Origin of the sequence: Rhodococcus sp. WS1, assembly GCF_003797745.1 — a bacterium.
Lineage (GTDB): Bacteria > Actinomycetota > Actinomycetes > Mycobacteriales > Mycobacteriaceae > Rhodococcus_F > Rhodococcus_F erythropolis.
The window spans coordinates 518,173-633,515 of sequence record NZ_RKLZ01000003.1; the positions used below are offsets into that span (position 1 = coordinate 518,173).

59 protein-coding genes (1 of these 59 running past the window's edge) are annotated in these 115,343 nt (G+C 62.3%); 44 read left to right on the forward strand and 15 right to left on the reverse strand.

All coding sequences use genetic code 11. The features are described 5' to 3' along the window. A protein-coding gene (hisF, locus tag EEB12_RS27520; protein WP_003942380.1) for an imidazole glycerol phosphate synthase subunit HisF crosses the window boundary here: on the forward strand, positions 1–34 show its 3' portion. It extends 740 nt beyond the left edge of the window; only the last 34 of its 774 coding nucleotides appear in the window; the start codon falls outside the window, past its left edge; the stop codon is at positions 32–34. On the opposite strand, the gene EEB12_RS27525 is transcribed toward hisF, so the two are convergent. Then, complete coding sequence (locus EEB12_RS27525; RefSeq protein WP_029255504.1) at positions 31–648, reverse strand: TetR/AcrR family transcriptional regulator; 618 nt, start codon at positions 646–648, stop codon at positions 31–33. The two genes, hisF and EEB12_RS27525, sit on opposite strands and share 4 nt — an antisense overlap. Before the next feature lie 118 nt (positions 649–766). Between EEB12_RS27525 and EEB12_RS27530 the strand changes: the two genes are divergently transcribed. Next, entirely contained in the window at positions 767–2,248 is a 1,482-nt protein-coding gene (locus EEB12_RS27530) for a flavin-containing monooxygenase (RefSeq protein WP_141488867.1), read from the forward strand. A gap of 21 nt (positions 2,249–2,269) precedes the next feature. Here the strand turns inward: EEB12_RS27530 and EEB12_RS27535 are convergent, their stop codons facing one another. Beyond that, complete coding sequence (locus EEB12_RS27535) at positions 2,270–2,791, reverse strand: universal stress protein (RefSeq protein ID WP_021344483.1); 522 nt, start codon at positions 2,789–2,791, stop codon at positions 2,270–2,272. Between the two features lie 101 nt (positions 2,792–2,892). Between EEB12_RS27535 and hisI the strand changes: the two genes are divergently transcribed. From hisI to EEB12_RS27555, 4 genes are all read left to right on the forward strand, one after another. After that, a complete protein-coding gene (hisI, locus tag EEB12_RS27540) occupies positions 2,893–3,240 on the forward strand; it encodes a phosphoribosyl-AMP cyclohydrolase (RefSeq protein WP_003942390.1) in 348 nt (115 codons plus the stop codon). 6 nt (positions 3,241–3,246) lie between these two features. Beyond that, positions 3,247–3,540: a DUF1905 domain-containing protein gene (locus tag EEB12_RS27545; RefSeq protein WP_019748768.1), complete on the forward strand. Its 294-nt coding sequence runs from the start codon at positions 3,247–3,249 to the stop codon at positions 3,538–3,540. Positions 3,541–3,564: 24 nt separating this feature from the next. Continuing rightward, a complete protein-coding gene (locus EEB12_RS27550) occupies positions 3,565–4,191 on the forward strand; it encodes an SRPBCC family protein (protein ID WP_021333655.1) in 627 nt (208 codons plus the stop codon). A 73-nt stretch (positions 4,192–4,264) separates the two neighbouring features. Next, positions 4,265–4,651, forward strand: coding sequence for a DUF2784 domain-containing protein (locus EEB12_RS27555; protein ID WP_020907994.1), 387 nt, complete (start codon positions 4,265–4,267; stop codon positions 4,649–4,651). Between the two features lie 60 nt (positions 4,652–4,711). On the opposite strand, the gene EEB12_RS27560 is transcribed toward EEB12_RS27555, so the two are convergent. Continuing rightward, positions 4,712–5,137 (reverse strand): nitroreductase/quinone reductase family protein, encoded by a 426-nt coding sequence (locus EEB12_RS27560; RefSeq protein WP_141488868.1) that lies wholly within the window; start codon positions 5,135–5,137, stop codon positions 4,712–4,714. 109 nt (positions 5,138–5,246) lie between these two features. Here EEB12_RS27560 and EEB12_RS27565 point away from each other — a divergent pair, with 109 nt between their 5' ends. The 3 genes from EEB12_RS27565 (at position 5,247) to EEB12_RS27575 (ending at position 38,736) form a co-directional block, all read left to right on the forward strand. Further along, the gene (locus EEB12_RS27565; RefSeq protein WP_020907992.1) at positions 5,247–5,669 is read left to right on the forward strand and encodes an ArsR/SmtB family transcription factor; all 423 of its coding nucleotides are present in this window, start codon (positions 5,247–5,249) and stop codon (positions 5,667–5,669) included. Next, the gene (locus tag EEB12_RS27570) at positions 5,666–6,691 is read left to right on the forward strand and encodes a cation diffusion facilitator family transporter (RefSeq protein WP_020969780.1); all 1,026 of its coding nucleotides are present in this window, start codon (positions 5,666–5,668) and stop codon (positions 6,689–6,691) included. The genes EEB12_RS27565 and EEB12_RS27570 overlap by 4 nt, the downstream gene beginning before the upstream one ends. Before the next feature lie 209 nt (positions 6,692–6,900). Beyond that, positions 6,901–38,736, forward strand: a complete 31,836-nt coding sequence (locus EEB12_RS27575; protein ID WP_141488869.1) for a non-ribosomal peptide synthetase — start codon at positions 6,901–6,903, stop codon at positions 38,734–38,736. Positions 38,737–38,770: 34 nt separating this feature from the next. Here the strand turns inward: EEB12_RS27575 and EEB12_RS27580 are convergent, their stop codons facing one another. After that, positions 38,771–39,382 (reverse strand): glyoxalase, encoded by a 612-nt coding sequence (locus tag EEB12_RS27580; RefSeq protein ID WP_029255497.1) that lies wholly within the window; start codon positions 39,380–39,382, stop codon positions 38,771–38,773. Between the two features lie 317 nt (positions 39,383–39,699). On the opposite strand from EEB12_RS27580, the gene EEB12_RS27585 reads away from it, so the two are divergent. Both EEB12_RS27585 and EEB12_RS27590 read left to right on the forward strand, forming a co-directional pair. Next, positions 39,700–42,804, forward strand: a complete 3,105-nt coding sequence (locus tag EEB12_RS27585; protein ID WP_258537564.1) for a multicopper oxidase family protein — start codon at positions 39,700–39,702, stop codon at positions 42,802–42,804. A 118-nt stretch (positions 42,805–42,922) separates the two neighbouring features. Continuing rightward, on the forward strand, positions 42,923–44,161 hold the full coding sequence (locus EEB12_RS27590; RefSeq protein WP_141488871.1) for an HNH endonuclease signature motif containing protein: 1,239 nt from the start codon (positions 42,923–42,925) through the stop codon (positions 44,159–44,161). An 85-nt stretch (positions 44,162–44,246) separates the two neighbouring features. On the opposite strand, the gene EEB12_RS27595 is transcribed toward EEB12_RS27590, so the two are convergent. From EEB12_RS27595 to EEB12_RS27605, 3 genes are read right to left on the reverse strand one after another with little or no spacing between them, the layout of a single operon-like run. Further along, positions 44,247–45,218, reverse strand: a complete 972-nt coding sequence (locus EEB12_RS27595) for an antibiotic biosynthesis monooxygenase (protein ID WP_029255495.1) — start codon at positions 45,216–45,218, stop codon at positions 44,247–44,249. Continuing rightward, positions 45,215–47,908 (reverse strand): molybdopterin-dependent oxidoreductase, encoded by a 2,694-nt coding sequence (locus EEB12_RS27600; RefSeq protein WP_046378654.1) that lies wholly within the window; start codon positions 47,906–47,908, stop codon positions 45,215–45,217. Before EEB12_RS27600 ends, EEB12_RS27595 begins: the two co-directional genes overlap by 4 nt. Beyond that, positions 47,905–48,729, reverse strand: coding sequence for an FAD binding domain-containing protein (locus tag EEB12_RS27605; RefSeq protein WP_021333613.1), 825 nt, complete (start codon positions 48,727–48,729; stop codon positions 47,905–47,907). Before EEB12_RS27605 ends, EEB12_RS27600 begins: the two co-directional genes overlap by 4 nt. Positions 48,730–48,988: 259 nt before the next feature. Here EEB12_RS27605 and EEB12_RS27610 point away from each other — a divergent pair, with 259 nt between their 5' ends. The 3 genes from EEB12_RS27610 (at position 48,989) to EEB12_RS27620 (ending at position 77,886) form a co-directional block, all read left to right on the forward strand. After that, positions 48,989–75,838, forward strand: coding sequence for a non-ribosomal peptide synthase/polyketide synthase (locus EEB12_RS27610; protein WP_141488872.1), 26,850 nt, complete (start codon positions 48,989–48,991; stop codon positions 75,836–75,838). 86 nt (positions 75,839–75,924) lie between these two features. Then, positions 75,925–76,947, forward strand: a complete 1,023-nt coding sequence (locus EEB12_RS27615; protein WP_046378652.1) for an alpha/beta hydrolase — start codon at positions 75,925–75,927, stop codon at positions 76,945–76,947. Between the two features lie 102 nt (positions 76,948–77,049). Further along, positions 77,050–77,886 (forward strand): helix-turn-helix domain-containing GNAT family N-acetyltransferase, encoded by an 837-nt coding sequence (locus EEB12_RS27620; protein WP_141488873.1) that lies wholly within the window; start codon positions 77,050–77,052, stop codon positions 77,884–77,886. A 10-nt stretch (positions 77,887–77,896) separates the two neighbouring features. Here the strand turns inward: EEB12_RS27620 and EEB12_RS27625 are convergent, their stop codons facing one another. The 5 genes from EEB12_RS27625 to EEB12_RS27645 all read right to left on the reverse strand — a co-directional run bounded on the left by EEB12_RS27625 (position 77,897) and on the right by EEB12_RS27645 (position 83,127). Continuing rightward, on the reverse strand, positions 77,897–79,363 hold the full coding sequence (locus tag EEB12_RS27625; RefSeq protein WP_141488874.1) for an FAD-dependent oxidoreductase: 1,467 nt from the start codon (positions 79,361–79,363) through the stop codon (positions 77,897–77,899). An 87-nt stretch (positions 79,364–79,450) separates the two neighbouring features. Then, positions 79,451–79,912: a carboxymuconolactone decarboxylase family protein gene (locus tag EEB12_RS27630; RefSeq protein WP_141488875.1), complete on the reverse strand. Its 462-nt coding sequence runs from the start codon at positions 79,910–79,912 to the stop codon at positions 79,451–79,453. Beyond that, on the reverse strand, positions 79,909–80,853 hold the full coding sequence (locus EEB12_RS27635; protein ID WP_141488876.1) for an NAD(P)-dependent oxidoreductase: 945 nt from the start codon (positions 80,851–80,853) through the stop codon (positions 79,909–79,911). Before EEB12_RS27635 ends, EEB12_RS27630 begins: the two co-directional genes overlap by 4 nt. Next, the gene (locus EEB12_RS27640; protein WP_007728639.1) at positions 80,850–81,599 is read right to left on the reverse strand and encodes an SDR family oxidoreductase; all 750 of its coding nucleotides are present in this window, start codon (positions 81,597–81,599) and stop codon (positions 80,850–80,852) included. Before EEB12_RS27640 ends, EEB12_RS27635 begins: the two co-directional genes overlap by 4 nt. Before the next feature lie 61 nt (positions 81,600–81,660). Continuing rightward, positions 81,661–83,127 carry an aldehyde dehydrogenase gene (locus EEB12_RS27645; protein WP_141488877.1) on the reverse strand — a complete coding sequence of 489 codons (1,467 nt, stop codon included), beginning with the start codon at positions 83,125–83,127 and terminating at the stop codon, positions 81,661–81,663. A 229-nt stretch (positions 83,128–83,356) separates the two neighbouring features. On the opposite strand from EEB12_RS27645, the gene EEB12_RS27650 reads away from it, so the two are divergent. The 20 genes from EEB12_RS27650 (at position 83,357) to EEB12_RS27745 (ending at position 102,952) form a co-directional block, all read left to right on the forward strand. After that, positions 83,357–84,214 carry a mycofactocin-coupled SDR family oxidoreductase gene (locus tag EEB12_RS27650; RefSeq protein WP_019748684.1) on the forward strand — a complete coding sequence of 286 codons (858 nt, stop codon included), beginning with the start codon at positions 83,357–83,359 and terminating at the stop codon, positions 84,212–84,214. Between the two features lie 136 nt (positions 84,215–84,350). Further along, positions 84,351–84,917: a TetR/AcrR family transcriptional regulator gene (locus EEB12_RS27655; RefSeq protein WP_024487471.1), complete on the forward strand. Its 567-nt coding sequence runs from the start codon at positions 84,351–84,353 to the stop codon at positions 84,915–84,917. Beyond that, on the forward strand, positions 84,914–86,119 hold the full coding sequence (locus EEB12_RS27660) for a cytochrome P450 (RefSeq protein WP_141488878.1): 1,206 nt from the start codon (positions 84,914–84,916) through the stop codon (positions 86,117–86,119). The genes EEB12_RS27655 and EEB12_RS27660 overlap by 4 nt, the downstream gene beginning before the upstream one ends. Beyond that, positions 86,119–86,925, forward strand: coding sequence for an SDR family oxidoreductase (locus EEB12_RS27665; RefSeq protein WP_141488879.1), 807 nt, complete (start codon positions 86,119–86,121; stop codon positions 86,923–86,925). The genes EEB12_RS27660 and EEB12_RS27665 overlap by 1 nt, the downstream gene beginning before the upstream one ends. Continuing rightward, positions 86,922–88,316: a cytochrome P450 gene (locus EEB12_RS27670; protein WP_019748680.1), complete on the forward strand. Its 1,395-nt coding sequence runs from the start codon at positions 86,922–86,924 to the stop codon at positions 88,314–88,316. Before EEB12_RS27665 ends, EEB12_RS27670 begins: the two co-directional genes overlap by 4 nt. Positions 88,317–88,318: 2 nt before the next feature. Further along, a complete protein-coding gene (locus tag EEB12_RS27675) occupies positions 88,319–88,510 on the forward strand; it encodes a ferredoxin (RefSeq protein WP_020907945.1) in 192 nt (63 codons plus the stop codon). Positions 88,511–88,568: 58 nt separating this feature from the next. Further along, a complete protein-coding gene (locus tag EEB12_RS27680; protein ID WP_020907944.1) occupies positions 88,569–89,120 on the forward strand; it encodes a hypothetical protein in 552 nt (183 codons plus the stop codon). Between the two features lie 5 nt (positions 89,121–89,125). Next, entirely contained in the window at positions 89,126–90,373 is a 1,248-nt protein-coding gene (locus EEB12_RS27685) for a hypothetical protein (RefSeq protein WP_141488880.1), read from the forward strand. Positions 90,374–90,399: 26 nt separating this feature from the next. Beyond that, the gene (locus EEB12_RS27690) at positions 90,400–92,037 is read left to right on the forward strand and encodes an acyl-CoA synthetase (RefSeq protein ID WP_141488881.1); all 1,638 of its coding nucleotides are present in this window, start codon (positions 90,400–90,402) and stop codon (positions 92,035–92,037) included. Positions 92,038–92,090: 53 nt separating this feature from the next. Then, entirely contained in the window at positions 92,091–93,344 is a 1,254-nt protein-coding gene (locus tag EEB12_RS27695; RefSeq protein WP_047888955.1) for a cytochrome P450, read from the forward strand. A 34-nt stretch (positions 93,345–93,378) separates the two neighbouring features. Then, the gene (locus EEB12_RS27700; protein ID WP_021344419.1) at positions 93,379–94,119 is read left to right on the forward strand and encodes an MlaE family ABC transporter permease; all 741 of its coding nucleotides are present in this window, start codon (positions 93,379–93,381) and stop codon (positions 94,117–94,119) included. After that, positions 94,116–94,988, forward strand: coding sequence for an MlaE family ABC transporter permease (locus tag EEB12_RS27705; RefSeq protein WP_003944051.1), 873 nt, complete (start codon positions 94,116–94,118; stop codon positions 94,986–94,988). The genes EEB12_RS27700 and EEB12_RS27705 overlap by 4 nt, the downstream gene beginning before the upstream one ends. A 9-nt stretch (positions 94,989–94,997) precedes the next feature. Beyond that, positions 94,998–96,167 carry an MCE family protein gene (locus EEB12_RS27710; protein WP_021334006.1) on the forward strand — a complete coding sequence of 390 codons (1,170 nt, stop codon included), beginning with the start codon at positions 94,998–95,000 and terminating at the stop codon, positions 96,165–96,167. Next, positions 96,164–97,186 carry an MCE family protein gene (locus EEB12_RS27715; protein WP_141488882.1) on the forward strand — a complete coding sequence of 341 codons (1,023 nt, stop codon included), beginning with the start codon at positions 96,164–96,166 and terminating at the stop codon, positions 97,184–97,186. The genes EEB12_RS27710 and EEB12_RS27715 overlap by 4 nt, the downstream gene beginning before the upstream one ends. A 5-nt stretch (positions 97,187–97,191) precedes the next feature. Then, positions 97,192–98,205 (forward strand): MCE family protein, encoded by a 1,014-nt coding sequence (locus EEB12_RS27720; RefSeq protein WP_050794052.1) that lies wholly within the window; start codon positions 97,192–97,194, stop codon positions 98,203–98,205. Continuing rightward, positions 98,205–99,467, forward strand: coding sequence for an MCE family protein (locus EEB12_RS27725; RefSeq protein ID WP_141488883.1), 1,263 nt, complete (start codon positions 98,205–98,207; stop codon positions 99,465–99,467). Before EEB12_RS27720 ends, EEB12_RS27725 begins: the two co-directional genes overlap by 1 nt. Continuing rightward, entirely contained in the window at positions 99,464–100,669 is a 1,206-nt protein-coding gene (locus EEB12_RS27730) for an MCE family protein (RefSeq protein WP_258537544.1), read from the forward strand. The genes EEB12_RS27725 and EEB12_RS27730 overlap by 4 nt, the downstream gene beginning before the upstream one ends. After that, positions 100,666–101,985 carry an MCE family protein gene (locus EEB12_RS27735; RefSeq protein WP_141488884.1) on the forward strand — a complete coding sequence of 440 codons (1,320 nt, stop codon included), beginning with the start codon at positions 100,666–100,668 and terminating at the stop codon, positions 101,983–101,985. Before EEB12_RS27730 ends, EEB12_RS27735 begins: the two co-directional genes overlap by 4 nt. Then, entirely contained in the window at positions 101,952–102,488 is a 537-nt protein-coding gene (locus EEB12_RS27740; RefSeq protein ID WP_020907934.1) for a hypothetical protein, read from the forward strand. Before EEB12_RS27735 ends, EEB12_RS27740 begins: the two co-directional genes overlap by 34 nt. Continuing rightward, the gene (locus tag EEB12_RS27745; protein ID WP_113684201.1) at positions 102,485–102,952 is read left to right on the forward strand and encodes a hypothetical protein; all 468 of its coding nucleotides are present in this window, start codon (positions 102,485–102,487) and stop codon (positions 102,950–102,952) included. Before EEB12_RS27740 ends, EEB12_RS27745 begins: the two co-directional genes overlap by 4 nt. On the opposite strand, the gene EEB12_RS27750 is transcribed toward EEB12_RS27745, so the two are convergent. Next, positions 102,949–103,539 (reverse strand): TetR/AcrR family transcriptional regulator, encoded by a 591-nt coding sequence (locus EEB12_RS27750; RefSeq protein ID WP_003943994.1) that lies wholly within the window; start codon positions 103,537–103,539, stop codon positions 102,949–102,951. The genes EEB12_RS27745 and EEB12_RS27750 overlap by 4 nt on opposite strands. Positions 103,540–103,759: 220 nt before the next feature. Here EEB12_RS27750 and EEB12_RS27755 point away from each other — a divergent pair, with 220 nt between their 5' ends. Next, positions 103,760–105,298 carry an FAD-binding protein gene (locus EEB12_RS27755; RefSeq protein ID WP_141488885.1) on the forward strand — a complete coding sequence of 513 codons (1,539 nt, stop codon included), beginning with the start codon at positions 103,760–103,762 and terminating at the stop codon, positions 105,296–105,298. Between the two features lie 29 nt (positions 105,299–105,327). Here the strand turns inward: EEB12_RS27755 and EEB12_RS27760 are convergent, their stop codons facing one another. Next, positions 105,328–105,837 (reverse strand): MarR family winged helix-turn-helix transcriptional regulator, encoded by a 510-nt coding sequence (locus tag EEB12_RS27760; RefSeq protein ID WP_020969752.1) that lies wholly within the window; start codon positions 105,835–105,837, stop codon positions 105,328–105,330. A gap of 175 nt (positions 105,838–106,012) precedes the next feature. Here EEB12_RS27760 and EEB12_RS27765 point away from each other — a divergent pair, with 175 nt between their 5' ends. Continuing rightward, positions 106,013–106,795: a dioxygenase gene (locus tag EEB12_RS27765; RefSeq protein ID WP_019748662.1), complete on the forward strand. Its 783-nt coding sequence runs from the start codon at positions 106,013–106,015 to the stop codon at positions 106,793–106,795. A gap of 39 nt (positions 106,796–106,834) precedes the next feature. Here EEB12_RS27765 and EEB12_RS27770 read toward each other — a convergent pair whose 3' ends face one another. Continuing rightward, positions 106,835–107,293, reverse strand: coding sequence for a peroxiredoxin (locus EEB12_RS27770; RefSeq protein ID WP_020907928.1), 459 nt, complete (start codon positions 107,291–107,293; stop codon positions 106,835–106,837). Positions 107,294–107,350: 57 nt separating this feature from the next. Between EEB12_RS27770 and EEB12_RS27775 the strand changes: the two genes are divergently transcribed. The 8 genes from EEB12_RS27775 (at position 107,351) to EEB12_RS27810 (ending at position 115,298) form a co-directional block, all read left to right on the forward strand. After that, positions 107,351–108,937: an anthranilate synthase component I gene (locus EEB12_RS27775; protein WP_019748660.1), complete on the forward strand. Its 1,587-nt coding sequence runs from the start codon at positions 107,351–107,353 to the stop codon at positions 108,935–108,937. Further along, positions 108,934–109,641, forward strand: coding sequence for a TIGR02234 family membrane protein (locus EEB12_RS27780; RefSeq protein WP_019748659.1), 708 nt, complete (start codon positions 108,934–108,936; stop codon positions 109,639–109,641). Before EEB12_RS27775 ends, EEB12_RS27780 begins: the two co-directional genes overlap by 4 nt. Positions 109,642–109,766: 125 nt before the next feature. Then, a complete protein-coding gene (gene trpC, locus EEB12_RS27785; RefSeq protein WP_003944016.1) occupies positions 109,767–110,576 on the forward strand; it encodes an indole-3-glycerol phosphate synthase TrpC in 810 nt (269 codons plus the stop codon). A 74-nt stretch (positions 110,577–110,650) separates the two neighbouring features. Continuing rightward, positions 110,651–112,000 (forward strand): tryptophan synthase subunit beta, encoded by a 1,350-nt coding sequence (trpB, locus tag EEB12_RS27790; RefSeq protein WP_019748657.1) that lies wholly within the window; start codon positions 110,651–110,653, stop codon positions 111,998–112,000. Next, positions 111,997–112,800 carry a tryptophan synthase subunit alpha gene (gene trpA / locus EEB12_RS27795; RefSeq protein WP_003944010.1) on the forward strand — a complete coding sequence of 268 codons (804 nt, stop codon included), beginning with the start codon at positions 111,997–111,999 and terminating at the stop codon, positions 112,798–112,800. Before trpB ends, trpA begins: the two co-directional genes overlap by 4 nt. After that, positions 112,797–113,870, forward strand: a complete 1,074-nt coding sequence (gene lgt, locus EEB12_RS27800) for a prolipoprotein diacylglyceryl transferase (RefSeq protein WP_019748656.1) — start codon at positions 112,797–112,799, stop codon at positions 113,868–113,870. The genes trpA and lgt overlap by 4 nt, the downstream gene beginning before the upstream one ends. Next, positions 113,867–114,292 (forward strand): TM2 domain-containing protein, encoded by a 426-nt coding sequence (locus EEB12_RS27805; protein WP_020907925.1) that lies wholly within the window; start codon positions 113,867–113,869, stop codon positions 114,290–114,292. Before lgt ends, EEB12_RS27805 begins: the two co-directional genes overlap by 4 nt. Positions 114,293–114,419: 127 nt before the next feature. Further along, positions 114,420–115,298, forward strand: coding sequence for a TM2 domain-containing protein (locus tag EEB12_RS27810; RefSeq protein ID WP_029538193.1), 879 nt, complete (start codon positions 114,420–114,422; stop codon positions 115,296–115,298). The last annotated feature ends 45 nt before the right edge of the window (positions 115,299–115,343 follow it).

The window sequence follows — 115,343 nt, forward strand, 5'->3', positions numbered from 1 at the left end:
TGCGATGCGTGCCGAGGGAATCGTCGTTCGCTAGGCGTTCTCGGCGCGGATTCCGTCGAACATGAGGCGGCTGATGGCTTGGTTCAGCGTGGTGCAGTCGACGGACGAATCGGCTCGCAATCCTTGAATCGCACTTGCCAGCATCATGCCGTTCACGGCCTGCGCAGTGTTGTCGACGTCGAGGTCGGCGCGTAGATAGCCGCATTCGACTCCGTGATGCAGGTACGCCGCGGTCAACGATGCCGACTGGTCGAGTAGATCGAGCATCCGGCCAGTGAGATCGGCGTCGACGCCTGTCGTCTCGAAGAGCAGAACCCGCGGAATGCGCGGGTCGTCGAAGAAGATGCGGGGGAGCGCTTCGGCGATGCGACCGACCTGGGCGCGGTACTCGTCCAATGTATTTGCTGCGTCAGGGGCATTTTCGACGGCGAGTGCGCTGATGATCTTTGCGATCAGATCGTCGATGACGTGGTCGATGATGTCGCGCTTGTTCTCGAAGTACCGATAGAAGGTCCCGTGACCGATTCCGAGAGTTGTTGCGATATCGGCAATTCCGGTCGCGTGGTAGCCGCGTTCCGCGAAGCACTCGAATGATGCGTCGATGATCTCGCGGCGCAATTCCGCTTTTTTTCGTTCCGCTCGGGTCATGGCCTTCGTCACGTCTGGAATGATACCGTTCTCAATAACGGAATGACGTGTCAGTTTCTGATGTGCAGTTCACGGGTGCGTGGTTCATGGGTGTGCAGTTCATGAGAGGGATTCTCCGATGGCAGTGCAGTACGACGCAGTAGTGGTGGGGGCGGGCTTCGGCGGAATGGGTGCGGCCATTCAACTCAAGCGGATGGGCCTGGACAACCTGGCGATTCTCGAGCGTGAGGACGATCTGGGTGGAACCTGGCACGTCAACCGCTATCCCGGTTTGGCTGTCGACATCGCGTCGGTCACCTACTCGTATTCGTTCGAGCCCAATCCGAACTGGTCCAGGCTCTTCGCACCGGGTGCCGAACTCAAGAAGTACGCCGATCATGTCGCGGACAAGTACGACCTGCGGAAGCACATGACGTTCGGTGCCGTGGTCAACGGAGCCCGCTGGGACGAAGATTCCTCGCACTGGGTCGTATCCGTGGAGGGGGCACCGGACATCACTGCCAAGTACCTCCTGACTGCGACGGGTTTCCTCTCGCAGCCCCATCGACCGGACATCTCCGGTATCGATGAATTTGCGGGCAAGATCATCCACACCACCGCCTGGGACGATTCCTACGACTTGTCGGGCACCAAGACTGCAATCATCGGAACCGGCGCCACCGCCGTGCAGTTGATCCCCGAGGTGGCGCGGGAGGCCGCAGAGTTGACCGTCTACCAACGCACCCCGATCTGGGTCGTTCCCAAGATCGACGTCCCCATCCCGAGCGCAGTGCAGAAGCTGTTCTCGCGCATTCCGCTCACCCAGCGAATCGCCCGCGCTGTCAGTTCGTCGATACTCGAAATGATCATGGTCAGTGCGGTCCTGCATTACAAGCAGGTCAAACTGTTGAACAAGGGCGCTGCAGCCGCATCACGAGCGTTTCTGCGGTCGCAGGTCCGTGACGCGCATCTCCGCGAGCAACTCACACCGGACTACGACTTCGGGTGCAAGCGACCCACATTCTCGAACAGCTATTTCCGTACCTTCACCAAAGGCAACGTGCACCTCGAAACCACGTCGATCGACCACATTGCTGCCGACGGAATCGTCACGGCCGACGGCCGCAAGACCGAGATCGACACGCTGGTGCTGGCAACGGGATTCAACCTCTGGGATGTGAACTTTCCGGCCATCGAGGTTATCGGCCGTGAGGGCCGAAACCTCGGTAAGTGGTGGCGCGACAACCGTTTCCAGGCCTATGAGGGGGTCACGGTTCCCTACTTCCCCAATTTCCTCACGCTCGCCAGTCCGTACTCGTACAGCGGGTTGTCCTACTTCACGACTATCGAATCCCAGATGCAGCACATGGATCGACTGTTCGGTGAGGTGAAACGGCGTGGCGCGGAGACGTTCGAGGTCACCGAAACCGCCAACGCCGAGTTCCTGGACCGGATGACGGCGAACCTCGCGGACTCCGTCTTTTACGGCGGCAGTTGCCAGACTGCGCGGAGCTACTACTTCAATCAGCACGGGGAGGCTGCGATCCTGCGGCCCACGTCTACACACAATGCGTTTGTCGAAGCGAAACGCTTTCCGCTCGAGGATTATTCGATCAGCTAGGCGGGCATGCCCCGTGTTCGGCTATCTTGCCGATCTGACTCCGCTCGGAACCGATATCACGGGATAACGGTTCTGCCGGTTCAGTCGGGAAGAGACCGAGCTGTGTATCAGTTGGCTCACCGCGGAGGCAGCGCCTTTTCGCGGTGATCCGATCACGATGGTGAAGGCGTCGTACTTGTCCGCGGTCGCGAGGATGACACCGGCCGGGTCTCCGTAGGTGCAGTCGTATGTCCAGGTGTCCGTGTGCGAGGCAAGTGTCGAGGTTGTCTGTTCGCGTTGCGACACCATCTCGTCGTGCAGACGCGTTTCGAACTGTGGTGAGTCGGTTTCGACAGGCAAGTCCTCGGCGGTGATGCAGTGAACGACGTGGAGTGCTGAATCATCCTTGGCGGCAAGCGTCAATCCGTAGCTGACGACATTCTTGCTGCTCAGGCCTGTGCCGATCCCGACAACGATGTGGCGGGCCGGGACGCGATCGGTGCTCGCGTTCACGAGGTGGCAGGTGTACTCCGGGTGTGGGCCGTCATGACGTTGATGGTTCATGTCGGATCCTCTTCCAGAGCGAGAAGCGAAGAAACTTCCATTCTACGGCGACCAAGCAGGGGAATTCCACGGAAGTCACAGGTGGAAGGTATAAACATCATATGAGTCTTGATCCCGCAATCGCGGCGAAGCTGAAGCGAAACGACGCCGGACTGTTCAGCGCGGTTGCTCAGGAGAAGTCGACCGGTGATGTGCTGATGGTCGCGTGGATGGACGACGAAGCGCTCGCGCGAACACTGGAAACCCGTAAGGGGACGTACTATTCGCGCTCGCGCCAGCAGTACTGGGTCAAGGGTGAGACGTCGGGGCACACTCAGTACGTCCACGAAGTGCGACTCGACTGTGACGGCGATTCGGTCTTGCTGATCGTCGATCAGGAGGGCGCCGCGTGCCACACCGGCACTCACACCTGTTTCGACACCGACGTCCTACTCGCTGCGGAACAGTGACACGAGATGGCCGCTGACAAGACTCCACAACCGCTCGATTACGCCTTCACCGCTCCCATCGAGAAAGACGGGGCGTTTGCGACATTTCTGACGGTGCCTGGTTCGGCGGAACTTCTGGGAACCAGGCGCGCTGTGAAGGTGGTCGGGACTCTCGATGGTGAACATCCCTTCGAGGCGACGCTGATGCCGTCCGGTGACGGTCCACACTGGCTTCCGCTGCGCGTGGCGCTCTGCAAGGCGATCGGCAAGAGCGCCGCTGGAGAAGAAGTATCGGTACATCTACAGCAGCGACTGAGCTGAAGTTTTCCCGAACCAAGGAGCGTCGTGGTCGACAGAGCGGTTGATTCGTTGCAGGTGGTAGCGCGAGAGCTGAGCCCGTTCGGCGGTGACGAGTCGAAAACACGCACGTTGCGCATGTCGCGGACCCTCGCGGCGCCCATCGGCACGGTCTGGGCAGCGATCACCGAGTTCGACCGCATTCCCCAATGGTTCATGCCGGTCGGGGGAGAAGCCAGGATCGGCGGCCACTATCAGCTCGAGGGCAACGCCGGCGGCGAAATTTTGGCGTGCGATGCTCCTCGAACACTTCGCATCACCTGGGAATACGGCGGCGATGTGAGCTATGTGACTGTGAATCTCGCCGAAAAAGGCAGTGGTGCAACGCTGTTCGACTTCGAACACGCCGCGGACGTGGCGCCGGATCGGTGGGCCGAGTACGGTCCAGGTGCCGTCGGTGTCGGGTGGGACATGGGACTGCTCGGGCTGGCTCGACACGTGGAACTGGGGATCGCGACGCCACTCGAGACACCCGAGTGGTCGGCGAGCGACGAGGCCAAGGCATTCATCGCGGGAAGCAGTGAACTGTGGGCCGAAGCTGCGATCGCATCGGGCGACGACCCGGATGCGGCTGCAGCCGCCGCTGCTCGCACGACCGCTGCATACGCCGGGTAGATCACCTCTACGAGGACTAACATCGGATTAGTCTGGTTGTTGCGGGACTTCCGCGCCACGAGCGGAGACGACGATGGTGTATCGGCTCATCGAAGTAGTGACGGTGTTCGTCCACTTCGCGTTTGTCCTCTATGTGGTGCTGGGTGGGTTCGTGGCGTGGAAGTGGCGTCGTACCATCGGTTTTCACCTTCTTGCAGTCGTCTGGGGAGCCGGTTCGATAGCGGTCGGATATGACTGCCCGCTGACCAATCTCGAGAACTGGGCCCGCCGAATGGCCGGTATCGCGGAGTTGCCGTCCACCGGATTCATCTCGCACTACATCACCGGCGTGTTCTATCCGGCGAGTATCGAAGGCCTGGTACAGGCGCTCGCGGCGACAGTGGTTGTCGGATCCTGGGTCGGATACGTGCTGCTCGGACGGCATTCGAAGGCTGAGGTCAAAGCGTCTTCAGTGTCGTGATTCCGTACAAACGATCCCTGCCGTTTCCGAATGGAAACGACAGGGAAGCGCTACCTGGATTTACGCGCGAGTCAGTGCCACCACCGGGATTGTGCGGATCCCAGCTGTCTTCTCCGCATATTCGGCAAATCCCGGGTATCGACTGGCCTGCTCGTCGTAGATGCGGTCACGCTTCTCGCCGGTTACTTCGCTGACGGAGACCGGGTATGTTTCGGTGCCGATCTCGACCTCTGCCTGGTCGGTGGCAACGAGGTTGTAGTACCAGTCGGGGTTGGTCGGGGCACCGGCCTTGGATGCAAAAACGTAGATGGTCTTCGGATCCTGCTCGTCTGCCAGATACATCATGGGACTCACGGAATCGCGTCCGGATTTGCGTCCTGTGTGGTGGACCAACACCATGGGCGCACCTTCGAAGGGGCCACCTACCTTGCCCTCGTTCTCCCGAAATTCCGCAATCATTCCTGCGTTCCAATCGTCGGTACTCATCGTTGTCTCCCGGTCTGCGAGTGGCGAAGGGCTCTGCCGCCAAGCTTTGCACAACTGGTGAATCGACGAGAGGTCATCTTCGGCGTCCAGCATGATCTACTATCTACGTATGAACGCAGATAGTGGTGTTTGTCGCCGTAAGCTTCCCGATGATCAAGTCGACCTCGTCGTCGAGGTGTTCCGCATGCTGGCCGACGCAACCCGTGTGCAGGTTTTGTGGGCATTGGTAGATCGCGAGTGCTCGGTGAACGAACTGGCGGAACGCGTCGGCAAGCCGGCGCCGTCGGTGTCGCAGCACCTGGCGAAATTGCGCATGGCAAGGTTGGTACGAACGCGCCGCGATGGTACGACGGTGTTCTATCGTCTGGAGAACGACCATGTGCGCCAACTGGTTACGGATGCGGTCTTCAATGCGGAGCATGCAGGACCAGGATTGCCGGGGCATCACCGTAGTGAAGGTGAGCTTCGGGAGATACACCCGGAGCGCTCGGCGAAGGTCGATCGTAGCGATCAAGAAGAAGGTGCGTCATGACGCACGAACCAAAGACGTCCCACGGCCACGGCCATGTCCACGGCCCGAAGGGGTTTCGATCGGCAGTTCGCGAAGTGTTCTCCCCGCACAGTCACGACGCTGCCGACAGTGTCGACGACGCGTTGGAATCGAGCGCAATCGGCATCCGGGCGGTCAAGATCAGTCTTGTCGCGCTCGGAGTCACCGCAGTTGCTCAGGTTGCGATCGTGGCGATCTCGGGTTCGGTGGCGCTGCTGGCGGACACCATTCACAACTTCTCCGACGCGCTCACGGCAGTCCCACTCTGGATTGCCTTTGCGCTCGGTCGGCGCGCTGCAACCAGGCGCTATACCTATGGTTTCGGGCGTGCGGAGGATTTGGCCGGACTGTTCGTGCTCGCCATGATCGCACTGTCGGCAGTGATCGCCGGTGTCGAGGCGGTGAGGCGATTGATCAACCCGGTCGAGATCGAGCACCTCGGTTGGGTAGCGGCGGCAGGTTTGATCGGTTTCATCGGAAACGAATTGGTGGCGTTGTATCGGATCAGGGTCGGCAGGCAAATCGGTTCAGCGGCCCTGGTGGCCGATGGATTGCATGCTCGGACAGACGGATTCACCTCGCTCGCAGTCCTTCTGGGGGCCGGGGGAGTTGCGCTGGGTTTCCCGTTGGCAGATCCGATCATCGGCCTTGTCATCACCGTGGCCATCGTGGCGGTGCTGAGGACTGCAGCGCGAGACGTCTTCCGGCGGTTGATGGACGGCGTCGAACCGGAGTTGGTGGACGGCGCCGAGCATGCATTGATGCACGAACCCGGAGTCCTCGGTGTTCGTGATCTGAAGATGCGGTGGATCGGACACCGACTGCATGCCGATGCAGAACTCGACATCGATCCCCGGGCAACGCTTGCCGAAGCTCACGCGATTGCACACAGCGCCGAGCATTCGCTCACTCACGCGGTACCCAAACTCGCTACCGCCTTGGTGCATGCGTACCCGGCGCATGACGCACCGAATATTGAGACCGCACTCGAATCCCAGGTCTGATCTGCAGAAACAGACCTGGCGGAATCCTTTATGTGATCGCATGGGAACTTGTTTTGCCATTTGACGAGATGGAAAGGTTATGCAACCCTATCTTTGATCAATCGGCGGACTGTGTCGAGTGGTAGTCGGCACGGTCGTCTCGCGCCGCAGGTCCACGGCAATCGATGCAGGCCGTCGGTACTTTTTTCGGCAGATGAGAGAACGACGCTGTGCATGCTGATCGACGTTTCGAGCCCTTTCCGCTGACCAGCGCGCAACGCGGAATCTGGTTTGCCCAGCTACTGCGCACTGATGTGCCGATCACGATCGCGCAGTATGTCGTAGTCGACGGGACTCTCGACGCGGCGGTGCTCGAAAGTGCCTGCGTCACAGCAGCGCATGAGTTCGGCTCCGGGATGCTGAAACTGCTCGAGATCGACGGCGAACCGTTTCAGCAGATCGATTCCGAGCTCAGTCAGAGCGTCGAAGTCGTCGATCTGAGCGGTGAGCGCGAGCCGGAGGCAGCCGCACTCGAGTGGATGCGGCAGGAGTACACCCGACCTTTTGATCTACTCGCCGATCGATTGGTGAAGTCAGCCGTCCTGAGCGTCGGCGCGAACCGCCAGTTCTGGTACTGCCGGATCCATCATCTAGTCCTCGACGGCTACGGCGCCATGAACTTCATGACACGCATCGCCGAGCTCTACTCAGCGGAGGTCGCCGGCCTTTCAGTCCCCGAATCGTCGGCAACCGATCTTCTGGCCGTGCACGACGCCGAGGCCGAGTATCGGCACTCGCCGCGATTCCGCCGAGATCAGGACTACTGGGCAGCCAAGACAGCAGAGCTTCCGGCCGTGGCAAGTCTGGCCGGGAAGCGGATGGACGCCACACCGGGTGCGGTCGTGGTCGGCCGAACACTCGACAGTTCGAACGCGACGGCGAAGGCGGACGAGTTCTCTTCGGCGGCGGCGGTGGCTGCCTTCGCGCTCTACTTCGCCCGGGTGACCGGCACCGAAGACGTAGTGCTGAGTTTGCCGGTGACCGCGCGAACGAACAGGGTTCTGCGCGGTTCGGGTGGCATGATCTCCAACGTCGTTCCGCTGCGCCTCGCGGTGACCGCTTCGGCCACGGTTGCCGAATTGAGCGCGGCTGCCTCGCTCGAACTGACCGGCGCGCTCAGACATCAGCGGTACCGCACCGAGGACATGAGACGCGATCGAGGCGTCGGTGCCGAGCGTGGGTTCTTCGGTCCCGCGATCAACATCATGAACTTTCACCCCGAAGTGGTCCTGGGGTCGGTGACTGGTCGATTCCACGTCTTGTCGACAGGGCCGGTGGAAGACCTGTCGGTCAACATCTATCCGAGTGCCTCGGGAGAGGCGCCGCGAATCGATTTCGAAGCCAATCCCCATCTGTACACCGCAGATGTCCTGAGCGACCATGTCCGCCGATACGTCGAACTGCTGTCCCGGTACACGCAAGCGCTGCCGGACACTCGTGTTCACGATCTCGAGATCCTGAGCGAAGCCGAGCGGAAGTCGCTCGTTCCGGCACGCGGCCCTGACGCACTGGCACCGATGACCTTGCCCACGATTCTCGCCCGCGGCGTCGCGGCATCGTCTGAGGGGATCGCACTGAGCTGCGGTACCCAGCAGCTCAGCTACCGCGAACTCGATCGTCGCTCCAACGTACTCGCTCGAATGCTGATCCGGCGCGGAGTGGGTCCTGGCACCAGTGTCGTGATCGCGCTGCCTCGATCCATCGATGCCGTCATCGCGTGGTGGTCGGTTGCCAAAACCGGCGCTGCATCAGTTCCGGTCGATCCGACGTACCCGGTCGAACGAATCGGTCACATGGTCGGGGACAGTAATGCTGTTGTGGGAATTACTGATTCGACTGTCCATCAGATGCTGCCCGTCGATCTGGACTGCATCTCGATCGACGCCTTCAGCTTTGTCGGCGACGAGTCCGTCGTCGACGACTCTGACCGCACGGCGCCGTTGCGAAGCGATCACATCGCCTATCTGATCTACACGTCCGGTTCCACCGGTACACCGAAAGGTGTTGCCGTCACGCACAATGCGTTGGTCGATTTCACCGCGTGGGGTCGCCCCGAACTCGGCGTCGGTGCGCATTCGCGAGTTCTGCGATTCTCGTCCGCGAGTTTCGACGCCTCCGTCTTCGAAATGGTTCAGGCGTTCAGTGCCGGGGCGACGATGGTCATCGCTCCGGCAGATGTCTACGGCGGCGGCGAGCTCACAGAACTGCTGCGCAGCGAGCGCGTCACCCACATCATCAGTGCGCCGGCAATTCTGGGCACGGTGGACGCCACCGATCTTCCGGATCTCGAAGCTGTGGTTGTCGGAGGTGACGTGTGCCCGCCGGACCTGGTTCGACGCTTCGGCCCGATCTGCCGGTTCTACAACAGTTACGGCCCCACCGAGTCGACCATCGTCATCACCACGACACCCCCGCTGGCGTCGGACGAGGCCATCACGATCGGTTCTCCGATTCAGGGCGCGCATCTGATGGTTCTCGACCGCTGGTTGCGACCTGTGCCGGCCGGGGTGGCCGGTGAACTGTATCTCGGTGGCCCCGGATTGGCGCAGGGCTACCACTCACGTTCAGCTCTCACCGCTGCGAGTTTTGTCGCCGATCCTCTCGGCGGCGGAACTCGGTTGTACCGCACCGGAGACGTGGTCCGCTGGACTCGGACTCTCGAACTCGAGTACGTCGGCCGCTCCGATTTCCAGGTGCAGGTCAATGGACTTCGCATCGAACTCGGTGAGATCGACGCTGTGCTCGCACGCCATGAATCCGTCGATTTCGTGGTGACGCTTGCCGGCGGCACCGTGTACTCGTATGTGAAGATCAAGCCGGGACACGATCTCGACGAAGAAGCGTTGATCGCACACGCATCTCGATTCCTGCCCGCTCACATGGTGCCGTCCCAGCTGATACCGCTGGCCGAAGTGCCACTGACCCCGGCAGGCAAGCTCGATCGCCAGGCGCTACCCGAACCGGAATTTCGTTCGGCGGCTCAGAACTACCGGGCGCCGAGCGGTCCGGTCGAGCGCATCATCGCCGACGCCGCTGCGTCGGTACTCGGCGTCGAGCGAGTCGGCGTCGACGATTCCTTCTTCGCGCTGGGTGGAGACAGCATCGTCGCGATCTCGCTCGTCTCTCGAGCAAAAGCCGCCGGAGTTGTCTTCACTCCTCGCGACGTGTTCGAACGCAAGACGGTGGCGCGATTGGCCGAAATCGCACTCCCGGCAGATGAATCGGTCGTACTCGAAGAACTGCCGGGTAAGGGAGTGGGGTTTGTCCCGCTGACCCCGATCGCAGCCAAGATACTGGGCACGGCCGGCAGCATCGACACCTTCTATCAAGCCGTGTCGGTCAGTGTTCCTGTCGGACTTGATCTCTCGCGCCTCGCGGCAACTCTTCAAGTAGTTGTCGATCAACACGACGCTCTTCGTGCGCGTTTGCTGCCCGACCACTCCGGATTCGACATTGCCCCTGGCTGTGCTGTCGATACATGGGTTCGTCGGACCGTCACCGAAGCGCTACCCGGAACCCCCGAGTTCGAGGAAGCTCTCACGCAGGCGACCGCGGACGCCGCGTCGAGGCTCGATCCGTACCGCGGCGATACTGCTCAGATCGTCTGGCTCGACTCGACGCACGATTCGGGCCGATTGGTGGTCGTCATCCACCATCTGGTCGTCGACGGCGTCTCGTGGCGGATTCTCCTTCCGGACTTCGCTGCAGCCTGGCAACAGATCGTTCACGGTGGCACGCCGGTACCGATGCCCGTCGGAACGTCACTGCGGCGTTGGTCGCACGGACTCACCGAGCTGTCACCGTCGGCGGAACTCGAGTACTGGCGTGAGGTCGTCGACTCCGATGGTGCGCCGATCGGTTCGCGTCCTCTCGATGCGGAACGGGACCGAGGGTCGTCACTGCGTCGGGTCCGGGTCGACATCGACCGTGACACAACAGATCACCTGTTGCGCGCGGTACCGTCGCACTATCGGACCGGTGTCAACGACGGCTTGGTCAGTGCGCTTGCCCTGGCATTGCGCACCTGGAGCGGATCACAGCGGATGCTGGTCTCGCTCGAAAGTCACGGACGAGACGAAGCCGTGCTGCCCGGTGCCGACCTGTCCAGGACCGTCGGCTGGTTCACGGCGGTGTACCCGGTTCGGATCGATCTCACCGGACTCGGAGTGGACACGCCGGCGGTCGTGAAATCCGTCAAGGAACAGCTGAGAACCACGCCGGGGTCCGGTATCGGTTACGGGCTGCTCCGACGTGCAGGGATGCTGACCGGCCCGGAACCGCAGATCGGTTTCAACTACTTGGGCAAGATGTCCACCGCGGAGTTCGGTGACGAATTGCGGGCCGCGGGCTGGATTCCCGACGCCGGAATCGATCTCAACAACGGCAGCGGAAGCGATCTCGCGGTCAGTTATGCGATCGACATCAATGCCGCCGTCGTGGACGGTCCGGAAGGCGAGTTCCTTTCGGCGTCATTTGCTTTCCCCGAAGGTATCTTCGAACCCGCTGCAGTCGCGGAGCTCGCGACGGCGTGGCGCGTCGAACTGGAGAAGATTGCCGCCTCCGTCGGTGATCATGCCGGCCTCACACCGTCAGACGTTCCTCTGGTCTCGGCTTCGCAGGACGAAATAGAACTGTGGGAGAAGCAGTTCGGCCACCTGGAGGACATCTGGTCGCTCTCGCCGCTGCAAGCCGGATTCCAGTTTCACGCCGGCCTCACCGCCGATGCCGTCGACGTCTACACCGGCCAGATCGTTCTGTCCCTCGCCGGGATCGTCGACAGCGATCGACTACAGCGGTCGCTTTCGAGATTGTTCGAGCGCCACACCGCACTTCGGACTGCTTTCGTGTACGACTCGAACGGCGTTGCAGCACAGCTCGTTCTCGATTCCGTGACAACTCCATGGCGGGAGGTGCTCGGGGATGATCCGCACGTCGTCGCGGAACTCGAGCGCACGGCACCGTTCGATCTGAGCGCACCCCCACTGCTTCGTGCAGTCCTGGTACGCCAGGGTGCGGATTCGGCGCACCTGATCGTGACTAATCACCACATTCTCTTCGACGGTTGGTCCATGCCGTTGTTGGTGCGCGATCTTCTGTCGCTCTACGCCGCCGACGCGTCGCTGCCGGTTCCCGCTCGGTCGTATCGCACCTACCTGCACTGGCTCGCCGAACAAGACAACGGCGCGGCATTGGACAGGTGGATCGGCGCACTGTCGGGAGTAGACGAACCGACGCTGATCGCACCACACCGCGCAGAGTCCTCCGTGCGTGCAGTTCCCGTGGATGTCGAAGTCCCGCTGGAAGCCTCGTCGACCGAGGCGATCTTCGAGTTGGCCAGGCGCAGCGGCGTCACGGTCAACACTGTCGTCCAGACTGCGTGGGGTCTACTGCTCAGTGGCATGCTCGGACGCGACGACGTCGTGTTCGGAGCCACCGTCTCGGGTCGACCCGCGTCGCTGACCGGGGTCGAAGACATTCTCGGGTTGTTCATCAACACAGTTCCTGTTCGCGTTCGTGTCAACCCGGACAGTTCGGTGTCCGAACTCCTCGAACACGTTCAGTCCGAGCAGGTTCGGCTGCTCGACAGCCACCACGTCGGCCTGGCCGAGGTGCAGTCGGCCGTGGGCGCCGGCGCGATGTTCGACACGTTGACGGTGTTCGAGTCATATCCCGTCGACCGTTCGGCGCTCGAATCCGCGACGGATATCGCCGGGATGCGAGTTACGGGAATCGAGGTCGCCGACGCGACTCACTACCCGCTCGCCCTGATCACGGTCCTCGAACCGAGCCTTCACCTCACCATCGAGTACGCACCCGATTCGATGGACCACGACGCAACAGAGCGTGTCGGCCGACGCCTTGCATCGATACTGGGCGCGATGACTGGCGAGAAAATCCGCATCCGGGACATCGACTATCTCGACGCGGCCGAACGACGGCTCGTACTCGACGAGTGGAACGACACTGCCAACGTCATCGCTGACAAGACGCTGCTCGACCTACTCGGCGCCGACTCGGAAATCGCCGACTCGGAAATCGCCGACTCGGAAATCGTCGACTCGGGTATCGCCGACTTGGCCGATGCTGCACTGACCTTCGCGGGCACGACGATCAGTCGCGGAGAATTCCGGTCCCAGGTCAACTCTCTCGCTCGTCACCTCGTAGAACGCGGCGTCGGGCCGGAGTCACTGGTCGCGATCGCTCTGCACCGGAGCGCGCAGTACGTGGTGGCAGTGCACGCCGTCATCGCAGCCGGCGGTGCGTATCTTCCGATCGATCCGCAGCATCCGGACGAGCGGATCCGGTACCTGCTCGACATCGGAGCACCGTCGGTCGTCCTGTCGGTCGCGGCCGACGCCACATCGCTGCCCGATGGGGTCAACCCCGTACTTCTCGACGAGATCGATCTGTCGGGGTACTCCACCGAGCGGCTCGCGGACGTCGAGCGTCTCGGTCGTGTATCGCCGGATCACGTTGCTTATGTGATCTTCACATCCGGGTCCACCGGAAAGCCCAAGGGCGTTGCAGTGTCGCATCGAGCGATAGTCAATCGCCTGCTGTGGATGCAACATGAATATCCGCTCGGCCGTCACGACGTCGTGCTGCACAAGACACCCGCCACCTTCGACGTCTCGGTGTGGGAGTTGTTCTGGCCATTCGTCGCCGGCTCGCGACTGGTAGTTGCAGAACCCGATGGACATCGCGATTCTCGGTACCTCTCCGAGCTGATCGCTCGCGAAGGTGTCACCACCTTGCACTTCGTCCCGTCGATGCTCGACGTCTTCCTCGTCGACGGAGATCTAGCACAACTTCGATCCGTTCGTCAGGTGTTCGCCAGCGGCGAGGCACTTCCGCGTGCGACGGTCGTTCGCTTCCACGAACGATTCGGTGCACGTCTGCACAATCTTTACGGTCCCACCGAAGCTGCCGTCGATGTCACTTTCCACCAGACGGATGCCGCCGCAACAGGTCCGGTGCCGATCGGCGCTCCGGTCTGGAACACGCAGGCCTATGTGCTGGACCACCGCCTCGCGCCGAGCCCGATCGGAGTGGCGGGAGAACTCTATCTCGCGGGAGTCCAACTCGCCCGCGGCTACGTGCAACGCTCTGACTTGACAGCAGATCGTTTCGTAGCCAACCCCTTCGGTCCCGGCCGGATGTATCGGACCGGCGACCTCGTCATGTGGAACTCCACCGGTGAGATCGAGTATCTGGGTCGTACCGACTTCCAGGTGAAGCTTCGCGGGCAGCGCTTGGAACTCGGAGAAATCGACGGGGTCCTGTTGGAACTGTCGGGAGTTCTCTCGGCCGCCACCGTCGTACGTCAGGATCGTCTGATCGCCTACGTGACAGCTGATTCGGCAATCGACAGTGCCCTTCTCAGCGCGCACGCGCAGGCGAAGCTGCCTACCTACATGGTTCCCTCCGCATTCGTGTTCTTGACGTCGATGCCGCTGGGCCCCAACGGAAAACTCGACCGGCGTGCGCTGCCGGAACCGGATTCGGCGGCAGCTGAGTATGTCGCTCCCGTCACCGAACTCGAAAAGGCCGTTGCCGCGATCTTTGCCGAACTCCTCGGTGTGAGCGAAATCGGCCTCACCGCCGACTACTTCGCGCTCGGTGGCAACTCTCTGACGGCTACGCGGGTGGTGGCACGGATCAACTCGGCACTGGGATCGACTCTGGGTGTCCGAGACCTGTTCGACGCTCCGACAGTTGGTGCGCTGGCCGGACTCGTCGCCGGCAGCGCGCCGTCCAGGTTCACCGAACTCGGACCCCGCCCTCGACCGGACCAGATTCCGCTCTCACCGGCCCAGCAGCGTATGTGGTTCCTCAACAGATTCGATCCGGAATCCGGGGCGTACAACATTGCGGCAGCACTCGCTTTGTCCGGCAACCTGAACATTCAGGTTTTGCGCCAGGCGATCAGCGATGTCATCGACCGGCACGAGGTGCTGCGCACACTCTATCCTGATTCGGATCAAGGTCCTTACCAGTGCATTCTCGACGACGCGCCAGTTGCTCTCGAACCCGCGGATGTCAGTGACCCCGTCGCGGCTATCGGCGAATTGGTCGGTGCCGGGTTCGACGTGACCACCGAGGTTCCGGTGCGGGCTTCGCTTCTCCGGACGTCTGGTCGGGAGCATATTCTTGTACTCGTCGTCCACCACATCAGTGGCGACGGTTGGTCGATGCAACCACTGGCCGCGGATGTGATGACGGCCTACGCGTCACGGCTCGCGGGAACCGCGCCACAGTGGTCGCCGTTGAGCGTTCACTACGCGGACTACACGCTCTGGAAGATCGATTCTCTCGGCAACGAGGACGATCCGGAATCGGAGGCATCGCGCCAGATCGAATACTGGCGCGCTGCATTGGCGCACGTCCCGACCCGTCTCGATTTCCCGACGGATCGGCCGCATCCCACAGTCGCGTCCTATCGAGGTGCGACGGTGTCGTCGACCCTCTCGGCGCAGACGCACCGCGCCGTCGAATCCCTGGCTCGCAGCACTCGGTCCACACCGTTCATGGTGCTGCACACGGCGTTGTCGGTACTGCTGTCTCGGATGGCGGGGGAGTCCGACATCGCGATCGGCACCCCGGTCAGCGGACGCGGCGATCAGGCCCTCGACAACCTCGTCGGCATGTTCGTCGGAACCGTGGTTCTCCGGACTCAGGTGGATCCGACGGCTTCGTTCCGCGGATTGCTCGAATCGACCCGTAACGCCGACCTCTCGGCATTTGCCCACTCAGATATTCCGTTCGAGCGTCTCGTCGAGGTGCTCGACCCGCCTCGCTCGACGGCGCACCACCCCTTCTTCCAGGTGGTACTCGCGACCGGCGATATTCCGACCCCATCCGTGAAGCTTCCCGGCCTCGAAGTTTCTCAGGTCCCGTTGGATGCTCCGATCTCGAAATTCGATCTCCAACTGGATGTCTCGTCGCCGCGCCCGGACGGGTCGGTGACCACGACGTGGACCTATGCCCTCGACATCTTCGACGAATCGACTGTGCGCGAGCTCGCGGATCGGTTCGTCGCCATTCTCGACGCTGTTGTCGCCCAACCCGAATCAGTGGTCGGCGACCTCGATCTGCGGACGATGCCAGAGATCGAACGTCAGGGAACTGCCCAGTCGGTCGCCTTGACGGAGCTGACACTGCCGGAGATCCTCACGGCCGGGGTCATCAAATCCAACGGTGGTCCGGCCATACTGTGCGGCGACCTCGAACTCTCTTACGACGATGTAGACCGGCGTACCAATCGGTGGGCGCGGGCACTCGTAGCTCGAGGGATCGGCCCTGAATCGGTAGTGGCGATCGCCATTCCGCGGTCGGCATCTTCTGTACTCGCCACTTGGGCCGTTGCCAAGACCGGAGCGGCGTTCGTACCCGTCGACCCGAGCTACCCGGCCGAGCGAATCGAGCACATGCTCACTGATTCGGGAGCAGTCCTGACGCTGACGGAAGAAGTAGTGGCGTCGCTTGATCGCGACGACGTCAGTGACACGCGAATCCTCGATTCCGAGCGCACGTCACCGATTCGCACGGACCACACCGCGTACGTCATCTACACGTCGGGATCGACCGGCACTCCGAAGGGCGTCGTCGTCTCCCATGCGGGTCTCGCGGCGCTGGTCGACGAGCAGGTTCGCCGATACGAACTCGACAACCTCAGTCGCACGATGCATTTCGCTTCACCCAGCTTCGACGCATCGGTGCTCGAACTGGCCATGGCTGTCGGTGCCGGTGCCGCGATGCATGTTGTTCCCACGGGCATCTATGGCGGAAGCGAACTCGCGGCCCTCATGCGGGCGTCGAAGATCAGTCACGCATTTGTGACCCCGGCGGCCCTGGCTACGATCGAACCGGCAGAGGTTCCGGATCTCGGTACCGTGATCGTCGGCGGTGAAGCGTGCGACGCTGCGTTGGTCGCGCTATGGGCGTCGACGCGAAAGATGTTCAACGCATACGGTCCCACCGAGGCCACCGTCATGGCTACCCTCGCGGGGCCCATGTCTGCGACTGATCGGATCACCATCGGTAGTTCAGTTCGCGGCACCGTCGCACATGTTCTCGACTCTCGCCTCCGTCCGGTTCCAGACGGAGTGACGGGTGAGCTGTATCTGACCGGCCGTGGACTTGCCCGCGGTTACCACCATCGCGGCGACCTGACAGCGTCTCGATTTGTTGCCGACCCCTCACGTTCGGGGCAGCGGATGTACCGCACCGGAGACCTCGTGCGACGTCGTGGAACGGAAATCGAGTATCTCGGCCGCAGTGACTCGCAGGTCAAGATTCGCGGTTTCCGCATCGAACTCGGTGAGATCGACGCGGTGCTCGGTGCGCACTCTGGCGTACGAACTGCGGTGACGACAGCAGACGACACCGTCGGACTGCACTCGTACGTGGTCGGTGGTCATCTGGATCCGGAAGAAGTGCGCACCTTCGTCTCCAGTCGACTGCCGGCACACATGGTTCCTTCCTCGGTGATCGTTCTCGAGGAAATTCCGTTGACGCCGGCCGGAAAGGTCGATTTCCGCGCGCTGCCTGCCCCGACGATGCGCCGGAATGCGTATGTCGCACCCGTCACGAAGACGGAGGAGTTGATCGGCCGGATCTTCGGTGACGTCCTGGCAGTCGACCAGGTCAGCATCACGGACGACTTCTTCGACATCGGTGGAAACTCTCTGAGTGCTACCCGAGTGATGGGACGGGTCGGCACCGAACTCTCAGTCACCCTCCCGGTTCGGGTTCTCTTCGATGCCAGGACAGTCGCGGCCCTCGCTGTGGCAGTCGATGCAACGCAGAGCGGAACGCGGCCCGCTCTGGCCGCCGGGCCTCGGCCCGAGCGAATCCCGCTCTCGCCGGCGCAATCGCGAATGTGGATTCTCAATCGATACGATCCTGCCTCGCCCGCGTACAACATCCCGCTCGTCCTTCGCCTGCGCGGCCGGCTGGATTCAGTGGCTCTCCGAGAATCTCTGTCGGACATCGTTCTTCGCCACGAATCCTTGCGGACGATATTCCCTGACGATGCCGAAGGGCCTTTCCAGCGGATTCTCGACGACGTCGACGTTCCTTTTCGTCACACGGTGGTTTCTCCCGAACAGGTTGCCGATCAGATTGTCGGCGCTGTGGACGAGGGGTTCGACGTCACCAGAGCAATCCCGTTGCGGGTAAACCTGTTCGAGCTCTCGGCTGACGAACACATCCTGGTCGCCGTGATTCACCACATAGCCGCGGACGGTGCGTCAGTGGCGCCGCTCGCACGGGATCTCGTTCTGGCCTACTCGGCGCGCCGTTCGGGTACGGAGCCGTCACCGGCCCCGTTGGTTGTTCAGTATCCGGATTACAGCGTGTGGCAACACCAGGTCCTCGGTTCGGAAAGTGATCAGACCAGTCTTGCTTCGGCGCAGGCCGAGTATTGGCGTGGCCAGTTGGCCGGCGCGCCGGAGCTTCTCGAACTTCCGGCCGATTTCCCGCGGCCGGCGATTGCGTCGCTGCGCGGAGCGAACACCGAACTGGTGTTGGCGCCCGCGATGGTCACTGCACTCGGGCAGTTGGGCCGCACACAGGGCGCCACGACCTTCATGGTGCTCCAGGCGGCCCTCGCGGTGCTCCTGTCCAACCTCGGTGCGACCGACGACGTGGTGATCGGGACACCGATTTCCGGACGCGGCCAACAAGCGCTGGACGACGTGGTCGGAATGTTCGTCGGCACGGTGGCACTACGCAGCCGTCTCACCCCGGCGATGTCGTTCCTCGATCTGTTGGCGCAGGTGCGAGCCACTGACCTCACTGCGTTCGAGAATGCCGACCTACCATTCGAGCGGCTGATCGACATACTGCAACCCGCTCGCTCCCAGGCCCACGCGCCGATCTTCCAGGTGGCTCTGTCTCAGGAGCAAGAGGGAACCGCTGCGTTCACGCTGCCTGGTCTCGAGATCGAAGCCGTGGACAACGCAGTCGCGGCGGCAAAGTTCGACCTCCAGATCACGATGGTCCAGCACGCAGATTCGTTGAATCTCACCTGGACATACGCCACAGACCTCTTCACCGGCACGTCCGTGGACGGATTTGCGCAGCGGTTCCACCGGATTCTCGCGCAGATTGTCGAGACTCCGGAAGTGGCAATCGCGGATATCGCCGTTCTGGACGAGAACGAATACACCAGACTTACTTCGGCATTCGGTCCGTCAGCGCCAACGGTTCGCACCCTGGCAGATCTGTTGACCCTGCACTCGGAATCCGCGAATGTGGCAATCGTTTCCGAGTCGTACGGTGAGATGACGTACAGCGAGCTGGATGTGCGATCCTCACAGCTGGCTCGGCTCCTCATCGAACGTGGGATAGGCCCCGAAACAGCTGTTGCGGTGTCTCTTCCACGTTCGACGCAGTCCATCCTCGCACTGTGGGCTGTTGCCAAGTCCGGAGCAACGTACGTTCCGGTGGATCCGACGTATCCCGACGAGCGCATCGCACACATGCTGGCAGACTCTGCAGCGCTGGTCGTGATCACCGACTCCGAGACGGCGCCAACACTTCCGAACGGAATCGATACGATCGAGATCGACTATCTCGACCTCGATCGCTACCTCGCAGCGCAGGTCGACGATGCCGATCGGATCCGCCCATTGCACGCGGATCATGTTGCCTACCTGATCTACACGTCAGGCTCGACCGGTCTCCCCAAGGGCGTCGCTGTCACTCACCGGGGACTGTCCGTGTTCTCCGCTCGGACCCGCACTGATCTGGCGGTATCGCGCGACTCTCGGGTACTGCGACTGTCCTCGGCCAGCTTCGACGCGTCCATGTTCGAGATGATCCTTGCGTTCACCGCCGGTGCCACGATGGTGATCACACCTCCGTCGGTCATTGCCGGCGAGGAACTCACCGACGTGATCCGGCGTCATCGCGTCACCCATGTGGTGACGGCTCCTGCTGCGATGACCACCGTCGACGCAGGCATTTTGTCGGATCTCGAAGTCGTCGTGCTCGGCGGCGACGTCTTTCCGCCGCAGCTACTCGACCGTTTTCCCAGCCAGACAAGACTCTTCAACAGTTACGGGCCGACCGAGAGCACCATCGTCATCACCAAGACCGGGGCTCTCCACGACACTGCAGCTCTGGTCGGTGACGGCGAGCAACACCGTCACACGTCACTCTCGCCCGTCACGATCGGTATTCCGCTCGAAGGCGCACACGTTCTGGTCCTCGATTCCGCCCTCAATCCCGTCCCCGTCGGTGTCAGGGGCGAGCTGTATCTGTCGGGACCCGGCCTGGCACGTGGGTACAACCGGCGCGCGGCATTGACCGCAGAACGCTTCGTGGCGAACCCGTTCGGTGCATCGGGCGCGCGGATGTACCGGACCGGCGACGTCGTCGCCTGGACCGAGCAGGGCGAACTGGCGTACATCGGACGATCCGACGCCCAAGTTCAGCTTCGCGGGCTCCGCATCGAACTGGGGGAGATCGAATCAGCGCTCGCCTCCGTTCGCGGAGTGAGCGCTGCTGCCGCCACTGTTCACCGACATGACTCTCTCGGCGATCAACTCGTCGGTTACGTCACCACCACAGATGCGGTGTCGGCGGAGTCCGTCCTCGAAGCCGTATCCGCGGTGCTGCCACGTGCCTCGGTGCCCAGTGCCGTGATCCTGCTGGATCTGCTACCCCTGACTCCGGCCGGAAAGCTTGATCGCGCAGCACTTCCCGTTCCGGAGTTCATCGCCTCGGCGATGTTCCGGGTGCCGACCACACTCGCAGAGATTCGTGTCGCGAGCGCTTTTGTCGACGTTCTCGGTACCGGTACCGTCGGCGCAGAAGACAGTTTCTTCGAGCTGGGTGGAAACTCGCTCAGCGCGACTCGGGCGATTGCCCGAGTCAACGCCACGTTCGGGATCAAACTCGGGGTTCGGGCGCTGTTCGAGGCGCCGACCGTCGCAGAACTTGCACTGGTGGCAGACTCGGCAGAACGTGATGATCAGCCCCGATTGGAAGCACGACCGCGACCTGAACGTATTCCGCTCTCACCGGCGCAGAATCGGATGTGGTTCCTCAATCGATTCGACACCGCGGCTGCCACGGACAACCTGCCCCTGGCGCTTCGTCTGAGCGGAACCCTGGACGCGCCGGCGTTGGCTCTCGCGCTTCGTGACGTGGTCCAACGCCACGAGTCGTTGCGTACCTACTATCCGGATTCCCCGAACGGTCCTCGCCAGGAAATCCTGCCCGAGTCTTCGGTGGATCTCGATCTGGTTCCGCATGACGTCACCGAAGCCGAAGCGTCGCAGCGGCTCTTTGCTCTTGCCGGCACCGGATTCGACGTGACAACTGACGTACCACTGCGGACCGCTCTGTATCGAATCTCCGAGACCGAACATGTGCTCGCCGTCGTCATGCATCACATCGCATCGGACGGATCATCGCTCGGACCCCTGGCCGCCGACGTCATGGGTGCCTACGTTTCGCGGTCTCGCGGCGAAGCTCCACAGTGGACACCGTTGCCCGTGCAGTATGCGGATTACGCGCTCTGGCAACATGATCTGCTCGGCGCGGATGAGAATCCCTCCGTCGATGCTCAGAGACAAATTCAGTTCTGGACCTCTGCACTCGCCGGAATTCCGGACCTGTTGAGTCTGCCGACGGACAGGCAACGTCCGCCCCGTCAGAGCTACCGCGGCAAGGAGATTCACTTCACGATCGGCTCGGACACCGCCGATCGACTGCGTGATCTTGCTGTCGGATCAGGCGCGAGCCTGTTCATGGTGGTCCACGCGGCATTCGCCGCACTGCTTGCCCGGTTGGGCAACAGTGCTGACATCACCATCGGCTCGCCCATCGCGGGACGAGGGCACGAGTCGCTCGATGCACTCGTGGGGATGTTCGTGAACACCTTGGCATTGCGAACCCAGGTGAACACGGCAGCACCGTTCACGGACCTGCTGAACCACACCCTCGATCAGGATCTCGCCGCCTTCGCGCACGCGGACCTACCGTTCGAGCGGCTCGTCGAGATCATCGATCCGGTCAGATCGACAGCCCGCCATCCGTTGTTCCAGGTGGCACTATCCTTCCAGAACCTCACGCCGACAATGTTCGAGCTACCCGGACTGCAGATCGCGGCAGTTGGCGCCCCAGTCGAGACGGCGAAGTTCGACCTGCACTTGACCGTCACCCCTGGGGACTCGGGGTCGATGTCGGCGTCGTTCACCTATGCAACGGATCTGTTCGACCAATCCACAGTGGCGACATTCGCCAACCGTCTGCTTCGCGTTCTCGATTCGATCGGTCGAAACCCGGACCTCCCGGTAGGCGACGTCGCTCTGCTCGGCGACGAAGAGATCGCGGCCACCGTCAACACGTGGAACAACACCGACACTGTCGTTCCAGAGACGACCCTCGCGGATCTGTTCGACGCCCAGGTGCGCAGAACACCGCGCGCCGAAGCGCTGGTTCTCGGTGACCGTCGCCTGACCTACACCGAGTTCGACGCCGAAAGCAACCGCCTGGCACGGTATTTGATCGGAATCGGGATCGGCCCGGAAGTGACTGTCGCGCTCAATCTGCGGCGCTCCGTCGAACTGGTCGTTGCCATGTACGCGGTGGTGAAGGCAGGCGGGGCCTACGTTCCGCTCGACCCGGATCAGCCGGCAGAACGCACGGCTCACATCCTCGAATCTGCAGCGCCCGCAGTTGTTCTGAGCACTTCCCGCGATTCGCTCGACGGGCAGTTCCACGTCGTGGACATCGAAACTCTCGATCTGGACGGAAACGACGCAGCACCGATTCGGGACACCGAACGCCTCGCCTGCCTGCGACCGGACAACATCGCATACGCGATCTATACCTCGGGATCCACCGGAAAGCCCAAGGGCGTGGCGATTTCCCATCGAGCGATCACGAACCAACTCTTGTGGAAGCAGGATCAATTCCCGCTCGGCGCGCACGACCGCGTACTCGTCAAAACTGCATCTACCTTCGACCTGTCCGTTTGGGAATACTGGTGGGCGTTGCAAACCGGCGCCTGCATGATTCTCGCCGAGTCAGGGGCACAGCAGGACGGCGAGTACCTCACGCTGCTGATCGAGCGTGAGCACGTCACGACACTGCATGCCGTCCCCTCGATGTTGTCGCTGCTCAGTGTGTCCGAGCGCCGACTGCCGAATTCGCTCACCAGGATTCTGTGCATCGGCGAGACTCTCCCGATACAGACAGCCGAGCACATGCGAGAGCAGAGTTCGGCGCAGGTCTACAACCTGTACGGACCCACGGAAGCAGCGGTCAGCGTCACAGCGCACCGAACGAGCGATGCAGACGTTGCCGTAGTGCCGATCGGAACCCCCGCCTGGAACACGCGCCTGCATGTACTCGACGAGCGGCTTCACCCGGTTCCGGTCGGTGTCGCAGGTGAGCTCTATCTCGCTGGAGTTCAGCTGGCGCGCGGGTACATCGGGGATGCGGGGCAGAACTCGAGCCGTTTCGTCGCCGACCCGAATGGAACGGGAGAGCGTCTCTATCGAACCGGCGATCTGGTTCGGTGGAATGCCGCGGGCAGCCTCGAATACCTCGAGCGTGCAGATTTCCAGGTCAAGGTCCGAGGTTTCCGCATCGAACTCGGCGAGATCGAAACAGCGTTGCGCGCCGAACGACCGATCCGCGATGCGGTGGTCACGGTCACGACGTCGGCCACCGGTGAGCAAAACCTGGTCGGCTACGTCACCGCGGCAGCTGGCTCGGACATCGAGAGCTCAGCGATTCTGGCACGACTGCGCGCCACCCTGCCCGGCTACATGGTTCCGACAACGCTGATGACGCTCGACTCCCTGCCGCTGGGGAGTACAGGCAAGGTAGATCGACATGCGCTACCGGAGCCAGTCTTCGAGGCACGTGGTTTCCGTGCACCGACGACACCGGCCGAACTGTCGGTGGCGACCGCTTTTGCCGAGGTTCTCGGCAGCGGAAGCACGGGGGAGGTGGGCATCGACGACGACTTCTTCGAACGCGGCGGCAATTCGCTCAGTGCAACTCGGGTGCTCGGGCGGATCAACGCCGCGGCGGGCACGGACTTGCCCGTGCGTGTGGTCTTCGAGTCGCCCACTGTCGCAGAGTTGGCTGCAGTGGTGGAAACTGCCGAGCTTTCGCGGCGGCCCGCGCTGGGTTCGCAGCCGAGGCCGGCGAGGATTCCGCTCTCCGCTGCGCAGACTCGTATGTGGTTCCTCAATCGCTTCGATCCCGATTCGTCGGCATACAACATCCCGGTGGTTCTGCGATTCACAGGTCCATTGGATGTCGAGGCGTTGCGCGCCAGTGTCGCCGACGTGATCGCTCGCCACGAGGTCCTGAGAACCGTGTACCCGGAGTACGACGGAACGGGTTACCAGGAGGTCGTCGAGGAACCTCGTGCTCTCGACATTCTCGACATTGTCACGGTGCAGGAGGATTCGCTCCACAGCGTGCTGGCCGATGTTCTCGGCGTGACGTTCGACGTCACGTCCGAGATCCCCGTTCGAGCCTCGCTGTTGCAGGTTGACGAGTTTGAGTACGTCCTGGCGATGACGGTGCATCACATTGCGGGTGACGGTTTCTCGATGGGTCCGTTGACGCGTGATGTGATGGTGGCGTACGAGGCGCGGTCCCGAGGTATGGAGCCGTTGTGGGCGCCGCTCGAGGTGCAGTACGCGGATTACGCGCTGTGGCAGCTCGAGACGTTGGGTTCGGAAGAATCGTCGACCTCACTCGTCACACGACAGTTGGACTTCTGGCGGAACGCTCTCGAGGGAGCGCCCGCCGTCCTCGAACTCCCGTTGGATCGGCCCCGCCCGGCTGAGGCCTCCGGACGAGGATCGCTTCTGAGCGTGCATCTCGAACCTGCTCTGCAACAGGCAATTTCCGAACTGGCACGACGGCATCGCGCTACGCCGTTCATGGTGTTGCATGCTGCTCTGGCCGTCGTACTGTCACGGTTCAGCGGCAGTTACGACTTTGCCGTCGGGACGCCGACCGCCGGGCGCGGCGAACGCGTGCTCGACGATCTCGTCGGTATGTTCGTGGGGACCGTCGTGTTGCGCACCAGAGTCGATCCAGGTGAGGAGTTCACCGACCTGCTGTCCCGAGTCCGCGACGTCGATCTTCAGGCTTTTGCGCACGGCGACGTTCCGTTCGAGCGTCTGGTCGAGGTACTCGATCCCGTTCGTTCGCAGTCCTATTCACCGCTCTTCCAGGTCAGCCTCGCACTACAGAACCATCTCGATTCACGGTTGACTCTCAACGGGTTGCACATCGAGAGCATCGAACCTGCGGTGGTGAGCACTCAGTTCGACCTCGATTTTGTTGCGGCCGAACAATTCGACAACGACGGCCTACCGGCAGGGCTTGTCGTTCAGTTGACCTACGCCACTGATCTGTTCGAGGAATCCACCGCCTCACGCCTGATGTACGCCTTCGAATCGGTCTTGACTACTGCTGTCGCAGAACCGGATCGGCGAGTCGAGATGTTCGAGGTGGAGTCTGTGGTGGAGCGTGGGTTGGTGTTGGGGGGTGTGAATGAGACGGATCGTTGTGTTGACGGTGTGACGTTGGCGGATTTGGTGGCGGCTTCGGTTGAGGTGTCGTCGGGTCGTGTGGCTGTGGTGTTCGGTGATGTGGTGTTGTCGTATGCCGAGTTCGGTGTGCGGGTGAATCGGTTGGCGCGGTGGTTGATCGGGCGTGGTGTGGGGCCGGATGTTTTGGTGGGTCTTGCGGTGGAGCGTTCGGTGGAGATGATCGTGGCGATGCATGCGGTTGTTGCTGCGGGTGGTGCGTATGTGCCGATTGATCCGGAGTTGCCGGTGGAGCGGATCGGGTTTGTGGTTGATTCGGCTGCGCCGCAGCTTGTGTTGACTGTTTCTGCGTTTGTGGGTGTGTTGCCTGTGGGTGTGGATGTTGTTGTTCTCGATGGTCTTGATGTGGGTGGGTTTTCGGGTGGTCGGGTTTCTGATGGTGATCGGGTTGCGCCGTTGCGGTCGGGTAATGCGGCGTATGTGATGTTCACGTCGGGTTCGACGGGTCGGCCGAAGGGGGTGTCGGTCAGTCATGGGGCGATTGTCAATCAGTTGGCGTGGTTGGCGGGGGAGTACGGGGTGGGTGCTGATGATCGGGTGATGGCGCGTGCGCCGTTCACGTTCGATGTGTCGGTGTGGGAGTCGTTTTTGCCGTTGACGGTGGGTGCGCGGTTGGTGGTGACGCGGCCGGGTGGGCATCGTGAGTTGGATTATCTTGCGGGTGTGATGGTCGAGCATGCGATTTCGGTGGCGGAGTTCGTTCCGTCGGTGCTTGCGGCGTTGGTGGCTGATGGTTTTGGTGGTGCGTTGGGTTCGTTGCGGCATTTGTTTGCCGGTGGTGAGGAGTTGTCGCCGGAGCTTGCGGTGGCGTTGGGTTCGTTGACGTCGGCTGCGGTGCATAACACGTACGGTCCGACGGAGGCGGCGATTACGACGACGGCGCATCGGATTGTGGGTTCGGTGTCGGGGGTGGTGCCGATCGGGACGCCGGTGTGGAATACGCGTGGGTATGTGTTGGATTCGCGGTTGCGTCCGGTGCCGGTGGGTGTTGCGGGTGAGTTGTATCTCGATGGTGCGCAGTTGGCTCGTGGTTATCATCGGCGTCCGGATTTGACGTCGGATCGGTTTGTGGCGAATCCGTTTGTGGTGGGTGCTCGGATGTATCGCACGGGTGATCGTGTGTTGTGGAGTGCTGCTGGGTCTTTGGTGTATTTGGGTCGGTCGGATTTCCAGGTGAAGATTCGTGGGGTGCGGATCGAGCTCGGTGAGATCGAGTCGGCGTTGGGTGCGTTGCCGGGTGTTTCGGGTGCTGTGGTGGTGGTGCATGGGGGGAGTCGTCTGGTCGGGTATGTGACGGCTGGGTCCTCGGTCGATGCGGAAGTTTCGGTGGATTCGGTGGGGGCGCGGGCTGCGGTGGGGTTGGTGCTTCCGTCGTACATGGTTCCGGATGTGGTGGTTGTTGTTGACGAGTTCCCGTTGTCGAGTGCGGGGAAGTTGGATCGGAAGGCGTTGCCGGAGCCTGTTTTCGGTGTGCGGGTGTTTCGGGCGCCTGGTTCTGCTTCGGAGTTGGTGGTGGCTGCTGCTTTTGCGGTGGTTTTGGGGTGTGAGTCGCGGGTTGGTGTCGATGATGATTTCTTCGAGTTGGGTGGTAATTCGCTCAATGCGACCAGACTTGTCAGCCGCATCAACGCAGACCGAGGCACTGACATACCGCTGCGGGCCATCTTCGACTCGCCGACGGTAGCCGAACTTGCTGCGGTTCTCGACGCCTCATCATCCTCGAGTAGGCCGGCCCTGACAGCCCGGGTACGCCCGTCGGCGATCCCGTTGTCACCGGCTCAGTCCCGGATGTGGTTCCTCAACCGGTTCGAACCTGAGTCGTCGGCATACAACATGCCAGTGGTCCTTCGCCTCTCCGGCGCCCTCGACGAATCGGCGCTTGCTGCGGCAGTGGGTGATCTGGTGCTGCGCCACGAAGTTCTCCGGACGGTCTACCCTGAAGTGGACGGCATCGGTTTCCAGAGAATTCTCTCGCCGGATGACGCGGCCGTGGACCTGACGATCGAGTATGTGTCCGAAAGTGCTCTCCTCGTACGAGTTTCCGAAGTCCTCGGCGCAACTTTCGACGTCACGTCCGAAATTCCCATGCGAGCTCATCTGTTCCAGCTCGACGAGTTCGAGTACGTCCTGGCGATGACGGTGCATCACATTGCGGGTGACGGTTTCTCGATGGGTCCGCTGACGCGTGATGTGATGGTGGCGTACGAGGCGCGGTCCCGAGGTATGGAGCCGTTGTGGGCGCCGCTCGAGGTGCAGTACGCGGATTACGCGCTGTGGCAGCTCGAGACGTTGGGTTCGGAAGAATCGTCGACCTCACTCGTCACACGACAGTTGGACTTCTGGCGCAGCGCTCTCGACGCAATACCGTCGGTGATCGATCTGCCGCTGGACCGACCTCGTCCCGTGGAAGCCTCCGGCCGTGGAGCCATGTTCTCGGCCCATCTGAGCCCCGAGGTGAACGCGCAACTGGAGAAGGTCGCGCGTGACAACGGCGCTACGCCGTTCATGGTGTTGCATGCCGCGCTCGCTGTTGTGCTTTCGCGCTACAGCGGTGAATACGACGTAGTTGTGGGAACTCCTGTTGCGGGCCGAGGAGAACGTGCACTCGACGATCTGGTCGGCATGTTCGTCAACACCCTCGCACTACGTTCCGTGGTGTCGCCCGGCGCTCGGTTCGCGGAATTGCTCGAATCGGTTCGAGAATTCGACCTCCAGGCGTTCGCGAACGCCGACGTTCCGTTCGAGCGCCTGGTCGAAATACTCGATCCGGTTCGTTCGCAGTCGTACTCGCCCATTTTCCAGGTCAGTTTGACCCTGCAGAACATCGCATTGACCGAACTCGAGTTCGACGGCATACGTATCGCCGAAGTCGACAACGTCGTGACCACTACACAGTTCGACCTGGACTTCGTGTTCAACGAAGCACTCACCGCCGACGGGTCTCGCGGGGGTCTGGACCTACATCTGACCTATGCCACCGATCTCTTCGACGAGGCAACCGCAGCGCGATTGGTCGATGCATACGTCGCAGTGGTGAGCGCTGCAGTGGCGGACACGTCCACCATCGTCGAGATGTTCGAGGTGGAGTCTGTGGTGGAGCGTGGGTTGGTGTTGGGGGGTGTGAATGAGACGGATCGTTGTGTTGACGGTGTGACGTTGGCGGATTTGGTGGCGGCTTCGGTTGAGGTGTCGTCGGGTCGTGTGGCTGTGGTGTTCGGTGATGTGGTGTTGTCGTATGCCGAGTTCGGTGTGCGGGTGAATCGGTTGGCGCGGTGGTTGATCGGGCGTGGTGTGGGGCCGGATGTTTTGGTGGGTCTTGCGGTGGAGCGTTCGGTGGAGATGATCGTGGCGATGCATGCGGTTGTTGCTGCGGGTGGTGCGTATGTGCCGATTGATCCGGAGTTGCCGGTGGAGCGGATCGGGTTTGTGGTTGATTCGGCTGCGCCGCAGCTTGTGTTGACTGTTTCTGCGTTTGTGGGTGTGTTGCCTGTGGGTGTGGATGTTGTTGTTCTCGATGGTCTTGATGTGGGTGGGTTTTCGGGTGGTCGGGTTTCTGATGGTGATCGGGTTGCGCCGTTGCGGTCGGGTAATGCGGCGTATGTGATGTTCACGTCGGGTTCGACGGGTCGGCCGAAGGGGGTGTCGGTCAGTCATGGGGCGATTGTCAATCAGTTGGCGTGGTTGGCGGGGGAGTACGGGGTGGGTGCTGATGATCGGGTGATGGCGCGTGCGCCGTTCACGTTCGATGTGTCGGTGTGGGAGTCGTTTTTGCCGTTGACGGTGGGTGCGCGGTTGGTGGTGACGCGGCCGGGTGGGCATCGTGAGTTGGATTATCTTGCGGGTGTGATGGTCGAGCATGCGATTTCGGTGGCGGAGTTCGTTCCGTCGGTGCTTGCGGCGTTGGTGGCTGATGGTTTTGGTGGTGCGTTGGGTTCGTTGCGGCATTTGTTTGCCGGTGGTGAGGAGTTGTCGCCGGAGCTTGCGGTGGCGTTGGGTTCGTTGACGTCGGCTGCGGTGCATAACACGTACGGTCCGACGGAGGCGGCGATTACGACGACGGCGCATCGGATTGTGGGTTCGGTGTCGGGGGTGGTGCCGATCGGGACGCCGGTGTGGAATACGCGTGGGTATGTGTTGGATTCGCGGTTGCGTCCGGTGCCGGTGGGTGTTGCGGGTGAGTTGTATCTCGATGGTGCGCAGTTGGCTCGTGGTTATCATCGGCGTCCGGATTTGACGTCGGATCGGTTTGTGGCGAATCCGTTTGTGGTGGGTGCTCGGATGTATCGCACGGGTGATCGTGTGTTGTGGAGTGCTGCTGGGTCTTTGGTGTATTTGGGTCGGTCGGATTTCCAGGTGAAGATTCGTGGGGTGCGGATCGAGCTCGGTGAGATCGAGTCGGCGTTGGGTGCGTTGCCGGGTGTTTCGGGTGCTGTGGTGGTGGTGCATGGGGGGAGTCGTCTGGTCGGGTATGTGACGGCTGGGTCCTCGGTCGATGCGGAAGTTTCGGTGGATTCGGTGGGGGCGCGGGCTGCGGTGGGGTTGGTGCTTCCGTCGTACATGGTTCCGGATGTGGTGGTTGTTGTTGACGAGTTCCCGTTGTCGAGTGCGGGGAAGTTGGATCGGAAGGCGTTGCCGGAGCCTGTTTTCGGTGTGCGGGTGTTTCGGGCGCCTGGTTCTGCTTCGGAGTTGGTGGTGGCTGCTGCTTTTGCGGTGGTTTTGGGGTGTGAGTCGCGGGTTGGTGTCGATGATGATTTCTTCGAGTTGGGTGGTAATTCGCTCAATGCGACCAGACTTGTCAGCCGCATCAACCAACACGCCGGTACCGCGTTGCCGCTTCGCACGTTGTTCGATCACCCCTCTGTGGCGGAACTTGCTGTAGCACTGGACAATGCAGAGCGTGCCGACAGGCCTGCCCTCGAGATCCAGACTCGTCCGGAGCAGATCCCGCTTTCACTTGCACAGAATCGGATGTGGTTCCTCAATCAGTACGATGTCGAATCTGCGGCATACAACATCCCGTTGGCCATCCGACTCGCCGGCACCGTTGACGTTCCGGCGCTTCGCGGCGCCTTCGGTGATGTTCTGACGCGCCATGAGTCGCTGCGAACAGTGTTCCCCGACAACGGTGACGGCCCCGTCCAGGTGATCCTGACACCCGAGGACGTCGAGTTCGATCTGAGCCCGATCGACGTCGACCGTGGCGACCTCGACACTCGCATACTCGAGGTCATGTCCGAAGGTTTCGACGTCACTGCTTCCGTGCCGATTCGCGTGAAGTTGTACCGCGTCGAGGAATTCGAGCATGTACTGGTGATGTCGGTGCATCACATCAGTGCGGACGGCGTGTCCATGACGCCGTTGGCTCGCGACGTCATGATCGCCTACTCGGCACGGTTGACCGGCCAGGCCCCCTTCTGGGCGCCGCTGGAGATCCAGTATGCCGACTTTGCGCTGTGGCAGCGGGTGCTCCTCGGTGACGAGGCTGACCCGAAGAGCATCACATCGACTCAGATCGATTACTGGAAATCAACATTGAACGGGATTCCGGAACTGCTCGAGCTTCCGGCCGATCGACCGCGACCGGCGGTGGCCACCCAGAACGGTGCGATGGTTCGCTTCGACATCGCGTCCGAGATCATGGATCGCGTTCGTGAGATCGCCGATCACCACAACGCAAGTGTGTTCATGGTGATTCACGCCGCGTATGCGGCACTGTTGGCGAGAGTGTCGGCGAGCACCGACATCGTCGTCGGCACGCCTGTGTCCGGACGAGGCGAAGCGGCGCTCGAGGATCTCATCGGAATGTTCGTCGGCACGGTCGTCCTGCGAACGGATGCCGACCCCGCACTGACGTTCGCGCAGTTGGTCGACCAGGTGCGTGACCGAGATCTGAGTGCGTTCGGCAACGTCGATGTGCCTTTCGAGAGACTGGTGGACGCTCTGCAACCTGTTCGCTCACAGGCTCACACACCGCTGTTCCAAGTCACGTTTGCCTACGAATATATCGAAGACGCCACGTTCGAGCTTCCTGATCTGCGGGTGTCCGCCGTCGAATTCGACGTCACTCCAGCTCAATTCGATCTTGCCTTGACGTTGTTCGAGACCACGGAATCTACCAGCGGCGCAGACACCGAGTCGGTAGCGGTGAGTGGCTCGCTGACCTACGCGACAGATTTGTTCGACCGTTCCACGGCTGCGTCGTTCGCCGACCGATTCGTCACGATGCTCGAGCAGCTGACGCGGGATCCCGCGAGAGTAATCGGGGATATCGACGTTCTGAATCGGGACGAGCAGAACCTACTGGTGCCGGTGCGAGGACTTACGGCGGCGCATCCCGCGACTCTGTCCGAGCTGATATTTGCTGCGGTCTCGTCGAATCCAACGGGGATCGCCTTCCTGTGGAATGGCCGCGCCGTCACCTATACCGAGGCCGACGAACTCTCGACCCGCCTCGCTCACGTCCTGCTGCGACGCGACATCACACCGGAAACATTTGTTGCGCTGGCTCTTCCACGATCGCTCGAATCCGTCCTCGCAGTCTGGGCGGTTGCCAAGACGGGTGCCGCATATCTGCCGGTCGACCCGAGCTATCCGGCCGATCGCATCGACCACATTCTCGAAGATTCTCGAGCGAGGTTGGGTGTGACGATCGCCGAGCAGCGTCAGTTCCTGCCCGACGACGTCGAATGGTTGGTCCTCGAGGACATCGCCGAAGAACTGGCGGCAGCCCCGGCGAGCGCGAGCTGGCCGCTGGCGCGGATCGACAATCCGGCGTACATGATCTACACGTCGGGTTCGACGGGCAAGCCCAAGGGCGTGGTTGTCACTCATTCCGGTCTCGCCAACTTGGCGGCCGAACGGCGTGAGCACTACCAGATCACGTCCGACGCCCGGTTCCTGCACACCGCGTCACCCAGCTTCGACATGGCTGTCGGCGAAATGATCTCCGCGCTCTCTGCTGCAGCAACATTGGTGATCGTTCCGGTGACCACGATCGGTGGTGACGACTTGGCCGAGTTGTTGGACTCGCAACGAGTCACTCACGCTCTGATCACCCCGGCCGTTCTGAGCACGATCGCCCCCCACGACCACGAACATCTTCGCGTTCTCGGTGTGGGCGGTGAAGCGGTATCCGCTGAACTTGTCGATCGTTGGCAGCCAGGGCGAACGATGCTCAACGGCTACGGACCGACCGAGGCGACCGACATCTCCACAGTTGCAGACCTCGAAGCGGGACAACCTGTCACGGTCGGTAAACCTGTGCGCGGATTCCGGACCCTGATCCTGGACACTCGACTGCGACCGGTGCCGATCGGTACGCCTGGTGAACTGTACGTGGCGGGGCCCGCTTTGGCTCGCGGTTACCACAACCAACACATTCTCACCGCAACACGATTCATCGCCGATCCCCACGGTGATCCTGGACAGCGCATGTACCGGACCGGTGACATCGCTGCCTGGACGGCGGATCTCACCATCGAGTACCGCGGACGGATCGACAGTCAGGTCAAGATCCGAGGTCAACGCATCGAACTCGGTGAAATCGAGACGGTAGCAACACAATGCGACGAGATCGCGCAATCCGTGGTGCTTGTCGTCGAGACTGCACTGGGCAAGCGGCTGGCGGCATACCTGGTGCCGCAAGCTGGGCGCGTGATCGATACCGAGTCCGTAAGGCGCTATCTGGAGTCCGCGCTGCCACGACCGATGGTGCCCGACGCGTATGTCGTGCTGGACGCTCTACCGGTGACCGTGAACGGAAAGCTCGACCGCAAGGCTCTTCCCGCTCCGACGTTCTCCGCGTCGAAGCTGCGCTATCGAGCACCCGCGTCCGAGACGGAAGAGATCCTCGCTTCGCTGTTCGCAGATCTGCTCGGTGTCGAGGCGGTGAGCGTCGACGATTCGTTCTTCGGGCTCGGCGGCGACAGCATCGCATCCATCCAACTGGTCTCCCGAGCGAAGGCTCGTGGTCTCGTGATGACCCCACGAGACGTCTTCGAACAGAAGACTGTTGCCGCGCTGGCACAGGTCGTTTTGCGATCTGACGCGCCGGCGCAGATGGTACTTGCCGAACTGCCGGGCAACGGTGTCGGAGAGTTGCCGCTGACGCCGGTGATGCGCATGGTGCTCGGCAGCACCGATCACTTCGATCGCTACTCACAGTCGATCGCACTGGATCTGCCAGTCGGCGTCGATCAGGCGGGGATCGTCGCCACGGTGGCCGCCGTCGTCGATCACCACGACATGCTTCGGTCGACCTTGCACAGCAAAACTTTGCACGTGGCCGAGCCCGGAAGCGTGGACGTGGCCGCACGTGTGCGGAAGGTCGACTTCGATCCCGCTGCCGTCGACAGCGCGGAAAGCTTGACCGAATTGGCACGATCCCAAGTGGAACTGGCTCGACGAGAACTTGATCCGCGCGGCGGTGTGATGTTCGCGTGCGTCTGGCTCGCGCCGGTGGGTGACGCGGAAAAGGTGACCGGGCGACTGCTCGTCGTGATGCACCATCTGGTCGTCGACGGAGTGTCGTGGCGAATCCTGGTGCCGGACTTCATGACCGCGTGGGCACAGATCTCCAATGGTGCGCCGGCGCAGCTGGCACCTGTCGGCACGTCGATGCGTCGCTGGGCACATGCGCTGCAGGACAGTGCAGTTGGGGCGACGGCAGACCTGCCGACGTGGCGGGCAATCGTCGACGGCGAGGACCCGGATCTGGGATCGGCGCGCTTCGACCCCTCGCTCGATCTGGTCGCAACTGTCCGCGACATCGAGGTGCGCGTCGACGCGTCGACGACTCAGGCACTGCTGACCGAGCTTCCGGCCGCGTTCCGTGGCGGCGTGAACGACGGTTTGCTGACAGCTCTGGCGCTTGCAGTCACTCGGTGGCGTCGCGAACGAGGCGTGCACACCACATCGACGCTCATCCAGATGGAAGGTCACGGGCGAGAAGAGCAGACTGCACCCGGTGCTGACCTCTCGCGTACCGTCGGTTGGTTCACCAGCGTCTATCCCGTGCGCCTCGAACTCGGTGCGCTCGACATCGACGACGCCATGCGCGGCGGCGTCGCGGCGGGTCGGGCCGTCAAGTCGGTCAAGGAACAACTGCTCGCCGTGCCCGGTCGTGGCATCGGCTACGGGGTCCTCCGATATCTGACCGACAGTGACATGTCCGGCAGTGACATGACCGGCAGCGACCCGGGTACACCACTGCCGGAAGGCATGCCGCAAATCAGTTTCAACTACCTCGGTCGCGTGTCTGCCGGCAACGTCCCGGAGGAGTTCGCCGATTTGGGGTGGACTCCGTCCGTGGATGTCGGTGACATCGAAGGCCCCGGAAACCCCGACATGCCTGCCGCCGCAGTTCTCGACATCAACGCGATAGTCACAGATATTTCGGGTGATGCCGAGTTGTCCGCGACGTTCTCCTACGCCGGACGCCTCCTGACCGAAGCGGACGTCCGAGGCTTGGCGGAGTACTGGGCGAGCGCGCTGCGGAGCCTGGTCTCCCACGTCGGCAGAGGCGCTGGGGGAGGCCTGACGCCTTCCGACGTTCCGTTGGTGACGGTCTCTCAAGAGGACATCGATGCCTGGGAAGACCGGTATCCGCTGGTCAGTGACATTTGGCCACTGTCGCCGTTGCAGCACGGACTTGCCTTCCACTCTTTGCTCGCCGGCAACACTGCCGACGTTTATCAGACCCAGATGGTTCTGGAGCTGACAGGAACTGTCGATCCGATACGAATGAACCGGGCCGTGACTGCTCTGCTGAACCGTCACGACAACCTACGGACCGCCTATGTCGCCGATCTGTCCGGCGAACTCGCGCAAATCGTTCTCGGTGAGGTCGATGTCCCGTGGCGTGTGGTCGACCTCGGTGCCGAGCCTGCGAGTGAGCGCGAAGCTGTCTACGAGCGAACCCTCGCGCGCGATCGATCCGAGCGTTTCGATTTGGCAACACCGCCATTGCTTCGGTTCACGCTCATCACACGAGATCCCGGTCGACACGCGCTTGCAGTGACACTGCACCACATTCTTCTCGACGGGTGGTCGATGCCGCTTCTGATGAAGGACCTGATGGTTCTGTACGCAACGCACGGCGACGAGTCGGTGCTTCCCCGCGCAGCGTCCTATCGTAATTACCTGTCCTGGTTGAATTCTCGGGACGCTGCGGAATCCGAGTTGGCGTGGGCCGAGGCGCTGTCCGGGCTCGAGCAGCCGACCCTGCTCGCCGGGGAAGGGTCTGCTGGTTCGAGTGCCGGCACCGTCGAGTCGGTTGTGACTCAGGTGGAGCCCGAACTCGCCGAGCAGCTCGGTGCCTTCAGCGCCGACAACGGCGTCACATTGAACACCATGATGCAGGCCGGTTGGGGAATCCTGCTGGCGCGCCAGCTGGGTCGAACGGATGTCGTGTTCGGTGCAACCGTGTCGGGTCGTCCTCCCGAGCTCGATCATGTCGAGTCGATGGTCGGCCTGTTCATCAACACGCTGCCCGTCCGGGTCACGATCGACCCAGCGGAGTCGTTGCGTTCCTTGCTCTCACGGCTGCAGGCAGAACAGGCGGCGCTTCTCGAGCACCACCAACTCGGACTGACGGAGATCGTCAAGAGCGTCGGAAATGTCGCTGACTTCGACACGTTGACCGTCTTCGAGTCGTACCCCGTCGATACGGAAGGTATCGCTGCAAGGAGCTCGATCGACGGCATGACGGTTACTGCGATCACCGGTGACGATGCGACCCACTATCCGTTGACACTTACCGTTGTCGCTGATGACGGCATCTCATTCACGCTCAAGTATCAGCAGGATGTCTTCGATGCGCCGACGATCGAGGTTCTGCGCGAGAGGATGCTTCGGATCCTGCGTGCATTCGTGGAGTTGCCGGACACCGCTGCCGGAAACCTGGATGTTCTGGGGCCCGACGAGCGTCGCCTGCTTGTCCCGGTATCGGGCCTGCCGGCTGCGCCCAGCGCAACCCTGGCTGATCTCATCGCTTCCGCCGTCACACAGAACCCCGACGGAATCGCGATCTGGGCCGACGGGCGTGCGTGGACATACCGTGAAGCGGACGCCTGGTCGAACCGCCTTGCGTCCATCCTGCTCGATCACGGAGTCGGTCCGGAAACCTTTGTAGCCGTGGCACTCCGGCGATCGGCAGCGTCCGTGATGTCGGTGTGGGCAGTGACGAAGACCGGCGCCGCCTACTTGCCCGTCGATCCTGACTATCCGGTTGAGCGGATCGAACACATGATCACAGACTCCGGTGCTGTCATCGGCATCAGCCGAGGTGGGAATCAACTTCCCGATTCGGTGCGCTGGCTCGATCTGGACGCACTCGAAACCGCGATCCAAGAGCTACCCGAGTCGAGTATCGCGGGAGCGGCTCGCATCGACAATCCGGCATACATGATCTACACGTCCGGATCCACGGGCAAACCGAAGGGCGTCGTGGTCACGCATGGTGGTCTCGCGAATCTTGCCGCCGAGCGTCGTGAGCACTATCGCGTCGACTCGCACTCACGATTCCTGCACAACACCTCGCCGAGCTTCGACATGTCGGTGGGTGAAATGATGTCGGCGCTCTCCGCGGCGGCGACTCTGGTCGTCACACCGCCTACCATCCTGGGCGGAGAAGAGTTGTCTCGGTTCATGATCGGACGTCGGGTCACTCACGCACTGATCACTCCGGCGATGTTGACGTCGATGGAACCGGAAGGGCTCGAAGAGCTTCGGGTTCTCGGTGTGGGCGGGGAAGCGGTATCTGCCGAACTGGTGAACCGTTGGCAGCGTGGTCGAACCATGCTCAACGGGTACGGGCCTACCGAGGCAACCGACATCTCCACCGTCGGTGATCTCGTCGCGGGCAAACCAGTCACGATCGGATCACCCGTGCGTGGATTCGACACTCTGATCCTCGACTCGCGACTGCTCCCGGTGCCGATCGGGACGCCGGGCGAACTGTACGTGTCCGGGCCGGCTCTCGCCCGGGGATACCATGACCAGTCTGTGCTCACGGCAACCCGATTTGTTGCCAACCCGCACGGCCGGCCGGGTGATCGTCTGTATCGCACGGGCGACATTGCCGCCTGGACACCCGAACTCACCATCGAGTACCGGGGCAGGACCGACACTCAGGTCAAAATTCGTGGTCATCGCATCGAACTCGGGGAGATCGACTCGGCCCTGCACGCACACCCGGACGTGGATGTGGCCATGACCCGCGGCAAGAGGACACCGTCCGGGGACACCGCGTTGGTCGCGTACGTCGTGCCGACGCCGGGGACTGCGCCGGAGGTGAATCAGGTCGTCGCCTTTGTCTCCGAGTTCTTGCCACGTCACATGATCCCTAGCGCTGTCGTCTTCATCGACAAGGTGCCGACGACACCGACAGGAAAGGTCGACGAGAAGGCATTGCCGACCCCTGATTTTGCGTCGAAGATCGTGTATCGGGAGCCGAGCACGCCTACGGAAATCGCTGTGGCCACTGCCTTCTCGGAGGTCCTCGAGATCGCTGACGTCGGCGCCGACGACAACTTCTTCGAACTCGGTGGGAACTCACTGTCGGCGATGCGAGTAGTGACCAAACTGCGGATGTCGCTTGCTCGCGAGATCCCATTGCAGTGGTTGATGACCGAGCCGACTCCGGCGTCGATTGCGATTCGTGTCGACTCCGGACAAGAATCTTCCGGCGCGCTGGACGTCGTGTTCCCGATTCGGACGACCGGTGATCGGCCGCCTGTGTTCTTCGTCCATCCGATCGTCGGCCTGGCCTGGAGCTATGCCGGCTTGGCGCCGTACATCGATTCGGCGACTCCGATGTACGGGATCCAAACTCCAGCAGTCTCGTCCGCGGATCCGCTGCCGGAGTCCATCGAGTTCACCGCCGCCAGGTACCTCGAGGAAGTTCGAAAAATCCAGCCTGAAGGTCCGTATCACTTTGCCGGTTGGTCGCTCGGTGGCGTGATCGCACACTCGATGGCGGTGCTATTGCAGGCAGCGGGCGAGTCGGTCGATTCGTTGGTGATGCTGGACAGCTTCGCCCATGCCGCTGAAGACGGTGAAGGTTCGGACGCTGACGACGACGCGGACATGGGACTCGAGTTCGCGCACGCCATGGGCGAGTTGACTTCGGAAGATGTCGGCAGGCTTGTCTTCGCGGCCCGGCACAACGACACGTTGATGCAGGCTCACCAGCCGGGGATCTTCGATGGCGACGTGCTGTACTTCACTGCAGCGCTGGATGATCCATGGCTGAACCGTGGAGTCGATTCATGGCGTGCGTATGTCAGCGGGGATATCGTGAATCACCCCGTCGAGTGCACTCACTGGGACATCACCTCGCCCGCCGCTCTCGAGACCGTTGGTCCGTTGATGTCGCACAACTTGGAGAGGATTCGTCGGATGTCCTGAGTCGGGCGGGCGTGTTCTCGAGACACCGCCTGCGTCAGGAATGGGTGCTTTCCCAGGCGAAACCGTCAGGATCCGCGAAGGGTTCGGACGCACCGGTGATGGTGATTCGGTGCGATCCGGTGCCCTCGGGAGCGAGCCCGGCGTCCTTTGCCAGGGCGCCTCGGCCGTACAGTGCCAGCGTGACATTGTTTGCTGCGCTGGTGAATTCGACGTACTTGCGGCCGAAGCTCTTCGACACCTCGAGGCCGTGGTCGAGGTAGAACTGCTTGCTGGCCTTGACGTCTTCGGCGCCGAGCAGCAGCACGAGGCTGTCGATTGTGCGGGTGGCGGGTTCATTGTTCTTCTTCGACGACGTGGCGATCTTCCAGATCGAACCGTCCGGAGCCTGAAGGACTCCGCCGTATCCCCAGAGGGATTTCTTCACCGGCTTCAAGACGGCGGCACCGGCTGCGAGTGCGGCGCCGACGAAGGCGTCGACGATGTTCGGTTGGGAGACGACGAGCGAAAGGGTGTACCCACGAAACCCGGTTGTCGGTTCGTTCGATTCGCGTAGCTGGATTCGATCTCCGACGCCGAGAGCGTTGTAGAAGGCTTCGGCTGCGACGAGGTCGGGTACGTCGAGGATCACGGATTGCGCGGTGGTCATCCGGGCGCTCCCTGCTGATGTGTGGATTGACGACGTGTGGTCGGAAGTGGACTTCTGTGGTGTGTTCATGTGTTTCAACGTAATTGCGGGCCCCTTGGCTGTGCTTCTCGATTTCTGATCGGTTTGCTGAGACTGCTTGCAAGGTGCAGCGCTCGAGCGGGCACTAGGTGGGCAATTTGTCGTGAATGTACTGTTCAGCCGATGTTTTCTCGATAGGCTGATGAGCGCTGATCGGACGTATCTCACGCCACCATGGAACGGGGAAACCAGTGATCGCACTGCGAGGAAGGTCGTTAGCCGCAGCAGTAGTGGTGTCCATGACGATGGCGTTGGCCGCGTGTACGTCCGCTGAATCGGCGCCCGAGGTGGGCGCCAACTACGGCTCGGACGGAACCGCCGTCGACTACCGGGAGCCGGTGAAACTGAGTAGCCGAGATGGTGTTCTCGAGGTGCGCTTGTCCGCTCATCAGGGAGTGATTCCGCTCGATACCGCTTCGGCGCCCGTGTCGAATTTTCTGCTCTTCGGGTACGAGGTCATCCGCGGTACGGCGTCGGACGGATCGACCTCGGCGAGTGACGTCTATCCGGCGCCGACTCTCCGCGTCAATCCCGGAGAGCGATTGATCATTCATTACGACAACGATTTGCAGGATCTCACGATCGAGGACTTCTACGATCCGGCATTCACACCGGCGGGCGGGGACGTGCCGATCTATCCGCCGGCGCTGACGTCGGCTCCGCTGAATCTGCACACGCACGGAGTGCACGTGAGTCCGGACGGCAATGCGGACAACGTGTTGCTCAACATTCCCGCCGGCCAGGGAAACGTGTACGACTACGCGATTCCGGGGACGATGCCGAACGGTCTCTACTGGTACCACAGTCACCGGCACACCCTCACCGCCCAGCAGACGTACATGGGCTTGGCCGGGCTACTGGAAATCGGCCGGCCGGACGGGAATTTGCCTGTCGTGACGGCAAACGACGTTCCGATTCGCGATATGGCACTGCAGTACAACTTCGTATTCGACCGCAAAGGAAAGGGCCGGCAGCTCAACGACGCGAACTGGCCCCAATTCGTCAGTACGTTGACGCCACCCGCCGGTACCGAATTAGCCGACGGGACGTACCGTCCGAGCCTTGCTCCGGTGAATTTCTCGGACACCACCGAGGGCGCGCAGTATTTCACCAACTGGTACGCGGGACCGTTGTCCCCGGCCAATCATCGTGGACAGAATCAATTCGTTCCAGGCAATCTGCAGAGCTTCGTGGGTGAATCGACGAGTGTTCCGGCCGATCCCTCACTGCCGGACAACCAACGCGATGTGCAGTACACCGTGAACGGTCAGTTCCAGCCGTCGCTGAAACTGAAGCCGGGGCAGACCGAGATCTGGGTGCTTGCCAACATCAGCGACTTTGCCTACATGCCGGTTACGTTGACGGAAACCGCAACCGGCACCCATCCGAAGTTCGCAATCGTGGGGCAGGACGGAAACCCGTTCGACGAGGTCAGGCCACCCGTGGACGGGGACGGAACCAGGCTGGTGATTCCGCCGGCCTCGCGCTATGCAATCGCCGTGACGATGCCGGAGTCCGGCGATCTGGTGCTGGAGATGCCACCGCTGGAAGGTGCGAAACCGGTGAGCAATCCGGGAATTCTCTATACCAACAACGGTACCGACAATCCGCCCGCCGAACTCGGAACCGTCACCGTCGACCCGTCGGTGATCAGTTACGCGGACGGATTCTTCACGTTCCCGACTCAGCAGTTGATCCGCGCGACGCCAGACGAGGGCGAAGGGAAGACGACTCCCTTCGAGTTCGGACAGAAGCTCGATACCTACACCTCGTTCGTGGATACAGCAGCGATGACGCCCGACGTGACCCGCAACCTCACAGTGTCCGGTGGGTTCGGAAACGAGAAGGCCAGCAACAGCGATCCGAAGGCCTTCACCTACGAATTCGCCGACAACACGTTCCCCAACATCCCGCTGATTCAACCGCGGCTGAATTCCGTTGAAGAATGGAAGATCACGAACCTCAACAACGACGAACACCCGATGCATATTCACGTGAACGACTTCCAAGTGATGGAAGTCGTTGATCCCGTCGCAGGGACGACGACAGGGGTTCAGCCCTGGGGGATCGACAATGTAAACGTGCCTGCTCCGGTGACTGACGAGAATGAGAATGCTCTCGAGCCTGCGTCAGTGACGTTGCGAACGAAGTTCACCGAGTACACCGGAACCTTTGTGATTCACTGCCACCGACTCAATCACGAGGACAACGTTTTGATGGCTACCGTCAACGTGATTCCCGAGGTATCGACGTATGCCGTCGCGATACCTGGTTCGGCCGGCGTGCCCGCAAAGGTGCAGATATTCGATGCCAACGGCGACAAACTGATCACCGCTGTGACGCCCTTCCCGTCGTTCGAAGGCACCCCGAGTGTGGCGATGGCGGACGTGAACGGAGACATGGTGCTTGATCTGGTCGCTGGAACAGGGGCAGGCTCGGCTCCGGAAGTGGTGGCGTACAACGCAGTCGGCGGCGTGCCGTTCACCGACGAGTTGGCAAGATTTGCGCCCTTCGATGTGGGTTTCCGCGGTGGAGTGAACGTCGGTGGTGTCGACATCGACGGAAATGCACTGGCAGACAACATCATCGTTGCATCAGGCCCGGGGATGGAGTCGCAGGTCAAGATTTACTCCACCGACCTTCCGGCGGACAAGAGGTCCGCACCCGCAGAATTCGGTTCGTTCTCGCCGTACCCGGGATCGAGTAGCGGAGTCATGTTCGCAACCGGAATGGTCGACAGTCACTCCGGTCGAGCGAGCATCGTGACAGCACCCGGTGCGGGCGAGGAGCCGTTGATCAAGACGTTCCGCTACGACCTGTACGAACCGACGGCGGCTGCGCAGGGCGACTCCGATGAACACGCAGGTCATACGGATGGTCCGGTAACGACATCACAGTTCTTGGCCTTCGACCAGGGCTACCGCGACGGGGTGTCTCTGTCGACGGGTTGGGTGGCCGGCGCCGAGGGCGGCGCAAAGTCGATAGTGGCAGGCATGCTCGGAGGAGACGGATCAATCCGCGTCTTCTCGAGTGGATCCAGGCTCGACGGTGCACCCGAGATGTACCTCGAGAGTCCAGATCACCATTCGACGGACGTGGCATTTCGGGAGGTTGCAGCTTTCGACCCGTTCACCGATCCAGGGTCGGGTGTGGGAGTGGCCACGACGAGCACGACTACCGGCGCGGATCTCCTCGTCAGCGGCAGCAACGGAACGGGTGCCGAAGTTCGGAAATTCACTCTCGGTCGTGCCGATCCGTCTGCGACCACATTGACACCGACGCTTGTGGGAACGCTGCCGCCCTATCCCGTCGGCGGGGGAGTTCTGCCGCTCGGTGGTCGATGATCAGGTTTTGAGATTTTCTGAAAGTAGTTATATATCAACCGGTCTCGAGTTCGATGTTTCTTGAAACCTGTCCGTTATGTCTCTGGATCTCGAAAGTATGTTCGATTAGACTTTGAGTATGGACAGTCGGGAAGCGTGGCAGCTGGATGGCGAGGGCCTCAAGAGTGAGGTTCTGGATCTGGTGCGTGTCCGACACGAGTTGCAGTCGCGGATGGTGTTGTTGATCGTGGAAATGTTTTCCCGTGAGGTTCTCGGGGGGAAGGGTTTTCGGGCGATCGCGCAGTGGTTGCATGGTTCGACGAATCTCGAGATCGGTGAGTGCAGTCTGCTGGTCGGGTTGGCGCGGTTGTTGATGCTCGAACCCGTTGTCGGCGATGCGTTTCACCGGGGTGACGTGGATGCGTTGAAAGCCCGTCAGGTGGCGTCGTTTTGTCAGCATCCACCGAAGAACATGACTCTGGCAGATGTGGACAAGGCTCGCGGGATTCTGCTTGGTCTGGCGTCGAAGAACATCGCGGATTGTGATGCGGTGCGGGCGGCGATTCGGCGGATCGAGAAGCAGTACGGAAAACGCGAGGACGGTGTTCCGGTCGGGGAAGATTCGGAGCGTAACGAGTTCTACGCCTCGAAAGGCTTGTACGGGCGGGTCACGGTGAAGGGCGATCTGGATGCTGTGAACGGGGCCCGTCTGATCACGTTGTTGTCGAGTTTGTCGGCTCCGACACCGGTGAAGGACGGCGTGAAGGACACCCGTACTCCTACATTACGGCGGGCGGACGGGTTTTGCGAACTGTTGCGCCGGTATGAGCGGGCGGGGTTGGGCCCGGTCGAAGGCGGGGTGAAACCGCACATCACGGTGACTGCGTCGGCGAAGGACTTGACGGATCTGCAAGCGTTGAAAGACCTGCTGCCGTCGACGGAGGAACTCGGGTTCGCGTGGACGGATTGGGTGGGCCCGATCAGCATCGACACCGCACGGATGTTGGCGTGCGACTGCACCGTCACCCGGATCCTCCTGGATGAGAATGGTGTTCCGCTTGACTGCGGCAAGGAAGCGAGAACAGCGACTGTTCCGCAGCGGCGGGCGTTGGCAGTTCGGGATGGCGGGTGCGCGTTCCCGGGATGCGGGACGCCGTCGGGGTGGTGCGATGCCCATCATATTGTTCACTGGAACGATGGTGGCCCAACAGATCTCGACAACCTGATCTTGTTGTGCGGTCATCATCATCGGACGATGCACCACACGGAGTGGCGGGTGGAGATCGGACCGGATCGGAAGTCGGTGTTCTATCCGCCGATGTCGGTTGATCCGTATCAGCAGCCGATCGGCGGGAACAGCCCACCGACGGCCGCCTGAACGGGCATAACTGGAAATGCCAGCGTATGCACCGGGGAAGAATCATGCCCCGGTACATGCGCTGGCATTTCGCGTTCTGGAGAGCTCAGGGCAGCGACCAGAACTGAGTAGTCACCAGATAGAAGACGACCACCCAGAACAAGGTCACGGCAGCGACGATCGCCACCCCTTGCGCGTTGGTTTTTGCGACAGGAATCCCTGGAGGTGGACGCAGCCAACGGTGCAGGAGCCGATTCACGTAGTACGGCATCGTGAAGAAACTCATGATGAAGCTCGACAACAGGTTGCCGATCAACAATCCGAGCCAGAGTGGCAGCTTCAGCGGTGACAGCGCCAAAGTTAGCAAGACGACAGTCGGGTAGAGACCGACCCAGACCGCGATCGAGGTTTTTGTCTCCGAAGGTGGAGGGGCCTCGTTTCCGTTCTCGTCGAAGGCAAACCAACTGCCGAACGAATTGTCCACGGTTCGCAGTTCGAAGTCGTGGAACTTGCGACCCTCGGCGAGAAGCTGTTGTCGCTCAGGGGAAGTCAGCCACGTGTCGAGATGGGCAGCATTGTCGAAGCGATACAGCAGGGTCCACTCATCCTGCACACCGTCGACTGGGCGAAACAGTTCGGTGCCGCGGAATCCGTCGAAAGCACTCTCCACCTCCCGAAGGCGATCCTGCCAGGCAAGGAACTCGTCGATACTGTCGTCACCTACTCGGTGCGTCACTACGACAGTCAGCAGTGGGTCCGGAGGCCTGATCCCGCCGCTCACTACCTGCTGCGTGGCCGGGCCGTCGAAGAACTGACGACCGCTGTCGAGGTAGTCCTGCCTCGTCGCGCTGTTGATCCACGCTTGAACATGAGCGATGGAGTCGAATCGGTACACGATCACCCAATCAGGTTGGGTGGGCGTCGGAGCCGCGATTTCTGCCCCGAGGAAGCCTGCATAATCTGCGGCCGCCCGGTTGAGATCTTTCTGCCAGACCTCGAATTCTTTCTCCAGTCCGGCACGCACTCGCTGGCCGATGATGACCGTAGCGGCGCTGTCCGCCGACGTGTTCGCGGTCATCGGTTCAGGCCTGAGTAGATGCGTTCCGGGGTGAGCGGTAGTGACCGGAATCGTGACCCGGTGGCATCCTGCAGTGCGTTCGCCAAAGCAGGGGCAACCGGATTGATGCAGCACTCCGCCATGCCCTTGGAGCGGAGTGGGCCGACGGAGTCTGATGACTCGACGAGGATCACCTCGGTGCGTGGGACATCTGCATAGGTCGGGATCCGGTAGTTACGTAGATTCGGGTTCGTCATCGCGCCGTTTGCGTCTACGTGGAAGTTCTCGGTGAGTGCGAAGCCGATGCCCTGGGCGACGCCACCTTCGATCTGTCCCCGCACCTGCGCCGGATTGATGATCACCCCAGCGTCGGTGGCTTGGACACTGTAGAGGATGCGGATCTCGCCGGTGATGCGATGGACGGCGATCCGGAAGCCATGAGTGTTGGACACCACGCTGCGCGGCGACCCGTACGCTTTCCGTGCTTCGGTGAATCGGATCCCGCGCGGGCGTGCAGCCTCGAGTAACTCTTGCAGTGTTAATCGAGTACTACCGCAGACGATCTTGTCGTCGTCCATCGAGCACAGGTCAATCGAGACGCCGGTGTGATGTGCGGCGAAGGCCAGTAGTCGATCGCGGAGCGCATTCGACGCGCGGAGTACCGCGTTCCCAGCGACAAACAGGCCGGCGCTGGCGAAAGCGCCTGTGTCGAAACCGGTTCGGTCGGTGTCCGACTGAATGATTCGTACACGTGACGGTGTTGTGCCCAGCTGATTTGCGGCGATCTGCACGTGGGCCGTAGAAGTTCCCTCACCGAATTCGACTGTGCCGATAGCAAGTTCGTATACACAGTCTTCGCCGAGGGTGAGCCAAGCCTCGGAAATGTGCTCGGTGGGTGGCGCGGTCTCATGTAGTGAACTGGCAGTACCGGTGCCGATCAGCCAATCGTCTCCGAGCGAGGGAACCGGTTGGCGCTTCAACGCTGCGTCGATCAGATCGACGCATTGCCCCAGTCCGTCTTCGGTGAAGATCACGTCGTCTGGGCCGTCTTCGAGTGCGACGAGTGAATCGCCAGGTCGGACGATATTGCGTCGACGCAGTTCGAGCGGATCCATGTTCAGCGCGATGGCCAATTCGGTCATGGCCGATTCCACGGCAAAGGCCGGTTGAGTCATCCCGTACCCACGCAAAGCGCCGCTCGGGACGTTATTGGTGTACACGGAATACGCATCGAACTTCTTGTTCGCACAGCGATAGAGCGAGACTGCCGCGCCGCCGGCAAAGAGTGTCTCTCCGCCGTGGTTTCCGTATGCACCGGTGTTCGAGACGTTGCGATAGTGGAACGCGGTGAGTGTCCCGTCCGACTTTGCTCCGAGCTTGATTGTGAGTTTCATCGGATGACGCGGTGACGCGGTGGTGAACTCTTCTTCTCGGGTGAATTCGAGGCAGACGGGACGACCGGTGTCCAGGGTGGCGAGCGCCACCAGATCTTCGCTGATCACTTCCTGTTTTCCTCCGAACCCGCCGCCCACGCGTTTGCAGAACACGCGCAGCTGATCCGGGCGGAGGTCGAAGAGATGGGCGAGTTTGACCTTGGCGATGGAGGGGGACTGCGAACTCGTGCGAACGTGAAGGCGTCCGTCTTCCATCCATGAAATCGAACCGTGCGTCTCGAGATGTGCGTGCTGCACTCGCGGCGAGAAGTAGGTGCCTTCGTGGATGACGTCGGCCTCGGCGAACCCGGCCTCGACGTCGCCCACGTGACCGTGAAGTTCGAGCAGGATGTTGTGCTCGGGATCTCGAACAAAGGGATCGTCGGATCCGTGCAGGGCTGGAGCGCCGTCGGCCATGGCCTCTTCCGGATCGAACACGGAAGGCAGGATCTCGTAATCGACCTTCACCTTCCGACGGCCTTCTTCCGCAGCGACGACGGAGTCGGCGAGGACGGCCACCACCCGCTGACCCACGAACCGCACGACGTTGTCGAGGATGTACGTGTCGTCCGGATCAACAAGGTGGTCGGTATGAATTGCCGTTGTAAAGAGCTTGCGCGGCACGTCTTTCCAGGTGTACACGCGATGGACACCGGGGACGGCGAGCGCCTCGGTGGTGTCGATGGAGGTGATGCGTGCATGCGCGTGGGGCGAGTGCAGCACTTTCAGGTGCAGCATGCCGTCGATCGCGGTGTCCATAGTGTATTCGGCTCGGCCGGTCACGACGTCGGTGGCCGCCGGCGCCCCGACGCTGGTCCCGACCGCCTGTCCGGGGAGGGCAACTTCGACAGCGCCGACACCGTTGACCGCGTCTTCGATGGATCGGTAACCGGTGCAGCGGCACAGGTTTCCCTTGAGCGCTCGCGGCAAGTCTTCTTTCTGCGCGTCGGTGAGCGCCGCGGAGGTCATGATCATTCCGGCGGTGCAGAACCCACACTGAAAGCCGGGTGCATCCCGGAACTGTTGCTGAATCGGATGGAGATCTTCGGGCGTACCGAGTCCCTCGATCGTGGTCACCGCGCGACCGTCGGCGCGAAAGGCGGGCGTGATGCAGCTGTGTATCGGCGCTCCGTCGAGCCACACTGTGCACGCCCCGCAGTCCCCGCCGTCGCAACCCTTCTTCACCCCGTGGTGTCCGAGGTGTCGAAGAAACGTCCGGAGACACTGTCCCGGGAACGGTTCCTCGTCGAACTTCCGGTCGTTCACCGTGTAGCTCATGACTGGCTCCCCGTGAGTTCGATTCGGAGCTCGTCGGCGTAGTGACGGGCGAGGTGCAGGCGGTGGTCGGGGGTTCCGTTGGGATCGTCGAACCAACTGTCGGCCGAAATGGAGTCGACAGCTCGTCGCAGAGAGTGCTCGTCCGGCATCGTGTCGAACGTCAGCCGTATCGGATGCGTAGTGCCGGCGGTGATGGTGACGTGAAAGTCGTCGGCTCCCGGAGTCTGCGTCGCGATCATGAAGATCGTCGAACGGCCGAGGTGCGTGAGACTGAAGCGGCGGTGGGCGTGGCGTTTGGTGAGCGCGTGCACCGGGAACTCGATGCTCCGAAGAACTTCGCCCGGCTCCAGGACATTCTGGTGGTCACCGGTCACGAAGTCGCACGCGTCGACGGTCCTCACTGTTCCGGCGGTGGCCCACAGCGTGAAAGTAGCCTCGAGTGCAACTGCCAGGGTGATCATCGGTCCGGCGGGAAGCGACATACAGATGTTCCCGCCTACGGTGGCCGAATTCCACACCTTGAAAGACGAGAGGAAGTACTCGCAGCTGACGCGAATAAGTGGACTCGCACCCCAATTGTCCGGCGGGACAAACGCATACAGTTCGGCAACGGTGCACGTAGCTCCGACACTGAAATGAGTCGCGCCGACCTCCAGTGGTGTCCACCCGAGCGCGGTGAGGTCGACGAGTCGACGTGTGTCGGGTTGTTCCGCTGAGAACAGCCACGTTCCTCCCGCGAGCCAGGCGTCGCCGGGACGCCACACGTCCCCTGGGCGATCCGGTGGTCGGCGTATCACGTCGGTAATGGTGGTGATGTCCATGCGCCTGCTCCCCTCGGGGGATGTGTCGTCTCGGAGTGGGACATTACCGAGGTGACGGGACACATTCACACTTTTAGTGCATATCGGGCACGTGAAACATGGGCGATACGTACGTGACATCGCCTGGTGGTCCGTGCATGTGCTTGCCGATTCTGGGTACGACTGCTTGAGAGGCGCGATCAGCCTCTTGCTTTCGCGCTGTTGATTCGGACGCGGCTACGCACTCGGCGGCCGCGGAGATCATGCGGGGCGGGGCGCTGTGAAACCCTTCGAGGTAAGACGGACCGACCCTTTTGATGAGACCCTCTTTCCGCTCTCGGCCGCCCAACGGGCAACCTGGTTCGCTCAGCAATTCGATCCCGAAGTCCCGATTCTGATAGCGCACTACGTGGAGTTGCGCGGCGAACTCGACGTCGAATTACTGGATCGCGAAACGCGGGCAGGTGCTTACGAGTTTCAATCTCCCATGCTCAAAGTCATCGAGGTTGATGGTCAGCCGATGCAGTACTTGGACGAGAAGGCCGAAATCTCGGTCGGTTTGGTCGACTTCCGCTGGACCGAGGATCCCTTCGAGGCTGCGCTCGAGTGGATGCGTCGAGATTGCCGGACGCAGCTCGACCTGGCAGTCGACGGAATCGTCGCGACCGCTGTGCTGCGCGTGGGTGACGCGCACTATCTGTGGTACAGCCGTATCCATCATGTCGCGCTCGACGGTTTCGGTGCCATGACCATGATGAACCGCATTGCGCATCGGTACTCGGCCTCGGCGGCGAGAAAAGATCTGCAGCCGAGTCGTGCCGCGACACTGCGCACGCTGTACGACATCGACGAGCGGTACAGACAGTCGGATCGATTCGCTGCCGATCGTGAGTACTGGGCAGGGCGCAATACAGTCGGTGCCGGATCCAGCTTGGCGGAGGCTTCTGGGCCCGCACACATCGAGAGCCGACTCGAAAGCACACTGATGTCGGACCGGAGCTGTGCCCTTCTCCACGAATCCGAGAACCACGCTGCAACGGTCGTCGCTGCGCTCGCGTTGTACCTCTCGCGAATGACGGCGAAAGAGACTGTCCAGATTCATGTTCCGATGTCCGGACGGACTACGGCGGTGTTGCGGGACTCGGGCGGCATGATGGTGAACGTCGCGCCGCTGCTCATCAGTGTCGCCGCCGTCGACACCGTCGGTGAACTCTTCGCCCAGGTCCAGCATGAGCTCATGGGTGCACTGCGGCACCAGCGCTGCAGCCTCGACGACATCCGTCGGGACGCAGGCGTGACGAGCGGTCTGGAAGGCGAAGACTCATATGCCGGGCCCATGGTCAACGTCATGCTGTTTCGCCAGGAGGTGCAGTTGGGCGAGGTGGTTGGGGAGTATCACATCGTCACCTCCGGGCCGGTGGAAGACCTTCTGGTCAACGTGTATCCGAGCGGCGACAGGCTGCGTGTCGACTTCCGGGCAAACCCGATCCGATACGAAGAGGCGGGTTTACGCGAGCACCACCGGAATTTTGTCGGCTTGCTGGAAGAGTTGATCGCGTCTGATTCCGGTGCCGAGCTCGCAGACATTCACGGCCCGACGGCCCGGGAGGGCGAGCGACGACAACGCGAAGTGCGGCACCTCGAGTATTGGAGACATGAGCTCACCGGGGCGCCCGAACTTTTGCAACTTCCCTTCGATCGACCAAGGCCTGCAACGCAATCGCTGGACAGTGCACAGGTTGAGGTCGTGATCGCCGCAGACACCCACGCGCGGATTACAGAAATGGCAAGTGATCTCGGGACGGACACACGCGCGGTCCTACATACGGGCTTCGCGCTAGTGGTGAGCCGATTGTCCGGGGCTTCGGACGTGGTAATCGGTACGCCGACGGGATCCGACACGAACATCGTTGCCATCCGGAGTCGCATCGATCTGGAGACGCCGTTCACGGCGCTCGTGGGCAGTGTCGTCGAGGTCCGAAGTAATGCGCTGCCGCACAGTGGGATACGGCTCGAGCAGGTGGCGCAGTCGCTCGAGGTGGAGGATGTACCTGCGTATGCGCCGGTGATACAGGTGACGTTCGAGTCCGTCGCCAGCGCTGACGAGCACCCTCCCGACCTCGGCCGCTTCGATCTCGGAGTGTCTGCAGTCGAACTGTTCGACGAGGTGGGTACGCCGTCCGGAATCACGGTGACGCTCGCGTTTGCCACCGACCTGTTCGACGCCGAGACGGCACGTGGCCTCGGTTTGCGGTTCGCGCGCGTCCTGGAATCCGTCACCACAGATCCGGCAATGATGGTCGGCGACATCGACATCTTGTCCGACGACGAGCGATCCGCGATGCAGCCTGTCCGCAGTGACCCTCGCGCTTCGCACCGCACCCTGGCCGAACTGTTCGACGGTGCGGCGCGCACACACTCCGACGGCGTGGCCCTGTCGTATCTCGATGGCGAGTTGACGTATCGAGAACTCGACGATCGTTCGTCGAAGTTGGCCCGAGTCTTGATCGACCGCGGCATCGGTCCGGAAAACAGTGTGGCGCTGGGTTTGACGCGTTCGATCGAATCGGTTGTCGCGATGTTGGCGGTGACCAAAGCCGGCGCGGCATTCGTGCCGGTGGATCCGACCTATCCGGGTGAACGTGTTCGCTTCATGCTGAACGATTCCGGCGCCGTACTGGGGCTCACGGTCGTTTCCGAACTTCATCGTTTGCCGGATTCGATTTCCTGGATAGCAATCGACGACGCTGAGTTCCGTGGCCGACTTGCACGGCTGTCCGTGCGCTCCATCTCCGACGTCCATCGGGTGCACCCGATCCGGCCCGACAATCCCGCATACGTGATCTACACTTCGGGTTCCACCGGACTCCCCAAGGGGGTGACGGTATCGCATCGTGGACTGGAAGCGCTTGCTGCCGAACAGCGTTCGCGGTTCGGTGCGACCCAGGATGCGCGAACATTGCACTTCTCGACCCCGAGTTTCGACGCCTCGATTTTCGAATACCTGCTGGCTTTCGGGGCCGGAGCGACCATGGTGATTGTACCGAGCACGATCTACGGCGGTGACGAGCTGTCTCGCTTCCTCGAATCCCAGCGTGTCACGCATGGTTTTGTCACTACTGCGGCGCTCGGAACAGTTTCGCCCGAGGGCCTTTCGGACTTCGGCGACGTGGTGGTCGGTGGTGAGGCCTGTCCGCCGGATCTTGTGCAGCGGTGGGCTCCCGGCCGACGGCTGTGCAATGCCTACGGGCCGACCGAGACCACCGTCATGTCGAACATCGGCGAGCCGATGGTGTCGTCGGAGAACATCACAGTGGGCGGTCCGCTCCGCGGTTTCGAGGAGATCGTGCTCGATCAGCGATTGCACCCCGTCCCCGACGGTGTTGTGGGCGAGCTGTACATCTCGGGAGACGCGCTCGCACGCGGATATCACCGGAAGTATGCGTTGACCGCAGGACGATTCGTGGCCGACCCGTTCGGTCTCCCGGGCCGGCGGATGTATCGAACGGGGGACTTGGTGCGGCGGCGCCGTGGCCGTGCACTCGAGTACGTCGGCCGCAGCGATTTCCAGGTGAAAGTTCGCGGATTCCGTATCGAGCTCGGGGAAATCGACAGCGTCGTGCAGTCGTGTCCGCAGGTCGAGAATGCAGTTACCGTGGCGCGTGCGGCTCCCTCCGGTACAACGATGATTACCACGTACGTCGTGCCTGCCGGCGGAAGTGCGCTCTCGACGGCCGATCTGACGCAGTACGCCGCGAGCCGTGTGCCGTCGTACATGGTTCCTGCGGCCTTTGTTCTTCTCGACGAGTTGCCGGTAACTCCATCGGGAAAGGTCGATCGCGCTGCCTTACCGGCACCTCGGTTCGATGCTCGGTCGGACAACTTTCGCCCGCCCGAGGGCGCCGAAGAACTACTGCTGGCCGAGATTTTTGCCGACGTTCTAGGTGCTGAGGCGGTGGGTGCGGGTGACGACTTCTTCGAGCTGGGTGGGAACTCACTGATCGCCACAAAGCTGATCGCACGAGTCAATGCCGCTGAAGCAATCGATTTCGGGGTGCGGACTTTGTTCGAAGCACCGACGATCGAATCACTGGCTCTCCACGTGCGTGACGCGAAGTCCTCCGGCGTTGATCCCTCGCGTTCGAAGCGTCCAATCCTGCAGACACATTCGTACAAGGACAAGATTCCGGTGTCTCTGGCGCAACAACGCCTGTGGTTTGTCAATCAGTTCGACAGGTCGTCCCCGGCCTACAACATCCCGATGGTGGTCCGACTGTCAGGGGCGTTGGATGTGGCTGCGCTGAAACTCGCGATGGGAGATGTTGTCGATCGACATGAATCGCTTCGCACCGTCTACCCGGCGTCGGTCGACGGTCCACATCAGGTCGTGGTTCCTTCGGAACGTGTGACGTCGGAGATGGCGTGGGAAGTATCCGTTGACGAGGAAGCCTTGGACAGGCGCGTCGCCGATCTCGCTCGCGAGGGGTTCGACGTGAGCGCGAACGTGCCCGTGCGCGGCTCCCTTTTTCGAATCACTCGGGACGTTCACGTCCTCGCGTTGGTGGTTCACCATATTTCGGCGGATGGAGCATCACTCGAGCCGCTGGCCCGCGACCTGACCCGCGCCTACGCGGCGCGGGCTGCCGGTCGGGCACCGGACTGGCCGCCTTTGCCTGTGCAGTACGCCGACTACAGCCAATGGCAGATCGAACTGCTCGGCAGTGACGCCGATCCGGACACGCTCCAGGCGAAGCAGTTGGACTACTGGACGTCCACCCTGTCCGGTCTACCTGACGTGATCGACCTTCCGCTGGATCGACCGAGGCCGGCGGAACGATCCATGCGCGGTGAATCGGTCCGATTCTCGGTGCCCGCAGACGTGCACAGTGACCTCCTCGAACTCGCTCGGAATCACAACGCGACACCGTTCATGGTGATGCACGCAGTGCTGGCCGTTCTGTTGGCACGGCTGAGCGCCTCGCCGGACATAGCGATCGGCACTCCGGTAGGAGGGCGCGCCGAGCAAGTCCTCGACGATCTGGTCGGGATGTTCGTCAACACGGTCGTCCTGCGAACCGCCGTTGATACCGCCGCGACTTTCGAGGAAATCCTTTCACGAACTCGCGAAGTTGATCTGGCAGCGTTCGGGCAAACCGAGGTGCCGTTCGAGCGAGTCGTCGATGCAGTTGCTCCGGAGCGTTCACCATCTCATTCACCGCTCTTCCAGGTTCTGTTGGAATTTCAGAACACCGCAGATCCTCACCTCGAACTACCAGGACTCGGTGTCGATGTTGTTTCAGTCGACATCGGTGTCGCCAAATTCGACTTGCAATTGTCGCTCTCCGAAAAGCGTGGCAAGGACGGAATCCCGGTGGGTTTCGACGCCGCCTTCACCTACGCCTCCGATATCTTCGAGCGCACCACAGTCACCGAATTCGGGGAGCGCTTCGTCCGCCTACTGCGGTCCGTCGTATCGGATCCAACTGCCCCAGTGGGTGATACGGAGATTCTGGGTGCGCCCGAGCGTGGGTTGGTGGTGGGTGGTTGGGATGGTGTGGGGGTTGCGGTGGGGGGTTTGACGTTGGTGGATGTGTTGGATGGGCGGTTTGCTGGTGTGGGTGGTGGGGGGTTGGTGTGTGGTGGGGTGGTGTTGTCGTGGGGTGAGTTTGATGTTCGGGTGAATCGTTTTGCGCGGTTGTTGATTTCGTTGGGGGTGGGTCCGGAGTCGCGGGTGTGTGTGGTGTTGTCGCGGTCGGTGGAGTTGTTGGTGGCGGTGTTTGCGGTGGTGCGGGCTGGTGGGGTGTTTGTTCCGGTGGATGTGGGTGCGCCGGTGGAGCGGGTGGGGTTTGTGGTGGGGGTGGTGGATCCGGTGGTGGTGTTGTCGCGGGGTGGTGATGGTGGGTGTTTGCCGGTGGGGGTGGGGTTTGTTGATGTGGGTTGTGTTGATGTTTCGGGGTTTTCGGGTGATCCGGTGGGGGTGGGTGATCGGTTGGGGGTGTTGTTGCCTGAGCATGCGGTGTATGTGATGTTCACGTCGGGGTCGACGGGTCGTCCGAAGGGTGTGGTGGTGTCGCATGCGGGGGTGGTGAATCGGTTGTTGTGGATGCAGGGGGAGTTTCCGTTGGGTGTGGGGGATGTGGTGTTGCAGAAGACGCCGGTGTCGTTCGATGTGTCGGTGTGGGAGTTGTTTTGGCCGTTGATGGTGGGTGCGCGGTTGGTGGTGGCGGATCCGGGTGGGCATCGTGATCCGGTGTATTTGGTGGGTGTGATCGAGCGGTGGGGGGTGTCGGTGGTGCATTTTGTGCCGTCGATGTTGGAGGTGTTCGTGGGGGAGCCTTCGGTGGTGGTGGGGTGTTCGAGTGTGCGTCGGGTGTTTGTGTCGGGTGAGGGTTTGTCGTCGGTGTTGGCGGGGCGGTTTGCGGGGGTGTGTGGTGCGGAGTTGGTGAATTTGTACGGGCCGACGGAGGCGTCGGTGGATGTGACGTTTCATGTGGTGGATGGTGTTGTGGGGGTGGGTGTTCCGATTGGTCGGCCGGTGTGGAATACGCGGGTGTTGGTGTTGGATTCGCGGTTGCGGCCGGTTCCGGTGGGTGTGGTGGGGGAGTTGTATGTGGGTGGGGTGCAGGTGGCTCGGGGGTATGAGGGTCGTGTGGATTTGACGGTGGGTCGGTTTGTGGCGGATCCGGTGTCGGGGGTGGTGGGTGCTCGGGTGTATCGGACGGGGGATGTGGTGCGGTGGGGGTGTGGTGGGGTGTTGGAGTTTGTGGGGCGCACGGATTTTCAGGTGAAGGTGCGGGGGCAGCGGGTGGAGTTGGGTGAGGTGGAGGCGGTGTTGGCTGCTCAGGTGGGGGTGGCTGGTGCGGTGGTGGTGTTGCGGTCGGGTGTGGGTGGGGATTTTTTGGTGGGGTTTGTGGTGGGTGAGGTGGGGGTGGTGGTCGATGAGGTGGTGGTGTTGGAGGGGGTGCGGAGGTCTCTTCCGGGGTTTATGGTGCCGTCGGTGGTTGTGGTGTTGGGGGAGTTTCCGGTGACGGTGCATGGGAAGTTGGATCGTAAAGCCCTCCCGGACGTCAACTTCGAACCTCAATCGCTGCAGTATGTTGCGCCGCGAACGCCGGTCGAGGAGACGGTTGCCGCAATCTTCGATGATCTGTTGGGAACGTCGACGGTGGGCGTGTACGACGATTTCTTTGCCCTTGGTGGGAACTCTCTGAGTGCAGTCAGGTTGGTTGCGCGAGTGAATTCTGTTCTCGGCGAACGGATCGACATCCGCGACGTCTTCGATGCTTCTACCGTTGCAGCGCTGGCCGAGTTGGCGCAGTGTCGCGGAGGAGAGGGGGCCAAGCCGGCGTTGAGGCCGCGGGGTACGACGACGGATATCCCACTTTCACCGGCCCAGGAGCGAATGTGGTTTGCGAATCAGTTCGACCCCGAGTCCGCCGCCTACAACGTCGCGTGCGCGTTGAGGCTCGACGGCACAGTGAATCTGAGTGCACTTCACGCGGCATTTGTCGACGTCGTCGAGCGGCAGGAGTCCTTGCGCACTGTTTTTCCTCTCACTGACGACGGCCCGCGTCAAGTGACCATGTCTACCTCACAGGTGGTATCGGATCTTGCACCGATACTTGTGCAGGGAGAGGAAGAGCTGCGCGAGCGTTGCCGGCAGATCGTTTCGGATGGTTTCGACGTCATGCAGCAGGTCCCGATGCGCGCCACCTTGTTGCGGCGAGACGACCAGGTCCACTCGCATGTCCTGGTGATCGTGATTCACCACATCGCCGCCGACGGATTCTCCACGGTACCGCTGGCCCGAGATCTCATGAGCGCATACACCTCCCGTGTGAGCGGTGAGGCTCCTCGGTGGGCGCCGCTCGAGATCCAGTACGCCGACTATGCGTTGTGGCAACGTGGTTGGTTGGGTTCGGAATCCGACTCTCGGTCTTTGATCTCGAAACAGCTCGCCTATTGGGTCGAGAATCTTGCAGGTGCACCGGAAGTTCTCGACATTCCGACCGATCGACCGCGCGGTGATGTGCGTTCGCTTCGACGCGGACGGATTCGGTTCGCGTTCAGTCCGGAGGTTCATGCCGGTGTGGTTGCCCTGTCGCGCAAACACAACGCCACCGTCTTCATGGTTGTGCATGCAGCCTTGGCAGTGCTGCTGGCGAGGCTCAGCGATGAGGAGGACGTAGCCGTCGGAACTCCCATCGCCGGGCGTGGGGAGCGCGAACTCGACGACCTGGTGGGCATGTTCGTCAACACGTTGGTCTTGCGCACTGCAGTGGACCGCGGCGCGACTTTCGAGGAGTTCCTCGACCAGGTCCGAAACGTAGATCTGAGCGCCTTCACTCATGCCGACGTGCCGTTCGAACGAGTCGTCGAGATAGTGAATCCTTCACGTTCGACGGCATACTCGCCCCTGTTTCAAGTCATGTTGGAGTTCCAAGACATCGAGCGACCGACACTGGAACTTCCCGACCTGCAGGTGACCGACGTGGGTGTCGAGATCGACACCATCACCTTCGATCTGCAGTTGACGGTGGCGCAGAACACTGGCACCGCCGGTGAATCGGATGGTATTCGTGCTGAATTCGGATATGCCGCAGATATTTTCGACGAGGAAACAGTAGGGGGCTTCGTCGACCGCCTGCAACGGATTCTCGAGTACGTCACCACGGATCCGCAATCGCGGATCGGAGATATCGATATCCTCGACGCCCGTGAGTCAGCCGAACTGGTACCCGTGCGAGGTGTGATCTCCACCGCTGTTCAAACCCTTCCCGATTTGCTCACGACAGCAACAGATATGGCGACCGCCCAGGATCTCGGCGCCGTCGCGCTGGTGTTCGAGGAACGTGAAGTGACCTATCTCGAACTAGACGCACAGTCGAATCGATTGGCCCGCATGCTGATCGAATCCGGAGTGGCTCCCGAAACGGTGGTGGCGATGTGTCTCCCACGCTCCGTCGAGTCCGTTCTGGCGGTGTGGTCCATTGCCAAGACAGGTGCAGCATTCCTTCCCGTGGACCCGGGACTTCCTGCTGCACGTATCGAGTACATGCTGGGCGACTCCGGTGCAGCGTGGGGGATAACGACCCGAGCTCACCACGCAGCATTGTCCGGCCTCGTGCCGTGGCTGGTCCTCGACGATGCCGGTTTCGAGGAACGGCTGTGGGCGTACTCGCCATCGAAAGTCACCGACGAGGATCGGAAGGCACGGATTCGAATCGACAATCCGGCCTATCTGATTTACACCTCGGGATCAACGGGAACACCCAAGGGTGTGACGGTCACTCATCGCGGGTTGAGCAACTTTGCTCTCCAGGAGCGCGAGACATTCGCCGCCACGACCCGATCCAGAACTCTGCACTTCGCTTCGCCGAGTTTCGACGCTTCGGTTCTCGAACTCATGTTGGCCGTTGGTGCTGGATCCACGATGGTGATCGTGCCACCGACCGTCTACGGCGGGTTGGAGCTGGCGGCGTTACTGGAGCGCGAGCGCGTCACCCATTGTTTTGTGACTCCGGCGGCTTTGGCGTCCGTCGCCCCAGACGGACTCACCACTGTCGGTTGTGTCGTGACAGGTGGGGAGGCCTGCCCGCCGGAATTGGTGGCCCGCTGGGCGCCGGGCAGAAAGATGTTCAACGCCTACGGTCCTACCGAGGCAACTGTGGTGTCGAGCATCAGTGCGGCACTGGCTCCGAACGACCCGGTCACCATCGGCGCACCTACTCGCGGATTCAGCGAGGTAGTGCTGGACTCGCGTCTGAGAGCGGTGCCGGTAGGTGTCGCGGGAGAGTTGTATCTTGCCGGACCGGCTCTCGCTCGCGGCTATCACCGGCGATCCCCGTTGACCGCCACGCAGTTTGTCGCAGATCCCTTCGGTGCGCCGGGAACGCGGATCTATCGCACGGGCGATCGCGTGCGGTGGACGCCCGACCGACAGCTGGAGTATCTCGGGCGCACCGATGCCCAAGTGAAGGTCCGTGGGTTCCGCATCGAACTCGGGGAAGTCGAGGTGGCACTGCAGACGCACCCGCGCGTGGCCCAGGCGGTGACGGGCGTCTGGAACGGCGACGGCAGGGATCGGTTGAACGGCAGGGATCGGTTGATCGGATACGTGGTTCCCGATCGCGGAGCGAGTGTCGATCCGCGAGACGTCCTCGCGCATGCAGGCAAGCGTCTGCCGTCGTACATGGTGCCTGCGGCGGTGGTGGTGCTCGACGCACTTCCGCTGACGGTTCACGGAAAACTGGACCGCGCAGCGCTTCCCGCACCCGATTTCTCGTCCACGGCCACACCCGACCGGACACCGCGAACGGAAACCGAGAATCTTCTTGCCGCTCTGTTCGCGCAGGTTCTCGGCCTGAACACCGTAGGAGTGCACGATTCGTTCTTCGAGCTCGGTGGAGACAGCATCATGTCCATCCAATTGGTGGCCCGCGCTCGCGATGCTGGTGTGATCATCTCGCCCCGAGACGTATTCGACCACAAATCTGTTGCCGCGCTTGCCGAGTCGGCGCACGTGGAGCAGGACGGTCCTGATGTGCTCGCGGAGCTACCGGGGTCCGCTGTCGGAACTGTTCCACTGAGCCCGGTGGCGCAGTGGATGCTCGACCGTAGCAGTGGCGGGCTGCGTGGCGGTGAATTGAAACGGTTCTCCCAGGCGCTCTTGCTGACAGCTCCCGCTGATCTCACCCAGGACCTCCTTGTCCGTGGTGTCCAGGAGTTGCTGGACCGCCACGGAATGCTGCGAGCACGCTTGGACGAGAGCGACCGGGTCATGGAAGTCCTACCACCCGGCTCGATCTCGGCCGAAGGACTGATCCATCGAGTCGCTGTCGGTTCGGTGGACGACGAACGTTTCAGGGCCTTGGCGTCGGGAGAGCTCGAGGCCGCTGCCGACAGCTTGGATGCCGCCGCGGCCGACATGGTGCGCGTGATCTGGTTCGACCTGGTCGACAAACCCGACTTGTCGAACCAGCGGGGCCGACTACTTGTGGTGATTCATCACCTGGTTGTCGACGGCGTCTCGTGGCGCATTCTGGTCACCGACCTGGCGACGGTGACAGCACAACTCCGGGCCGGTGTCACGCCCGAACTGCCACAGATCGGAACGTCGTTCCGGCGGTGGGCGCACGGGCTTGTCGAGCACGTGGGCGATCGGAGCGTCGAACGGGACATGTGGAAAACGATCCTTGACGGCGATGACCCGCTGATCGGTTCGCGCCCACTCGATCCCACGATCGACGTCGACGGCACGGTCGACACCGTCACAGTGGACATCGCGCCTCCGGTGACCAGGAACCTACTCACCACGGTTCCTGCGGCATTTCACGCCGGCGTGAACGACGGACTCCTCACTGCTGTTGCGTTGGCCTCGATCGAGTGGCGACGACGCCGCGGTATGGATACCGCTGCCGCCCTGGTCACGCTCGAAGGACACGGCCGCGAGGAAGGAGCGGTTCCTGGCGCAGACCTCGCGCGCACCGTTGGTTGGTTCACCACGCTCTACCCGGTGCGCGTGGACCTCGGCGGAATCGACGTCGACGACGCACTGGCAGGTGGCGCCGACGCCGGACGGGCTCTCAAAGCCGTCAAGGAATACGTGCGTGCGATCCCCGATCATGGAATCGGATTCGGGATGTTGCGCTACCTGTCGGGCGAGAGCGAACCACTCGGCCGATTCCGTTCTCCTCAGATCAGTTTCAACTATCTGGGCCGGATCAGTTCCTCTGACGGAACACAGGACTGGCTGCCGGTGGAAGGCAATCGAAAGCTCGGCGGAACCCAGAATCGGTCCATGCCTGTGGCGTCCGTGATCGACATCAACGCGGCGGTTGAGGACCATGTCGACGGGCCCTGCCTGACAGCATCTTTCACCTTTCCCCGCGGAGTGCTCGACAGGTCTGACATCGCGGAGTTCGCGGAACTGTGGCGTCGTGCGCTCGACGGACTCACCGCGCACGCGTCGCGGCCCGACGCGGGCGGTCTGACGCCGTCGGATATTCCCCTGGTCTCGGTGGACCAACAACAGATCGAACGCTGGGAGAACGACTTCCCCGGATTGCGCGATGTCTGGTCGGTGTCGCCCCTTCAGGCCGGGCTGATGTTCCATGCCTCACTGGCGGCGACGTCGACGGACGTCTACACAGCGCAGTTGTGCGTCGAACTCGAAGGAGCGGTTGATTCCGAGCGTTTGCGCCGCGCTGCTGCCGGACTACTGGCAAACCACCCGAATCTGTGTGCAGCGTTCGTCTACGACGTACACGGACTACCGGTGCAGTTGATTGTGGACGATGCAGTGATTCCCTGGACCGAGGTCGACCTGAGTGATTGCGGATCGGCAACCGGAGAAGAGCTGGAGCGCCGCCTCGACGAGGATCGCAGTGCACTCTTCGACCTCGCCTCGCCGCCACTGCTTCGGCTGACGTTGCTGCGAACTTCGACGACGAGGTGCGTGTTGGTGGTGACAAACCATCACATCGTTCTCGACGGTTGGTCGATGCCGTTGCTGGTGCGCGAACTGCTGATGCGATACGCGGCCGACAGTCTCCCGGTCGAGAGCGTCCCGGCCGATCTTCCCGAGACTCCGTCGTACCGCACCTATCTGGAATGGTTGGCGCACCGCGACATCGAGACCTCGCTCGCGGTCTGGGAGGACGCCATGGAAGGCGTCGACGAGCCGACGTTGTTGGTGGCTTCGGCGCCGACCGCCGATCAGGTGGTACCCGAAGAGGTCACCGTCGATCTGCCCGATTCGGTGCTCGACGGACTCGGTGCGCTCGTCCAGCGGAGCGGGATCACGATGAACACGGTGATCCAAGCGGCGTGGGGTGTCCTGTTGTCTCGAATGCTTTCCCGCGACGACGTAGTCTTCGGCGTCACAGTCTCGGGCCGCTCACCTGAATTGCCTGGTGTGGAAAACATGATGGGGCTGCTGATCAACACATTGCCTGTCCGCGTGCAACTGGATCCAGACGAGACGTGTGCACAGCTGTTCGCTCGACTACAAGGCGAGCAGACAGATCTGCTCGATCATCACTATGTCGGACTCGGCGCGATTCAATCTGCCGTAGGGACAGGCAATTTGTTCGACACACTGTCGGTCTTCGAGTCGTATCCAATCGATACCTCGGGGATGGACGGGAACACCGACATAGCCGGTATGCGCGTCACCGCTGTGAATGCCCGCGACGCCACGCATTACCCGCTCACCGTGCTGTCGGTCGCGGAACCGACGCTGCAGGTGAGCCTGCGGTATCAGCCGGCGGCATTCGACCGCGCCGCGGTCGGCACCATTGCACAGCGAATGTCGCGAATTCTTGCCGCCTTTGCAGCGAACGCGGATACACCGGTCGGTGAGGTCGACGTGTTGGTCGCGGGTGAGCGTGGGTTGGTGGTGGGTGGTTGGGATGGTGTGGGGGTTGCGGTGGGGGGTTTGACGTTGGTGGATGTGTTGGATGGGCGGTTTGCTGGTGTGGGTGGTGGGGGGTTGGTGTGTGGTGGGGTGGTGTTGTCGTGGGGTGAGTTTGATGTTCGGGTGAATCGTTTTGCGCGGTTGTTGATTTCGTTGGGGGTGGGTCCGGAGTCGCGGGTGTGTGTGGTGTTGTCGCGGTCGGTGGAGTTGTTGGTGGCGGTGTTTGCGGTGGTGCGGGCTGGTGGGGTGTTTGTTCCGGTGGATGTGGGTGCGCCGGTGGAGCGGGTGGGGTTTGTGGTGGGGGTGGTGGATCCGGTTGTGGTGTTGTCGCGGGTTGGTGATGGTGGGTGTTTGCCGGTGGGGGTGGGGTTTGTTGATGTGGGTTGTGTTGATGTTTCGGGGTTTTCGGGTGATCCGGTGGGGGTGGGTGATCGGTTGGGGGTGTTGTTGCCTGAGCATGCGGTGTATGTGATGTTCACGTCGGGGTCGACGGGTCGTCCGAAGGGTGTGGTGGTGTCGCATGCGGGGGTGGTGAATCGGTTGTTGTGGATGCAGGGGGAGTTTCCGTTGGGTGTGGGGGATGTGGTGTTGCAGAAGACGCCGGTGTCGTTCGATGTGTCGGTGTGGGAGTTGTTTTGGCCGTTGATGGTGGGTGCGCGGTTGGTGGTGGCGGATCCGGGTGGGCATCGTGATCCGGTGTATTTGGTGGGTGTGATCGAGCGGTGGGGGGTGTCGGTGGTGCATTTTGTGCCGTCGATGTTGGAGGTGTTCGTGGGGGAGCCTTCGGTGGTGGTGGGGTGTTCGAGTGTGCGTCGGGTGTTTGTGTCGGGTGAGGGTTTGTCGTCGGTGTTGGCGGGGCGGTTTGCGGGGGTGTGTGGTGCGGAGTTGGTGAATTTGTACGGGCCGACGGAGGCGTCGGTGGATGTGACGTTTCATGTGGTGGATGGTGTTGTGGGGGTGGGTGTTCCGATTGGTCGGCCGGTGTGGAATACGCGGGTGTTGGTGTTGGATTCGCGGTTGCGGCCGGTTCCGGTGGGTGTGGTGGGGGAGTTGTATGTGGGTGGGGTGCAGGTGGCTCGGGGGTATGAGGGTCGTGTGGATTTGACGGTGGGTCGGTTTGTGGCGGATCCGGTGTCGGGGGTGGTGGGTGCTCGGGTGTATCGGACGGGGGATGTGGTGCGGTGGGGGTGTGGTGGGGTGTTGGAGTTTGTGGGGCGCACGGATTTTCAGGTGAAGGTGCGGGGGCAGCGGGTGGAGTTGGGTGAGGTGGAGGCGGTGTTGGCTGCTCAGGTGGGGGTGGCTGGTGCGGTGGTGGTGTTGCGGTCGGGTGTGGGTGGGGATTTTTTGGTGGGGTTTGTGGTGGGTGAGGTGGGGGTGGTGGTCGATGAGGTGGTGGTGTTGGAGGGGGTGCGGAGGTCTCTTCCGGGGTTTATGGTGCCGTCGGTGGTTGTGGTGTTGGGGGAGTTTCCGGTGACGGTGCATGGGAAGTTGGACCGTAAAGCCCTCCCGGACACTACTTTTACAGCCGCGGACTATCGGACGCCGAGCACACGGGCCGAAGTTATGGTCGCTCGAGCCATCGCCGAGGTGCTCGATCTCGACCAGGTGGGCGCCGACGACAATTTCTTCGAATTGGGTGGAGACTCGCTCAGCGCCACTCGCGTCGCAGCGCGCATCAGATCCGAATCGAGCACGAATGTCGGGGTGAAGGCCTTGTTCGACACTCCCGTGGTCGCTGATCTGGCGGCATCGATCGATCAGCTGCAAGCTGTGCTGCGAGGTTCAGGGCTGGAAGGTTCGGGGCCGGAAGGTTCGAGGATTTCAGAAATCGCGGGTAAGACCCGGCCAGAACATATTCCGCTATCGCTCTCACAGGCGCGCATGTGGTTCGTCAACCAGTTCGACACCTCGTCTCCGCTTTACAACATCCCCGTCGCACTACAACTGGACGGCTTCCTGGATTCGGGTGCGCTCCAAGCCGCACTGGGTGATGTGGTGGAACGGCACGAAACCCTTCGAACGATCTTCCCGACGTCCGCGAACGGGCCCCACCAGGTGATCGCCGAACCAGCGCTCGCTGCTCCTCGAATCCACCCCGTCCCGATTTCCGGTGAGCGGCTTTTTACGGATTTGCACGCGTTCTTCGACGTCGGATTCGATGTGGCCGAAGAGTTCCCGCTGCACGTGAGGTTACTCCGAATCGGGCCGGAGCAGCATGTTCTAGCGATCGTCGTCCACCACATCGCCGCGGACGGTTTCTCGATGGCGCCACTGGCACGTGACCTGATGCGCGCCTATACATCCCGTGCTCAGGAGCAGAATCCGGACTGGGAGCCACTGCCCATCCAGTATGCCGACTACAGTCTGTGGCAGCGGGAGATCCTCGACGCAGAAGTTGGTCCGGGAACGTCGACGTCGGATGAATTCGATTACTGGACAGCGAAGCTGTCGGATATTCCAGAAGTCTTGCCGCTCCCTCTCGATCGACCACGAACGCCGAAACGGTCTACCGAGGGCGCGGTGGTTTCGATGGACTTCTCACCCGAGATCCATCGAGTTTTGACCGACCTCGCACACCAGAATGCTGCGTCCCTGTTCATGGTGATGCATGCGGCGCTCGCGGTGTTGCTGGCACGGCTTTCGGCGTCGGACGACGTAGTGATCGGCACTCCGGTCGCAGGGCGCGGTGCTTCGGTGTTCGACGATGTGGTCGGGATGTTCGTCAACACGCTCGTGCTTCGCACACCCGTCGAATCCGGAGCAACCTTTGCCGAGGTGTTGGCCGCGGTGCGGTCAACGGATCTCGGTGCACTCGACCATGCAGACATTGCCTTCGAGAGGTTGGTGGATGACCTCTCGCCCGACCGTTCCACCGCGCATTCACCCCTCTTTCAAGTACTCCTCGAATTCCAGACCGATACGGGACTGAGCTTCGAATTGCCGGAACTGACGGCTCGCTCGCTCGACATCGATCTCGCGGTTGCAAAATTCGATCTACAACTGAGTGTGATGGAACACGTCGACGAGCACGGTGGGCCGGCCGGTATCAGCGCCGGTTTCCGTTATGCAACAGATATTTTCGATCGAGTATCGGTGACGCGCATCGCGGAGCGCTTCGAGAGAGTGATCGGCGCCGTGATCGAGGATCCGTCGGCAGTCGTCGGCGACATCGACATACTTCTGGCCGGCGAATACAGCGAGATGCTGGTTGCGCCATCGGCCTCGGCCTCGGGCTCGGCCTCGGTCTCGGGCGTCGGAACCCACGAGGATTCGCTGTCGGATCTCTTCGATCGTGCGGTGCTGACGTCCGGTGATGCCGTGGCGGTGCGCTGCGACGGATTGTCCGTCACCTACCGCGAACTCGACGAGCGAGCAAACCGCCTCGCTCGACTGTTGGTGGCTCAGGGTGTGGTGCCGGAAACCCTGGTGGCAGTCGCGATGACCCGCTCGATCGACCTGGTGGTGGCATTGCTGGCGGTGGTGAAGGCGGGTGGCGGATACCTACCGGTGGACCTGACTTCTCCGGTCGACCGGGTGGACTTCGTGCTGCGTGACTCCGCGCCGAAGTGTGTGCTGACCACTGGGGCCGACGGCGCCGACATACGAGACAGTGACGCAATCGCAGACAACGAGATTCCAGTGATTGCCGTGGACGACCCGGCGATTCTCGAAGCGCTGCTTAGGAGTTCTCCGTTTCCGGTGACCGACCAAGACCGGCTGCGACCGCTCCGACCCGATTCGGTGGCCTACGTGATTTACACCTCGGGGTCTACTGGGCGTCCGAAGGGGGTGCAGGTTTCCCACCGCAGTGTCGTGACGTTGCTGGCAAACACCGGAGCGCTCTTCGGCTTCGGCAGCGGCGATGTGTGGACGATGTTCCATTCCGAGGCATTCGACTTCTCGGTCTGGGAAATGTGGGGCGCACTCGCACACGGTGGCCGGCTGGTGCTGGTCGACTACTTCACGGCCCGTTCACCAGAGGCATTCCTCGAATTGCTACGGCACGAACGTGTCACGGTGCTCAATCAAACTCCCACTGCCTTCTATCAATTGGCGGAAGCCGACCGGCGTATCGGGAGCGCGGCCCTGTCATTGCGCTACGTGATCTTCGGTGGAGAAGCCCTCGACTTCGGACAGTTGACGCGCTGGTACGCCCGCCATGGGACGTCGTCACCAGATCTGGTCAACATGTACGGCATCACGGAGACCACGGTGCACGTCAGCCACCTACCGCTCGATCGTGAGCTGGCGCGTGACGGATCGGCCTCGGTGATCGGTCGGGCGTTGCCCGGATTGCGTGTGTATGTGTTGGATCAGCGGTTGCACCCGGTGCCGCCCGGTGTGGTGGGTGAACTGTATGTCTGCGGCGATCAGGTTTCACGCGGATACCTCGGCCGGTCCGGTCTGACCTCCGCGCGGTTCATTCCCGATCTCACCGTCAGTGGGGCGCGTATGTATCGATCCGGTGACCTGGGGCGCTGGAACGACAGCGGGCAGCTGGAGTACCTCGGACGAAACGATCTGCAGGTGCAGGTGAAGGGGTACCGAATCGAACTCGGCGAGGTGGAGGCTGCGCTGCTCTCCGGAGTGGGCGTGTCTCAGGCGGCGGTCGTGGCTCGCAGAGACCGGTTGGTGGGCTACGTGGTGCCGGAGGCCGTTGCCACTGTCTCTCCGGCGGCGTTGCTCGAGTATCTCTCACAGAGGTTGGCGGCACACATGGTCCCCGCTGTCGTGACGGTTCTCGAGGCGTTGCCGCTGACGGTGAACGGCAAACTCGACCGGAAAGCGTTGCCTGAAACTGACTTCGGGCTACAGACAACCGTGAGTCGTGGCCCCGCCTCCGAGACGGAAAGCATCCTTGCGGGCCTGTTCGCCGAGGTTCTGGGACTCGGCGAGGTGGGGGTCGACGATTCGTTCTTCACTCTCGGCGGTGACTCGATCATGTCCATCCAGTTGGTGACGCGAGCCAAGTCTGCCGGAGTTTTGATCTCACCGCGCGAGGTATTCGAACGCAAAACCGTTGCGGCGCTGTCCGAGACGGCCGGTACGTCTGGCGGTCACGCTGTTCTCGACGAGTTGCCCGGTGGCGGCGTCGGGGAGATCGAGTTGACACCGATCGCGGAATGGATGCTCGATCGCGGCGGAGACTTTCGGCGGTACTCACAATCTGTTCTCCTCGCGGTTCCTGCCACGCTCGACGAGGTCACGCTGACACAGGCGATGCAGGCCGTGCTGGACCACCACGACATCCTCCGCGCGGGCATCCGGGCGACGCTGCATCCTGAATCCGCTCGGCGGATGGACGTTGCGCCAGCAGGTACGGTGCGGGCGGAGACCGTCGTACGCCACGCGAGCCTGGAGGGTGCTGCCGCGGAGACGGTCTCGGCTGAACTCGACGCAGCTCTGGGGCGGCTCGACCCGGAGACAGGTGTGATGGTGCAGGCAGTCCTGCTCGACACCGACGGACAGATTCAAAAGGAAGGACAGCGCCAGAAACGGTTGCTACTGGTAGCGCACCATCTGGTGACGGACGGTGTTTCCTGGCGAATCCTGATCCCCGATCTTGCACTTGCTTGTGCGCAGGTGCAATCAGGCGTCGACCCGTCACTGGCTCCGGTCGGGACCTCGATGCGTCGATGGGCACGTGGCCTCGTCGACGCCGCGCGCGAGCCGGATCGGGTTGCTGAACTCGACTATTGGCGAGAGGTGCTCGCGGGTCCAGATCCGACTCTGGGTGTGCGCGCCCTGACGAAGAGGGACACCGCCTCGGCCACCACCGACATCGAAGTACGAGTTCCCACGGCATTGACCGATGCCGTGTCGACGACAGTGCCGCAGGCGATTCACGGGAGCGTCGAGGACGGGTTGTTGACGGCTTTGGCTCTTGCGATGGTCCGCTGGCATAGGGAGCGCGGGATCGACAATCCGGAGACATTGATCAGCCTCGAGGGACACGGACGCGAGGAACAGGTGGTTCCCGGGGCAGATCTTGCTCGCACAGTGGGATGGTTCACGTCGATCTTCCCGGTGCGGATCGATCTGAGCGGAGTGGAACCGAGCGACGCCTTCGCCGGCGGTCCGGCGGCGGGCGTCGCTGCCAAGGCCGTCAAGGAACAACTCCGGGCGGTGCCGGACCGCGGCATCGGCTTCGGGTTGCTGCGCTATCTGAACCGCGAAACGGCACAGACACTTTCGCAACTTCCGGAGCCCCAGATCAGTTTCAACTACCTCGGACGCGTCGGTGGATCCGAGGCCGACGCTTCAGCGGGATGGGTACCGATCCGCGACGAGAACTTGCGGACGGTTACGGCCGTCGATCTCCCACTCGCCGGCGTCCTCGAGGTCAACGTGATGACCGTCGACGACAGCGACACCGACAATAGTGATACCGAGGACGGCCCGCAGCTCGTTGCCAGCTGGACGTTCCCACCGGACATTCTGGGCGCGGACGACGTTCGGCAACTGGCGCAGTGGTGGCTCGACGCATTGGTCGGGCTCGGAGAGTACGCGACGGACAGCGGCGGATTCACACCCTCGGACTTCGATCTGGTCGATCTTCGACAGGACGCGGTCGACGACCTCGAAAGCCGGTGCCCCGACCTGAGCGACGTCTGGTCGCTCTCTCCATTGCAAGCGGGGTTGTTGTTCCATGCCGAACTTGCCGAACGATCGGTCGACGCATACCTCGTACAAGTGGCTCTCGATCTAGCCGGCGCAGTCGATTCGGAGCGCCTGCATCGCGCCGCCGACGCGCTGCTCGACAGGCATGAGAACCTGCGTACCGCCTTCCTTCACGGCGCGGACGGCCGTGCCGTCCAGGTGGTCCGAAGCACCGTGGCAGCGCCGTGGCAGGAAATCGACCTCACTGGTGCAACAGATCAGGATCTTGATCGAGCACTGGCGGAGGACCGAGCGCGCCCGTTCGACATGGCGCAGGCGCCGTTGATCAGATTCACGCTGATTGCTCTCGCCCCCGAAAAGTTCACGCTGGTGCTCACCAACCATCACATCCTTCTGGACGGCTGGTCCATGCCACTGCTGATCCGGGAGTTGGCGACGCTCTATGCCGCTGACGGTGAAGTGGCGGCCTTGCCTCACGCGCGCGCGTATCGCGACTATCTGACCTGGATGAGCCGCCGCGATCAGCAAGCTTCTCGAGCTGTATGGGCGAGGACGCTGAGCGGAGTCGAAGGACCGACGCTGTTGGCTCCGGCGGTTCGATCTCGTCGACTCTCCACCATGGCGGCCGAGTGGGTGTTCGATCTGGACGAGGAGTTCACAACCTCACTTCGCGGGATGGCGCGTGAACTCGGGCTGACGATCAACACAATTGTTCAGGCATCGTGGGGGATCGTCCTCGCTGCACTGACCGGGAGAGACGATGTGGTGTTCGGAGCGACGGTGTCGGGTCGACCTCCCGAGCTGACCGGGATCGAAACCATGATCGGGCTTTTCATCAACACAATTCCGGTCCGAATCACTCTGCGCCCGAGAGAAAGTATCGGCACACTCCTCGCGCGGATCCAGGCCGAGCAAGCAGAGCTGTCGGATCATCACTATCTCGGGCTTTCCGAGATCCAAGTAGCCACGGGGCCGGAGACCGGATTCGATACGTTGACTGTCTTCGAATCGTATCCCGCTGACCGTCAGGGCCTTTCGTCCGATACCGATATCGCGGGGATCCGGATCATCGATGTCGAAGCCAAGGACGCTGCCCACTACCCGCTCAGCCTGGTGGCATCGGTCGACACCAGACTCCGCCTGAAATTCGAGTACCTACCCGAGGTTTTCGGTGCCGCCGACATCGAAGAGATCGCCGGACGACTGCATCGTGTACTCGAAGCGTGTGCCCAGCCGGATCGCCCCTTGGCTGTGGTGTCGGTGCTCGCCCCGTCCGAACGTGCCGAATTGGTGCCGGCCCGTGGCACGGCTGGTGGGTCGTCGCGCGTCTTCCCGGAGATCTTCGACGCGGCAGCCCAGCGTGATCCGAACGCGCTCGCCGTGGAATCGGCGGACGGCAGCCTGACCTACGGCGAGCTGGACATCCTCTCCAATCGCATTGCTCGCGTGCTGGTCTCGCGAGGACTGGGAACCGAGGACTACGTAGCAGTCGGTGTCCCACGTTCTCTCACGTCCGTGGTGTCGATACTTGCCGTCGCCAAGACGGGCGCTGCATTCGTGCCGATCGATCCCGCCTATCCCGACGAGCGGATCAATCACATGCTGATCGATTCGATGGTCAGCTTCGGATTGACCACCACCGCGGGCCGAGATCGATTGCCCGATATCGCGGAGTGGCTGATTCTCGACGATCCGCATTTCACGAAGAAGTGCGAGGAATTCTCGGGGAGCCCGTTGACCGACAACGACCGACTCCGTCCGATCGGGTTGGATTCAGCTGCTTACGTGGTCTACACCTCGGGGTCGACCGGCGTGCCCAAGGGAGTCGTGGTCACACAGCGAGGGCTCGACAACTTCGCCCGAGACCAACGCGAACGCTACGGCGCAACTCCACAATCACGCACGCTGCACTTCTCCACTCCGAGTTTCGACGGGTCGCTCTTCGAATATCTGCAGGCTTTCGGCGCCGGGGCGACGATGGTTATCGCTCCACCCGGGATCTACGGGGGCGAGGACCTGGCGCAGCTTCTGGCCGAGCACTCCGTCACGCACGCGTTCATCACCACGGCGGCATTGGCAACGGTGGACCCGGCTGGGCTGGAACAACTTTCGGAAGTCGTATTCGGGGGCGAGGCGTGCCCACCCGATCTCGTCGCTCGCTGGGGAACTGGCCGCCGCCTGTACAACGCGTACGGACCGACCGAAGCAACGATCATGTCCAACGTCAGTCCGCCCATGACCGCCGGGGAACGCATCACGATCGGTGGACCTGTCAGTGGCGTCAGTGAACTGGTGCTCGACGCTCGACTTCAAGCGGTTCCCGTCGGGGTCCCCGGCGAGCTGTATCTGGCCGGACCAGGCGTGGCGCGGGGATATCACCGAAGGCCGGGGTTGACGGCAGAGCGCTTTGTTGCCAATCCGGCCGACCCAGGAACGCGGATGTACCGCACCGGCGACATCGTGCGATGGACGGCGGACATGTGTGTCGAGTACGTCGGGCGAAGCGACTTCCAGGTCAAGGTTCGAGGCTTCCGTGTCGAACTCGGTGAGATCGACAGTGTGCTGATGTCGGAGCCCAACGTCGGATTTGCCGTTACGGTTGCCGATTCCGCCCCCACCGGAGACACCCGACTCGTGTCGTACGTCGTGCCCACCGCGGGTCGACTGGACACCAGGCTCCTGATTCGCGCCGTGGCCCGGCGCTTGCCTTCGCACATGGTGCCTGCCGTTCTCACGGTGCTGGAGAACATACCATTGACCGCTGTCGGAAAAGTTGACCGTTCGGCATTGCCCAGACCCGAAATCGAGACGACCACAGGGGATTTCCGTCCCCCTGTCGGCCCGGTCGAACAGGCAGTGTCGGACGTGTTCGCCGAGGTGCTCGGCCTCGAACGAGTCGGTACCGACATCAGTTTCTTCGAGCTCGGTGGAAATTCTCTGAGCGCCACTTCGGTCGCGGCGAGGCTACGGGCGGTGCTCGGAGCTACCGTCGGCGTGCGGGACCTGTTCGAGATGCCGACGGTGGCCGAGTTGGCCACGGTGATCGACCAGTCGGTCGCCGAACGGTCGGAGCGACTGGAACCGCGCCCCCGACCCGACAACATCCCCTTGTCGTTTGCTCAGCAGCGGATGTGGTTCGTCAATCAACTCGACACCAGTTCTCCTGCTTACAACATTCCGCTCGTGGTGCGGTTGAGCGGTGAACTCGACAAACCGGCCTTGAGATCAGCGATGTCCGATGTCATCGCCCGCCACGAATCGCTGCGAACGATGTTCCCGGTCCACGGCGACGGACCGGTCCAGCACATCGTGCCCACCGAAAGCGCCGCGCTCCCACAACTGGCCGAGACATCGGTGACCGACGAACATCATCTCCGTGACGAGCTTGCCCGAATGGTCTCGGCCGGTTTCGACGTCGCCGCACGAATTCCCCTGCGGGCAGCGTTGTTCACCATCGATGAGCGCGAACACGTACTTGCCGTAGTGGTGCACCACATCTCGGCTGACGGCTTCTCGATGTCTCCACTGACCCGAGACGTGATGATTGCATACGAGGCCCACGCGTACGGCGGGGAACCCCAGTGGACGCCGCTTCCAGTCCAGTACGCCGACTTTGCGCTCTGGCAACGGGAGATTCTCGGCTCCGGCGACGACCCTGGGTCGGTGATCACCGAGCAGTTGGCTTACTGGCGACGCGCACTGTCAGGCGCTCCCGACCTCTTGGAACTTCCCCTCGATCGAGACCGGCCGACACAACAGAGTTTTCACGGCTCGCGGATTCACTTCTCGATCAGCAGTGATCTTCACCGCCGTATCCGAGGCGTGTCGAGGCAGCAAGAGTCCACTGCATTCATGACTGTGCATGCAGCGCTCGCGCTCTTGCTGGCACGTTTGGGCAGCACCGACGACATCGTGATCGGAACGCCGATCGCCGGCCGGGGAGATCGTGCCCTCGATGATCTGGTGGGCATGTTCGTCGGCACGCTCGCACTGCGCACACAGGTCGACCCGGCTCAATCGTTCCGGGAGTTGGTTGCGCATTGCCGCGAAGTCGACGTCGCCGCGTTCGCGCACTCCGACGTTCCCTTCGAGCGGGTAGTGGACGCGGTCGGGCCGAAACGGTCGAGCGCCTATGCACCGATTTCCTCGGTGTCGCTGGAATTCCAGAACAACGATCGGCCGATTCTGAAGCTGGCGGGACTGGAAGTCCGCGGGATCGACCCAGAACTCGAGGTAGTGAAGGTAGACCTGGAATTCCTCCTCGCCGAAGAGTACGACGATCGCGGTGCACCGGGAGGGATGAGCGGAGCCGTCGACTTTGCCACCGATCTCTTCGACCCCGGTACGGTCAGCGGGTTTGCCGACATGTTCGTTCGTGTACTCGAGGCCGTGACCCGGAATCCGCAGGTACCGATCGGTGACATCGATCTACTCGGCGATCTTGAACGTCGCGAGTTGACGCCGGCGCATGGGCTCCCCGAAGTACCTCCGAAATTGTGGCCTGAGTTGTTGGCGGACGCCGTGGCGATCGATCCGGACTCGGTGGCCCTGTCGCTCGAGAACCGGCAGCTCAGTTATCGCGACCTGGACGAGTGGTCGAATCGTGTTGCCCGGGAGTTGTGTGGTCGCGGTGTGGGCCCGGAGACCTTCGTGGCACTGGGAATGCCTCGCTCGATCGAATCGGTGGTGGCGATCTGGTCGGTGACCAAAGCCGGAGCGGCTTTTGTGCCTGTCGATCCGGCCTATCCGCGCGAGCGCGTCGAATACATGCTCGCCGATTGCCGAGCCTCGCTCGGTTTGACCGTTCAGTCCAGCCGAACTCAGCTACCCGACGTTGTTCCCTGGCTGGAACTCGACGACCCACACTTCGCCCGGCGGGTAGCCGCGCTGTCACCGGAACCGATCACCGATGACGATCGAACCGGTGAACTGAACCTCGATCATCCGGCCTACCTGATCTACACCTCGGGATCTACCGGGAAACCCAAGGGAGTGAACATTACTCATCGAGGTTTGGCGAGCTTCACGGCCGAAACTCGTGAGAGGTTCGAGGTCACTCACGACTCTCATGTCTCACAGTTGGCATCGCCGAGTTTCGACGCTTCCATCTTCGAGTTGACGATGGCATTCAGCGCCTCGGCGCAAGTCGTGATCGTTCCGCCTGCTGTGTACGGTGGCGCCGAATTGGCCGATGTTTTCCGGCGCGAGCAGGTCACTCATGCCACCATTACACCGACCGCGCTGGCGGCGTTGGGGGACAACGGTTTCGAGGCGCTCCGTGTTCTCGATCTGGTGGGCGAGGCCTGCCCGCCGGAGGTCGTCGCGCAATGGGCGCCGGGTCGGAGGCTGCACAACGGCTACGGCCCGACTGAAACCACCGTGCAGGCGAGTGTCAGCGATTCGATGAAACCCGGTGCGGGAGTGAACATCGGCTCGCCGGCAGTGGGCTTCGGCTTCCTGGTGCTGGACGAGCGTTTGCAGCCCGTACCGGTGGGCGTGCCGGGGGAGTTGTACATCATCGGCCCAGGTATGGCACGTGGGTACCATAATCGGGCGTCGCTCACGTCGGAACGATTTGTCGCTTGCTTGTACGGATCGCCGGGGCGCCGGATGTACCGCACCGGAGATGTCGTGCGTTGGCGTGAATCCGGCGGTGACAGTGCCAAAATCGTTGGGTCCGGCGATGGAGTGCATCACACACTCGAATACATCGGGCGCAGCGACTTCCAGGTCAAGGTCCGTGGTTTTCGGATCGAACTCGGGGAAATCGATGCAGTTCTCTCACGCCATCCGTCGGTGGACTTCGCCGCGACTATCGGCTACACGGGACCGTCGGGTGAAACGGTCCTCGTGTCGTACGTGCGTGCGTCAGCTGCCGACGCCTCCGACAGCGACGAGATACGGGCGTACGCAGCCGACCGACTTCCCTCGCACATGGTTCCGTCGGCAGTGGTACTTCTCGAGCGGATTCCGATGACACCGGTGGGCAAGCTCGACCGAAAGGCTCTACCGGAACCCGAATTCAGTTCGGCTGCAGCCGAGTTCCGCGAGCCGGTCACCGACACCGAGCGCGCCGTGGTCGACTCGTTTGTCGAGGTTCTGGGTGTCAGCCGGGTGAGCACTACCGACAGCTTCTTCGACCTGGGCGGGTCCTCCCTGGTAGCCACCCGAATCGTCAGCGCACTGCACTCCCGTTTCCAACGCAGAATTCCGCTTCAGTGGATGTTCCTCGACCCGACACCCGCTGGAATCGCTCGACGCCTCGACATGCCGACAGTGGACGCCGGCATGGAAGAGCTTCTCGCCGTGGTTGTTCCGCTGCGGACAGAAGGAAGTGGGCGACCGCTGTTCTGCGTGCACCCTGGTATCGGCCTGTCCTGGGGGTACGCCGGCTTGGTGCGGTATCTGCCCGAGGACCGACCGGTGTACGGACTTCAGCTACCCGCACTCAGCGACGACGGTGACTATCAGTCGATCGAACAGTTGGCGCATCGCTACGTCGAAGAGATGGAAGCCGTTTCGCCGGACGGGCCGTACGACTTGTTCGGTTGGTCCCTCGGCGGAGTCATCGCGCACGCCATGGCCGTCGAACTGCAATCGTCCGGCCGCGAAGTTGCCACACTGACGATGATGGACAGCTACCCCGACAACGGCGATGCCCCTGCGTCAGCCGCACTCGACGTCCGAGACCTACTGCGAGGACTCGGCCTCGAGATCGAGACCGACCGAGATCTGACCTTCGACGAGGCGGCGGCCGTGTTGGCCCGGAGGCTCGGGCCCGAGACGGGAGTCGACGGTCGGGACCTCGAGCGGATTGCCAGAGGGTACGAGACTTCGCAGAGAATCACGCACCAGTTCGTTCCCCAGATCTACGAGGGAGACCTGCTGATCTTCCCGGCTGACGGAAAAGACGACACGATTCCGCGGGAGAGGTCGCCACAGGAATGGCGTCCGCTCGTGACGGGCCGGATCGTGGAGGTACCGGTGCGATGCGGACACAACGAGATGATCGAGGCACCGGCCATGGCGGTCATCGGACCGGAGATGGCTCGGGTGCTCTCGATGTTTTCCGGATACTCCGAACGGGCATGACAACTTGAAGCCACCGAGCCGCACGCCCGTGAAGCGAGCGCCACCGAGCTGTTGCCGGGCACCGCAATCGAGCACGAGGAGCGGCAATGAGAAGGATCGGACGTACTCGGGCGATACTGGTCGTCGCCCTCGTTGCATGGACGGGATTGTTCGGTGAAGCAGCGCTTGCCTCGGCTGATCAGGCGCGAACATCCCCTCCAGACAGTTCAGCTCTCGATCACGTCGAGGAAATCAACGCCCGTCAGCTGACGATGTACGTCTACTCCGCTGCAATGGACAAGGTGATTCCGCTCGAGGTGATTCGGCCGGCAGACACGAGTGCGCCCCGGCCGACTCTCTACCTGCTCAATGGCGCGGGCGGAGGCGAGGACACGGCGACGTGGCAGACACGCACAGACGTCGTCGACTTCTTCGGCGACAAGAACGTCAACGTCGTCAACCCGATCGGCGGTGCCTACAGCTACTACACCGACTGGGAGAAGCCCGATCCTGTTCTCGGGCTGAACAAGTGGACCACGTTCCTCACCGAGGAGTTGCCACCGATCGTCGATGCCACGCTCGGGACTACGGGTGTGAATGCCGTTGCCGGATTGTCGATGGCAGGTACCTCGGTTCTGAGCCTGGCCGAGGCGGCGCCATCCGTTTACCGTGCCGTCGGTGCCTTCAGCGGGTGCGCCGAGACGAGTACTCAACCCGGTCAGGACTACGTGAGATTCGTGGTCGGATTCCGCGGCGGCAACGTGGACAACATGTGGGGTCCTCCCGGCGGTCCGGGCTGGGTAGCCAACGATCCTGTGGTCAACGCCGAGAGATTGCGGGGCGTCGACCTCTACATCAGCAATGGATCGGGCCTGCCCGGCCCACACGAGAATCTGGGCGGACCGATGGTCAACGGCGACCTCGGCGTTCTGGCGAACCAGGTGATCGTGGGTGGAGTCATCGAGGCCGGGACGAACCAGTGCACCCAGCGTTTGGCCGAGCGGCTCGACTCCCTGGGCATCCCGGCCACCTATGATTTCCGGGCAACCGGCACTCACTCCTGGGGTTATTGGCAGGACGATCTTCACAACTCGTGGTCGATGATTGCCGAGTCGATCGGTGCGCGTTAGCCGGTGAACCCGAGGATCGGCGGCTGAGTTGTTTCTCACTTCGGGGCCCGCTCGCCCCACCTAGCCGACCGAACTGCAGGTCAGCGGCGTTATAGTCGCCCTATGAGTTCAGAAACACTCGCGCCCCTCGACACGGATGTACTTGCGCGCAGGTTTGCGTGCCTGGGTGATCCGACGCGGCTGCGAGTGCTCCGACTCGCTGCCGGCGGTCCGATCGACGTCGACACGATTGCACACGCCGCATCACTCGAGCCGTCGGCGCTGAGTGCTCACCTCGAGGCCTTGATCGAGGTCGGTTTTGTCGAGGCTTCGGTGCGTGAAGGCACTTCGGTTGTCAGTGTTGCCGGAACGGCATACTCCGATCTGATGGCAGCGGCCGCCGTCGTGGCTGCGCGTGGCCCGGTCGAAGACACACTGGGAGTTCTTCCCGACGATGTGGTGCTGCGCCGCATGGAATCCGGCGACTGGGATGCCGTGCGCTCGATCTACCGCGAAGGAATCGACACCGGAACCGCGACGTTCACCACGTCGGTGCCGTCAGCCGAGAAGCTCGACGCGCAATGGTTGCCCGATCATCGATGGGTCGCCGAGATCGACGGCCGAGTCGAAGGCTGGGCGAGCCTGAGCCCGGTGTCCTCGCGTGATTGCTACAGCGGGGTCGCCGAGAACTCCATCTACATCAGTAGCGGCGCTCGCGGGCGCGGCGTAGGCAAGCTGCTGCTTCGCCGACAGGTGCAAGCCGCAGACGCCAGTGAGATCTGGACGGTGCAGTCGTCGATCTTCCCGGAGAACCGGGCGAGTGTCGCCTTGCATCAGGCCGTCGGATTCCGAATCGTCGGCACTCGCTCGCGTATCGCTCAACTCGGTGGCAGGTGGCGTGACACGTTGTTCCTCGAACGTCGCAGCGAGGACGCTGACATTGAGGACGCTGACATTTGAGAAGAGACGCTCAGCCCTTGGCAGCGCTGATTCCCGCGCGTCGCCCGTAGAAGCTGCCGTCACCGAGGGACGTTCCGGAGGCGTATCCACCGGCGCAGACGCCGGCGGTGCAGCGTCCAGCGGCAAACAAACCCGGGATCGGTTCGCCGGAGACGTGGATGACCTCCGAGTTGATCGACGTGCGCAGGCCGCCGAGCGTGAATCCGGCGGTGAAATTGCGAAGATCGAGCGCAGCGACGGGTGAGCCGATCGGCTTGACCCACTCCTTCTTCTTACCGAGTACCGGGTCTTCACCACGGGCGGCGTGCCGGTTGTAGACCTCGACGGTCGACTGAAGGGTGCCTTCCGGCAGGCCCATGTCGGATTCGAGTTCCTCGACGGTCTCGGCCACCCACTTGGGCTGGAATCTGAAGAACGGTGTGGAACTGTCGGCGGCGCAGCCCTCTTCGTAGGAAGCTTCGTCGATGATCAGGTAGGCCTGATTCTCGTTGCGCAGCAGCGTCTCCTGGCCGATTCTTCCCGGATACGTGTCTTCGTTGACGTAGCGCTGGCCGCGCCCGTTGACGAGAATGCCGCGGATCATCAACTGGGGGTCGCCGAAGAATGCGACCTCGGTTGCGTCCATGTGTGCGAGGTCGGCCCCGAGTGCCTGCGCCATCTGGATGGCCTTGCCGTCGTGCTCTTCGATAGCCGCACCGGGGCGCCCGATCAGCCGTGGGGCGTACGACTGGATCATCGCTTCGTTGTAGGCGAAGCTTCCCGTCGCCAGTACGACACCCGTGCGTGCTCGAACTGCCACTTCCTTGCCGTACTGCTTGGCGATGATGCCGACTACTCGATCTCCGTCGACGACCAGGCGCTGGACTCGCATGTCGTATTCTGCTCGTACGCCGAGGCTTTCGGCCGTCTCGATCAGTGGCTTCATCAACATGAAACCACCGCCCTTCTCCCCGGTGCGCTTGCCGCTCATCTGCGGCACGTGCCCGCGAGGGGCCGGTGTCGCGATCGTGTTGAACGGTGCCGAGTTCTCGCCGCCGGAATACATGAGTCCGTCGTCGAAGGGTGTTTCCCAGCCGGGTTGGCCGTAGAAACTTTCCCTGAACGGCACACCGTTGTCGACGAGCCAGTTGTAGTGCTCGACGCTGCCTTCGCAGTAGTCGGTGATCTTCTCCTCGTCGGCGCCGGGACCGAGTGCGGCCATCATGAACGATTTCATGTTGGCGGGGGAGTCCTCGAACCCGAGTGCCTGCTGCAACGGGGTCCCGCCGCCCAGATAGATGAATCCGCCTGCCAGCGCCGCAGCGCCGCCCCAGCCGCTCGTGCGCTCGAGCACCAACACGTCGGCGCCCGCTCGCGCGGCCTCGATCGAAGCACTCACTCCGGCAATGCCGTAGCCGGCGACGACGACGTCAGCCTCGAAGTGCCACTGCTCGATGCTTGCGGCGGACTGCGGACGGATTGAGCTGGCCTCGGCCATGGATTCGGATCCTTCGTTCTTCTGGTTGGTTGGTGGGGGAATCGGTGGGTGTGATTGATGCCCTGATGGCAGTATCTCGATCGAAAGTCAGTCGGTGTCCGTTTTCGCGGAATCGGCTGCGGCCTTCTCCTTGGCGCGCGCGGCTTTACGTCTGTCGGCCTTCACGGCGATCAGCGCATTGTTGAGTCCGGTGGCCAGCGGCCAGCCGACGTAGTGGCATAGGAAGATCGCGGCCTCTTCGAACTGCTGCTCGGTCAACTCCTCGTTGTGGAGAGCAGCGTTGATCTGGATCTTTGCCACATCGTTCTGCCCCTGGGCGGTGATGGCACCGATCAGGAGTAGTCGTCGGTCACGCACCGACAGTCCCGGTCGCGTCCAGATGTCGGCAAAGAGGTGGTCGGCGGTGACCGCGAAGAAGTCGCCGGGAACGTCGGCGGGAAGCTTCCAGCCGTACACCTCGTTCATCTTCGCGACGCCACGAGCGCGGGCCTCGGAGATGCGGCTTTCGTCGGTTCCACCGGCATCGGTCATGTGAGTGGTGTCGGTCATGCGTGCTCCCGAGTAGTAGATGCCGAAGATGCCGTTGAAGGTTCGGCCGGCCTGTCTTCGCTGTCATTCCCGACGCCCAGACCGGCACCGAGTCCGGCGAGCGCAAGGTGCGCGAGCGGCAGATCGAGATTTAGCCGATCACCGAGGTCGATGGCCAAGGCCAAGTCCTTCTCCCCGAGATTGCGAACATGCCGCAGTATCGAGAACCACGGGTCGTCATCCGAGACCGGTGCGGTGGTGTCGCGGAGCATGATCGCGCCCGCGCCACCGGTGATCGCATCGGTGTGCCTGACGACCTTTCCGAGCGTGCGGAGATCGAGTCCTGCTGCTTCGGCGAGTCGCGCGGCCTCGGTCGTGGCGGTGAACGAGACGAAGTGAAGAAGGTTGCGTGCGAGCTTCATTCGCGTTCCCGCGCCGACGTCACCGGCGTGAACCACCAGCTCGGCCCAGGATCCGAAGGGCTCGCGGACGGCTTCGAACGCATCGTCGGAGCCGCCGATCATCACTGCCAGCCTGCCCTGCGCTGCGCCGCCGGCACCGCCACTGATCGGCGCGTCGACCAGCAGAACACCACGCTGGTGACAGATGTCAGCGAGTTCCACCGCCGTGGTGTCCGAGATAGTGGAGTGAATCGCGACGACAGTGCCTGGCTGTGCGGTCGACAGGATCCCGTGCGGCCCGCACACAACCTCGCGTACCTGCGCGTCGTCGAGCACCGTGACGGAGATGATGCTCGCCTGCGCTGCAACGTCGGCGGGCGTCGATGCTGCGCTCGCGCCCGCAGTGGTGAACGGTTCGAGCGCTTCTGCGCGGGCATCACACACCACCAGTCCGCCCGGCCAGTCCAGGAGGCGCTGCGCCATCGGCGCGCCCATGTTGCCTAGGCCGATGTATCCCAGTCTGGTTTTCGAAGCGCTGGCTTTCGGCGCCGATTCCGTCATGACCGGTACACCTGGCCTCCGTCGACGTTGAAGATCTGCCCGGTCACCCAGCCTGCGTCGTCGGAGAGAAGGAACAGGCACATGCCGACGAGATCCTCCGGCGTTCCCATGCGCTGCAACGGGATTCGCTTTACCATGTCCTTGACGATGTTGCCGGGGGTGACGGTTCGAGTCGCCTCCGTATCGATGGGACCGGGAGCGATGGCGTTGATCCGGATGTTCGACCAGCCGAGTTCGGTCGCGAGTTGTTGTGTCAGGCTGTTGACGCCGGCTTTCGCGAGTCCGTAGTAATTCGAGTACAGCCAGGCTGCTGTGGAGGACTGGTTGACGATCGAACCGCCCTTCGCGCGCATATGAGGTACGACCGCCCGGCACACGTGCAATGCGCCGTCCATGTTGACGCTCATGAACTTTCGGTAGTAGTCCCAGTCCACCGTCAACAGGGAATCGATCTTCATTCCGCCGTAGATGGCAGCGTTGTTCACCAGATGCTCGATGCTACCGAACTGCTCGATCGTGAAGTCGGCAAGTGCCGCAGTCGACTCCCCGTCGGCGACGTCGACGTCCTTGAACACGGCACTTCCACCGTCCGCCGTGATCTGCTTGGCGACAGCTTCACCGAGTTCGCGATTGAGGTCCGCCACGACCACGTTGGCCCCCTCTGCAGCCAGAGCGCGGGCATACGCCTCTCCGATACCCTGCGCTGCTCCGGTGACTATCGCGGTGCGACCGTCGAAACGTCCCATGTCGACCTACTTTCGTGGTGATGATTCTGTGGTGAAGGTGTGGGGGTGAGGGTGTGGAATGTCAGGAAGGTGAAGCGACGAGCTTGGTTTCGAGGTATTCCTCGAAACCGGCGAGGCCCATTTCGCGGCCGATCCCGGATTGTTTGTAGCCGCCGAACGGTGCGTCGGCCGAATACCAGACGCCGCCGTTGACGCTCAGCGTTCCGGTTCTGACACCGGCAACGACGTGCGCGACGCGATCGGGATCGGCGCCCCACACCGACCCGGACAGGCCGTAGGGGGAATCGTTGGCAATCCGGATAGCGTCGTCGTCGTTGTCGTACGGAATGATCACGAGAACGGGCCCGAAAATCTCCTCCTGCGCTACGCGAGACGAGTTGTCCAGCCCGGCAATGAGAGTGGGTTCGACGAAGAAGCCGCTCTGGTGATCGTCGGGTCGGCCTCCACCCGTCACGATCGTGCCGCCCTCTTCGACCGCGAGGGCGAGGTAGCTCTCCACCCTGGCGCGCTGGCGCGCGGAGATGATCGGACCACACACCGTTCCGCGCGCGCTGGGGTCACCGGCTCGGATACCCGCCATCGCGGCGCAGGCCGCGGCCAGAGCATCTTCGTACCGAGCGCGCGGCACGAGAAGTCTGGTACTGAGTGCGCATCCCTGACCGGCATGAACGCACACGGAGAACGCGGCAACCGAGCATGCACCCTTGATGTCCGCGTCGTCGAGGACGATGAATGCGGACTTGCCCCCGAGTTCGAGGAAGACCTTCTTGAGGGTTTGCGCGGCCGTGGCCATCACCGTGCGTCCGGTGGCGGTGGAACCGGTGAAGGACACGAGATCGACGCGCGGATCGCTGCACAGCTGCGCGCCGAGAGAGTGATCTGTCGACGTCACCACGTTGACGACGCCCGCCGGGATCTCGGTTTCTTCTGCAATCACCTTGGCGACCAGCGCGGCGCACCAGGGCGTGTCCGGCGCGGGTTTGAGAACGATGGTGTTGCCGGCCGCGAGGGCGGGGCCGAGTTTGGCGAAATTGATCTGGTGCGGGAAGTTCCACGGTGTGATTGCGCCGACGACGCCGACCGCTTCCTTGAGCAGTCGGCGATGGGTCGGAATCCCCATGGGTGACGCGTGCCCGAGATCTTGTTCCCACGAATAGGTTTCGATCAGGTCAGCCCAGTAGCGAAGATCTTCGATCGGGCCTTCGAGTTGCGGACCGCTCGTCAGCATGACGGGTGCGCCGACCTCGGCGACGGTGATCTCACGCAACTCCTCGATGTGGGACTGGAGTGCGTCGCACAGTTGGCGCAGGCAGCGAGCGCGAAACCCGTGATCGCGTGCCCATTCGGTCTCGTCGAACGCACGGCGCGCCGCGGCAATGGCCGCATCCATGTCCGCGGTGGTGCCTTCGGCCGCACGGCCGATCAGTTCCTCGGTGGCCGGGTTGAAAACTTCGAAGGTTCCACCGGATCCGGGAACCAGCTTTCCGTCGACGAGAAGTGCAGAACTGTCTGCGGGTCGAAGCGTCATAACGCGAACCCTCTCTTTCTGGACATGTGTCTGGACTCTAGTTCACACTCGTGGTTGAGGCAATGGTTTCTGGGGCATAAGAGATTTCGAGAGCGTCTCGGGATCTGCTTCGGTGAAAAGCGCCTCGTGTCCGGGGCGGCGCGGCTACGGTTCACCGCACATTCACAACCACGCCTTCACATGCACGCCTTCACGTACACGCCTTCACATTCACGGGAGAGAGGTCGAAATGAACAGAGTTGACGGAAAAGTGGTGCTGGTGACCGGTGCTGCTCGAGGTCAGGGGCGCAGTCATGCCGTTCATCTCGCACGGGAGGGCGCGCACATCATCGCCTTCGATCTGTGCGCAGACATCGCCAGCAACGAATACCCGCTCGCCAGTCCTGCCGATCTCGAGGAAACGGCTCGACTGGTGAAAGAGACCGGACAGCAGGTGGTGACGGCCCGTGTCGACGTCCGCGATCGCGCCGGACTCGAAACGGCACTTGCCGAGGCGGTAGGTCAGTTGGGCGGATTGCATGTCGTCGTGGCGAACGCCGGTATCTGTCCGCTCGGCAAGCACGTGTCGACTGCCGGTTTCGTCGACGCGTTCGATGTGAACTTTCTCGGTGTCGTCAATACAGTGCACGCGTCGATGGAATACCTCGGCGAAGGGGGTTCGATCATCGCGATCGGCTCTGTTGCCGGTCTGGTGCCACAGACCGGATTCAACGGGCAGCAGGCGCTCCAGGGTCCGGGTGGCGACGGATACGGACTGGCCAAGAAGCTGATTCAGGCATATACCAGTTCGTTGGCACTGACTCTCGGGCCGAGTTCCATTCGCGTCAACGCGATTCATCCGACCAACGTGAACACCGACATGTTGCAGAGCATGCCGATGTACCGGACGTTCCGTCCCGACCTCGAGAATCCGACCGCCGAGGATGCGGCAGTGACGTTCCCGTTCATGCAGGCGATGCCGACCCCGTGGGTCGAGCCCGCGGACATCTCGCATGCGGTCGTGTACCTGTCCTCGGACGAGTCGCGATTCGTCACCGGCCAGCAACTGCGCGTGGACGCTGGTGCCGGGATGAAGATCGGTCTGTAGTCGAACTTTTCGCTTCGTGGCTGCCTGTGAGTGGTGAATTTTCGAAGTTTCCCCATTTCGTTGCCCTGGACAGGGCGCTGTAGTAACGTCCAGACACGTGTCCAGCAAACGGGGCGATTCAAGTGGCGGGGGATCGATTGTCTATGAATCCACTCGCAGGCGCCTCACGGGCAAACAGGCGGAAACTGTGGCCAGGCTTGCCGAAGCAACAGTGAAAGTTCTACGCAAACAAGAGTTTTCCGGACTGACTGTCCGTTCGGTTGCGGCCGAAGCGGGTGTCGGAACTGCGACCGCCTACACGTATTTCGCGTCCAAGGAGCATCTGGTCGCAGAGGTTTTCTGGCGAAGACTTCAGAACTCGTCGGCGCCTGATGGCTCAGGGTTGGATCGCACCGCGCACGTGCTGTCTGTACTTCGAAACATCGCGCTGCTTCTCGCGGACGAACCGGAGGTATCGGCCGCCGTGACCAATGCACTGCTCGGATCCGATCCTGAAGTGGAACATCTTCGCGGGCGGATCGGACTCGAGATCCATCAACGACTCGCTTCGGCGTTGGATCCGAATGGCGAACCCGAAGTGTTGGAAGCGCTCGAAATGCTTTATGCCGGGGCGCTTCTGCGAGCAGGGATCGGCTACGGAACCTACGCGCAAATCGCTGGACGCCTCGAGGCCTCAGCTCTACTGATCCTGGAGAAATCATGACAGAAGCTTTGATCGATCCGGTGGTCTTCAATCCGTACGACTACCACTTTCACGACGATCCGTATCCGACGTACAAGCGTCTGCGCGAAGAATCACCGTTGTATCACAATCCGGACGTTGGCTTTTGGGCGTTGTCGCGATATGCGGACGTGGTCGACGGATTCAAGGACAACAAGCGTCTCTCGAGCGCCAACGGGGTATCGCTCGACCCAGCAGCCTACGGTCCACACGCGCATTATGTGATGTCGTTTCTCGCGATGGACGATCCCCGCCATATGCGGTTGCGCCAGTTGGTTTCTCGCGGATTCACGCCGCGACGGGTTGCGGAGCTCGACGGCCGGATCCTCGAACTCACGAAGCAACATCTGGTACCTGCGTTGGGCGCGGGGGAGTTCGACTGGATTACGGAGCTGGCGGGAAAGCTGCCGATGGACGTCATCTCCGAACTCATGGGGGTTCCCGAACCCGACAGGGCCGAACTGCGGCGCAAGGCGGATCTGGTGGTGCATCGAGAGGCGGGTGTTCTCGACGTGCCGCAACCTGCGGTGGAGGCTTCGATCAGTTTGATGGGCTACTACAAGGAGATGATCGCGCAGCGTCGCCGATCGCGGACGGACGATCTGACCTCGGCCTTGCTCGATGCCGAGATCGACGGAGACAAACTCTCGGACCAGGAGATCCTCGGATTCATGTTTCTGATGGTCGTGGCCGGAAACGAGACCACGACCAAGCTTCTCGGAAACGCTCTGTACTGGGGTTCGCACCACAGGGAGCAGATCACACCGGTTCTCGACGATCCCGAACGAGCCTCGGAATGGGTGGAAGAGACTCTTCGCTACGACACGTCGAGCCAGATCGTGGCTCGGACTTCGGTTGTCGACCTCGAATATCACGGACGCACCATTCCGGCGGGGGAGAAGGTCCTGCTCCTGATCGGATCGGCCAACCGAGACGCCGACGTCTTCGAGGATGCCGACAGCTTCCAGATCGGCCGGAGTTCGTCGGGAAAACTCGCGAGTTTCGGTGGTGGCGTGCACTTCTGTCTCGGTGCCCACCTTGCCAAGCTCGAAGCCAAGATCGCCCTCGCAGAGTTCGGGCGTCGGGTCAGCGACTACGAAGTCGACGAGTCCGGAATCGAGCGTGTTCATTCGACAAACGTCCGGGGCTTTGCGGCCCTGCCGGTGAAAGTGCAGGTGCGCTGATGCCTCGTTTCGAACCCAATCCAGTTCGCCGGCCGGCATTGATCAGTGGTGCATCGTCGGGAATCGGCACCGCTACTGCGTATGCCCTGGCCGAACTCGGCCATCCGGTGGCGCTCGGTGCGCGTCGAGTCACCGAATGCGAAGCCATCGCCGAGAAGATCCGCAGCAATGGTGGTGAAGCGTTTGCCCACTTCCTCGACGTCACGGACGGTGATTCGGTCGACGGATTCGTCTCGGCCGCAGAGGCAGTCCACGGTCCCACCGAAATGGTCGTCTCCGGTGCCGGTGACCTCGAATTCGGGGCTGCGGACGAGATGGATCCAGAGGCGTTTTCACGGCAGATCCAAGTCCACCTCGTTGGTGCGCAGCGATTGGCGCATCGCGTACTCCCCGGCATGAGGCAACGACAGCGCGGTGACTTCGTACTGATCGGCTCGGATTGTGCCGAGCGCCAGCGTCCACTCATGGGTGCTTACGACGCGGCCAAGGCCGGGATCGAAGCAATGGGGCGCCAGATGCGAATGGAGCTCGAAGGAACAGGCATTCGCGCGTCGATCGTGCGACCCGGGCCGACACTGACCGGCATGGGGATGGACACGACGCCGGAGATCATCGGACCGGTTGGGGAATCGTGGAGTAAGTGGGGGTTCGCCCGCCATGGTTACTTTCTGCGCGCCTCGGACATCGCCAATGCCATCGTCGCCGTTGTGTCGGCGCCGCGAGGAGCACACATCGTGCTCGTCGAAGTTCAGCCCGAGGCACCACTGGACAAACTTCCCACTGCGAACTCACAGGAGACGACATGACGCACGGAGTGCAGGAGACGTCGCGAACACTGCCCGAGCCACCGCGGGTGTCCGGCGGGGATCTCCCGCACGGGCACCTCGAGGAACTGCGAACCGACCCGATAGCGCTCATGCGCCGGGTGCGTGAGGAATGTGGTGACGTCGGCGCCTTTCAACTTGCCGACCGCACAGTGATCTTGCTGTCCGGAGCCGAGGCAAACGAGTTCTTCTTCCGCTCCACCGACGAGGATCTCGACCAACAAGCTGCGTACCCCTTCATGAAGCCGATATTCGGTGAAGGCGTCGTCTTCGATGCCAGCCCGGAGCGGCGTAAAGAGATGCTCCACAACTCGGCTCTGCGCGGCGAACAGATGCGCGGGCACGCCGCCACGATCGGCCGCGAGGTCGAGGCGATGGTCGCGCAGTGGGGAGACGAAGGCGAGATCGATCTGCTCGACTTCTTCGCCGAGCTGACCATCTATACCTCGTCGGCGTGCCTGATCGGCAAGAAGTTCCGCGACGAACTGGACGATAGCTTCGCCAAGCTGTATCACGAACTCGAACAGGGAACGGATGCATTGGCTTTCGTGGATCCGTACGCGCCGATCGAGAGTTTCCGCCGCCGCGACGAGGCCAGGTTGGCGTTGGTTGCTCTGGTACAGGACATCATGAACGGGCGCATCGCGAATCCTCCGCAGGGCAAGGAGGACCGCGACATGCTGGACGTGTTGGTCTCGGTCAAGGACGAGAACGGCGACCTCCGGTTCAGTGCCGACGAGATCACCGGCATCTTCATCTCGATGATGTTCGCCGGCCACCACACGACTTCCGGCACGGCAGCGTGGTCGCTGATCGAGATGTTGCGGCATCCCGACACCATGACGGACGTCGTCGACGAACTCGACAATCTGTACTCCGACGGCGCCGACATCAGTTTTCATGCCCTGCGCCAGATTCCGGTTCTCGAGGCTGTGGTCAAGGAAACCCTTCGACTGCATCCGCCGTTGATCATCCTGTTGCGGGTGGCACGTGGAGATTTCGAAGTGGGCGGCTTCGAGATCCGAGAGGGCCATCTTGTCGCTGCGACGCCCGCGATCTCCAATCGAATCGCCGAGGACTTCCCCCGACCGGACACCTTCGATCCCGGGAGGTACATCGACCCGAATCAAGAGGACATCGTCAACCGCTGGACGTGGATTCCGTTCGGAGCCGGCCGGCATCGCTGCGTCGGTGCTGCATTCGCCCAGATGCAGCTCAAAGCGATCTTCTCGATCCTGCTGCGGGACTTCGAGTTCGAGATGGCGCAGCCGTCGGAGTCCTACCGAAACGACCACAGCAAGATGGTCGTGCAGTTGCAGCAGCCGTGCGCGGTGAGGTACCGGCGCAGAACACGTCCCGGGCGTGAGGGGTGATCATGCACGTCGAAGTCGACCTCGACCTGTGCCAAGGCCATGCGGCGTGTGAGCTCGAGGCACCGGAGATCTTTGTCGTCCCGAAGCGGGGGAAGGTCAGTCTTCTGGACTCGGACCCGCCCGAGTCTCTCCGCGGTGAAGCTGAGATGGCGGTCAGGTACTGCCCGACCGGCGCCCTGAGAATTGTCGACTGATTACAGCGGATTGTCGATTGATTGCAGCGAATTCAAGTACTCGAGGGAGGAAGTTCAGATGACCGGTTTCGACCGCGCAGAGCTCGACGAGATGGTCCAACGCTGGATCGAGGCGAACAAGAAGGCCGAAGCCGCCGGTGATTGGAAACCGTTGGCGGACATGTACACCGAGGACGCCACGTACGGGTGGAACTACGGTCCCAAGCAGGATTTCATGGCGGTGGGGCGCGAGGAGATTCGCGAAGTCGCACTCGGCCTCGAGATGAAGGGCCTCGAAGGCTGGGAGTACCCGTATCAAGACTTTGTGATCGACGAACGTAGCGGAAACGTGATCGGCTTGTGGAAGCAGATTTCCGATGCCAAGCGTGAGGACGGGAGCAACTACTCCGTCTACGGTATCGGCGGTAGTTGGTTCCGCTACGGCGGGGACTTCCAATGGTCCTGGCAGCGTGACTTCTTCGACTTCGGGAACGTGTCGGCACTGTTCATGGAGATGATCGGCAACAACGCTCTCTCGAAGGGGATGCAGGGCCGGATCCAGCGATCGATCTCGGGCGACCCGCTACCGGGCTGGTATCCGGTGGGCACCGCGCCGGTCCCGCTGTGGTGAGTCCGATGACGGTGCGCGATTCCTTCGAGACACTCTCGCAGCGCGACCTTGCCGTGTTGGTGCCCGAGTTGCTCCTGTGCGGGCAGCTGATCGATCGCTCGGGCATGGCGCATCTGATCGTCGAATTCGGACGCGAGGGTATGGCGCACGTGGCCGTCGAGGAGTGGGAATCGGCCAGCCCCTGGTACACCCGCCGCATGCAGAAGGCTCTCGGATACGAGGGCGACGACGTCGTGACGATCTTCAAAGGGTTACAACTCGACATCGGCGCTCCGCCACAGTTCATGGACTTTCGATACCGGGTCGACGATCCGCTGCACGGTGAATTCTGGCTCGATCATTGCGGAGCACTCATGGACGTCGAGCCGTTGGGCGATGAGTTCGTGACCTCGATGTGTCACGACATCGAGGATCCGACTTTCGATGCGACGGCCATCGCGACCAACCCGCACGCCCAGATCCGGCCGATTCACCGACCACCGCGCAGGCCCGCGGACCGACATCCGCACTGCGCCTGGACCGTTTCCATCGACCCGTCGCACACGCCTCCCGTGATGACCGCGCACACCGAGCAGATCGGACGCACCGCCGCGGTGACGGTCGAGCTGAGCCCGATCGATCACGGTGGGGACGGTAAGGCGGACTACTCGGGTCCGTTGTTGTCCGACCTGAGATTTTCCGACTTCTCGCGATCGGCCTTGGTTCGTATCGCAGAGGAGATCTGCGTGCAGCATCATCTGTTGGCGTTGGGCTTTCTGGCAGCGGTTCGCCGCCGTGCCGACGAAGACAAGGCGCGCGAGATCACGCGAAAGCAATTGACCGGAATCGCGGGAGTTGCGGCACAGCGTATTCGAGATGCGCTCGGGCTTCCTTCGACTCTGGAATCGTTGGCATTGGTCCTGTCCGTGCATCCCTTGCTGAATCCGAAGCAGTATGTGGAGAGTGAGATCCGACCGGACGGCGGTGCTCTGGAGCTGTGGATCTCGCGAGACGCTCTTGTCGACCGTGACGGCGGTTGGCCGACCTTGCTCGGCAGCGAGCACCTCGATCCCCTCCAGGCTTTGGTCCGCGGCGTGAATCCGCACTTCACCGTGAGAGTGGTGGCCGAAGATGCCGCGGGGCTCCTTCTGGCCGTCGACATCACCGAAGCTCCCGCTCCGGAATGCGTCGAAGTCGCCATTACGAAGGTCAGTACCGGCGCGACATTCGTATTCGAAGATCGCGGAATCCCTTTGCCTCTCTTCGTCGTCTGACCGGCCGAACCCGAAGGACTCAACCTATGGCGTACACGTTTGCAGACCTGTTCGAGCATTCCGTCGATGTGATGCCCGATCGCCTCGCGCTGATCGTTTCCGGCGAGGAGGTGACATACCGTGAGCTCGACGAGCGGGCCAACCGATTGGCGCATTACTTCCAGTCCGTCGGGTTGGGTGTCGGTTCGCACATCGGTATTCAACTGCACAACTCGATCGAGGCGATGGTTGCTGTCCTCGCGGCCTTCAAGATCCGCGGCGTTCCCGTCACGGTGAACTACCGCTACACGAGCGACGAATTGGTTTACCTGTACGAGAATGCGGATCTCACGGCGTTGGTTTTCCATCGTGGTTTCGCTGAGCGGGTCGCCGAGGCGTTGGTGTCCGCGCCGCGGGTCAAGTACGTGATCGAGGCGGCGGACGAACTCGCTCTCGGGAACGAACCGTCGATTCCGGGGGCAGTGGCGTACGAGGATGCGCTCGGCAACCAATCCCCGCTGCGCGTAGGTGAACATGCTTTTCCCGAGCGTTCCGGCGATGACGTCTACGTTCTCTACACCGGCGGAACAACCGGACGACCGAAAGGCGTCGTCTGGCGGCAGGAAGACATCTGGCGCGTGTTGGCCGGCGGTTACGACTTCTATTCGGGTGAGCCGATCGCCGACGAGTACCAGCAGTCGCGCGGTGGCGCCGCGGCAGCCGAACCGATGCGGTGGTGCATGCTTCCACCGCTGATCCACACCTCGGCACTGATGCCGACGTTCAACGCTCTGTTCTCCGGAAACACCGTCATCTTCGAACCGAAGTTCGATGCGGCACAGGTCTGGAAAGTCGTCGCCGAATATCGCCCGCAGGTCATGGTCATCACCGGCGACGCCATGGGCCGTCCACTGGTCGAAGCCCATCACGAATTGCAACCGGATGCGTCGAGCCTGGCCGTGCTCGCCTCCGGCGCTGCGCTCTTCTCCGGATCGGTCAAAGACGCGTTCTTCGACGTCTTTCCGAATCTGATGATCTCCGATTCGGTTGGATCGTCCGAAACAGGCTTCGGCGGAATCGGATTCGCAACCAAAGGGCTCGAGCAGCGTGGCGGACCCAAAGTGGGCGCCAACAGATTCACGGTCGTCGTCGACGACGACAACCGTGTGTTGGAGCCGGGTTCGGGGGCCGAAGGATGGTTGGCGAAACTCGGCAACGTCCCACTGGGCTACTACAACGATCCGGTGAAGTCGGCGGAGATATTCCGAGAGGTGAACGGCGCGCGGGCAGTGGTGACCGGAGACCGAGCGCGGATCGAGGACGACGGCTCGGTCACTCTCCTCGGCCGGGGAAACATGGTGGTCAACACCGGCGGTGAGAAAGTCTTCGTGGAAGAGGTCGAAGCCGTGGTGAAGGCCCATCCCGACATCTACGACGCAACAGTGATCGGCATTGCCGACGAGCGGTGGGGCAATCGGGTGGCGGCGGTGCTCCGCGTCCGCGATGGTGTGGAACCGGATTTCGATTCCATCGAAAAACACACCCGCACTCAGCTTGCCGGCTACAAGATTCCACGTTCCTTCTGGATCGCCGACGAGGTCGTTCGAGCGCCGAGCGGCAAGCCGGACTACCGCTGGGCCAAGGAGTTCTCACAGAACAGCGACCCGGTCCACCGGATCGACTAGCGCTCACACGCAACACCCGGCACCCGGCACCCATCCGTAAAGGAGCATCTGCAATGCCTGAGATCGACCTTCCCGACGGGTTCGACGTGACCGACCCGCATCTGTACGGCGAGCGCGTCCCGCTTGCCGAGTTCGCCGAACTACGACGATGCGCTCCGGTCTGGTGGAACGCCCAGGAACCGGGTACCGGCGGATTTCACGACGGTGGTTGTTGGGTTGTCTCCCGCCACGCAGACGTCCGCGACGTCTCGTTGCGCAGCGAGGAGTTCTCGAGCAACGTCAACGGCTGCATTCCGCGGCATGAAGACAACATCTCGGCGGAGGAGTTGGAGGCGACAAAACACGTCCTCATCAACAAGGACGCCCCTGAGCACACACAGCTGCGCAAGTTGGTGGCGCGCTTGTTCACTCCGCGGTCGGTGGAAGCGATGCGGGCCGGGCTGGAAGCGCGGGCAGAAGACATAGCGTCGGCTGCCGTGGCGGAAGGTAGCGGTGATTTTGTCAGCCAGGTCGCCAGCGAGTTACCGATGCAGGCGATCTCGGATCTGATCGGTGTACCGCAGGACGGGCGCCGTCAGCTGTACGAATGGTCGAATCAGATGACGGGATACGACGACGAGTCGCTCGCCGGCGAGTCTCGGATGGCGTCGGCGCAGATCCTGGGCTACGCCTATCAACTGGCCGAGGCGAGACGGGAGGAACCGCTCGACGACATCATCTCGCGCTTGGTGCATGCCGACATCGACGGACAGAAACTCACCCCGGAACAGTTCGGTTTCTTCGTCATCATGTTGGCTGTCGCAGGCAACGAAACGACGCGCAACGCAACGACACTCGGCATGATGGCATTTCTCGAGCATCCGGATCAGTGGGAACTGTACAAGCGTGAGCGTCCGCGCACCGCCGCGGACGAGATCATCCGCTGGGCTTCGCCACTGACGTCGATGCAACGAACAGCAGTGGTGGACACACAGATTGCCGGCACGGCGATTGCGAAGGGGCAGCGTGTCGTACTGCTCTACGGCTCGGCGAACTTCGACGAAACCGTCTTCGAGAACCCCGACGTCTTCGACATCACCCGAGACCCGAACCCGCACCTCGCGTTCGGAGGAACCGGACCGCACTACTGCGTCGGCGCCAACCTGGCCAGAATGGAGGTCGATCTGATCTTCGGCAAGATCGCCGATCACATGCCCGACATCAGCAAGCTCGGCGATCCGAGCAGGCTCTCGTCCGGTTGGCTCAATGGGATCAAGGAATTCAAGGTCGACTACGGCAACTCCACGTCATGTCCTTCGGGGCATTGACGTGTACAGCGGAAGAGTTGCACTTGCGGGCCCGATGCGCGAACTCGGCCAGTTCTACCGGATGGGCGCCGATGTCGCAGTGGGCTTGTTCCGCACCCGCTTTCAGGTGCAGGAGTTTCTCGAGCAGAGTTGGATGATCGCCCGGGTGTCGATCGTGCCGACAGTGTTGGTAGCCGTGCCGTTCACGGTCCTGGTGAGTTTCACCCTCAACATCCTTCTCCGCGAGATCGGTGCCGCCGACCTCAGCGGCGCCGGGGCCGCGCTCGGTGCCGTGACTCAGGTCGGTCCGGTGGTGACGGTGCTGATCGTGGCAGGTGCGGGCGCGACAGCCATCGCCGCCGATCTGGGATCGAGAACGATTCGTGAAGAGATCGACGCCATGGAGGTGCTCGGGATCGATCCGATCAATCGGTTGGTGATTCCGCGGGTGGTCGCGTCGACCGTGGTGGCTTTGCTGCTCAACGGACTCGTCTGCGTCATCGGCATCGCCGGCGGTTACGCCTTCTCGGTGTTTCTCCAGGGCGTGAACCCTGGCGCCTTCGTCGAGGGAATCACGTTGCTGACCGGCCTGCCCGAGGTGGCGTTGTCGATGGTCAAAGCTGCACTGTTCGGGATGCTGGCGGGATTGGTGGCCTGCTATCGCGGACTGTCGGTACGGGGTGGGCCGAAAGGCGTGGGGGAGGCCGTCAACGAAACGGTGGTGTACGCATTCATGGCGTTGTTCGTCGTCAACACCATCGTCACCGCGGTCGGCATCCGATTGACGGCGGGGTGATCGAGGTGACGCTGTCGGATTCGCTGGCACAAATCGGCAAGTTCGGACGCACGCGGGCGCGGGTGGCTCGAACGTCACGCTCGATCGACGATGTCGGGCGACAAGCTGTCTTCTTCGCGCGCGCCATCGCTCACATCCCGTGGGCAATTCGCAAACACCCGAAAGAAGTGTTGAGGCTGGTAGCCGAGATCAGCATGGGCACCGGAGCTTTGGCAGTGATCGGCGGCACGGTTGCGGTCGTAGGTTTTCTGACTCTAGCCTCGGGCGGCACCATTGCGATCCAAGGCTTCAGCTCGCTGGGAAATATCGGAGTCGAAGCGCTCACCGGATTCTTCTCCGCCTTCATCAACGTTCGTATCGCTGCGCCGGTCATCGCGGGAATCGGCCTGTCGGCCACGATCGGAGCAGGTTCGACCGCGCAGATCGGTGCCATGCGCATCAGTGAGGAAATCGACGCCCTCGAATCGATGGCGATCAGTTCGGTCCCGTACGTCGTCAGCACCCGCGTCACCGCAGGGATGATCGCGATCTTGCCGCTGTACTCACTGGCGCTCGTAGGATCATTTCTGGCCGGACGATTCACCACGGTCGTGCTGTTCGGTCAGTCCTCCGGTCTTTACGACCACTACTTCACGACGTTCCTCGATCCGGTCGACGTCGCATGGTCCTTCGTTCAAGTGCTCGTGATGGCACTACTGGTGATGCTGATCCACACGTACTACGGATACAACGCGTCCGGGGGACCGTCGGGCGTGGGAACTGCAGTGGGCCGCGGGGTTCGGCTCTCGCTGATCTGCGTCGTGGCGGTGACCCTGCTCGTCTCACTCGCGCTCTACGGCGGTTCCGGCAACTTCAATCTGTCCGGTTAGGGGGACTGCGTGCACAGATACGGCTACAAGTTGGCTGCTCTGGGCTTGGCTGCGGCGATCGTCGGGGTCATCGCTTTGTCGGTCGCGTCTTTCAACCAGGTGTTTGTCGCTCGCGTCCCGATCACGGTGATAGCGGAGCGCGCGGGGCTCGTGATGGATCCGGGCGCGCGGGTGAAGATGGCCGGGGTGACCGTGGGCTCGGTGGAGTCCATCACGCCGACTGACGACGCCACCGCACAACTGTCGTTGTCGATCGATCCCGAAGCGCTCGAATCTATTCCGTCAAACGTGGATGTGGCGATCACGTCGAACACGGCCTTCGGCGCGAAGTTCGTCAGCCTGTCCTCGCCGGAGCAGCCGAGCAGCGCGCGACTTGCCGCCGGGGCGACGATCGACGCATCCCGGGTGACTGTCGAGCTGAACACGGTGTTCGAGAAACTCACCACCGTGCTCCGGACGGTGGACCCGGGCAAGCTCGATTCGACATTGGGTGCCCTCTCGACTGCTCTGCAAGGACGCGGCGAACGGCTCGGGGTCGCACTCGAACAAGCAGATTCCTCGTTGCTCGAATTCAACACTGCACGTGAGGCTCTCGATCATGTGTTGACTGATTTACCAGCCGTCACACAGACCTACCGCGACGCTGTTCTCGACTTGATGGACACCCTCGACTCGCTCACGACGACGGGAACCACTGTTCTCGACGAGCAGCAGAATCTTGATCTCCTCTTGCTCAACGTGATCGGGGTCGCCCGCACCGGAGAAGATGTACTGGGAGCCAACGCCGACGGTATCGACACCGTTCTGTCGTTACTGCGGCCGACCACCGCACTGCTCGATGAATACTCCCCGGTGATTCCCTGCATGTTCCACGGACTGCAGGAGAGCAAGAAGATCGGCGACGGCGCCTACAACGGACAACCAGGAATCAAGATGTCGATCGGTCTGATCGCCGGAACCGAACCGTACCGATATCCCGACGACCTTCCGAAGGTCGCGGCAACAGGTGGCCCGCAGTGTATGGGTCTTCCACTGCGCGACCCGAACGTCAATGCTCCGTACCTGGTGACCGATACCGGGGTGAATCCGTTTGCGCCCGAGCGTCAGCCGAATGGTGGGCAACCGATGAACACGGTCCCGGATCTGATGAGCTACCTGTTCGGGACGGAGATCCGATGAAAGTTCGTGGGTACACCGTCAAGTTCGGAATTTTTGTTCTGGTGATGATCCTCGTCAACGCCGGGCTGATCCTCGTGTTCGGCCAGATGCGAGGTGGCGACGCGAGGTCGTACTCGGCGGAGTTCGTCAACGCCTCCGGGCTCAGAGCCGGCGACAAGGTGCGCATCGCGGGTGTGCCGGTCGGTTCTGTCGGCTCCGTCGAATTCGGTGGGAATCACCGTGCCCACGTGAGTTTCAGTGTGGATACGGGTGACACCGTGACTGTATCGACCAGAGCCGCTGTTCGATATCAGGATCTGGTGGGTAATCGATACCTCGAACTGCTCGACGATCCGGGGATCGCGGAACCGCAGCCACAGGGCGAGAGCATTCCCGTCGATCGCACCGCACCGGCACTCGACCTCGATGCGCTACTCGGTGGTTTCAAGCCGCTGTTTCAAGCCCTGGACCCGGAGCAGGTCAACGCGTTGTCGATGTCCTTGCTGGAGGTGTTTCAAGGCCAGTCCGGAACTGTGGCATCGGTGCTGGCGCACACCGGATCGATCACGAACACTCTCGCAGACCGCGACCAACTGATCGGTCGAGTGATCGGCAACCTCGACGGTGTGCTCAGTGAATTGCGCAGCCGCGGTGGTCAGTTCAGTGACACTCTCGATCACCTACAACAGCTGGTCAGCGGGCTCGCGGCGGACAGGGAGATGATCGGGACTGCCGTCGAGAGTGTGAACACCGCATCAGGCACCTTCGCCGATCTCCTCGCCGGAGTTCGCCCGGACATCGCGGGAAACCTGTCGAATCTGGACGCAAGCCTGAATCCGCTGATCGAGCAACAAAGTGAGCTCGATCGGATTCTCGCGTCCATGCCCTCGAACTACAAGCAGCTGATCCGCGTCGGCTCGTACGGGTCGTTCTTCAACTTCTATCTGTGCGGAATCGCACTGAAGGTCGACGGTGCCGACGGTACGCCGCTCACTGTCGACCTGGTGGATCAGACGACCGGAAGGTGCGCACCACGATGAGAGAGATGGCACAGAGCCAGGCCGTACGCGTGGGGGTCGTGGGATTGGTCGTCACGGCCGCCGTCGTATTGGCATCGCTCCAGTATCAGAATCTGCAGTTCCTGAAATCGGGTGTCGGGTACAGCGCGGTGTTCGCCGACGCCAGCGGTCTCGCGCCGGGAGACGAAGTCAACGCCGCCGGAGTGAAGATCGGAACGGTGGACCGGATCGAGGTCGAGCACGGACTCGCGCGCGTGGATTTCACACTGGAAGGCTCGATCGGCTTGGGAGAAAGCACATCGGCGGCCGTCACCACGATGTCGTTGCTCGGCAAGCGAGCGGTATCGCTCGATCTGGACGGTCCGGGCAGGATCGCGGTCGGCGGCGAGATCCCGGTCGAGCGTACAAGATCGGCGTACTCGCTGCCCGACGTGCTCGGTGACCTCACCACGACGGTCGAGGACATCGATCTCGACCAACTCTCCGAATCGCTCGACGCAGTGGGGCAGGTGATGTCCGACAGTGCGCCGAACCTGAGGCCGGCGCTGGACGGTGTCGCACGGATCTCCGACAGCGTCAATAGACGCGACGACATGTTGCGCACCTTGCTGTCCGATGCAAACGACGTCGCCGGGACGCTGGCCGAGCGTGGACCACAGGTCAACGCGCTACTCGTCGACGGCAACGCCTTGTTGGGAGAACTGGATCGGCGACAGGCGGCGCTGGGGGAAGTGATCACGAACATCTCGGCGTTGTCGACCCAGCTGAGCGGACTCGTCCACGACAACGAGGCGCAATTGCAACCGGTCCTCGGCAAACTCGACACGGTTGTCGGCATTCTGCAGAACAACAAGGACAACCTTTCTCAGGGAATCGACGGTCTCGGTACGTACGTGGGCACGCTCGGCGACACCGTGGCCAGCGGTCCCTTCTATTACGCCTACGTCCAGAACCTGGTACCGGCGCAATACACCCAACCGTTGATCAACGCGATGTTCGGGCTACCACCTGCGCCGCTACCGATTCCGGAGGTTCGATGATGGGTGCCTTACGAGTTCGCAAACCGGTGAACTGGCGTCGAATCGCCGTCGTCGGTGGAAGCGTCGTCGGCGCGGCGATCGTCGTCGCGTCGGGATACCTTGCGGTGCAACATCTGCGCTACTACAACGTGACCGCCTACTTCACCTCGACGACTGGTCTGTATGTCGGTGACGACGTTCGTGTCGTGGGAGTCGACGTCGGCCGCGTCACCGAGATCGCCCCACAGGGAGATCGAATGCGCGTCGAACTGAAATTGGCGCGCGAGGTTCCCGTCGCCGAGGACGCGAAAGCGGTGATCGTTGCCCAGTCACTGGTCTCGGCCCGCTTCGTGCAGTTGACGCCGGCGGTGACGGACGGCGCCGACGCACTGAATGACGGTGCGGAGATCGGGCTCGACCGAACAGCCGTCCCGGTCGAGTGGGACCAGATCAAGGAACAGCTGGGCCGGGTTGCCGATGCTTTGGGTCCCGACGGGGACGATCGCGGTCCCGCCGCCAACTTCCTCGACGGTGCCGGATCCGCACTGGCCGGCAACGGGGAAGCGCTGGGGCGCTCGGTGACCGAACTCTCGGAGGCTATGAGCACACTCGACGAAGGCGGAGCCGATCTGTTCGGCACCATCCGCGGCCTGCAGACCTTCACGACCGCACTCGCCGCAAGCGACGAACAGATCGTTCAGTTCCAAGGACGGCTGGCAAATGTCTCGAGTGTGCTCGCTGAGAGCCGGACGCAATTGGCTCCGGCTCTCGCCGATCTGGACGCCGCCGTCGTCGACGTACAGCGGTTTGTCGAACAGAACCGAACCGGCTTGACGGATCAGATCGCGAAGTTGGCCGACGTGTCCCAGGTATTGGTCGACAAGCGCGCAGGTCTCGAGAAGGTACTGCATCTGGCTCCGACAGCGTTGTCGAACTACTACAACGTCTACCGGCCGGCCCAAGGAGCGATGGTGGGTGTGCCCGCATTCCAGAACGTCGGCAACCCGATCGACTTGATCTGCGGCGGAATCGCCGGCCTGGCCAACGACACCTCGAAGAAGGGCGCGGATTTGTGCATCGAATACCTCGGCCCGTTGCTCAACACGATCAAAGCGAACTACCCGGACCTGAGCATCAATCCGACCCGGGCGCTCGGCGCTCTTCCGGACCAACTGGTGTACAGCGAGCCTGATCTGGAACCGACTGGCGCCTTGAGTTTTCCGACGGTACCGGTGGCGTCTGATCTGACCGGCTTGCTCATGCCGTCGACAGGATCACGATGACTGGCCGCCGGTGGGGAACAGTGTGTGTGGCGGCGAGCGCTGTGCTCGTTCTGACGGGTTGTCAATGGAGCGGGCTGAATTCGGTGTCGCTGCCGGGCGCGGCCGGCCGCGGTGAGGGAAGTTTCTCGGTCGTGATCGAGATGCCGGACGTCACGTCGATCAGTCCCAACTCCCCGGTCATGGTCAACGACGTGACAGTCGGAAGTATCAGTGCGATCGAGACCGACAACTGGCACGCACGGGTGACGGTTGCGCTCGACGGCTCGGTGTCGCTGCCCGCCAACGCGACTGCCAAGATCGGCCAAACCAGTCTGCTCGGATCCAAACACGTCGCGCTCGCGCCGCCCACCGAGGTGGCGCCGGAAGGGCGGTTGTCGGAGGGATCCGTGATTCCCCTTGCATCGGCCAGTGTCTATCCCACCACCGAGGAAGCGTTGACGGCACTGTCCTTGGTGCTCAACGGCGGTGGGCTGGCCCAGATTCACAGCATCACCACGGAACTGAACACTGCTCTCGGCGGACGGACCGATGCGGCGCGCGACCTGCTGAGCCAGATGGACACCGTGACCGAGACACTCGACCGTCAACGCGAGGCGATAGTCACGACCATGGAGAATCTCGACGTGTTCGCCGGCGAGATCACGGCTCAGCGAGACGTTCTCGGTGAGGCGTTGGAGACCCTTGATCCGGCCTTGGCGGACCTCAGCGTCCAACGCGTCGACCTGACCACCGCCCTCGATGCGGTCGGCAGGTTCGGGGACGTCGGGACCGATCTGGTCGACCGGACCCGCGACGATTTGAAAGCCAATTTGAGCGCCTTGGAATCGACGCTGCAGAAGGTGGTCGAAACAGGACCGGACCTGATCAACAATTTGGGCAACCTGAGTACCTTCCCCTTCCCCCAGACGACCATCGACGACGGAATGCGCGGTGATTACACCAATTTGTGGGCGCTGATCGACCTCACGAGTAATCGCCTTCAGTCAGGTCTGGGCTTCGGTACTCCGTTCGGGGCGCCGCAAACTCCGGTGGAGAACGGAGTACTGGTCGATCCTTTGACCGCGCCTCTGGGTACCGGGCGGGCCGCCCCAAGTGACACCGGGCGGACCGACCCAAGTGACACCGGGCGGGCCGCCCCAAGTGACACCGGGCGGACCGACCCAAGTAGCACAGGGCGGACCGCCCAGGACGGTGGACGATGATTCTCACGAAGTTGGTGCGAAGGCAATTGACGATCTTCGCGATCCTGGCGGTGATAGGCATGAGCGCAGCGGCTATCTCGTACCTGAGAGTCCCGACCATGCTCGGCATCGGGCGCTATTCGGTGACAGTCGAACTGCCCGACGCCGGCGGCCTGTATCGGAACGCGAACGTGACCTATCGCGGCGACACTATCGGTCAGGTCAGGTCGGTGCGTCTCTCTCCGGGAGTGGTACGCGCCGAATTATCTTTGGAGAGTGCGGTTCCCGTTCCCTCCAGCGGACTCGCAGTAGCGGTGCGAAGCGTGTCGGCAATCGGTGAGCAATACGTCGACATGCAGCCGAGCACCGCGGACGGACCCTTTCTGGCCGACGGAGACGTGATCGGCCCCGACGCTGTCACGATCCCGACCGAGATCGGACCGGTCCTCGATCAGGCGCAGGCGATGCTCGCATCCGTACCGCAGGACAAGTTGCGATCGGTGATCGACGAGTCCGCGGCAGCTTTCGGAGGCAGGGGAGAGGATCTGGCTCGTCTGCTGGATTCGACCACTTCGTTCGTCGATCAGATGTCCGCTGCCACAACGCCGGCTACGACGCTCGTACAGCAGTTGGATCCGCTCCTGCAGACACAGGTGGTGACGGGCGATCAGATTCGCCAGTGGGCGTCCAGTGTCGCTCAGCTTAGTGGACAGTTGGAGGTCGCCGACGGGTCCGTGCGCAATATCCTCGAGACCGGACCGGGCTTCGCGACTGAAGCCGACCTGCTGTTTCAAGGCCTCAAACCCACTTTGCCTGTGCTGCTTGCCAATTTCACCAGCACCGCTCAGGTTGCTTTGACGTACAACGCCGGGTTGGAACAGGTGCTCGTCATCTTGCCGCCACTGGTCGCGGCACAGGAAACCGTCGTACAACGCGGGCAGGTGGACGGCGCCGCGAACGTCAACTTCCACCTCCAAGCGCAGGACCCTGCGGCGTGCTCGACCGGTTACCTTCCTGCCGATCAGCGACGGGACCCGACCCAGATGAGTGTGCCGGACACCCCGGCTGATCTGTACTGCAAAGTGCCACAGAACTCGGTCTTCGCCGTTCGTGGATCTCGGAACATTCCCTGCATGGAGGTACCGGGCAAACGAGCACCGAGCCCGGAGATATGCCGGAGCCCCGAAGCGTACGTGCCGTCGGGGACGAATGCGCCCGGCGAGTTGTACACCGGGCCTGACGGAGTCGACTATCAACACACGGAGTTGGCTCCGGCTGACTCCGGTCCGGGGGAGCGTGAGCCGTGGCAACAGTTGCTGACGCCGACGAATCGCTGAGAGGTGAGGTGCTGGATCCGGTCCGAGGGAAGCGCGGTGTACTCACTGCCCTGGTCTGGATTGCACTCGCGGCTCTGAGCGTCGTTGTCGTCTTCGGTTGTCTGGCAGTTCGATCGGACCGCGTGCGAGAGTCCCAGCGTCAAGGGTTCGTCGACGGTGCTGTCGCAGGAACCCTTGCTCTGATCGACGTTCACTCTGCCACGCTCGACGAGGATCTCGCGGAGCTGAAGTCGCTGACTACGGGAACTTTTGCAGACGAACTGAAGTCCGGTGAATCTGCGTTCGTCGCATCGATCCGTGATTTCGCCGTCGATTCCGACGGTCATGTCGACACCGCAGCCCTGGCATCGGAATCCGGAACCTCGGGGGTGGTACTGATCGCGGCATCGGCTCAGGTCGGCAATTCGGCGGGAGAGTCTTCGGCGCGAACCTACCGTCTTCGCGTCGGTGTCGAAGAGGTCGACGGTCGGGTACTGATGTCGAGTGTGGAGTTCGTCCCGTGAAGCGCGTGGTCTTGGCGTTTGCAGCGCTGATCTTGGTGGGAGTCGGCGGGACTCTGCTCTGGAGTCACCACCGTTCGGCAGCCACTGAAACCGCACGTGTCGAGGTGATCGGTGTGGCGCCGATGCTCGTCGAGAATCTCTTGAGCTACAACAGCGACACGGTGGACGAGGATCTTGCACATGCTGCCGAGGGTGCAAGTGGAACATTTCAGGACCGCTTCGCCGAATTCGGATCGAAAACCGTTGCACCCCAGTCGAAGGAGCAAGGAATCAGCACGAAGGCGCGAGTAGTCGACGTGGGAGTGCTCTCCGCTGCTGCAGACCGAGCGGAATTGCTCCTGTTCGTCGATCAGATCACGACGAGTATCGCGCGGCCGGCACCAGCGTCGACGTCGAGCCGAGTCGAGGTGACACTCGATCGAGTCGACGGCACATGGTTGGTGAGTGCCATGACCCCCGTCTAGTGAAGGTTGTCGCGGCCCGCCATGATCAGCCTGGCAGTGACTTCGAGCCGGTCTGCGATCTGCGAATAGGACTCGTAACCCATGCCGGCTCGGACAAGCGCTCCGGACCAGGAGATTTCGAGTGCTTCGAGTACGTCGGGATCGTATGACGGCCCCAGCGCCTCGATGAGCCGCTCGCGGATGTTCTTGCCGATACGTCCCCGAAGGTGTTCGACGTCGGGATCATTGCCCATCATCGCCGTGGTCACGGCCGCGGCCAGCTCCGGTTCGTCGGAAACGAGGAGTGCGACGCTTCGAAGGACCGAGCAGACCTGCGCTTCTCGTTCCGCCTCGGGGGAGGGCTCGTGCGGTACTGCGTCGAGTCGGCGCCAGAACAGTTCTGCCACAAGGTGACTCTTGGACGAAAAATAGGTGTACGCCGTGGCTGCGGCGACACCGGCTTCCGCTGCCACCATTCGTACAGTCAGATCGGCAAACCCTTTGTCGCGCAGGACCGTGATCGCTGCCGCGGTCAATCGATCGACGGTTTCGGCTTGCTGCTGTGTGAGCCGTCGACGAGTGGACTCGAACTTGGTCTTACCAGACATGTGTCCAGACACTACGGGATCAGACCCGTGCGAGCAAAGTGTGCGCTATCGCTGCTCGTTCTCGCTCCCCGCTCGGTGTCATGTCTCGCTCCCGCTCGGCGTCATGTCTCGCTCCCGCTCGGTGGGACAGAATTTCGATCCCCCGCGATCGCTAAGTCCATGTGTTAGAACGATTTCTAGAACACGTTCGGAAATGTGCCCAGGATCGGAGAGGCTGATTATGACGAAGTGGGACGAGACATGCGACGTACTCGCTGTGGGATCGGGCGGCGGACTCGCCGGCGCGTACACGGCAGCACGCGAAGGCCTCGACGTCATTGTGATCGAAGCGACCGACAAGTACGGCGGAACAACGGCGTACTCGGGCGGCGGCGGAATGTGGTTCCCGTGCAACGCCGTTCTTCGCCGGGGCGGGGACGACGACACCATCGAAGACGCGCTGGAGTACTACCGTTCGGTGGTGGGTGATCGGACACCTGCCGACGTCCAGGAGGCATACGTTCGAGGCGGCGCCGGGCTGATCGACTATCTCGAAGAGGACTCGAATTTCGAGTTCCAGATACTGCCGTGGCCCGACTACTTCGGGGAAAAACCCAAGGCTCGCGCGAGCGGTCGACACATCGTTCCCAAACCGATGAACGCTAAGAAGCTTGGTGTGCTTCGTGATTCACTTCGATCGCCGCTCGCGACGGAGCGGTTGGGAGAAGAGTTGCCGGCGTACCTCGTCGGCGGGCAGTCGTTGATCGGTCGATTCTTGCTGGCACTTTCGACATTCGCCAACGCCGCCATGCACCTGAACACCACTCTCGAAGAATTGGTCGTCGAGGACGGATCGGTCGTCGGCGCGGTCGTCGAACAAGGTGGTCGACGTCGAACCATCCGAGCCCGCAGAGGAGTGATTCTGGCCGCGGGCGGATTCGAACAGAACGAGACCCTGCGAGCCGAATTCGGTGTTCCCGGCTCTGCGCTCGACACGATGGGTTGTCCCGGCAATCTCGGCAAGGCGCATCAGGCGGCTATCGCCGTGGGCGCCGATACCGACCTCATGGGGGAGGCCTGGTGGTCGCCGGGGCTCACCCATCCGGATGGCCGCTCCGCATTTGCGCTGTGGTTCACCGGCGGAATCTTCGTGGACGACAACGGTCGTCGATTCGTCAACGAGTCTGCGCCGTACGACCGCTTGGGTCGCTCCGTCATCGAACACATGCGGACACGAAAAGTAACCACACCGTACTGGATGATCTACGACAACAGGGAAGGTGCAGTGCCGCCGGTGAAGGCGCCCAACGTGCCCATGGCACAGACGGAGCACTATGTGGATGCGGGGTTGTGGAAGAGTGCCCAGACGCTCGAAGACCTCGCCGCCCAGATCGATGTTCCCGCAGCGGAACTGGTGCAGACCGTGAAGCGATTCAACGAGTCTGCGGCGACCGGCGTCGACACGGACTTCGGCCGAGGAGACACTGCGTACGACCGTGCCTTTTCGGAGGGGGCTTCACCGCTCGTACCGATCGACCAAGGACCGTTTCACGCGGCCGCTTTCGGTATCTCCGACCTCGGGACCAAAGGTGGTCTACGTACCGACGCAACCGGGCGGGTGCTCAAAGCCGACGGTACGGCGATTGCCGGGTTGTACGCGGCGGGGAACACGATGGCAGCGGCCAGCGGGACTACGTATCCCGGAGGTGGAAACCCGATCGGAGCGAGCATGCTGTTCAGTCACCTGGCTGCACTCGACCTCACGAAGCCGCCGTCGTAAGGATCGGGCCGCTCGTGTCGGGAAAGGGGTCAGGCCTTGCCGAGTCCGGCGGCGATTCCCTTGTCCAGTTGGCTGAGCATTGCAGTCCCCAAGGACGAAAGCTGGGCGACCTGGCGATCATCGAGGCCCTCGAAGAGGAGACCTTGAACCGAGGCGACGTGTGGCGGCGCGGCCGCGACGACCTTTGTCATTCCTTCGTCGGTGAGTACTGCGTTGGAGCCGCGGCTGCCGCGAATGACTTCCCGTTTCACCCAGCCGGCTTTCTCCATCTTCGTGACGACGTGCGAGAGGCGGGACAGGGAAGCGTTCGCGCGCTGGGCCAGTACCGACAACTGGAGCTTGTGGTCGGGGGCGTCCGAGAGTGCGGCGAGCACGAAGTATTCGAAGTGGGTGAGTGCCGAATCGCGTTGCAGTTGAGTGTCGAGTGCGGCAGGCAACCGTGTCACGAGAGCGATCAGTGTCAGCCAGGCTTCCTGCTGCTCGGCTGTGAGCCACTTCGTCTGAGACTGCGCGTCGGGCTGCGCGGTCGGTTCACTCATCGGTGACTTCTCCTTCGGGTCGAGCATTCTTCGTGCACGGAGCGTGCTGGTGTACAGCGTCTCAGACGCATGTCCAGAAGAATATTGCGGGGAATAGTTGCGGGACGCAAGTGTTGAGTCCTATATTAGGTTGAACCTTCAACTTAACGACGAATGTCTATCCCGAGGAGCCCATATGTCCACCACAACCATGCCTGCGCTGTATCTCAGCCACGGTGCTCCGCCGCTGGTGGACAGCGCGTTGTGGGTCGACCAATTGGGGGCGTGGGCCGGCGATCTTCCGCGGCCGACGGCAATCCTCGTCGTCTCGGCGCACTGGGAATCAGCACCGCTGACGATCGGTTCGACGACCACGGGCACCCCGCTCATCTACGACTTCGGTGGTTTTCCCGAGAGGTTCTACCGCGCGAAGTACAACTCTCCCGGCGCTCCGGAACTCGCAGCTCAGGTCGCCGCGTTGATGCCGGACAACGAACGAGTGGTTCAGCAGCCGAATCGAGGACTCGATCACGGTGCCTACGTGCCGCTCACGGTGATGTACCCGGACGCAGACATCCCGGTACTGCAAATTTCGCTGCCAACCCTCGATCCCGAGCGTTTGCTCCATCTCGGAGAACGCCTACGGCCACTCCGTGAGCAAGGTGTACTGATCGTGGGATCCGGATTCACCACGCACGGGCTGCCGTTCCTGCGCGATCCGTCACCGGAGGCGCAGGCCCCGGGATGGTCGGCGGAATTCGACGCGTGGGCAGGGGAGAGGTTCGCTGCCGGAGACGTCGATTCGTTGATCGACTTCCGCGCCCAAGCTCCCGGGATGCCGTACGCGCATCCGACCATCGAGCACTTCGCCCCGTTGTTCGTCACGCTCGGTGCGTCGTCCGATCCGGAGCAGGTGCCCACCCAGGTGATCGACGGATTCTGGATGGGACTTGCGAAGCGCTCGATTCAGGTCGCCTAGAGAATCAGGTTGCTCAGAGAATCATTGCGCCCAGGTGAGTCAGCTTCGATTGCGAAGGAACTCGAGTGCCTGGTCGCCGTGCGTGTTGGCGCGAAGTTCACTCGAGATGACTTTGAGAACGGTGCGGTCGGTGTCGATCACGAAGGTCGAGCGTTTGACCGGAGCCAGCTTGCCCAGGAGTCCGCGCTTGACGCCGAACTGTTCGGCTACCTTGCCGTCGGTGTCGGCGAGCAGGGGGTAGTCGAAGGATTGTGCGGTGGCAAAGGTGGACTGAGCTTCGACCGTATCGGTGCTGATACCTGCCCGCGAAGCGCCCACCGCGGCGAATTCGCTGCCCAGGTCACGGAAGTGGCACGCCTCGGCGGTGCACACCGGCGTCGAGGCTGCCGGGTAGAAGAAGAGGACCAAGGGGCCGTTCGCGAGCAGGCTCGTCAGCGAGCGCGGAGTTCCGTCCTGGTCGGGCAGCGAGAAATCGGGGGCGAGTTGGCCTGGTTTCATTCGGCCGAGGTTACCCGCGCACGACGACCGTGTGGGGGAGCCTGGGATGATGGAGGCATGCACGGCGAGCCCACCTCCATGTCCGCACGGTCGTCCGACACCGCGATCGTCGGTGACGCGTCCGATTCCACCACCACTCGGGAGCAGTTCCGTGCCCTCGCAGCTGAGCACCGGGTCGTTCCGGTCACTCGGAAAGTGTTGGCGGACTCCGAAACTCCGCTCTCGGCGTACGAGAAGTTGGCCGGCAATCGTCCAGGCACCTTCTTGCTCGAGTCGGCCGAGAACGGTCGTTCGTGGTCGCGGTGGTCGTTCATCGGCGTCGGGAGTCCGGCTGCACTGACCGTCGTGGACGGAGAGGCGGCTTGGTACGGCAATGTTCCGGCCGGTGCTCCGGCCGGCGGTGACCCGATCGATGCACTCGGTGCCACCCTCGAACTACTTCGTTCGGAGCGACTTCCCGACCTACCCCCGCTGACCGGCGGAATGGTCGGGTTCCTCGGTTACGACGCGGTGCGGCGCCTCGAGAGATTGGGTGACTCCGCGGTCGACGACCTGCAGATACCCGAGATGGTCATGCTGCTTGCTGCCGACATCGCCGCTGTCGATCACCACGAAGGGGCGATCACCCTCATCGCCAATGCGGTCAACTGGGACGGCACCGACGAGCGTGTCGACACGGCGTACGACGACGCGGTCGCCAGGTTGGACGCGATGACTCGCGCTCTCGCGGCGCCGGCGAAATCGACGGTGTCGACATTCTCGAAAGCGACTCCGAACTACCGTCGTCAACGCACCACCGAGAGCTTCGGTGTCGACGTCAAAAAGTTGATCGGCGACATCGAAGCGGGCGAGGCATTCCAGGTAGTTCTCTCGCAGCGATTCGAGATCGATTGCACTGCAGCACCGATCGACGTGTACCGGATGCTGCGCGCGTCGAACCCCAGCCCGTACATGTATCTGCTCAACGTGCCGAACGGTGACGGAGAGACGGCGTTTTCGATCGTCGGTTCGAGCCCTGAAGCACTGGTCACCGTCGCCGAGGGCGTCGCGACGACACACCCGATCGCTGGAACCAGATGGCGCGGTGCCACAGAGGAGGACGACATCCTGCTCGAGAAGGACCTCCTCGCCGACGAGAAGGAAAACTCCGAGCACCTCATGCTCGTCGATCTGGGGCGAAACGATCTGGGTCGTGTCTGTCGCCCGGGCACGGTGAAGGTGCACGACTACCGGCACATCGAGCGGTACAGCCACGTGATGCATCTCGTATCGACCGTCACCGGTCATCTGGCCGAGGGAAAGCACGCTCTCGACGCGGTCACCGCATGCTTCCCCGCTGGAACCCTGTCAGGGGCACCCAAGGTGCGTGCGATGCAGCTGATCGAAGAACTCGAGCCCACCAGGCGGGGTATCTACGGCGGCATCGTCGGCTACCTCGACTTCGCCGGCGACGCCGACACCGCGATCGCGATCCGAACGGCATTGATCAAGGACGGGATCGGATATGTCCAGGCGGGCGCCGGCGTCGTCGCCGACTCCGATCCGGTCTACGAGGACACCGAGGCCCGCAACAAGGCGATGGCAGTGCTGAGCGCCATCGCGTCGGCGCACACCCTGCGCACCATCGGAGGTGACGATCAGTGAGTGAGAACGAGTCGATTGCAGCGGAGCAGCCTACAAGGGCTTCTCGTGGCACCGCTGTGCCGAGGACGCTTTTGCTTGCACTGTCGGCAGCAGCTCTGTGGGGCAGCTCACGAATGACGTGGGTTCATCTGACCTCGAGCGACGGCAAGACGCTGGAGCGGACGACGGACCTCGACGGCAGCACCTGGGCGGCGGCGATGACTCCGCTCGCGCTCGCGCTTCTGGCGGCGATCGCGGCGTCGTTCGCGGTGCGAGGTTGGGCGCTTCGTGTGGTCGGACTGTTGGTGGCACTCGTCGCCGTCGCGGTAGCGGTTCCGGCGGTGCAGTTGTTGGTGTCCGGAGCCTCTGCGGACCGAGCGGTGGAGTTGGCCGAGTTGTCCGGTCACCCGGAAGATCTCTCGACGACTGTTTCGGTACTGCCTGCCTTGCTTGCGTTGCTCGGAGCGGTGGCGGCGCTCGGCGCAGCAGTACTTCTGATGCGCAAACCTCCAGTGCGAGGCGGGTTGTCGTCGAAGTACGACAACCCGGCCGCGCGCCGCGAAGCTGCAGCCAAGCTCGGTCAGGGAGACACGCCCGCGTCGGACGAGCCTGTGACACAACGGATGTTGTGGGACGCGCTCGATGCCGGAGAGGACCCGACAGTGGCTGATGGGGACGACGGAGCTGGGGGAGGCAACGGTGCGAAACCGGGGTCGTCGCACTGAGTAAGACTGAACCCTCACCTGCGTGGGTACCCCGGCGGAGTAGCAAAATTTCGTCCCACTAGGCTGAGACCACCCTGATGACGTATCTCACATCGGGCTCTTGCCCAGAAAGGATTCGGGCCACGATGACCGTACTCGACTCGATTCTCGACGGGGTGCGCGCTGATGTCGCCGCCCGCGAAGCCGTACTCGACTTCGCTGCAGTCAAGGCTGCTGCGGCCGCTGCACCGCCTGCACTCGATGCTGCAGCAGCACTTCTGGAATCGAGCATCGGCGTCATCGCCGAGGTCAAGCGAGCGAGCCCCTCAAAGGGTGCGCTGGCCGACATTGCCGATCCCGCAGAGCTTGCCGCGGCTTACCAAGCCGGTGGCGCACGCATCATCAGTGTTCTCACCGAAGAGCGCCGTTTTCACGGCTCGTTGGCCGACCTCGACGCAGTCCGTAAAGCGGTCACCATTCCGGTGCTGCGCAAGGACTTCATCGTGGGGCCGTACCAGATTCACGAAGCTCGCGCTCACGGCGCCGACGTCATCTTGCTGATCGTCGCGGCACTCGAACAGCAGGCGCTCGCCTCGCTGATCGATCGCACCGAATCTCTGGGAATGACTGCCCTCGTCGAGGTGCACACCGAGGAAGAAGCCAACCGCGCGCTCGAAGCCGGCGCCAAGGTGATCGGTGTCAACGCGCGCAATCTCAAAACCCTCGAGGTGGACAAGAACACCTTCGGTCGCATTGCTCCCGGTCTGCCGACCGAGACGATCAAGATCGCCGAATCGGGTGTTCGCGGAACTGCCGATCTGTTGGCGTACGCCGGTGCGGGCGCCGACGCAGTGCTCGTCGGTGAAGGCCTCGTGACCAGCGGCGACCCTCGCAAGGCTGTCGCAGATCTGGTCAATGCCGGTGCACACCCGTCCTGCCCCAAACCGTCTCGATAAAGCGCTTCACCCGCCCGGCGTGCTTTGATGCACCCGGGCGGTGACCAGCGACACCGTTGGGGCAGACTGGTGGGGTGACTTCACGTACTCAGGAACCAGGCTCCGGTGCAGTATTCAAGGGCGGCAATCTGCCGCCGGCCAGCGCGGGACTCACCGAGCGCTCTCACGACCCGGATGCCGGAGGGCATTTCGGCGTCTATGGCGGACGGCATGTGCCGGAAGCCCTCATGGCGGTTATCGAGGAAGTCACTGCGGAGTACGAAAAGGCTCGCGCGGACGACACGTTCTTGAACGAACTCGATCGCTTGCAGCGCGATTACACCGGGCGTCCGTCGCCGATTTTCGAGGCAACGCGAATGAGCGAGTTCGCCGGTGGTGCGCGCATCATTCTCAAGCGTGAAGATCTGAACCACACCGGTTCTCACAAGATCAACAATGTTCTCGGTCAGGTTCTGCTGGCGAAGCGTATGGGCAAGACCCGCATCATCGCCGAGACCGGAGCGGGCCAGCACGGTGTGGCATCGGCCACCGCCTGTGCACTGCTCGGTCTCGAGTGCGTCATCTACATGGGTGCTGTCGACACCGAACGTCAAGCACTGAACGTCGCACGCATGCGCCTGCTCGGCGCGGAGGTCGTCTCGGTCGAGACCGGTTCGCGCACGCTCAAGGACGCGATCAACGAAGCCTTGCGCGACTGGGTTTCCCACGCGGACAACACCTATTACTGCTTCGGTACCGCGGCAGGCCCGCACCCGTTCCCCACCATCGTTCGCGACTTCCAGCGAGTGGTCGGCCTCGAAACACGCGTCCAGGTTCAGGCACTGACCGGCCGCCTGCCCGATGCAGTCACAGCCTGCGTCGGAGGCGGCTCCAACGCAATCGGAATCTTCCATCCGTTCATCGACGATCTGTCGGTACGTCTGGTTGGCTACGAAGCAGCCGGCGACGGTGTCGAAACCGGAAGGCATGCAGCAACGTTCGCCGGCGGTACCCCTGGCGCATTCCAGGGTGCCTACTCCTACCTGCTCCAGGACGAAGACGGTCAGACCATCGAATCGCACTCGATCTCTGCTGGTCTGGACTACCCGGGCGTCGGACCCGAGCACGCTTACCTGAGCGATATCGGGCGTGCCACCTACGAACCCGTCACCGACAGCGAAGCGATGGATGCTCTACTGCTGCTCTCGCGCCGCGAAGGCATCATCCCGGCCATCGAATCCGCCCACGCCGTTGCCGGCGCGCTCCGACTGGGCAAGGAACTCGGCGAGGGCGCGATCATCGTCGTCAATCTCTCCGGTCGCGGTGACAAGGACATGGACACCGCCGCAAGCTGGTTCGGTCTCTTCGACGGCGCCTCGAGTCAGGCAACCGCTCCGGCTGATGCAGCAGACCAGAACGACAACACGGAAGGCTCGGACAAGTGAGCGAACGACCATCACGCCTCGCACCCACCTTTGCAGCGTGCAAGGCTGACAAGCGTGCCGCCCTCGTCGGTTACCTGCCTGCCGGTTATCCGACCGTTCCCGAATCGATCGACGTGTTCAAGGCGATGGTCGACGGTGGCTGCGACATCATCGAAGTCGGTGTCGCGTATTCCGATCCGGTCATGGACGGTCCGACCATCCAGCGTGCAGCCGAAACCGCACTCACCAACGGCGTTCGCCTTCGCGACATCTTCACCGTGATCGAGCAGATCAGTTCGGTCGGCGGCAAGGCCGTCGTGATGACCTACTGGAACCCGGTACTGCAGTACGGCGTCGACAAGTTCGCACGAGACCTCGCTTCCGCCGGCGGGCTCGGACTCATCACCCCCAACCTCATTCCGGAAGAAGCAGGCGCCTGGATGGAAGCATCCGAGGAGCACCACCTCGACCGGATCTTCCTTGTCGCCCCGTCCTCGACGGAAGAACGGCTCGCGATGACACTCGACGCGAGTAGTGGATTCATCTACGCGGCCTCGACAATGGGTGTCACCGGCGCTCGAGACGCCGTGTCTTCGATGGCTCCGGAACTGACCGCACGAATCCGCGCGCATTCCGACATTCCCGTCGGCGTCGGATTGGGTGTTCGGTCCGGCGCACAAGCTGCCGAAATCGCGGCGTACGCCGATGCCGTCATCGTCGGCTCGGCTCTGGTCTCCGCGGTCGAGAACGGCTTGGGAGCGGTTCGCTCGCTCACCGAAGAACTCGCCGAGGGCGTCCGCTCGGCTACCGTGGCGTCGTGACCTCAACTGTGGACCTACTGGCCTATATCCCCAGCCCGCCCCAAGGCGTCTGGTACGTCGGACCGGTAGCGCTGCGCGCCTACGCGCTCTTCATCATCCTCGGCATCATCGTCGCGATCGTGTGGGGAGATCGTCGTTGGGTCGCCCGCGGCGGCGAGAAGGGGACCGTTCTCGACATCGCGATCTGGGCTGTTCCGTTCGGTCTGATCGGTGGCAGGCTCTATCACGTATTGACCGACTGGCCCGCCTATTTCGGCGAGAACGGTCAGCCTCTCGATGCACTCAAGGTGTGGCAGGGAGGCCTCGGAATCTGGGGAGCTGTGTTCCTCGGCGGCATCGGTGCGTGGATCGGCTGCCGTCGACGCGGCATTCCGGTTTCCGCGCTCGGTGATGCGATTGCGCCCGGAATCCTGCTCGCGCAGGCCATCGGTCGTATCGGCAACTACTTCAACCAGGAGTTGTACGGTCGCGAGACCACCGTCCCATGGGGCCTCGAGATCTTCGAGCGTGTGAACTCCTCCGGCCAGCTCGATCAACTGGCAGGTGTCTCCAACGGAGAAGTCATTCGGGTCGTTCACCCGACGTTCCTCTACGAAGCTGTGTGGAACGTCCTGATCGTGATCCTGCTGGTCCTCGTCGACCGCCGATTCAAGATCGGTCACGGACGCCTGTTTGCTCTGTACGTCGCGGGTTATTGCCTGGGCCGGTTTGTCGTCGAACTGATGCGCGACGATTTCGCATACGAGATCGCCGGCATTCGAGTCAACACATTCACTTCGGGGATCGTGTTCTTCGCCGCACTGGCCTACTTCTTCCTGGCGAAGAAGGGTCGTGAGGATCCGGCTGATTTGAAGTCGAAGGACTACGTCGCTGCGGTAGCTGCCGGCGAAGCAGGAGTCGCGGCGCCAGTTACCGAAACTGATTCGGCGAAGGCCGACGCGAAAGGCGCCGACGCTGAAGATTCTGAATCCGATGCTGCTGAATCCGCTTCCAGTGAGGCAAGCGCCTCCACGGCAGCGTCGGATGAGTCGTCGGACGCGGTGAAGCTGTCGAAGAAAGACAAGCCGTGACAGGTCCCTATTCGCAAGGGGGATTCCCCGAGGATCAGGGACCGGTCTACGGCGCGCCCAATCCGTACGGATATCAGCAGCCACTGCCCGCTCAATCGATGTACGGGTTCGGAGATCCCTATGCGCCGTACGGTCGGCACCCGGTAACGGGGGAACCGTATTCCGACAAGTCGAAAGCTACAGCTGGACTGTTGCAGATCTTGCTGGGCTTCTTCGGAATCTGTGGAGTCGGTCGTCTTTACATCGGGAGCGTCGGCATTGGACTGTGCCAACTGCTCGGCATGTTCTTCGCGCTGTTCATGTCCGCGTTCCTCATCGGAATTCCATTTGCCATCGGAATTTGGATCTGGGCGTTCGTCGACGGCATCGTGATACTTTCGGGCAATGCGCGGGACGGTGTTCGCCGGCCGTTACGAGGATGATCCGGGAGCACGAACCGAGGAAAGATCTGTGGGGGACCGGCCACGCGAAGGCCGAACCCGTCTCGTGGCCCGATAACAAAAGCTATTACGTACCGTCGTCGAATCGAAGGAAAGTACGTTGCCTAACTTGAACAAGAATCCGGAACCGTCCGAGTCGGGGGACTCGTCAGGATCGCAGCCGCCGGTTCCACCCCAGTTCGGGTCGCCGTTCGACTACGACGCGACGGCAGATGCGTCGTTGACGGAAACCTCGGCGCCAACGGAAAAGACTCCGTCGACGGAGACCACCGGCACCGGTCCAGGCTGGGACACGTATTCGGGAGTCGGGAACGGCCCGGGCTGGGGAAACCACCCCATCTACCCGCCGCCGACCGGAACCGAATCGACTACAGCGTTCCCCACTGCCGATTCTGATTCCACCCCGAGTCAGCCCACGGCGCCTTACACGTCGCAGGAAAGCTACGCCGCCCAGAACTATCCGGCGACCGACCATCCGGCGCCGGACTACTCGAGGCCGACCCAAACCCCGACGGACGGTCCCGTCTACGGTGCGCCGGCAGATCAAACTCCGAATCCCTACGCGGCTCCGCCGCAGGGCTACCCCGCCGCTCCACCGCAGGGAAGCCAGAATTACGGTCAGCAGCAGGGCTACCCCCAGCCTGGATATTCGCAGCCCGGTTACGGTCAGCCTCAGGGGTACCCGCAAGGTCAGGGTTATCCTCAGCCTGGTTTCGGCCTTGTCGATCCGTCCGCACCCTACGGACGTGACCCGATGACCGGCGAACCGTATTCGGACAAGTCGAAGACGACCGCCGGATTGCTGGGCATTCTGCTCGGCGGTTTCGGAGCAGGACGTTTTTACCTCAACCAGCCCGGCATGGCTGTCGCACAGATCGCGGTCACTTGGTTGACGTGTGGAATCGGTGGCATCTGGCCGCTCATCGACGGAATCATGATGTTGACCGGCAGTGTGCGCGATCAGTACAACCGACCTTTGCGTAGCTGATCGAAAACGATGTTCGGAACTGTGGCCCCCTGACGCTCGTCGTCA

Bases quoted from the DNA above. Each gene is read 5' to 3' on its own strand.
- EEB12_RS27635 (WP_141488876.1), bottom strand. From the start codon at position 80,853: ATGACGGAATCGGCGCCGAAAGCCAGCGCTTCGAAAACCAGACTGGGA.
- EEB12_RS27720 (WP_050794052.1), top strand. From the start codon at position 97,192: ATGGCACAGAGCCAGGCCGTACGCGTGGGGGTCGTGGGATTGGTCGTC.
- EEB12_RS27685 (WP_141488880.1), top strand. From the start codon at position 89,126: ATGACGGTGCGCGATTCCTTCGAGACACTCTCGCAGCGCGACCTTGCC.
- EEB12_RS27660 (WP_141488878.1), top strand. From the start codon at position 84,914: ATGACAGAAGCTTTGATCGATCCGGTGGTCTTCAATCCGTACGACTAC.
- EEB12_RS27735 (WP_141488884.1), top strand. From the start codon at position 100,666: ATGATTCTCACGAAGTTGGTGCGAAGGCAATTGACGATCTTCGCGATC.
- EEB12_RS27535 (WP_021344483.1), bottom strand. From the start codon at position 2,791: ATGAACCATCAACGTCATGACGGCCCACACCCGGAGTACACCTGCCAC.
- EEB12_RS27700 (WP_021344419.1), top strand. From the start codon at position 93,379: ATGCGCGAACTCGGCCAGTTCTACCGGATGGGCGCCGATGTCGCAGTG.
- EEB12_RS27600 (WP_046378654.1), bottom strand. From the start codon at position 47,908: ATGAGCTACACGGTGAACGACCGGAAGTTCGACGAGGAACCGTTCCCG.
- EEB12_RS27595 (WP_029255495.1), bottom strand. From the start codon at position 45,218: ATGACCGCGAACACGTCGGCGGACAGCGCCGCTACGGTCATCATCGGC.
- EEB12_RS27715 (WP_141488882.1), top strand. From the start codon at position 96,164: ATGAAAGTTCGTGGGTACACCGTCAAGTTCGGAATTTTTGTTCTGGTG.
- EEB12_RS27580 (WP_029255497.1), bottom strand. From the start codon at position 39,382: ATGACCACCGCGCAATCCGTGATCCTCGACGTACCCGACCTCGTCGCA.
- EEB12_RS27730 (WP_258537544.1), top strand. From the start codon at position 99,464: ATGACTGGCCGCCGGTGGGGAACAGTGTGTGTGGCGGCGAGCGCTGTG.
- EEB12_RS27590 (WP_141488871.1), top strand. From the start codon at position 42,923: ATGGACAGTCGGGAAGCGTGGCAGCTGGATGGCGAGGGCCTCAAGAGT.
- EEB12_RS27650 (WP_019748684.1), top strand. From the start codon at position 83,357: ATGAACAGAGTTGACGGAAAAGTGGTGCTGGTGACCGGTGCTGCTCGA.
- EEB12_RS27750 (WP_003943994.1), bottom strand. From the start codon at position 103,539: ATGTCTGGTAAGACCAAGTTCGAGTCCACTCGTCGACGGCTCACACAG.
- EEB12_RS27760 (WP_020969752.1), bottom strand. From the start codon at position 105,837: ATGAGTGAACCGACCGCGCAGCCCGACGCGCAGTCTCAGACGAAGTGG.
- EEB12_RS27530 (WP_141488867.1), top strand. From the start codon at position 767: ATGGCAGTGCAGTACGACGCAGTAGTGGTGGGGGCGGGCTTCGGCGGA.
- EEB12_RS27695 (WP_047888955.1), top strand. From the start codon at position 92,091: ATGCCTGAGATCGACCTTCCCGACGGGTTCGACGTGACCGACCCGCAT.
- EEB12_RS27565 (WP_020907992.1), top strand. From the start codon at position 5,247: ATGAACGCAGATAGTGGTGTTTGTCGCCGTAAGCTTCCCGATGATCAA.
- EEB12_RS27670 (WP_019748680.1), top strand. From the start codon at position 86,922: ATGACGCACGGAGTGCAGGAGACGTCGCGAACACTGCCCGAGCCACCG.
- EEB12_RS27605 (WP_021333613.1), bottom strand. From the start codon at position 48,729: ATGGACATCACCACCATTACCGACGTGATACGCCGACCACCGGATCGC.
- hisI (WP_003942390.1), top strand. From the start codon at position 2,893: ATGAGTCTTGATCCCGCAATCGCGGCGAAGCTGAAGCGAAACGACGCC.
- EEB12_RS27620 (WP_141488873.1), top strand. From the start codon at position 77,050: ATGAGTTCAGAAACACTCGCGCCCCTCGACACGGATGTACTTGCGCGC.
- EEB12_RS27765 (WP_019748662.1), top strand. From the start codon at position 106,013: ATGTCCACCACAACCATGCCTGCGCTGTATCTCAGCCACGGTGCTCCG.
- EEB12_RS27585 (WP_258537564.1), top strand. From the start codon at position 39,700: ATGACGATGGCGTTGGCCGCGTGTACGTCCGCTGAATCGGCGCCCGAG.
- EEB12_RS27615 (WP_046378652.1), top strand. From the start codon at position 75,925: ATGAGAAGGATCGGACGTACTCGGGCGATACTGGTCGTCGCCCTCGTT.
- EEB12_RS27640 (WP_007728639.1), bottom strand. From the start codon at position 81,599: ATGGGACGTTTCGACGGTCGCACCGCGATAGTCACCGGAGCAGCGCAG.
- EEB12_RS27690 (WP_141488881.1), top strand. From the start codon at position 90,400: ATGGCGTACACGTTTGCAGACCTGTTCGAGCATTCCGTCGATGTGATG.
- EEB12_RS27675 (WP_020907945.1), top strand. From the start codon at position 88,319: ATGCACGTCGAAGTCGACCTCGACCTGTGCCAAGGCCATGCGGCGTGT.
- EEB12_RS27630 (WP_141488875.1), bottom strand. From the start codon at position 79,912: ATGACCGACACCACTCACATGACCGATGCCGGTGGAACCGACGAAAGC.
- EEB12_RS27555 (WP_020907994.1), top strand. From the start codon at position 4,265: ATGGTGTATCGGCTCATCGAAGTAGTGACGGTGTTCGTCCACTTCGCG.
- EEB12_RS27645 (WP_141488877.1), bottom strand. From the start codon at position 83,127: ATGACGCTTCGACCCGCAGACAGTTCTGCACTTCTCGTCGACGGAAAG.
- trpC (WP_003944016.1), top strand. From the start codon at position 109,767: ATGACCGTACTCGACTCGATTCTCGACGGGGTGCGCGCTGATGTCGCC.
- EEB12_RS27525 (WP_029255504.1), bottom strand. From the start codon at position 648: ATGACCCGAGCGGAACGAAAAAAAGCGGAATTGCGCCGCGAGATCATC.
- EEB12_RS27625 (WP_141488874.1), bottom strand. From the start codon at position 79,363: ATGGCCGAGGCCAGCTCAATCCGTCCGCAGTCCGCCGCAAGCATCGAG.
- EEB12_RS27775 (WP_019748660.1), top strand. From the start codon at position 107,351: ATGCACGGCGAGCCCACCTCCATGTCCGCACGGTCGTCCGACACCGCG.
- EEB12_RS27560 (WP_141488868.1), bottom strand. From the start codon at position 5,137: ATGAGTACCGACGATTGGAACGCAGGAATGATTGCGGAATTTCGGGAG.
- EEB12_RS27770 (WP_020907928.1), bottom strand. From the start codon at position 107,293: ATGAAACCAGGCCAACTCGCCCCCGATTTCTCGCTGCCCGACCAGGAC.
- EEB12_RS27755 (WP_141488885.1), top strand. From the start codon at position 103,760: ATGACGAAGTGGGACGAGACATGCGACGTACTCGCTGTGGGATCGGGC.
- EEB12_RS27545 (WP_019748768.1), top strand. From the start codon at position 3,247: ATGGCCGCTGACAAGACTCCACAACCGCTCGATTACGCCTTCACCGCT.
- EEB12_RS27665 (WP_141488879.1), top strand. From the start codon at position 86,119: ATGCCTCGTTTCGAACCCAATCCAGTTCGCCGGCCGGCATTGATCAGT.
- EEB12_RS27570 (WP_020969780.1), top strand. From the start codon at position 5,666: ATGACGCACGAACCAAAGACGTCCCACGGCCACGGCCATGTCCACGGC.
- EEB12_RS27680 (WP_020907944.1), top strand. From the start codon at position 88,569: ATGACCGGTTTCGACCGCGCAGAGCTCGACGAGATGGTCCAACGCTGG.
- EEB12_RS27725 (WP_141488883.1), top strand. From the start codon at position 98,205: ATGGGTGCCTTACGAGTTCGCAAACCGGTGAACTGGCGTCGAATCGCC.